Here is a 115343-nt window from a genome sequence, read left to right as displayed (position 1 = left end):
TTCGAATTGATCTTTTTTCCGAACACGATTTAAGGTATTACGTACTTTGTGAACGACACAACGCTGCACATCGGCTTTCGGATAAACCGCCTTAAAAGCTTCCTCCAACCCCGGTAGTCCATCGAATACGCCCAGAAGCACTTCCTTGACGCCTCTTTGATAGAGGTGTTGAAGGATTTCCTGCCATACATAGGCGCTTTCTTGTCCTCCCACAAAGAAATCAAGAATTTCGCGATATCCTTCTTCGTTCACCCCTAACACCACATAAATGACTTCTTTCTCCACGGTTTCGCGACGAAGTTTTACGTATAAACCATCCAAATATAAAACCGAATAACGCTGATGTAGAGGACGATTGTGCCATTTCTCGATGTCTTCCTTCACTACATCGGTAATACGACTGATTGTCGTTGGAGAATAGGCATTTCCTAAAATTCGTTCGATAAACTTGCCAATTTCCCTCGTACTCATGCCACTTTGATACATTTTGATGACGGCTTCCTCGAGCCAACCAGTATGACGTTGGTAAGGGGCAAACAGCTGCGTTTGAAATTCCCCATTTCGATCTCTTGGGACCAAAAGGCCTTCAATTCGGCCATATTGCGTATCTAGATTTCGTTGATAGTAGCCGTTTCTCATATTGGATGTGTCCGCCTGTTCGATTTCGAGGAAATGTTTGATTTCTTCCCGCATAATCAGCTCTAATTTTTCCTTCACAAACTGACGAATGACACTTTCCAGTTGATTTGCCCAGTCTACATTCGGTATACTTTTAGACATAGGTAGGGTTCTCCTTTCTCTGGAATATTTGGGTTCAATCAGAGAATACCCTACCTTTTTTCTTTTGGTCTAGCAAAATGCTTTACACAAAATTTTATACATCATCGATTGACGCTTTCAGAAATAATATTTATTATTCATAATAACGTCTATTCCACGACAATTCAAAATTATAAAAAGTGGCATAGGGGGGATTAATGATGAAAAAAGAGATATCTTTTAAGGCAGCCATCATTCCAGTCTTAGTAACAATTGTAGTAATGGCGATTACCATTGTTGTTCTCGAGAAAAGTCCACATATTCCATTGATTGTTGGAACAACTGTCGCCGCCCTTATTGCATGGCGCTCAGGATATAAGTGGAGAGAGATTGAAGAAGCGATGTATAATGGGATTCGTCTTGCTCTGCCGGCTGTTGTTATCATTATGCTTGTCGGCTTAACCATTGGAGCTTGGATTGGCGGCGGAATTGTGGCAACGATGATTTATTACGGATTAAAACTTTTGACACCTTCACTATTTTTAGTTTCAATCACGATTATATGCGTTGTTGTATCGTTAGCCATCGGAAGCTCATGGTCAACCATGGGGACAATAGGTGTCGCCGGAATGGGGATTGGACTAAGCATGGGGATCCCTGCACCAATGGTTGCGGGTGCTATTATTTCTGGAGCTTATTTTGGCGACAAAATGTCACCGCTTTCAGACACTACAAACTTAGCTTCAGGCTTAACAAATACCGATTTGTTCGTCCATATTCGCCATATGCTGTATACGACAATTCCCGGCTTACTTATTTCCTTAGCGGTGTATGCCTTTTTAGGGAGAAATTTTGGAAAGGGCAGCGCCGAAACAGCTGATATTCAACAAACGTTAGAGGTGTTGCAAGATCATTTTCTCATCTCTCCTTTTCTGTTGCTTATTCCATTACTCGTCATCGTGTTAGTGGCCAAAAAAGTACCTGCCATTCCAGCGCTCATCGTAGGAATCATTCTCGGGTTTTTATCTCAAGTCTTCGTTCAAGGTGATTCCGTTTCTGACGCTGTTGGGGCTTTACAAAGCGGATTTGTAATCGATACAGGGAATAAGGTAGTTGATGATTTGTTTAACCGTGGCGGTTTAGAATCAATGATGTATACCGTTTCAATGACAATTGTCGCAATGACTTTTGGCGGTGTTTTGGAACATACCGGAATGCTTCAAGCAATTGTGAATCAAATTTTAAAGCTTGCGAAAACAGCAAAAGGTCTTGTTGCATCAACGATTTTCTCTTGTGTCGCCACAAATGCCACTTGCTCTGAACAGTACATTTCGATCGTCATTCCTTCAAGAATGTATGCAAACGCATACACAGAAAAAGGTCTTCATTCAAAAAATCTGTCACGAGCACTTGAAGACGGAGGAACGTTGACATCTGTCTTTTTCCCTTGGAATACATGCGGCGTGTTTATACTTGGAACGCTTGGGGTTCATGCATTTGATTATGCTCCTTATGCTGTGCTTAATTTCATCGTACCGATAATCTCCATTCTATATGCATTAACCGGATTTACCATCGAAAAGTTGCCAAAATCAGAAACGTTGGCACAGACGAAAGAACAAGAAGCTAGCTTAAATGCATAAAGAGTGAAAAGGAGGCTGTCTTAAAAAACAAAATAAAGACAGCCTCTTAGTAATAATCACAAAAGCAATTGTAAACGGAAAGGAGTCATTTTTATGAAAATTACTGCGATTCATCTTTATGCCATTCGCTTGCCCCTTCACGTTCCATTTGTGATAAGTTACCACTCATATCATGATATACCGTCTGTTATTGTAAAAATCGAGACAGATGAAGGAATTGTCGGTTACGGAGAAGGAGTCGCAGACGAACATGTAACCGGGGAAACATGGGAAAGCACGTTTTATATTTTAAAAAATACGATCGCTCCTCTCCTAATCGGTGCTAATCCAATGAATATTGAAAAATTACATGAGATGATGAATGCAACCATATACGGTGCGCCAACAGCAAAAGCAGCTATCGATATCGCCTGCTTCGATATTATAGGAAAAAAGCTTCGACAGCCCGTTTATCAATTCATTGGCGGCCGCTATCATGATGAATTTCCGATTACGCATGTTCTGAGTATTGCCGAGCCAGAGCAGATGGCTGAAGAAGCTGCTGCTATGGTCAAAAAAGGATACCGATCATTTAAAATAAAAGTCGGCACAAATGTTCATAAAGATGTGGAAAGAATTAAGGCCGTGCGTGAACGAGTTGGTGATGATATTGCCATTCGCGTTGACGTCAACCAAGGATGGAAAAACAGCGCTACGACCTTGGTTGCTTTGCGCTCATTACGCCCTTTCAACATTGACTGGGTGGAACAACCTGTTATAGCGGATGATATTGATGCGATGGCCTATATAAAATCAAAGACAGATATCCCAATGATGATTGACGAGGGATTGAAAGGACCGCGCGAAATGAGGCAAATTATCCAAAAGAATGCAGCCGATAAAGTAAATGTTAAATTAATGAAGTGCGGCGGCATTTATCCTGCAGTAAAATTAACCCATCAAGCAGAATTGGCAGGAATCGAATGCCAAATCGGCTCTATGGTCGAATCCTCCGTCGCTTCTTCGGCGGGATTTCATGTCGCATTTTCGAAAAAAATTGTTACGAGTGTTGAACTGACAGGACCATTGAAATTTTCCAAAGATATCGGCAATCTCCATTACGATATCCCTTATATTCGCTTGACTGAAAAACCTGGATTAGGCGTAGATGTCAACGAAGATATACTTGACGAATTGACGGTTTTTCAAGATGTTGTTCGCTAAAGGAGGCAAATCGATGAAAATTCTTTATGAAGGGACATTGAAACAAGGCGATCGACGATTCACGGTTCTCCCGTTATCTATTGATCATTTGCAGCAAATATTAACGTTACAGGACATTGTCATTGAATCATTGGAAAACAAAGAAATTTTACAACCTCTTACGTCAGAAGAATACCAATATATTTTAGAAGGAAACGGTCTAATGATCGGAGCGTTTGCGGAGGAACAGCTTATCGCGTTTCGCGCTCTCTTAGTCCCTCTGATTGACGAAGAGCATTTAGGTTTAGATATCGGGTTAAGTGAAGAAGAGTTATCTCGTGTCATCTATCAAGAAATATCGATTGTACACCCAGCTTATCGCGGGAATCGGCTGCAGAAAACATTGGCCTTCCTCATCATGCAGCAATTAGAACAACTGGACAACACATACGATTATGTTTGCTGCACGGTCGCACCTTTTAATATTCCGAGTTTAAAAGACAAATTCGCTCAAGGAATGGAAATTGCTGAGTTGAAAGAAAAATACGGCAATCGATTGCGCTATATTTTTGTAAAGAAACGAACAGAGGAAAGGCCAAATTGGAGCGACTTCGTTTCCCTTCGTATGGGCGACATCTCCGGTCAGCAAGCTCTTCTCGCGAAAGGCTGGCGCGGAATCGCAATGGAACATCGTGATGGCGAGTATTGGGTTCATTTCGGTAAAAAAGCGAAGTAATCCATGCGAACAGTGCCAGGCACTGTTCGCTAATATTTACGTTCAAATGCATACTCTTTGATGGTTGCAACAATTTGCTCGAAGGAATATCGATGATTCACTACATCAACAACAAATTCAATGGCATCATCTTGCGGCATCGTGAAATAGTATCCATTGTATTTTAAAAATTGAACAAGTGCTACAAAGGCAGTTCTTTTGTTTGCATTATGAAAACAATGGTTCTTAGCCAAAGACTCAAATAACGCTGCCGCTTTTTCAAAAATAGTAGGATAAGCATCTTTACCAAACACACTTTGTTGTGAACGGTAGACAGCCGATTCTAACAATGCAGGTTCTTTTATCCCTTTCAGCTCATTTGGAGAATATTTTCCAATAATGAAAAAATTAATCGCAACGACTTCTTCTACGGTTAGATATCTCATCGATCAATAAGCCCCTTGATGGTCTCATCATATTCTTCAAGAGTTTCGTTTAATACTTCAAAAAAATCTTGGGAGATTCCTTTTGGCAAATCAACTTTTTTACTTTTCTTTATAACAATTTTATCCTCTTCAAGCTCCATTTGTATTTCATCTCCTTGATGAATACCAAGCTTATTTAGAAACTCCATTGGAAAGGTAACCCCAAGTGAATTGCCAACTTTTAATACTTTTCGTTCTGCGCTTAACATTTATCTCACCTCTTTGTTATAACTGTTATAACAATTATAACACGAATTAGATTTATAGAACAGTGCCAGGCACTGTTCGCTAATTCCTCAGCTATAGATGCTTTAGATTCTCCTTGAAGGTCCTACTTTTTTTGTTATGGCAAAGCTTTATACATCATTTCGCAATTCAACGTTTGTAACTATACTTGTTGATATATGCTTTTGAGTCTAAAAAATGCATTTTTAATTAATCGATTCAAATGATTGCTTTTGCGACGAGAATAGTATTTGTCGAAAAATCATTGGTATCATTTTTTATAAATATGTATATACTATGTATATACATATTAGGTTGGGGGTGATATAATGTATTCAAAAGAATATTTAGAAAACAAAATAAACCAGGGTAAAGGGGTTGACTACATGTCTACAGTTATTGTTCAAAAATGGGGAAACAGTTTGGGCATTCGAATCCCAAAAGATGCTGCTGATAAAATAGGGATTAAACAAGGTTCCGAAATAGAATTAAATGTGATTGGAAATGAAGGTATCATCACATTAAAGCCAAAAAGAACACGGAAGAAATACACACTGGAAGAACTAATATCACAGATTACACCTGAAAATCGACATGAGGAAATTGATTTCGGGATAGAAGGGCGTGAATTGATTTAATGCCAGCAGACGTACCAGAGAGAGGCGATTTCGTTGTTTTAAACTTCAATCCACAAACTGGTCATGAGCAGGCTGGGAGAAGGAATGCTATTGTTTTGTCGCCTAAAGAATTCAATCAAGCAACAGGATTTATAGCTGTTTGTCCGATTACCAATCAAAAGAAGGGTTATCCTTTCGAAGTGGATTTACCAAAAGAAGGAATATCCCTTGATGGCGATGGCTATCCAATAACAGGGGTAGTTTTAACTGATCAAATTAAATCATTGGATTGGAGAGCTCGTAATCTAAAAATTTTAAAGAAGTATAATCCAGAAGATGCACAAATTGAAGAAATAGATAAAATCATTGATGAATGCCTAGCGAAAATAGAAACATATCTGACTTGACAAGATCCTTTCTCTTTCAGAAAGGGATTATCGAAACTGTTCGCTAAATATTAATATTTACGTTCAAATGCATACTCTTTGATGGTTGCAACAATTTGCTCGAAGGAATATCGATGATTCACTACATCAACAACAAATTCAATGGCATCATCTTTCGGCATCGTAAAATAGTATCCATTGTATTTTAAAAATTGAACAAGTGCTACAAAGGCAGTTCTTTTGTTTGCATTATGAAAACAATGGTTCTTAGCCAAAGACTCAAATAATGCTGCCGCTTTTTCAAAAATAGTAGGATAAGCATCTTTACCAAACACACTTTGTTGTGAACGGTAGACAGCCGATTCTAACAATGCAGGTTCTTTTATCCCTTTCAGCTCATTTGGAGAATATTTTCCAATAATGAAAAAATTAATCGCAACGACTTCCTCTACGGTTAGATATCTCATCGATCAATAAGCCCCTTGATGGTCTCATCATACTCTTCAAGAGTTTCGTTTAATACTTCAAAAAAATCTTGGGAGATTCCTTTTAGCAAATCAACTTTTTTACTTTTCCTTATAACAATTTTATCCTCTTCAAGCTCCATTTGTATTTCATCTCCTTGATGAATACCAAGCTTATTTAAAAACTCCATTGGAAAGGTAACCCCAAGTGAATTGCCAACTTTTAATACTTTTCGTTCTGCGCTTAACATTTATCTCACCTCTTTGTTATAACTGTTATAACAATTATAACACGAATTAGATTTATAAAAAAGGTTATAAGAAAAAATCTTGAAGTACAACGTTCCACTCCAAATAAGCTTTTGTAGACTAAATCCAATTAGCGAACAGTGCCTGGCACTGTTCGCTGAAATATTCTGTCGAACCCTGTCACAAAACCAAAAAAACAGAAGCCCTACAGCTTCTGTCTTAGAGGAATTATTAACGGCTTATCGCCCGCAGCATAAACTGATTCACATCTTTCTCCGGTCCGATGAATTCGATGTTGGTGCCGATCGCTTCGAAGTGTTTGCGGGCGAAGTCGATTTTTGCTCTTTCTTCAGGACGCAAAAATTCTTCAATTTCCGTGCCTTTTGTTTCAAGAACAAAATATAGTTTTTCTTCCCCATCTTTGTCAATGACAAGCGCCCAGTCTGGGTTGTACGAACCGATTGGGGTGTCGATTTTAAACCAGCTTGGCAGCTTGACGTATACTTTGACGTTTTCGTCGTTTTCAAAGCGCTGGGCGAAGCTTGCTTCAATATCCGAATCATAAACGACATAATCAAACGGTGACTTCTCGCTGCGAATGGCATTGTCGTTTAAGTAGGCCAGCAGCTCTTCGTTTTGGAACAATTCGACGGCATAATACGCACCGTCGCCGATTTTGTAATATTTGACACCGTCATTGAGCAATAATCTCATTTCCCGCTGGATGATTTTCGTCACTTCTTCAATAAACTTTTGCGGGTTGTTTTTAAAATCGTCAAGGCGCTTGCATCCGGTTAAAATTTCCACAATCGTCTTCCGTGTTAAATTTGTACGATTTTGCAGTTCTGTTATAATATCTGGCAATGTATGATGAGCGGTAATATAATCTTCGACACGCTCACTCACCGTTTGCGCATGAATTCCTTCCACTTTGTCCATCGTCACTTGATCTTTTCGGCTTAAAATACGAATTTTATGAATCGGCGGCATTTTTTGAATGCTTGCAATGCTCTTCTTAATTAATTGTTCGCTATCGAATTCAACAGAATAGACAGTTTTATATTTTATTCTCTCCCACAACTGAATAAACTCTTCACTATCTAAAATCGCTTTATTCAATTGAACTTTTTTTCGATCGTTTGCATTTTTTATCGGCAAGCGTTGTAAATAGTGTCTTATTTCTTTTATAATCGCTTGTTTCCAAGGTTGAAACTCATCACTGAAGTTTAATTCATGCTTGTCTAACGCTTCTTTTAACGATGGCTTTGCCTTTCCATTTTCATCAATATAATCATATTGTTTCAGTTCTTCATATAATTTTGCCGACAACTCATACCCCATTTGCACAGGTTCTTCTGTATCTGGATCGATATACACTAGCTTCGCAAACACATGCTTTTCGAATTTGCCAAATGTCACTCCTGTCTCCTCTTCTATTTCCTTTTGCAAAGAGGCGACAAACTCTTCATATGATTCATTTGCCATAACCGTTAACGTGTTGACGTTATAGTCTTGGACACGTTCCCCGTTTTGGTTCACTGCTAAACGTAGGCCGCGGCCAATCTCCTGCCGCCTTGATACATATGTCCCTGCTGAATCTTTTAATGTACAGATTTGAAACACATTCGGGTTATCCCATCCTTCACGCAGCGCCGAGTGTGAGAAAATAAAACGAAGCGGCTCGTCTAAGCTTAATAAGCGCTCTTTGTCTTTCATAATCAAATTGTACACATCTGTATCCGCTTCTGTATTTCCCTTTGTATCTTTTAACCTTCCTTTTTTATCTTGCGCAAAATATCCGTTATGAACTTTCTCTACATCCATATCAACATCGATGTCATTAAATAATGTACGATATTTTGGCTTCTGAATTAATTTCTTGTATTCTTCTTCAAACATGATGGCGTATTTTCCTTTAATCGGATTACCATCTTTATCATAATCACGATAGTTGGCCACCTTATCAATAAAGAAAAGACTTAACACTTTAATGCCGCGCAGTCTTAGACGCAGTTCTTTATCTAGATGCTCCTCAATCGTTTTGCGGATTTGATATCGTTTAATCGTATCATCGTCAATATCGCCAATGACGTCACCTACTCGCAAATAATGACCGTTTACTTCAATGGACTCATTTCCTTCTGTCCAATCAATTTGTTCAACAATATAACCGCGGTACAATTCCCGTTCTCCGGAAATATCGTATAAGTCGTCCCCATATTTTACTGTTTTCGTTGTTCGTTTCACTTTGCCGCGCGTTTCAACATCAAGTTCAATTTTTGCTTTTCCTTCTTTTACTTCTACTAATTTTATATAAGGGACGTTAAATGATTCTTCAGAACGGACGGACATTACTTCAATTTTCTTTACGAGTTTTTGATTATAGGCATCCACTGCATCAAGACGGTACACCATGTTGTATTTATCGACATGGGTAGCCGAATAACGCAACGTACATAACGGATTTAGCGATGCGATCGCCTCTTTGGACTTCGGTGTCGTATCGACACTTTGCGGCTCATCGATGATGACAATCGGATTCGTTTGTTGAATGAACTCTATCGGACGATAACCGTTTAGTCGGTCGTTCGTCCGGTGAATAACGTTTGCTTTATCTTCTTTTTCCGGGTCTTCAAAACTTTTACGGAAAGCATCGATATTAATAATCATCACTTGAATCGTTGTTGCCGTCGCAAAGTTACGCACTTTATCGAGCTTTTGCGAATCATAAATGAAGTACTCTAACGGCGTACGGTTGTACAACTCGTCAAAATGCTCTTTCGTAATTTGCAATGACTTATACACACCTTCGCGAATCGCCACAGATGGCACGACAATGACAAACTTTGTAAAACCGTAATGTTTATTTAATTCATAAATCGTCCGTAAATAAACATACGTTTTCCCGGTTCCCGTCTCCATTTCGACAGTAAAATTCATGCCATCGAGCGTTTCGCTGCGCGGCAAACCGTTCTTCATTTGGATGGATTGGACATTTTTTAAAATTTCTTGAGGCGTAAGGTCTAAACGGTTTCCTACGCCTAATGCCGTTTGAATCATGCCGGCTTCTTCTTGCGTACCATAATATACAGTAAAGTTGGACTGTTTCATTTGTTGGCCTTTAAAAATTTGCACAACGGAATCAATCGCCTGCTTTTGGTAGTCTAAGTCAGAAATAAACTTTAACTTCATGGCTTATACACTCCTAACGTCCGTGATTCCGTTCTTTTTCAATGTTTGTATGGCATTTGTTTTCACTGAATCATTGATGAAACCAGACTCTTTGAAAATCACTTTCGGTGTCATGTGCTCTGACTGATGTTTCATCATTTCATTGACAATGTCTAAATCAATCTCATCTTCTAGACATAATAAAACAGAACCAAATCCGACGTTGTAAATCGTTTTCCCGTTATAGTCAATCTCTTCGATTGGCGTTGTGAGCGGTAAACCGATTTTTAGTAAAATTTCATACAATAAGTCTTCTTTCGTACGGTCTTCTTTGATGTTATCCTGCAGATCGAAAAGGGTTTGTTCTAGGTTCTCGAAATCCGGGTCCCAAAGCTTGACGTTAGAAGAATCAAGTTTAAATACTTTAAAGCCAATATCCAAATCTGTTTTCCCTGTTTCTTGAACGATTTTTTCACCAGCGCGGCGGATGCGTTCTTTCCCGATTTCACAAATATTTTTATATCCCGCTTTATACGCCTCTGATTTTTCATCAGTTAACTCAGGCAATTGCACCATGATAAATTTGCGATTTCCTCCGTCTTCGGCGTTTAATTGCATTACCGCGTGGGCGGTGGTAGCAGAGCCGGAGAAGAAATCAAGAACTATATCGTCGTGTTGGGTAACTGTGAGAAGCAATTGGGCTACTAAATCTACAGATTTAGGTGATGGAAACAACTTAGATTTTGTTGAGAACAATGAAGAGAATGCCATCTGTCCTTTTTCAGTATAGAATAACTTATCCAAAAAAATTGTTTTTAACATTTTTTTTGCGCCATTAGCATAGTTTTTTCTATAAATTTTCCATTTACCCTTGTTAGTTTTTCTAGCGACCAATAAATGAATATCTTTTAGAGCTTTTGACTTATCCCACGTCCAACATCCTTCGTACCCATCGTCCCAAATCGGCTCGACAGTTATATTATAGCCGTCCTTATATTCAAGGGATATTTCTGATGTAACTGGATTTACATAAATAGGATAAAAGAGGTTTTTACGATTATGTTTACCGAATTCCCTATGTGTGTTTCTTAATTCAATAAGTCTATATCTCCCCTGCTCATCTTGCTCTGGGTAGTCATTAACTATTTGTTCTTCGTCTTTTTGAATAGAAAAATAACCTTGCTCGAGGTTATTTTTTGAGTATACCAGTATGTATTCATGATTAGTTGCAAAATATTTATCCTGAGAACGACCTTTTGGATTACATAAAACCGTGATTTGAGCTACAAAGTTTTTTTCTCCAAATATTTCGTCGCAAATTTTTTTTAAATTAGTAACCTCATTATCGTCAATACTAATAAATAAAACACCATCCTCTCTCAATAAATTCCTCGCTAATTTCAATCTAGGATACATCATATTCAACCAATCGGTATGAAATCTTCCGCTCGTTTCCGTATTAGACTTTTTTGTTTGCTGAGTCATTTCCTTGTAATTTTTAATATTATCACGAAAATCATCTTTGTATACAAAGTCTTTCCCCGTATTATACGGCGGGTCGATATAAATCATCTTAATCTTGCCAAAGTACGATTTTTGTAACAGCTTTAGTACTTCGAGGTTGTCTCCTTCAATATAAAGGTTTTCCGTTGTATCCCAGTTTTTGCTTGATGCTTTATCCGGTCTAAGTGTTCCCGTTGATGGCGTTTGCGCGAGTTTCATTGCCTGCGCTTTGCCGTGCCATGTGAATTCATATCGTTCGTTGCGTTTTTCAATTTCTTCTCCAAGTATTAGTTTTAGTTTCTCAAAGTCGATTTTTCCTTCGGTGACGACTTCTGGGAATAATTGCTTGAGTGACTCAATATTTACTTTGACTAAATCCATTGATTTTCCGTCTAGTTTTTCCATCGTTTGTCTCCTTTCATCGCAATTGTTGTTTCAACTGTTCCATTTGTTTTGTTAGCTGTTGAATTTTAATATTCATCTCTACTTTTCTATTAAATTGACGAACAGTGCCAGGCACTGTTCGGTTCCCAATCAAGTTCAATTGCGGACTGTATGGTGGCAAAAAGACGAGCTCTAACCGATCTTCGTGTTCTTTTAAAAATGGCTGAATGAGTTTGGCATGGTGAATTCGAGCGTTATCTAAAATCATCACTATTTTGCCTGTGGGATAGCGTTCTAACACAAGTTGAAGAAATCGAAGAAATGTTTCCGCGTCATAGCGTTCTTCTTCGATGCAAAACACTTCCCCTGTTTCGTAGTTCAACGTGCCAATCAGCTTCAGCCCTTGATGTTTTCCAAACGTCGGAATGATTCGTTGTTTTCCTTTGACAAACCATGTTTTTTGAATCGCTTGGTAATCACGAATCATCGACTCATCTTGAAAGAGGACATGGGCGATGTTCCCATCTACCAGTTTTTTTTTTACTTCAGGGAAGGTGATTTCGACGAATTCTTTCTGTTTCTCTTCATCGGCATTGGCTAGTGTATAGGTCGGTTTCGTATAGCTTAGCCCTAACCGATGCAGAATGTCACTTGTTCCGCGAAGCGTGTATGTTGGCCCCCACTTTTGTTGAATGAGTTCAGCGATTATCGCAAGCGTCCAATTATATTTTGCTTCGAATCCCACATCTACGGGGAGCTGATGTTCAATGATCAAAGCCAGCTCTTTTTCCTGCTCAGGGGTCAATCGACGTGGGGCGCCAGGTGAGTATTTCATCTCCAGTCCATCAAGACCGCGCTGGGCGTAGGCATGAATATAGTTATAAATAGTTTTCTTGGATCGACCAATAATCGTTGCGATTTCTCCTTTGGTATATCCCTGCAAATGAAGATAAATCGCTTGGTAGCGTTCATATGCTCGTTTACTTTTTGCTTCTTTCATGGCAGTGGACAACTTTTCGATCTCGTCTTTGTGATTTGGCATCATAGTTTTCTCTCCGTTCCCCTATTTTCTCTTTGTATTTATTCGCCGTGGAACGGGAGAAAACCTTTATTTCAATTTATATAGCTAGAATTCATATAAATCTTTTCCTTATCTATTAAATATTTGGTTCTGTCATCATTCAATATTGATTTTAGGACATAAAAAATTCGTCTTGTAAAAGCTAGGTGTTTTCTTCTTCTATTACTATTACACGAACGCACTCGTTCATTAAACACACTATATTTAAGATTTATTACGCTTAAAAAGTTTTATAACGTTCGAATAGACACTGTAAACAAAGAAACACCAAACCATCCAAGGAAATATTATGTATAAGATATTCATGAGGTTACTAAGTATTTCATGCGGAGTTCTTTCCATAGTAAAACTATAATCATAAACGAATCCAATCCAATACAAAAGCAATAAACCACAGAAAGCTATGAAAGGAAATGTTCTTTTAGCTGTTGCCATCAATATCATGTTTACAACGATAAGAATGATTATTAAATTTGGATGTGTCATATAATCCACCACACTATCATTAGCATAAATGTCATTAGAATCACGCATTTCAAGTCACCACCGTAAAAAACAAAATTTCGGTTCATCACCAAAAGATGTACTTGATTTTTACGTTAACATATGATAGCAGTCTCTAAACGCACACGCAAAGCAAAGCGTTGGATATTTCGGTATCCATATCCCCGCCTTTTGATCAACTTGATTTTGTTGTTGATTCCTTCCATTGGGTCATTGGAATAAGGAAAAACGATGCAAGAAAGCACCGCCTCTTTTCGAGCGAGCAGCGCCTTGGTAATACTTTCGCACAGCCGCACATTCACTAAAGAGGTGGCGATCAAACCATTGTGCCAAACGAGTTTCGGCTTGTTTTCTTGTTGGACTTTTCGATACGTAACGGAAGTGCTGAAGAGTTTGATAGACATGGCGTAAATACGAACTTTCTTGACACCATTGTCGAACGTTCTGTCTCTCTTCTTCTGTCAACTTTTCTGGCCGTTGGCTCAATAATCGGCAAACACGGCGAACGCTTCCATGTTTCGTTCCACCTTTAGCAAGGTATTTACGGCAACGCTTGAGTGCATCGGTGAACAACTGAATGACATGGAAGTGATCGAGAACATGGATCTTGGACACACTTTTTGAATGGCTTTTCTCATGGCTGGAGCCAAATCACTGACGATATACTTCGCCGTTGAAGCGACAGGTTGAAGGACCTCTGCAATCGCTTCTTCATTCTTTCCTGAAGCCATAGACAGGGCACGCCGAGTTTGAGCATCCATCTACGGCTACTCCATAATCTTGTCCTTTACGGAAAGCGAATTCATCCACGCATACAACGGTCGAATCCGAAGTTGACAAACAAGCCGGGGTATATTGATGGAGAACAGTGACAGGCACTGTTTGCCAAATATTTGTTGATCAAAATTATTTTTAATGTTAGAATAAATTTGAAATTGTTTTTGTAATTATTGGTTATATTTCCTTGATTTGTTCTTGTGGTACTAAGTTTTTTATAATTGCAATCTACTCATATACGATTTACAACATAAACATTTTTAAGTGTGTTTTTTGATTATAAATCAAAAACAAGAAGGTGAAACAATGAATATCGGATTAGCCATTTTATTAATTATAATTATTATTCTCTTATCAATGTTTTTAATTCCTTTAAAAAAAATTAAACCTAATTTATTCAAAATGGGGCTAACTTTTATTGGTGTTTTAATTATTGTTGTATTTTTACTTGTAACAGGAATATATGATCCTTATACAGATCACATACCAAGCAAAAAATAAAGGGGCTGAACGCTTTTCGGCAAGCCCCTTTATTTTTTATCTCACATTTCGCACCCTCTCGACAAAAATCGGGAGGATTTTTTTATCTTCCTGTCGAATAAAACCTTGGAATACAAGGAAAGCAAAGGAGTTTGCTCATCATGGACGTTCAAATTCGGGCCATTTATGAAAGTTCTTATTTGAATATAATAAGCGCCCTGTTCAAAGATCTTGACCTTCCTCAGTTGATTGATCGTCTCGTTCCCGTGGATCCGCAATGCCAAACTCGAGCCAGCGATATCGTCAAACTAATCGTTCTGGATATCTTGAGCGGCCGGCAAGCGCTCGTTCATTTGGAACAATGGGCGCATGACATCGATTTGCCGAAGCTGATTCGGCCAGGGCTGGAGCCGTCTTGGTTCAACGACGATGCCATCGCGCGTCATTTGGATCGCCTGTATGAGGCGAATATCCATCAAGTCCTTTCGTCTTGCCTCGTGCAGATCTACAAGAAAGAAGGCCTCTCTCTTCGCGTCTTCCACGCCGATACGACGGACAAGACCGTTTATGGCGCGTATGAATCGGCCTCGCCGGATGCCTTGCAGATTACGCATGGCTACAACCGGCATCATCGTTGGCAAAAGCAGATCGGATTTGGGCTGATTGGCAACGAGGATGGCATCCCGTTTTATGGCGATGTACACGACGGCAACCTGCCGGATAAGACGTGGAATCCCGAGGTGTTGTCCCGTGTGCAGAAACAGCTGAAGCAGGCGAAGATCGAAGATGAATGGATTTATGTTGCCGATTCTGCCGCCATGACGAAAGACACACTGGCGCAAACGAAGGCCGCCAAAGCCTTTTTGATCACAAGAGGCCCTTCTTCGCTCCGGATCGTCAAAACCGCGCTGGCTAAAGCTGATGCCCAAGACACGCCGTGGAGCGATCCGTTTTCCTTAGCGGAGAAAAACGGAGCCACCTACCGGGTGTGGGAAACGACATCGACGTACGAAGGTCATTCGGTCCGGTTGATCGTCGTTGAATCCAGCGCGCTCGACCAACGAAAAGGAAAGACGCTCGAAAAAGAGCGAAACCAAGAAGCAGAGCTTCTTCGGCAGAAACAAACCCAGTGGGAAAGCCGTCTGTTTTCGTGCCGGGAAGACGCCGAACAAGCCCTAGCGTCTCTAAAGGCGTCCCTTCGTCTCCGGTTCCATCGCGTCGAGGCGTCGGTCGAAGCGATCGTGCGTCCGAAAAAACGGCGCGGACGTCCGAAAAAAGGGGCGGAACCGGACATGGAAACGCTGTACGCCCTTCGCTTGAACGTGGAATTCGACCAAGATGCGTGGGAACAGGCGAGACGGAAAGCGTCCCGGTTTGTCCTTGTCACGACAGTTCCGGAGGAATGGAAAGGTCAACCGATGGATGCGAAAGAGATCTTGAAGTTGTATAAAGGCCAAATCTCGGTGGAAATGAACTTCTCTTTCTTGAAAGACCCGTTCTTTACGGATGAGATTTACGTAAAAAAACCGGAACGGGTCGCGGTATTGGGCTATTTGTTTCTGTTGGCCTTGGCGATTTACCGCGTCTTCCAGCGCCGGGTGCGTCAGTTCATCACCCCGGAACACCCATTAAAGGGCGCGGGAGGCCGGAAACTGACCCGACCGACCGGACAAGCGATTTTTCAATTGTTTTGGTATGTCAGAGTCGTCCTGTTGGAACTGCCGGATGGACGAATTCAACGCGCGTTAGGTCAACCGCTCACGTACGAGCAGCGAAGGATTCTGCAAGGATTAGGGATGGACGAGAGCATTTACGTCTAATGGGATAAAGAACGACCAACGATGGTAAAAAAAGGATACCATCGCTTTTGGTGTTGGTTTAAAAGTTATTCTAAAAAACTGAATAAAAAATCCTTTTGTTCCGCCCTACCAAGGTGCGAAATATGAGTTTTATATTAGTAATGCCATTTAGTTCCTTCGAAATCGAACAGTGCCAGGCACTGTTCGGTTATTCAATGGCGACATCGTTTTCATTCATTACTTCCTCACCAGCTTCGCGACACTCTCGACATGCGCCGTATGTGGAAAAAGGTCGAACGGTTGAATGTATTCGATGTGATAGTGCTTTGCAAGGGTGTTGATGTCGCGTGCGAGGCTGGATGGGTTGCAGGAAACGTATACGACTGTTTTCGGTTTCACTTGTAACATCGTTTTTAATAAAGCGTTATCGCAGCCTGTTCGTGGAGGGTCGACAACGATGACGTCTGGCTTCCACCCTTCTTTCACCCATTTTGGCAGCAACGTTTCCGCTTTTCCAACCGCATAAGTGACGTTGGTGAAGCCGTGACGTTCGGCATTTTGGCGCGCATCGTCAATCGCTTCGGGGATCGTATCCATACCGCGCACTTCTTTTGCCTCGCGAGCGAGCCAAAGCCCGATTGTGCCGACGCCGCAATATGCGTCGACGACGCGTTCGTTTTTCGTTAGTGCTGCTGCTTTTTTTACTTCGTCGTATAGCTTGATCGTTTGAATCGGATTAAGCTGGAAAAAGGCGCGAGCCGATAGCTCAAAAGATAAGTCGCCGAGCACTTCTTGAATGTACGGTTCACCTGCGAGAACGATCGTTTCATCGCCAAAAATAAGCGACGTTTTTTGCCCGTTAATGTTTTGCGCGATCGATTTTACTTCCGGCAGGCGACGTTTTACTTCCGCTACAAATAGCTGTTTGCGCGGCAGTTCTTTCGTCGCTGTCACGATGACTAATTGTACATCACCTGTAAAAAATCCGACCCGGGCGACAATCGTGCGCACAACACCTGTTTTCTTTCGTTCGTGATAAACCGGAATGCGCAAATCTTGTAAAATCGCTTTCACGACCGTTGTGACGCGATTAGTCGCGTCATGTTGAATCAAGCAGCGGTCAATGTCAACGAGCTCGTGCGAGTTCATGCTGTAAAGTCCAGCGATGACACGCCCTTTTTTCACTCCGACTTGAAATTGGCTTTTATTGCGATAATGCCACGGGTCTTCCATTCCGATCGTCGGACGAATATGAAGTGCTTCTATATTTAATCGGCTATGGCGTTCCAGTGCTTGAATGACGATATCTCGTTTTGCCTCTAATTGCGCGTGATAGTCAAGATGTTGCAGTTGACATCCACCGCACCGTTCATATACTGGACAAGGCGGCTTAACACGATGAGGGGACCGTTTTCGTATGCGCACCATTTTTCCTTCTGTATATGTTGGGTACACATTCGTCGCTTGAACGACGACTTCTTCTCCTGGAAGCGCTCCTGGAACGAACACCACTTGTTTTTTAAAATAGCCGACCCCTTCTCCGTTAATGCCTAATCGTTTAATCGTTAATGGAAATTGCTGTCCTTGTTGTAGCATCGTTCTCTCTCCTATTCAATACTTCTCCACAAATACAAAGCGGCATAGCTTGCATATGGTTCCCACATTCGTTGAAATGCGTCCATTTCTTTCATCGTCGGGCGATAATCGAGCTGAAATGTTCGTTCAATCGCCCGTTGCAAACCGACGTCTCCTTTCGGGAATACATTTGGACGCCCCAGACCAAACAATAAAAAATTTTGCACCGTCCACGGACCGATGCCACGGATCGAAAGAAGCTGTTTCTCCACTTCCTCGTCAGAAAGCGAATGCATCTCTTGCATACTCGCGTAAAATCGTATGGAGGCTGAACATGAATCATTACCATTCTCCCCTTTCCCATTGTATCAAAACAAATCCCTTTGCACATCGTCAAAGGGAGAAAATCCAAGTAGGAACATTGATTTTTTGCAACATGAAATCGTCTAAGCTTTTAAAAACATATCCTTCTTTTCGTAAATCGTCAATAATTTTCGCAAGCGCATCGGCATTGTCTTTGGATACTGTATGCAGCAATATAATGGCACCCGGATGAATTTGTTTCATGACGTTATTGTAGGCATACAACCAACCTTTTTGATCGTGAACGTGCCAATCGACGAACGCTAACGACCAAAAGACATGATAATAGCCAAGTTCGCGCGCAATACGCATCGTGCGCTCATCAAAAATGCCGCGTGGAGGACGCATGTAGCGCATATGCTTCTGACCCGTCAACAGTTCTGTTTTCTTTCTGACCATCTCTAGCTCCTCACGTAACTTCTCATCGCTGACCGTCGTTAAATCCGGATGATGCCATGAGTGGTTACCGACAATATGCCCTTCATTGACCATACGTTTGACTAAATCAGGGGCAGATTGTAAATAATGACCAGTTACAAAAAACGTCGCAGGAACGTTTTTTTCTTTAAGCACGTCTAAAATTTGCGCTGTATAGCCATTTTCATATCCGTTATCAAACGTTAAGTAAATATGTTTTTTCGCCGGATCGCCTAAATAAAAAGCATCGTATTTGGCGAGTAGTTCGTCTAACTGTTTCCCAGCAGAAGGAGGAAGATGATTTTCACTTCGCTTAAACCCCCATGACATCGCATCAACTTGACTAAGCGGAAAACATAAAAAGAAAAAAAGCAACATGATCGTTTTTTTCACTGCTTGCACCTCCGTATTCATTTCAATAATAGGTTGTGCAAAAAGAGATATAAAAAATCCGCCTAGCTCATCACTAGACGGATTTCCATTAAAATACACGTTCTTTAAACTGGGCTAATTTTTCAAGCGATGATTTTTCGACGTCTTCGTGCAAGCTGTTTCCGTGCGAATCCATCGTGACGACGGCGGTAAAGTCTTTTACACGCAAATGCCACATCGCTTCTGGAATACCAAACTCTAAAAAGTCAACACCTTCAACGGATTGGATACAGTCCGCATAATATTGAGCTGCACCACCGATGGCATTTAAATACACGCCCCCATGTTCTTTTAACGCCGCCAACGTTTTAGCTCCCATGCCACCTTTTCCGATGACAGCACGAATACCAAATTTTTTCATAATTTCCCCTTGATAAGGCTCTTCGCGAATGCTTGTCGTTGGACCAGCTGCTTTCACGTGCCATTTGCCATTTTCATCTTTTAACATCACCGGCCCACAGTGATAAATGATTTGACCGTTTAAATCCACAGGGGCATCATGGTCCATTAAATATTTATGAATCGCATCTCGTCCTGTGTAAATCATGCCGTTAATGCGAACGACATCACCTACTTTTAACGAACGAATTTGTTCTTCTGTAATTGGCGCTTCAAGCACCACTTCACGCCCTTCGCCCACAACTTCGGTTTTTTCTTGTTGGAAGTCGACGTCGTCCCCCTCTTGATATAGCCATTCTTGAATGTCCCCTGTACGCGGATCAATGATGACGCCTAAGCGACGAAACGCCCAACAGTTGTATGCGACAGAAACGAAAAAGCTTGCAGGGATGCGGTGCATGACACCGATTTTACAGCCAAGCAACGTCGTTTCTCCACCAAATCCCATCGTACCGATGCCGAGTTTATTGGCTGCTTCCATAATGTATTCTTCTAATTTGCGCAAGTCTTCATTCGGGTTCACATCGTCAACAGAACGGAATAACTGTTCCTTTGCTAAGTCGTATCCAGAGGAACGATCACCGCCAATGCCGACGCCAATAAATCCAGCGCTACAGCCTTGTCCTTGTGCTTGATATACCGCATGTAAAATACATTTGCGAATGCCATCTAAGTCACGACCGGCACGACCGAGCCCTTCTAACTCACACGGTAAGCTATATTGAATGTTTTTATTTTCACAGCCGCCACCTTTTAAAATTAAGCGAACATCAATGTAATCTTTTTCCCATTGCTCGAATTTGATGACAGGTAGCCCGATCCCTAAATTATCACCGCTATTTTCGCCTGTTAGCGAATCAACGGAGTTTGGACGCAATTTTCCGTCTTTCGTTGCTTGAGCGATCGCTCGACGAATCGCTTCTTTCATCTCCATTTGATTGACGCCTACAGGGACTTTAATTTTAAATGTCGGCAATCCGGTATCTTGACAAATCGGCGATACATTTTCATCTGCCATTTGAATGTTTTGTACGATCGTAGCAAGCGACATCGCCGCCCTCGTTCCAGCATTTTCACGCATCTTCGCCTTAGCGATGGCGCGGCGTACATCTTTCGGCAATTTTGTTGACGTCTCAACGATTAGCTTGTACATACTCTCTTGAAACTTTTCCATCCTATAACCCTTCCCCTTTGTTCAATATGTAACAATTTTTCGAATTCTCCACTTGTATTATACATCTTTTTCAAACGCAAAAAAAAGCCGCTTAGCGACTTTTTTCCCAATCTTTTTTAAACCGCTCGTATTTCATTTCTAAATCATCAATCATTTGAATAAGACGGTCAATATCTTCTAATTCAGCCGTTTCTGGATCGAGCGCTTCGAGCACTTCAAGAAACATATTTAAGCGCGTTTTTAAATAGGATAGTTGTAGATTTTGATCTGATACTGCGTTGCCCAACGTCGTCACCTCGCTTTTTCTTTATCGTACACAATCGCAACATCGTTGACAATCGTTCCATTTCGTTTGCATAATTATCGTTAGGTCTATTTTAATTAAAAGGAGCTTGATTATGGGAACATTATTGCGTCAAGCGATTACCCCTACATTTGACCCATGGGAAGCATATATGGATGTCGAACAGTACGGCAGCATGCAGTTGACAAATATCGAGTTTACAACAACGACGCTCTGTAATATGCGTTGTGAGCATTGTGCAGTCGGTTATACGTTGCGTACGAAAGATCCTGAGGCGTTGCCGCTTGATCTCCTTCTTCGCCGTCTCGATGAAATTCCGCACTTGCGCTCGTTAAGCATTACAGGCGGTGAACCAATGGTTTCGATGAAATCTGTTGAGCAATACGTCGTGCCGCTGTTAAAATATGCACACGAACGCGGGGTGCGCACACAAATTAACTCAAATTTAACGCTCGACTTAGAACGGTACGAAAAAATCATCCCTTACTTAGATGTTTTGCACATTTCGCATAATTGGGGCACGATCGATGATTTTGTCGAAGGCGGTTTTGCGATGATGGAGAAAAAGCCGACCGTTGCACAGCGTGAGCGTTATTTTATACGCATGATCGAAAATGCACGTGCCATTTCGAAAACGGGCGTCATCGTATCCGCGGAGACGATGTTAAATAAACGGACGCGCCCACACTTAGCAACGATCCATCGCCAAATTGTAAACGACATGGGCTGTAAACGACATGAAGTGCATCCGATGTATCCGAGTGACTTTGCGAGCAACTTGGAAACGTTAACGCTCGATGAACTGCGCGAAACGATTCATCATTTGCTCGATATACGAGATGAAAATGTTTGGATGTTATTCGGTACGTTACCATTTTATCCATGTAGTGACAACGAAGAAGATTTAGCTCTCTTAAAACGTTTATATGCAAGTAAAAATGTTACAGTACGAAACGATCCAGATGGACGTTCACGGTTAAACGTCAACATCTTTACAGGTGACATCATTGTGACTGATTTCGGTGATGAACCGACGCTCGGAAACATTCAAACCGACTCGCTTCTTTCTGCTTATGACAAATGGATGGCATCTCATTTAGCAAAATCACTAAACTGCCACTGCCCTGCGGTGAAATGTTTAGGACCAAACGTGCTCGTGAAAAACCGTTATTACCCAGACATTGATTTTACAACGCGAAAAGCAAAAATTGAACGATAAAAAGCTTGTCGAACATACGACAAGCTTTTTTTGTATCATCTCGGCACATCGCTCGCAACAAATGCGAATGATAGACGGTCTTGCACAGGAATCCAAGCACCGATACCTTGCGATGTTACGTTTTTCACGACAATGCTCTTTTTCTTTCCTTTTAAAACAATATATACTTCGCCATATGTGACTTTTCCTTTTTCGTTTACCGCAGGAGCATAGGCATATAAATAGCCTAATTTTTTTGGTGGAACGTTATATGCTTGTTCCTTTTTCGTCCCCATGCCGATCCACGTGCTAAAAGAGAGCGGTAAATTCGTCTTTTTCATCGCTGTCAACAACATCATTTTTTTCACATCTTCTTCATTCGGGATGTTTGCGGTCAACCCACCGCGCACTTGTTTTTGCATCTCTTGGCGATACGTCAATCGAACAGCCGTTTTCCCACCACGATTGTCAATAAAGTTTGTATTCACTTTTTGATACTCCCAGTTCGTTGATGTTTCTGTCGATTCGTAATTCAATGGCCATTGCCCTAAATAAATCGTTGCCTCATAGCCAATCGCAAAAGGCGTGCTTGAAATCGACGATTCGTTTAAAAGACGAATTAATTCCGGATTTTCAATTTTAACATTCGCGGACTGAAGCAGTTGTTTCGCTAGTTCGCTCGGTTGTAAATACGGCAAATTTTGTGTCGGATTCGGATACGTATTTTCTTTTGAAATGTCAATGACCGATGGCGGGAGCTTGACAGTTGCTTCGCTCATCGTTGGCATACAGAAGAAAATAAACATCATGCTGAAAGCAAACCATCTCTTCATACGTAAGCCCCTTTCCTTTTTACGTTGTTCATCGTTATTTTTTTCAAAAGTAAACAATTTATCCTCTTCACAAAAAAAATCCGTCAGCAACTGCTGACGGATTACAACAAATAAAATCCGATTCCCATAATCATATACGCTCCAAGCAATGTCGCTCCTTCAAACCAGTTTGTATCTCCATCGTTCGAAAGCACAATTGTCAACAATACCGCTGTCACCATTGCAACAAGTTCTGGAAGCGTAAAGACGAGCGCCATTTTCGTCGGAAATGCAAGCGATACAAGCACTAATACAGGCGCAACAAACATCGCAATTTGAAGCGTTGAACCAACGGCAATTTCAACAGCGACGTTTATTTTATTTTTATATGCCATAATAATGGCGGAAGCATGCTCAGCGGCATTTCCGACAATCGCGACAATAATGACACCGATAAACAGTTCGCTCCAGCCAAACGAATGGGCGACGACTTCAAACGTATGAACTAAGCTTTCTGATACATATGCTACAGCCGCAGTAGCAAGCGCTAAAATGAGCATCGCTTTTCCTTTTGACCATTCTGGCTCTTCATGTTCTTCCTCATCTTCTTTATGTTGATATACACCGCGATGAGTGACGAGTTTAAAATATAGTGCAGCTAAATAGAGCGCAATCATAATGACTGAAATGCCTACGCTTAACGACAGCGTCTTTTGTTCATTCATCGTCATCGAAAACACTTCTGGAATAACAAAGGCAACTAAAATGGCAAACGTTAATAGACCTGAGTTATGGCGCGCATCATATACGTTAAATGATTGCCGTTTATATTTTAAACCGCCGACAAAAAACGATAAGCCTGCCACAAGCAGTAAGTTACCAAGCACAGAGCCGGTTAACGATGCAAGCACGACACCAACTAATCCAGCTTTTAGCGCAAAAATCGAAATGATGAGTTCTACCGCATTGCCAAATGTCGCATTTAACAAACCGCCAATGCGCGGCCCTGCCACAATTGCCAAGCTTTCTGTCGCTCGCCCCATATAACTAGCAAGTGCAATAATGGTAACACAGTAAACGACAAACATCGGTGCTGCGGGCCAATGAAGCAAACTTCCTGCAACAGAAAGCGGCACACCAATCGCCGTCAATAAAAAAAAGATGCGTTCCATCGAATCGTCCCCTTTTTCATTTATGGAATATCAACCATATTTTACACAAATTCATTTCCGTTTTCATCTGTCTTTTTTGTTGCTTCTTCGCATAAAACATTTTAACATCGAACATAGTGAACACGTTACAGGAGGTCATTATGCAACAACGTCATTTTTTCATCTTAGTTAGCATTGTCATGATTTCAGGTCTTTCCCAAGGGCTACTATTGCCGCTCATCTCTATCATTTTTGAGCAAAGTGGCGTGCATTCATCGCTTAGCGGCATACATGCGACAGCTATGTACATCGGCGTTCTCGTCGTGTCGCCGTTTTTAGAGCGCCCGCTTCGCCGCTACGGCTTTAAACGTTTAATTATGCTCGGTGGGGCGATCGTAATCGTTTCGTTAGCGATTTTTCCGGTTTCATCGTCGCTTTTGTTTTGGTTTATGCTTCGATTGCTCATTGGTGTTGGCGACCATATTCTTCATTTTGGTTCTCAAACATGGATTACGTCTGCTTCGCCCGCTCACCGACGAGGTCGCAACATTTCGTTATATGGCTTGTCGTTTGGGGTCGGCTTTATGATCGGTCCGCTTCTCGTTCCGCTTGTTCACATACATGAGTCGTTGCCGTTCATTGTTTCATCATTGCTTAGCTTATGTGGATGGGTGCTATTATTTTTTCTCCCACATGCCTATCCTGAAACAGAGCAAGCTGAAAAAATTGGCACGCTACGCTTTTTTCATGCTTGGAAACAAGCGTGGCCCGCATTGTTATTGCCGTTTGGCTACGGATTTTTAGAAGCTTCACTCCATAGCATGTTTCCGATTTACGCCTTGCGAAATGGACTACATGTTGAGACGGTCGCGATAATGCTTCCGGCGTTTGCGCTTGGCGGAATCGCTTTTCAACTCCCGCTTGGCGTATTAAGTGATCGCTTCTCGCGAAAAGCGATGATCACCGTTTCGTTAACCGTCGGATCGATCTGCTTTATCATTGCACAATGGTTCATTTCTCCTGTGCCGTTGACAGTCACCTTTTTTGTCGCAGGTATGTTTGTCGGTTCACTTTTTTCGCTCGGCATGGCGTATATGACCGATTTGTTGCCAAAATCACTTCTTCCTGTCGGCAACATATTGTGCGGGATGTTATATAGCATCGGCAGCATATGTGGGCCTGCGATTGGGGGCATTGTATTACAACAGCAAGAAAGGCTATTTTTCTTTAGCGTGAGTTCGCTACTGTTTCTTTTATTACTTGCCCAGCGTCCGCTCACGAAATTTTCAAAATATTTTTCAAAAAAACAAGAAAAAAACATTGACGCTTTTTAAGCCTCTGTTATATAATACAATTAAACAAAACAAACTGTTTTAAAACAGAGGGGAGAGCGATGATGATGAGTAGAGAAGAAAGAAAAAATATGATTGAGTTTATTACAAAATTACGGAGCTTTAATCAAGAACAACTCGTTTATATGACTGATGAAGAAATCGAACATATTTACAACCAAACATACTATCATTACGAAGAAATCGCAGAATAAAGAGGGATGCGCGCCGCATCCCTCTTCTCTTTAGTGATATCCGTTTTGTCCATTCGCACTGCTACTCGTTTTATGTTTCGGGCGGTTTTTTCCTTTTTGCTTTGTTCCGCCGTCTTTTTTCGTTTTTTTCGTCACGTATATTCCCCCTTCATATCCACGTTCACTTTTAATATGGTTTAACCGCGTTTTTTTATAAGAGGGAATAACTACCGTATGCGCATATTTCCTTCTCGTTTACAACAAAGAATAGCGTTTAGCTCCCCACCTAATACAATCATCATGCCAGATAAATAAAACCAAACCATTAACGCAATAATTCCGCCTAAGCTGCCATACATCGCAGAATAGTTACCGAACTGGTTTACATAGGTAGAAAAAGCAAGTGAGACGCCCATCCAACCTACAGTCGCAAATAACGCTCCTATCCATACGTCGCGAAACCGGACATGTTTGCTTGGGGCAAAAACGTATAACACAGAAAAAACAAAAAATAAAATGACAAAGCTAACAAACCAACGAATTGTTTCCCATACGTGTAAAAACACATCAGAAAGACCAAACGCTGAAAAAAGAAATGTACCGATCATTTTTCCGAATACAGGGAAGACGAGCGCGACAATAATGACAAAAATCATCGCAAAAGTAAGCAAGATCGAAACTCCACGAGCAACGAGAAAAGAGCGTGTTTCTTTCACATCGTATGCTCGATTTAATGCCCGAATAATGGCCGACATACCGTTCGATGCAGCCCACACCGTAGCAAGCACGCTAAAAGATAACCACTTTCCACTTTGCGCTGCTATAAGTTGTTTAATGTTTGTCTCAATTAAATGCGCCGTTTCGCTTGGCGCATATTGATTGAAAAAGGCGATCACATCTTCGTGCGGGATAGGCAAATACGATAAAAACGTTAACAAAAACAGTAAAAATGGAAATAGCGACAGCAAAAAGAAATATGCTAACTCAGCGGATAAATCAAAAATTTCATCTTCTTCAAACCGTTTCATTAGCTCACGAACAACAGAAAAGCTAACAATCATCTCCCACCCCACCTCGCTTCTACGAGGAACGTTTACGAATCAGCTCCTCTATCCACTCCATCACTTGCGGTGTTGTTTCTTTTACTTCACTTAGTTTATTCACAATAAACTGCAAATCATTCATCATCTCGTCTACATGTTGTCTCGTTTGATGAACAGTCTCCTTTACTTGTTCTACGCTATCCATCCACTCACGACACGTTTCTTTAATGACTTGTCTTGTTTTGTTATTCGCTAACAACAAAGCTATCCCTGCTAATGCAATCCATTTCCCCTTTCCCATCGTCTTCTCCCCCTTACAACGAATGATCTCGTTTTATTCGCTCTAATATATGTTTACATCCTTCTTCGACTAATTCGTACACTTCTTCAAAATTTCCTGTAAAGTACGGATCAGGGACATCGTCTACGCGACGGTTTGGCACAAAATCCATAAAACGAGCAATGACAGCGTGCGACGAATCGCCAACAAGGCGACGAAGATGAGCGATATTATCGCTATCCATTCCGATAATATAATCGAATGTATGAAAATCTTCTTTTGAAATTTGACGTGCTTTTAACCCTGTAAAGTCAATTTGTTTTTCCGTTAAAATACGCTGAGTCCCGTGATGTGGTGGTTTCCCCACATGCCAATTGCCCGTTCCTGCCGAATCAACAGAAATGACATGATCGAGCCCTTCTTGTTTTACAAGGTGACGAAATACAGCTTCTGCCATCGGCGAACGACAAATATTCCCTAAACAAACGAATAATACACGAATCATTTCCTCTCACGAAACTTACGCAAGGAAGCCCCTGCCTTTAGGCACGGGGAGGAATTGCACCTTACGCAAGTTCCGCCACCCCCTTTCCATAAGCATATCCGTCAAATCGCTGAATGACTTGGACATATCTATAATTTATTCCTTGTGCGATACGCTTTCCGTCCTTGCCTTTAATATCGAAACTTCCAGTCTTTCTACATGCGACTTCGCCAAACCAAACGCCTTGATATTTCCCTCTTGGGACAACAGCCTTAACCATGTCCCCTGTTTGAAAACCAAAGAAGAATTTTTGTCTTGCAAGATAACCTCTTGGGAAGCCATATCTATCTAGGTTTGTACGAGAGCGACTACCACGCCCTTTTGCCTTGATAAATAACACTTCTTTTGTTTTGAAATATAAGTGATTTGTTGTGCTTTCGCCTACACAACAAGCGTCAAAATAATGTGTTTTCGGCAAGTCTAAACGAATACGATTCATTTTTGTTCGTGCACCTGTTCCACACTCGACATCTAATCCTGTCTGCTTTAACACTTCATACACTTTCCATCTTGTCGAGTTGATAGCACTTGTATCCTTTAATGTTTCTTTGACTTGCTTTTGAATGTGCGGATACCCGAATTCTTCTGCTGTCTTACTTCCTTTGCGCTGATTACAGTCATGACAGGCAAGACATAGGTTATCCACTCGGTCTGTTCCACCTCTCGATTTTGGAATGATATGCTCCACTTCAAGTGGAACATTTTCTTTTCCGCAATAACAACACTTCCGCCCAAACTTTTCAAGCAAATACTCCCGTACTTCATATCCTTGTAGCGTGCCTTGTTGATACTCTACACCATTGATTTCAGGATTTCGCATGAGTTGCGTGTCGAATTTGGCATTTTCGTATGATATATACCCAATGGGGCATAACTTTTTTAGACGGCTAACCCATGTTTGGATATTTTGCACACGACTCTCTAGTGATGACGGCAACCACCCCTCCTTTCGCTTGCGGTTCAGAAAGCGTGGTTTTCTGTATCTTGTTTTTCGATTTCGTCTTGCTCGACGAAAAGCACGCCTTTTATCCATTCTTTCCTTGATGTCTGTGCGATGGTCAAGTTGCCCTAACCATACCACTTCTTGTCCTCGCAAAATCGCTAATCCTGTATGCCTGCTTCCATAGTCGATTTTTAGCCGATATGTTGCTTTAATTTCTGATTCGTCTACTGATTTTTTCAAGATGATGGTAAATGGAAATCGCCTGTAAATCGCCGCCTTCCCTTGTTTCAACAGCTTTCTTGCAACTGCTTCGTGACAAGGAGCAAGCGGACGTTTGTTTGTGTCTAACACAAAAACCATAGGGTTCTCCCCTTTCCTCTGCATAAAGCAGGTCATATTCTCCTCGACCATGTTATAGATGCTTGTTATGTGCAAGACACTAGCGCTACCCACCACGCTTGTTTAACCTTGCACGACAGAGGAACGGGCTGGAGAAGCACCCGAACGTGTCATGACATCTATAACGTAGGCTCTGTTTCAAGCCTTGGTCTGGTCAACATGGGGCTTACAAGCCCATGACTTTAGTCGTTGGGTTGTTGACTCCTTAAAACAAAGTAGAATGAACCTTTAAACAATGATACAATAGACGCAAGCATACAGGAAAGGATGACGACGATGCATTTATCCGTTGAACAAATGATCGAACAAATAAAAGAAAAGTTAAAAGTATTAAATTTTGATGCCATTAAACCGGACCATTTCGATGAACAGCTATACGATGAATTAAAAGATATATACGATATGGTGATGAAAAAGCAAACATTTAGTCCAAGCGAAATGCAAGCAATCGCTGAAGAGCTTGGAAACTTGCGAAAAAAACTATAAAATTGCCTGTCCGGCAATGAGGAGCGACGGATGATCAACAAGCGAAATTTCCTCATGTGTATCCATATATCGGACATATGGACGTTGCATATGCTCAACAATTTTTGTCACGATTGCGTTTCTTCCGTCGCTCATTTTCACTGTCATTCCCGGCAAATAAGCAGGAATCGTATCAACGAACAACCGTACGAGCTGCTGGCTATATCGAATACTACTTCGCGCCATAATAATTTCAAGCGCTTCGTGCGGCGGTACAAATTCCGTTGAAATTAAGTTTTCATATTCATTCGCAATCGCACATATTTGAGCGTACAAATGAATGTTCGTTTCTTTTAATCCGCGCGGTGCACCAGAACCATCTGCATGCTCATGATGTTGATACGCCATATGTGCGCATAACAAACTCACGAAACTTACGCAAGGAAGCCCCTGCCTTTAGGCACGGGGAGGAATTGCACCTTACGCAATGTTCATTCCCTCCCTTCGATATGTGTATCCGTCGAATCGCTGAATGACTTGGACATATCTATAATTTATTCCTTGTGCGATACGTTTACCGTCCTTACCTTTAATATCGAAACTTCCAGTCTTTCTGCATGATACTTCGCCAAACCAAACGCCTTGATATTTCCCTCTTGGGATAACAGCCTTAACCATGTCCCCTGTTTGGAAGCCAAAGAAGAACTTTTGTCTTGCAAGATAACCTCTTGGGAAGCCATATCTATCTAGGTTTGTGCGTGAACGACTACCACGCCCCTTTGCTCTAATGAATAACACTTCTTTTGTTTTGAAATATAAGTGATTTGGTGTGCTTTCTCCCACGCAACAAGCGTCAAAATAGTGTGTTTTCGGCAAGTCTAAACGAATACGATTCATTTTCGTTCGTGCACCTGTTCCACACTCTACTTCGCATCCGCTTTGTTTTAACACTTCATACACTTTCCACCTTGTCGAGTTGACAGCACTTGCATCTTTTAATGATTCTTTGACTTGCTTTTGAATGTGCGGATACCCGAATTCTTCTGCTGTCTTACTTCCTTTGCGCTGATTACAGTCATGACAGGCAAGACATAGGTTATCCACTCGGTCTGTTCCACCTCTCGATTTTGGAATGATATGCTCCACTTCAAGTGGAACATTTTCTTTTCCGCAATAACAACACTTCCGCCCAAACTTTTCAAGCAAGTATTCTCTTACTTCGTATCCTTGAAGCGTGCCTTGTTGATACTCAATGCCGCTGATTTCAGGATTTCGCATGAGTTGCGTGTCGAATTTGGTATTTTCGTATGATATATACCCAATGGGGCATAACTTCTTTAGGCGGTTAACCCATGTTTGGATATTTTGCACGCGACTCTCTAGTGATGGCGGCAACCACCCGTCTTTTCTCCTACGATTAAGAAAACGTGGTTTTCTGTATCGAGTTTTTCGATTTCGTCTTGCTCGACGGAAAGCACGCCTTTTATCCATTCTTTCCTTGATGTCTGTGCGATGGTCAAGTTGCCCTAACCATACCACTTCTTGTCCTCGCAAAATCGCAAGTCCTGTGTGTTTGCTTCCGTGATCGATTTTGAGCCGATACGGTGTTTTCGGTCGAAAATTATCGACAATTTCTTTTAAAATAATCGTAAATGGATAGCGTTTGTAGATCGCTGCCTTCCCTTGTTTCAACAGCTTTCTTGCAACTGCTTCGTGACAAGGAGCAAGCGGACACTTATTTGTGTCTAACACAAAAACCATAGGGTATTCCCCTTTCCTCTGCATAAAGCAGGTCATATTCTCCTCGACCATGTTATAGATGCTTGTTATGTGCAAGACACTAGCGCCACCCACCACGCTTGTTTAATCTTGCACGACAGAGGAACGGGCTGGAGAAGCACCCGAACGTGTCATGACATCTATAACGTAGGCTCTGTTTCAAGCCTTGGTCTGGTCAACATGGGGCTTACAAGCCCATGACTTTAGTCATTGGGTTGTTGACTTCAACATCTCCCATACAAACAGTATAATCATGTTTTTTTTCATTTGCCATGACGTTTTAAAAAAATAAATTCCGATAGAAAAACTATGATTGACATTCGGTTGAATTGTGTTAAAATTTAAAACAATCAAATAGTAAGGGGGATGAAGCATGATTACGTATGAAACGTGGGATGATGTCCAAAAACCTACTTTTCCAATAGATAATAATGAAAAAGGGGCACTACATGTGCTGTCATGGGCGTACGATCATTATGGTGATGATCTTTTGTATGCTTGCAGTTTCGGCATTGAAGGGATTGTGCTCATTGACCTTATTTCGCAAGTACGTGACGATGCGGAAATTGTTTTTCTCGATACGCATTTACATTTTTCTGAAACGTATGAAACGATTGAACGCGTGAAGCAAGCGTATCCTCGCTTGCGCATTCATTTGCAGTCCCCATCTTTATCGCTTGCAGAGCAAGAACAACAATTCGGGGCTGAGCTTTGGAAAAGAGATCCGAACAAATGCTGTGAACTAAGAAAAATTATTCCCCTTCGGCAAGCGATGACAGGAAAAAAAGCATGGATTTCTGGACTGCGCCGCGAGCAATCACCAACACGGCAACATGTCGAATTTATCAATCTCGATAAAAAGTTTCAAAACATTAAAGTTTGCCCGCTTATTCATTGGACGTGGAAAGACGTATGGCGCTACGTGCATCGCCACAATCTTTCCTATAACCCGCTTCATGATCGTGGATATCCGAGCATCGGTTGTGCACCATGTACAGCCCCTGCTTATACGGAAGAAGATTTGCGTTCTGGACGGTGGGCTGGGCTAGGAAAAACAGAATGCGGCTTGCACGAGTCGTAAAGGGGGAAACGCGTTGGTTACAGTTGCTTTTATTATCGCTTTTTTCTTTGCGATGAACATCGGGGGAAGCGGTGCTGCCGCAACGATGGGTGCTGCTTATGGGTCAGGCACATTGTCAAATAAGCGCATCGCTTTATTCATATGCGCTGTTGCTATTTTTCTCGGCAGCTTAAGCGGAGGAGAAGTCGTCAAAACGATCGGTTCTGGCATCGTCCCTACATCTATTTTGCAAACGGATCTTGTCGTCATCGTCTTAGCAGCCGCTACCATTTCATTATTTGCCGCAAACATGCTCGGCATTCCGTTATCCACAAGCGAAATTACAGTTGGGGCGGTCGTTGGAGCTGGCATTGCATATCAAAGTTTATACGTCAGCAAGCTTATGTGGATCGTTTCGTTTTGGATCATTACACCGTTCGCTGCTTTTTTTCTCGCTTTTTTCATTAGCAAGTGGATAAAAGGAAAAACATTGAAACAAAACAAATGGGTTGGCTTGTTGCTCATTATCGCTGGATTTTTCGAGGCATTTTCTGCAGGAATGAACAATGTCGCAAATGCTGTTGGTCCCCTTGTTGGAGCAGGTTTATTATCTGTCCAGCACGGCATCATTTTTGGTGGATTGTTCGTTGCACTAGGGGCGCTTTTGCTTGGCAGCCGCGTGCTAGAGACGAACGGGAAAAAATTACGACCTTCTCTCAACTTGAAGGGTGCATTATTTCAGGAATCGGCGCAACACTCGTTATCGTTTCGTCTCTTTTTGGCCTTCCCGTTCCGCTCACACAAATTACGACATCAGCCATCATCGGCATCGGCACAACAAAAAGTGGCTTTTCGATTTGGCAAAAGCAAATTGTCATTCAAGTGCTAAAAGTATGGATTGTCTCGCCTATTTTTTCACTAGCTGTCTCATATAGCTTAATTAAATTGTTCCTTCATAGCGATATTTATACAGCAATCGCCATTGTTAGTGTTTGTTTTGCTACACTCGGAACGATTAGCTTAAAAAAGACGATCACCGAGGAACGTCGTTCGTTTCACGAGCACGGTGGCGGTATTTAATCCTAGTTATTTTATAAGAATAATAAGTTTAGGAGGCATAAAAAATGAAACAAATTGTATTAAGTAAGGCAGAATTAAGTGACCTTGAATTGCTTGCGATTGGCGGCTATGCACCACTCACTGGATTTCTAGGGGAAGATGACTATCATTCCGTCGTCGAAACGATGCGACTAACGAATGGAGCAGTATGGAGCATCCCCATCACACTTGCGGTAACCGAACAACAAGCAAAACAACTATCGCTCGGTGATGAAGTCGAGCTCGTTTATGAACAAACCGTATACGGCACAATGGAAGTACAACATATATATCGCCCAGATAAGCGAAAAGAAGCTCTTCTTGTATACCAAACAGAAGACTTAGCACACCCTGGCGTTAAAAAATTATTTGAAAAACCAGATGTATATATTGGAGGCCCTGTCCAACTTGTACGCCAAACAGACAAAGGAATTTTTACACCGTTCTTTTTTACACCAAAAGAAACAAAACAACGATTTGCGGAACTTGGTTGGAAAACGGTCGTCGGGTTTCAAACGCGCAATCCGGTTCACCGTGCTCATGAATATATTCAAAAATGTGCACTTGAAATTGTCGACGGTCTTTATTTAAATCCGCTCGTTGGCGAAACGAAAGAAGATGACATCCCAGCAGACATTCGCCTAAAAAGCTATCAAGTGTTGCTTGAACATTATTATCCAAAAGATCGTGTTTTCCTTGGCGTATTTACGGCCGCGATGCGCTATGCAGGTCCACGTGAAGCCATTTTCCACGCGCTCGTACGTAAAAATTTTGGTTGCACGCACTTCATTGTCGGACGCGACCATGCGGGAGTCGGCAACTATTACGGCACGTATGATGCACAAAAAATTTTCTTACAGTTTACAAATGAAGAACTCGGCATTACTCCGCTCTTTTTCGAGCATAGCTTTTATTGCACAAAATGCGAAGCGATGGCGTCAACAAAAACATGCCCGCACGATGCAACAGCCCACGTCGTTCTTTCCGGCACAAAAGTAAGGGAAATGTTGCGAGCTGGTGAGATGCCACCGAGTACATTCAGCCGTCCCGAAGTGGTTCGCGTGCTGATGGATGGATTGCAAACAGTCGGAGGTGGACGGTCATGAATATCGTTTGGCATAAAGAAAGTGTGACAAAAGAAGATCGCCGAAAAAAAAATAACCATCACAGCTTCGTTCTTTGGTTTACTGGGTTATCGGGATCAGGGAAATCCACGTTAGCGAACGCTGTCGCGAAAACGTTGTTTGAACAAAACGTTCAATGTTACGTGCTTGATGGTGATAACGTGCGTCACGGTTTAAATAGCGACTTAGGTTTTTCCGCTGAAGATCGCACCGAAAATATTCGTCGCATTGGTGAAGTCGCGAAATTGTTTGTAGACAGCGGCCAAATCGTGCTCACGGCCTTTATTTCTCCTTTCCGCCAAGATCGCCAACTCGTTCGCAATAAACTAGAACAAGATGAGTTTGTAGAAGTTTACGTCCGCTGTCCGCTTGAAACGTGCGAACAACGTGATCCAAAAGGGTTGTACAAAAAGGCGCGCAATGGCGAAATTCGCGATTTCACCGGCATTGATTCGCCATATGAACCACCGCTTTCACCAGAACTTGTTGTCGATACAGAACAATATTCGATTGAACAATGCGTGCAACAAATTATTTCTTACTTAAAAAATAAACAATGGATTTAGGTGGAGACAATGGGGAAAGTATATTTAGTCGGCGCAGGTCCTGGGGATCCCGAACTCATTACCGTGAAAGGATTAAAATGCATTCAACAAGCAGACGTCATTTTATACGATCGCCTGATTAACGAACAGCTACTATCGTATGCCAAACGTGACGCAGATTTGATTTATTGCGGAAAGCTACCAAATTACCATACAATGAAACAAGAAACGATTAATCATTTTTTAGTGAAACATGCGAAAAAAGGGAAAACAGTCACGAGATTAAAAGGCGGCGATCCATTTATGTTTGGACGCGGTGGCGAGGAAGCGCAAGCACTTATGAAACACCGCATTCCTTTTGAAATCGTTCCAGGCATTACATCCGGCATCGCTGTTCCAGCATATGCGGGTATCCCTGTAACTCATCGCGACTTTAGCGCAAGTGTTGCGTTCGTTACAGGCCATCGCCGATGTGATGCCACAGATGCAGTACAGTGGGAACATTTAGCGAAAGGAGTCGATACGCTCGTCATTTATATGGGCGTAAAACAACTCCCTTTCATTTGCAAACAACTAAAGTTATATGGCAAACGGCCGCAAACTCCTGTTGCGATCATCCAATGGGGAACGCTTCCCGAACAAAAAACGATCGTAGCGACATTAGATACGGTTGTGGACGTTGTGAAAAAACATCCGATCTCTAATCCTAGCATCATTATTGTTGGAGAAGTCGTTCGGCTACATGAACAGCTGCAATGGTTTGAAATGATGATGGATGAAAAAATGGCACATGGAATGAGGTAGCGTATGAAGGCTGTTTTATATATTTGTCACGGAAGTCGTTCAGCAGAAGGACAAAAAGAGGCGGTCGCTTTCGTCGAACGTCTCTCTTCTTCTATTTCCATACCGATTCAACATATATGCTTTTTAGAATTATGTGAACCGAATATTGTCACAGGAGTGGAACGTTGTGTTCGTGAGGGAGCAAAAATGATCTATGCTATTCCCCTTTTACTATTGTCAGCTAATCACGCTAAACACGACATCCCGCTTGAACTAGAAAAAGCAAAAGAGATGTTTCCTTCTGTGACGATTACATACGGAAAGCCGTTCGGTGTGCAACATGATATCGTTTCCGCTATATCCGATACAATTCAACAAGCTGACGCCATTATGCTCGTTGGCCGCGGAAGTAGCGATACGGAAGCACAAGCGGATTTTCAGCAGATCGCTCATTTATTGCAAAACGAAACAAACATACCCGTATATCCATGTTATTTAGCGGCTGCTTCTCCTTCTTTTTCTGACGTTGTTGCTTCGCTTGCACATACAGGTTGTCATAAACAAGTTGCGGTTGTACCATACATTTTATTTTTCGGACAGCTGCTTGACTACATTCATCAGACGTTGCAAGCACAACAAACAAACGAGGTGTCATTTACGTTGTATCCTCCCATTCGAACATACGACGTTTTGGATCGTCTCGTTGAAAAACAATTGAATGAATGGGAGGAAAAGGTATGATCCCTCTTTTCGTGCGAATGACAGAAAAAAAAGTTGTCATTGCTGGCGGAGGGCAAATTGCTTATCGCCGCTTGCTTCCCCTGCTTCATGAAGGAGCCCACATTACCGTCATTAGCCCAGAAGTGATCGATGAGATTGTTCATTTAGCACAACAACAACAAATTACATGGCATGCGCGCGAAATCGAACCGAACGATTATGCCGATGCTTTTTTGATTATTGCAGCGACAAACGACCCGAATGTCAATGAACAAATCGCTACATATGCAGCGCCAAACCAACTTGTCAACGTAGCTAGCCATCATCTTCTCGGCAACGTTCATGTTCCTGCATTTTTTTCGCGCGGAAAATTACAAATCGCCATTACGACAGGTGGTGCAAGCCCGACTCTTGCCAAGCAAATCAAAAAACAACTTGAACAAATATTTGATGAATCGATTGCTGAATATATCGACGAGCTATATGAGCAACGGCAACAACGAAAAGAGCCTTGATCCTTTCGATCAAAGCTCTTTTTTTTACGACTCTAATACTAACACCTCTAATGAAGGAGTGCGGGATACGCAACCGACGGCAACGACCGTATAAGACTTATTTGGTTGGAAGCGCACATTGGGAATCGATAAAACGACTTGATTCGTCCCTGCCACACGTACATCGACATGCAATTTTTCATTGACTGGTGCGTCAATATAGTCTGTTACCTTTCCAAATGAAGCATGACGAAATAGCACATCACCATTGCGTAAAGCAATATCTACCGCTGGAGCATCTGGTGAAAAGTGAGCAAATCGCACCTTTGCTTTCCCGTACGGAGCATACGGATGGTCAAGAATAGGAAGAAGTTGCAAGCGATGCACATCACCGATCACCGCAAGCGTATACGTCATTTTCGGCAGTATTTGAATGGTTTGACTAAGAACCGGAGACGTCGTGTGTCCTGCTGGATACACATCGATACGATGTTCTCCTTTTGGCACTTTCATATACTGACTTAGCTGTTTATATTTCATATGGCGTAATATTTTTTGACCATTGATATATATGTCAACTGCAGGAGCATTTGGCGATGCATGGAATAAACGAACACGTCCAGCATCATCATCTCGCCCTTCTTCGCGTGACTTCACTATTTTTTCTACATACTCTATATGTTTTCGCATATACTTTTCATACTGTTCCCAATCTTTATATTGATAATAACGCGCCAACAAATCATACATAACCGCTTTTTGAATGTAGCGATCCATTTCGTTCACAGCTGTTCCTCCCTCGTAAATCTTTTTACGTATTCAACGTATGCAATGCGAGGTAGGCTGTTGTATGATTTTTATAGAAAATTTTTAGCGAAGGAGATAAACATATGATCGTTCGTTATTCCATTGTTGCGCACGGTCGCGTACAAGGTGTAGGGTTTCGCTACTTCGCCCAATATGAAGCAAGAAGACGGGGGCTGACTGGTTGGGTAAAAAATTGTGATGTCGACCATTTAATCGAAATAGAAGTGCAAGGAGAAGTTGAACGTGTGGAGGCGTTTGTTGATGAAATAAAAAAAGGGCCGCCATTTGCGCGTGTGGAACGAATAGAACAATACGCCATTCCTACAGTTCCTCACGAAACTACTTTTCGCATTATATATTGAAAAAAGCTGACTGATGTCAGCTTTTTTCATGACAACTTGTGCCGCACGATCCTTTGACAGAGCAAGCCGCACATGTTCCACGCTTACTTTTTTGAATGAAACGAAAAATCGTCCATGCTGCGTATCCAAAAATGACTGATCCGATAACAATATTCACAACCATATATATCCCTTCCTTTAGAAGCCAAGCAAGCTTCCGCCTTGGTAAATCACAAATGAAACAATATACGCCAGTACGAGCGCATATCCAATGGAAAACATCGTCCATTTTCGTGAACCTGTTTCTTTGTAAATCGTTGCAACAGTTGCTAAACATGGAACATATAGTAACACAAATACCATAAAACTAAACGCAGATAAAGCTGTAAAATGCGAGGCCATGAGCCCTTGAAGCGACTCAACATCAGGCACATGATAAATAATGTTCATCGTCGACACAACGACTTCTTTAGCTAAAAATCCGGTCAACAGTGCTGCTCCAGCTTGCCACGTTCCAAATCCAAGCGGTGCAAGTAACGGAGCAAGTACACCACCAATCATCGCCAAAAAGCTATCGTCCATGTTTACATTGATACCATGCGGTCCAACGTAAGATAATAGCCAGATGGCAACAGAACCGCCAAAAATGAACGTCCCTGCTTTTTTCACAAATCCTTTTCCTTTATCCCACGTGCTACGCCATAGCGCTTGCCATTGCGGCATACGGTATGGCGGTAATTCAACAACAAATACGGACGCTTCTTCTTTTAAAATTGTCAATGAAAATAGTTTCGCAAGTATAAGTGCGAGTGAAACACCAAGAACGTATAAAGAAAGAACGACAAGTGCCTGATTTGCCGCAAAAAACGCACCGACAAACAAAGCATATACAGGCAAACGGGCCGAACAAGACATAAGCGGCGTTAACAACATTGTCATAAGGCGCTCCCGTGGTTGCTCAATCGTCCGTGCCGCCATGACGCCCGGAACATTGCAACCAAACCCAATAATGAGCGGGATAAACGCTTTTCCATTTAATCCGACCGACTCCATTAATCGATCCATGACAAGCGCTACACGTGCCATATACCCTGAATCTTCTAAAAACGAAATAAAGAAAAATAAAATAAAAATTTGCGGTACAAAAACAAGGACACCGCCTACCCCTGCAATAATACCATCAACAACGAGCGCGCGAATAAATTCAGAAGCACCGATCGCTCCTAACATCGCCGTCACAAAATCAGTAAGCGGACCTGCAAAAAACGCATCAAGCAAATCGGAGAGCGGTGCCCCGAGCCAATCAAATGTGAGTTGAAATAATATATACATCGCCAGTAGAAAAATCGGAATGCCGACATATTTATTTGTGACTACCGCATCGATGCGGTCTGTCACCGTCACACGCGCAATTTTTTGGCGTTGCACTGACTGTTCAATCACTTCTCTTACAAAGGAGCGACGACGTTCGTAAATGAGCTGATCAAGCGGTGTTTGCTCGGCTTGTTGCACTTCTTTTTCGGCTTGTTCATATAATGAACGCCACGTTGTTTCCGGCAATTTTTCTGCTACATAATCGCGGACGTAGCTATTTCCTTCATAAAATTGAATGGCGAGCCAACGGGCAGGGAATTTCTCCTCCGCTCCCCACGTCTCAACAAAACGTGCAATCGCTCGTTCCAACGCGATTCCGTAATATATGTGGAGCGGTTTCACTTCTTGAGACACTTTTCCCATTAACATGCGCTCCACTTGATCGCACCCTTTTCCCGTTCGGGCAACGACTGAAACGATAGGTACATGCAACGCTTCCGCTAATTTTTTTTGATCGATGGATATCCCCCTTCTTTCTGCCACATCGACCATATTTAAAGCAATCGCCAATGGCTTACCAAATTCCAATAACTGTACAGTCAACAATAAATTTCGTTCTAATTGTGACGCATCGACGATATTTAAAATTTCATCGAACGGCTCCGTCAATAAAAATTGCGTCACAACCCGCTCATCACGGGACATCGGGTGAAGCGAATATACGCCGGGCAAATCAATTATTTTCGCTTTTTTACTGCGCAAAACGCCCACCTTTTTTTCAACCGTCACACCGCTCCAGTTTCCAACATACTCATACGTCCCTGTGAGCTGATTAAACAATGATGTTTTCCCTGTATTTGGGTTACCTACGAGTGCAACATGCATCATAACGGCTTCACCTGAATGTTTTTCGCTTCATTGCGACGGATGCCGACACATTGTCCATAATTCTCAATCATAAACGGCCCGCCAAGCGGCATCGTACATTTTAAACAAATTTCTGACCCCTCTGTTACACCCATATCTAGCAATCTTCTTTTTACTAAGTTGCTTACTTGTGATAAATCAACAATTTTTGCACGTTCCCCAACTCGTAATTGCGTCATCGCAACCATACGTAATCCCCCAATTAATAATGATAACCTTTATCAATACACATTATAATACCATAAAAAGAAAAAATCTATCTTTTTTCACCATGTTCACAAAATGTTAAGAAATGTTAAGACGCCGATGATATCGAGATATGTTTGAAACATGCACGTATAATCGCTTCATTTGCTTTTTCGTTTTTCGCACAAAACGAACGATCTTCGCCGCATATATCAACACCGAGCACGTGCTTGTAGCGATAAAGATGGTCGATATACGTCACGAGCGTCTGTAATGGCATCGTCCCTTGATCCCAATTTGTTTGGGCATCTTGTGGGCGAAGCACATCTTTGTCAATGCTAATGTATATATGTTTTGTCGGAATCGCGCGCACAATCGTCATTGGTGCATACATGAAATCGCTTTTTGGAAAGATCGTGACCTGTGAAGATGTGTGTGAAATTGCAGAACCGATGATGACAACATGTTTTAATGTCGGAACGTGTTTTTGAGCGTATGATACCCATGAGCCACACGAGAGAAGCGGAAACAACGTTTGCTCGTTCATATCTGTATGATGGTCAAACAATACGAGCGTAAACGGCTCATGAAACTGCTTAAGTAATGCATATGAAACATAATGATAGTTGCCGCTTCCGATAAACGTTATCCCTCTTGTATGGCGGCATGCAAGTCGTTTTTCAATTTCTTGCATCGCATCGTCATCGCAATATAAATTCGTTCCGTTTATGTTATACATATCGATCCATTCATGAGGAAAACGAAGAAGATTTCGCTGCCACGTATACGTATCGTCGAAGTTTAAAAACGTTACACTTGGATGCATATTTCTTCCCACCCTTGTGCAAGTTTTCTCTTCAACAAAATTATACAAACATCTTATCAATACATACAACGACGTTTTTGGAGAAAGTATTAACATATTCGTCACAAATAAATACTAGTACCCCTTTATCTATTTAGTTACTTGTGATACAATTCACAACATGAATTAATCAAAAACGGGGCGTGTTTTGTGGATGTGCGTGAAGAAGTCGAACGCGATATGGGATTCATTCCGGACTCAATCAACATCCCACTCGGACAATTGCGCAAGCGACTTCATCATCTTTGGCGAGGAGACCCCGACTTCTAAGCGAGAGCGAAAGTCGGGGAGGAATCGCCCTTCCTCCTTTCTTTTGTATATGATAGAATAAGAATGTGGAGAAAACCGTTGAATCAAGGCACTCCAATCCCCGTTACTCGATGTAGGGAGTTGGTTGCAGGAAACGTTGCAACCGTAAAACATCGAGCGTACATCCGTCTGTTGTGCGTGGAAGTCAAGTACTGCCTACAGACATGCCGAGCCACTCGGTAGCGATATAGGCATGACCTATGTCGTTGGGTAGTCGTCAACCTGCCCCTGATGCAACCCCAAGTCAAGGAAGGAGGACGAAGTCCGTTTGCACTTCTGGGGAGTTGCAAGCCCTCACTTCAAGCGTTAGCTAAGTGGGGGTAGTTGACGACCTCCCGTTATCAAAAATGAACATGGCAGGCATGGGACGAAAAATGATTCAATACGTCATGGAGAAAAAACATGTAGACGATATTGAAACATTAATGAAAAACGCCATGGCTGCAGGTGTAAAACTCGTCGCTTGCTCGATGTCGATGGACATTATGGGCATGAAAAAGGAAGAATTAATTGACGGAATCGAAATTGGTGGCGTCGCAACATATTTAGGCGATGCAGAAGAAGCAGGATTAAACTTGTTCATTTAAAAAAATCGGGCTATCTCGTCGTGGAGATAGCCCTTTTCAAGTATATTCACAGGGGGATCGGGGGAATACACTTAGCATTATCCATTATGACCGTTATTTTTGATTTTATACGTGCATGCATGAAATTTTTTATGCTATTTTTCGCTTATCGATCTTTTTATTTTTCACATAGCCCGCTAGTAAAATCAATGCGGTGACAACAATAAGAAATACGAGCGATTGCGAACCATGTGAAACAGCGATCCATTTTTGTAACTGTTCATCCTTTAATAACATTTCCCCTGCTGTCCATGCTAAAACACCTGAGCCAACGTACGGAATCCACTTATATTTTTCCATCGCCAACACAATGGCCTTTGATCCGAAAATCATAATCGGAATGCTGATCGCGACACCAAAAGCAATCATGCCAATATGCCCACCAGATGCACCAGCAATCGCAACGACGTTATCTAAACTCATGATAGCATCGGCAACGATAATGGTCCAAACGGCTTTCCATAACCGATCTGCCGCTTGTACATTTGCTTCCTCTTCCTCGTTAATTAACACTTTATATGCAATCCAAAGCAACAATAATCCCCCGGCAAGATGGACGAACGGAATTTGTAATAACAATACAATGACTGCGGCAAATAATACGCGTAAAATAACCGCTCCAGCTGTACCAAATAAAATGGCTCGATTGCGTTGTTTTTCTGGCAACCGACGTGTAGCCATCGCAATCACAATGGCGTTATCCCCAGATAAAATAATATCGATCGCAATAATTTTTAACAAAGCGACAATCGCTTCTGACGAAATGATCCAATCACCCATTACAGTTCCCCTTTTTCAATGTACTTCTCCCCTATCTTATCGCGAAGCTCGTCTACATTCAACTTTTGTATTCCGACATATATGTTAAATTCTCTCTCTATTTTTACAAAAACCGATCGTTGTAATGTATTTGTAACATAATTTAATGGCTATGTAACAATTTTTCGACATCTTTTTTGCTATAATGTACTCGTCCATGGAACAAGTCTTTTGGAGGTTCAAGCAATGAAAAAAGTTCTGGTCACTACCGCTCTCTTCATGTTGCTATGTTTCACGTTTTTTGCAAACCCTTTCAAAACAGAAGCTGCCTTCTCAGCTAAAACGCTTATCGCTGAAGCACATAAAGTTATTGGCACACCGTACCGTGCAGGAGGAACGACACCGAAAGGATTTGACTGCTCTGGTTTTGTTAGCTATACATATAAAAAAATAGGTGTATCGCTTCCACGTTCTTCTAGCGCGATGTATACGAAAGGGCGTCCTGTTTCTCTGAACCAATTAGCACCGGGAGACTTACTATTTTTCAAAACATCGAAACATAAAGGAATCTCACACGTTGCCATTTATATTGGAAAAAATCGTATGATTCATGCTACGTCCAAAGGAGTTAAAGTAGACTCGATTCACCAATCTTACTGGAAACAACGTTTTGTTGGCGCTAAACGATTATAATGCGAAGGCGAGCACTTCATGCCGAACGTCTTTTCGACGCGGAGTGCTTGCTCTCGACAGTAAAGCAGGGAATGTTCCCTGCTTTTTTTCATGATTTTTTCATTTTCCCCCCGCATTTTTCCGATATATAATGTATGTAACATGGGGATGATGGAGGTGCTTTTTGTTTATATCATTTGTTGTTGAATGGCCGCGGCACGATGGGCTGTTTCTGTTACATACGCTGCCATTTGTTCATTCGCATCTTTTAAATGTTCTACTGTTGCACTCACCTCTTCAAGCGAAGCGCTTGATTGTTGAATGAAAACTGAAAAATCGCTGATGGAACGGTCCATTTTTTCTCCTTGTTTCTCTAACTTTTCGCTAATGATAAAAAAGTGTGATAGCTGCTCTTGTAAGTAAGTTAGCGATTGATATAGCTTTTCGAAGTAAGCGTTGACTTCACTTGTCAACGTCTCATTTTTTGTCAGTTGTTCGCTCGTTTCATCCATCCGCTCCAGCAACTCATTATTGCTTTCATTCACTTCTGACAAATTGTGAACGATTTGTTGTGTCGTCTCCTCCGTCAACACAGCTAGCTTGCGAATTTCTTCAGCGACAACCGCAAATCCTTTTCCATATTCCCCTGCGCGTGCTGCCTCGATTGTCGCATTTAATGCCAATAAGTTCGTCTGATTTGTAATTTGATTAATTTTTTTTGTTAACTCATTTGTACTCGCAATTTTGCTCGTTAACGCATTTAATGTTGCCCTTGTGGCATGAATGACTTCGTGAAACTTTTCTGTATGCATCAATAACAAATGCATTTTTTGTATGCCCGCTTGCGCCATCTCGCTCGATTGCGAGGAATGCTCCTTTAATTGTTTAGACGTTTCATAAATTTGCTCACCCATCGCTTTCGCTTCCGCTACTTCATTGTGTATATCGATGACTTGCTCGCTCTGCGCCTGACCCGCTACCGCAGCTTGACGAATCGCTTCTTTCATTTCTTCTTGCGCTTGCACATTTTGAAGTACTTTTTGGTGAATATGTTCGACGTTTTCAATAATATGCTTTACTTGTTGTTCGAGCTCATGTCTTCTTGCTGTTTGTTTTTCTTTTTCCTCGTGCGCCTGCCCAACGTGTTCAACAAGTTGATGAAATTGCTTACGGCTTAGATATAGCAGCACAGAAAGCGCGATACCGATCACCACATAAACAATAAAAACCGTATGTCCTGTCTTTTGAAATACTTGCTGAAAAGAAGATGGAACAAGTGCACCGACAACTAAAATGATAATGCCAAGCAGAAGTCCTGTTACAAACAACGTGCGATTCAAATGCAATACAGATAACACAACTAAACAAAAAGCGAGTGCGATCGTTCCTAAACTTCCCCCTGTCGTAAATAAACTACCTAATGTCGCAGAAAATAATATAAAAATAATAAAATATGGATAGATGTGTTCGTACTTTTTCATCTTTTTTAACGCCATATACACGAGGGCATTTAGAACAAGACTGCCACCATAAAAGGCAATCTTCTCAACTTTCTCTCCAATCAAAATAAGCCCGACTACACCTGTTACTGCACTAAGCGTGTAAATAAGAAACAAGAAAAAATTTTTCTTCCTCAGTTCTTCCATTTTGAGTTGCTCGATGAAATCCACACAACCTTCCCCCTTCTTCTTTTTTCTATAAATATATCAAAAAAATAAGAATATAGTAAGTATTATTCTGAAAATTAGGAATATATCCATATAAAAAAACATCGCATCAATGACGGTGCCTTTCATAAGGACGTTCTTGGTAAAAATAATTCGGTTTTACAATTGTATTATCATAATATTGGTGAAAAATGTGCGTCGTCGCTGGGGATAGTGGTGGAATAAGCCAAGTCCAACTGCCCGTTACTTTCCTTCCTGCTTCTTGCTCTTGCTGTTCAAAACGTTTAAACTGCTGAGCCGCTGTATGATGATCGACAATACTTACCCCTGCTTTTTTATATGAGTATAGAACAGCGATATTTAATTCAACAAGCGCCCGATCTTTCCATAATGTACTATTTCTTGACTTATCAAGCCCCATGCATGAAGCAATTTTCGGAAGCATGTTGTATCGGTAATCGTCAGCAAAATTGCGCGCACCAATTTCCGTCCCCATGTACCATCCATTAAACGGAGCTGCCGTATAGCGTATGCCTCCGATTTCTAAACACATATCTGAAATAATTGGAACAGCATACCATTTAAGCTGTAAATCACGAAACCACGAAAACGTCGGATGTTCAATCGGCACTTCCAGCACAATATCCTTTGGAATCGGAAATAACTTCGGCTCGCGACCATCGACTTGGATGACAAGCGGTAAAATATCAAAGTGCGTTCGATCCCCTCTCCATCCTAGCTGTTCACACGCTTTCGTGAATGAAATGGACGATGAATCACCGATGACCCCATGCTCTGTCTCGTATCCGGCATAGCGAATAAGCTGATGATTCCAAATACGCACACGCTCCGGACGAAAAATAGTAATGGTCGGCCGGATTTTCCCACCATTTGTCGCAAACATGATATGGTCAAATAGCCGCTCTGCTATATCTTCTTCTCGTTCAATGGTGCGTGCATCAAACACATGAAGCGTTTGCCAAAACAGGCGCCCGATGCACCGATTGCTATTGCGCCATGCCATGCGCGCCCCGTGCTCAAGCTCTTCATATGTATGTTCATACGTACCGGTTTGTTCAATTTCTCGTTTCACTTGTTGCAACCGCTCATATATTTCATCATCGCTTTTTCCTAACTCTGTATAACATAACGTGATAAATTGTTCTGCCTCTTTCCATAACATATGCCCGTGTCACCCCATCATCGTATCTCCTTACTACAATACATCATATATAGAGAAAATGAAAATAAAGAGCGCATATTTTCTTATTCCGATCCCTGTCTTTATGATTTATAATAGATATCGGGGAACGGTCTTCACCTACACTACCACACAAACAAAACCTCTTCTTAACACCCGACATGCCACATAGCTGTTTCCCTTTCTACTTTTCCAAACGAAAGGAGGGATATAAATATGGAGCGTACATTGCTACAAATTTTGGACAAGCTTGAAAAAATGGAAACAAATATGGTAACGAAGCAAGAACTTTCAGAAATCAAAGCAGAACTTGAGAAAGTCAAAGCTAATATGGCAACAAAGCAGGAACTGCAAGAAGTCAAAGCAGAACTTGAGAAAGTCAAAGCTAATATGGCAACAAAACAAGAGCTACAAGAAGTCAAAGATCATATGGCAACAAAGCAAGACTTCATGCTTATCCAACAAGCTGTACTTGAGACAAATGAAATCGTCAAAAAGCTAGAAAGTAAAATCGACACCCATGAGCAACTATTGACTCTTCTTTCGCATCGCTCTCTTGAACATGAGGCAGCCATTTCTAGCATTCGTTTCATTTTAACAAAATAAACGAGGGAACCTCCCCTCGTTTATTCGATATGTCCTAACATATATTCGTCCCCCTTTCGAACGATAACGACATAAAATATCCCCATCCATTCGTTTGTATGTGCGTGTGTCACAGTCACCTTCACTTTCACTTCCTCTTTCTCGTTCGTTTCATCCGGCTCCCAATAAACGACCGATGGCTCAACGCTAACTCGTTCCCCATTCAAAAACAACACTTTTTGGACCTGCATATCCTTGAATAGCTTCAATTTGACCACTATCGAGTGGCATCGATTCGGCAATCATTTGTTCATCAGAAGATACAGGTCGCTCAGCCTCATATATCGCTAACGCATCATCAGTCATTTTATCAACGAACAACGTGCCGACATCCGCTTCCATCGAGAAATTCACTTGTTCTTCCCCTTCATACATCGGATATATGTGCAACCCTTGGCGTCCCGTCCGCGTTGAAACAAGGCGGTTATAGCTACTATAAACAGAAAAGCGTTGGTCCCTCTCGCATGTCAGTTTTACATCTTGATTTTCGCTCGTTTCAAATGGTTTCGCCTCAATATACGATTGGAAGTTTGGTATGAGTAAAATGTTTGTGGGAGAAAAAAAGACAGGTTCCTGATTTGGTATAATAAGGAACCTGTCAGATATGTAAGCAAAATAGATGAAAAACGGGCTCTCCTCCTGGTAAGGTAGTAAGTGCGAAAAAAATACAACCAAAGAAAGGAGTGGAGCCCATGCAGGATTATATCACAAACGGCTTGACATTAAAAGAGATCGAACAGTCTTTATTTAGACATATGCAAAAACAATATGGTCATCTCCTTCAACAGGTGTTGGAGGAGATCGACCGCACATTGGCAGAACAGCGGGACAAGAAACGATATGCGCTCAAAGATAAGCGGACGATCCGACTCCAAACGCTATTTGGAGAGGTGGAAGTGAAGCGAAACTACTACTTTGACCGTGAAAAAAAGGTGTATACGTCTTTACTCGATGTCTTTCTTCAGTTCGATGGGGCGCATGGAGTGAGTCCGCTATTAGAGGAGACAGCGATTCATCTCGCCGTGACGGGTTCTTCGTATCGACAGGCTGCGCAGTCGCTTGAAAAGCTGGTGGGGTATGCATGTATGAGTCACGAAACGATTCGCCAGTCCATCATCGAGGCAGAGGTGGAAGGGCACCGTGCGATGGAGAAAAAAGGGCGCGTGTTTTTTATCGAAGCAGACGGGTTGTACGTGAAACGTCAACGAAGCCGCATCAAAGGAAAAGAAGAAAAGATCATCACGATTCACCAAGGATGGGAGAAAAACGGGAAACGCGTATCCTTAGTGAATCGACGGTATATGGTTCATCAAACGAATGAACCGATTTGGGAAGCTGTAGAGAATTTTCTGATGAAGGAATACAGCTATGATCCGTTTGAGGATTGGGTGGTCATCAATGGAGATGGAGCCCCATGGATTACAGCGTGTCGAGAATATTTCGGGGACAGGGGGTACTTTCAGCTTGATCGGTTCCATGTGGCAAGAGAGATTCGTCAATTGTTCCGAGGTCATGCGAGATATCGGGTGATTCGAAAGAAGTTAGCATCATGGGATGAAGAAGGCGTGTTACGAGAACTCACAAGTGCCATCGGTACGTTAGAACATGAGGAGAAGGAAAAGCAACTCGAGGCGCTTGTTCGTCGGATCGAGGAGATGCCAGGATGTTTGCGTGACTATCGCGTATGGTTGAAGGAAAAAGGGATTGACACGACAAACATGAGGGCGATGGGGAGTGCGGAAGCAACGATGCATGTGTTTGCGAAACGAAGTAAAAACGGTCGAAGTTGGAGGGATGCAGGGATTGAAGCGATGTTGCGAGCGATCGTCGCGATAAAAGATACGTTACTCATTCGGACACGCGATGGAGTGATGTATGGCGTGGAAGAACGAGAAGAAACGAAACGAGAAACGATCGTGAAAAAGGCACTGAAGCGCGTGCAAACGCAAATGACAGAAGTGGTACGAGATAACATCCCATACCTTCGCCAATCTTCAGGGACACCGATTTACGAGGCATTGCAAGCATTGAAAGGTTTTTAAAACGAGAGAAAACGCACATACCTACAGGATGAGAGTAAGTAAAAGCGCTTACATATAACGATTTTATAAAACCATATATAACCAAAAAATCGGTCGAGAAAAAAATCTCCCACAAAGTCTTGACTCAAACGGAAGTTTGTTAGCTTTTGATCGACAACATCAAATTCAATATATCCAGTTAGATGGGCTGTATCCGTATAATACGTGCGTACTGTACGATATTTCCCATTTGTTAACGGTTGATTTAACAACGAAAAATCGATCCCATCCTTCACCGTTTGTCCCTTATCAATTAATGCAAGCATTTCAATAAATGCGAGATCGTTCGTTAACGTTGTCGACAACCATGCCTGTTTTTTCTCATCGTACTTTTCGATCGTATACGCATATCCAAATGAAATAACACCATCACTTTTATTTGTAACTGAAAAATGGAGCTTTTGATCGTTTGGATCATACGTCACGTCATGAATGACTAAATACGTATCATATATTGCCGTCTCCATTTTCGCCATATCCTCCCCCTTCCCATGTTCCATCATGATTTCTTGTTGCGCTTCATCTCTAGTAGGCTGCGCCGCATGCAAGCTGACCGCCAATAGTACACCCGCCGCAACAACAGCAACGTACGCTAGACGAAACGATTTTCGCTTATTCCCTTTTTTTCAATCTCAGCCATTACTTTATTTTTCAATTGCTCCGTCACGACAATATGTTCCATCTCTTTTTTATATCGCTCACGCAAAATCATACTCCCCTTTCAATTTGTTTTTTAACATCTCTCGCGCACGTGCAAGCAACGAGCGAACGGTACTTTCTCTCTTCTTCAACAGTTGAGCAATTTCTTTCGTCTGATATCCTTCGTAATAAAACAAGTGGACGACTTCTCGATATTTGACTGGTAGCGATGTTACCGCTAACATAACTTCAAAGCGATCGCGATGATCAACAAATGGGAAATGAATCCATTCCTCATATACATCCATTTTTCGATGCGTAAATGATTTTAACTTATTTTTACATACATTAACTGTCACTCGTATGAGCCATGCCTTCATATGCTCTCCATTTTGTATTCGGTCCATATGTTCATATAACTTAATTAAGTACATCTTGAAATACGTCTTCCGCATCATGTTGGTTTTTCATATACATATACGCTAGGCGCAACACCATATTCCCATATTCATCCATAGCGAGTTGGATTTGTTCTTTTGTGCACAAAGAAACGACCTCCTTTCACTTCATATACAACTGAACAAACAAAAATGTTGCAACCGATCGAAATTTTACTTTAAGTATATAAAAAGACAGCGAGAGGCTTCCTGCATGTTGTCATTCCAGCTTATGTACTTCTTTGTCACAAATCTGTCAAAAAAGATATCTCTTTTCTTCTTTTCAAGCGAAACGGTCTTTATCAAAATACCTATTAGGGTATATAAATAAGGAGGTTTGGATAATGAGTGAAAAAATAAGCCGACGGACATTTTTAAAATGATCAACAGTCGCTGGCGCAACAGCTGGAATATTGCTTGCGACAAAAACACCCGGGTATGCACAAACGGACAAGTCAGATGAAAATACGTTAATTGGTTCGCTTATTGACTTAACAAAATGTGATGGTTGTGCAGCTTACGACACCCCCCTATGCGTCACAGCTTGTAGACAAAAAAACGAACATCGTTTTCCACAACCGCAAAAACCAATCAAAGACTATTGGCCTCGGAAAAAACATGAAGATTGGTCCAACGAAAAAGACCGCACAGACCGTCTCACTCCTTACAACTGGACATACGTTGAAAAAGTGCAAGTAAACTGGAATGGCGAAACGAAAGAAGTTGCCATCCCAAGACGATGTATGTCTCGATGCACCATGTCAAAAACTTTGTCCGTTTGGAGTCATCGAGAAAACGAAACACTGGGCGGTAAAAATTGACGAAAACTTCTGTATGGGTGGAGCGAAATGCCGAACAGTTTGCCCTTGGGACATCCCACAGCGCCAAGCAGGTGTCGGGTTATATTTGAAACTAGCTCCTGAGTTAGCTGGTGGGGGAGTCATGTACAAATGCGACATGTGTGCCGATTTACTTGAGGAAGGAAAAAGCCCGGCTTGCGAAACTGCCTGTCCGAAAGGAGCAATTGAGTTCGGTCCGTACGAACAAATTCGCAAAAAAGCGTATGAGCGCGCAAAAGAAATCGGTGGCTTCATTTATGGCGACGTTGAAAATAGTGGTACGTTAACACTGTACGTCTCAGACGTGCCGTTTGATAAAATTAACGAAGCGATTGAAACGAAAAAACAAGAAGAAAACGACACTCGTTTCGGTCGTCCACATATGAAGCCTGAAGTCGAAAATATGTTAGAAACAACGCACGGATATATGCTAGCTACGCTTATCGCTCCGATCGCTGGTGCAGCCGCAGCTGGCATCACCGCTTATAAAGTATTATCCGGACAGAAGAAAAAGGAAGGGGGAGAGCGTCATGAATCAAAAGAAGAAAAATAAAATTTACCGTCAACCACTTCCAAATCGCTTTGTCCATTGGGGAATTGCCATTTCCATTATTATGCTGATCATTACAGGTATTGGCCAAATGCCGGTATACGGTCGCTATTTAATCATTCAACCGTTCGGCACAAAATGGCTCACATCGTATGAGGTAACATTATGGGTGCATTACTTTTTCGCTGCAACTCTCCTTTTCTTTACAACGTATCATGTCGTTTACCATGTGATAAAAAAAGAGTTTGACATTTGGACAAAAAAAGGAGATGTAAAAGGCTCTTACCTTATTTTGAAAGCGATGCTTTTAAAACAAAAAGAGCCACCGAGCGAAAAATATTTGCCTGAACAACGAATCGCCTACTTATATTTCGTTGTGTCAATCGGCCTTGTCATTGTTACAGGCGTCATTAAAGTCATAAAGAACATCATGGGCGTACAACCAACAAACGGAATTTTATTTTGGGGCGCACAGTTACACAACTTGGCAACAGTCATGGTCATCTTCGGTGTCATTATGCATTTAGCCGCATTTATCGTCAAAGAAAATCGCAAACTATTGCCAGGTATGTTTACAGGCTATGTGGATGAAGAATATGTAAAAGAACGCCACTCGCTCTGGTATAAAGAGTTGAAGAGAGAATATGAAAAGCAATCCTAGTGACGGGATTGCTTTTCTTATTACTGTATACGTTTCAATTGATTTTCCTCAACGACATATTTTCTTATTTCGATCATTGTTCCGTCTTCTTTCATCTTCCTTAAGACAATGACATCTTGACCGTCATTTGTTTTACTTTGAGACGTTTCATACACGTATCTCACACCTTGTTCCACCGCTTCACGCGTCCCTAGCCAATCGGGACATTGGTTCAAAAATGAGTCGCTACTAAGCATATGAAGAAAATGATTCATCGCTTGTACCGAAATGTTAAGCGGTTGCTTTTCCACATAAGATAGGCTCACTTTTGCATGCCGACCAATCTTTTTTAAATACTCCTGCACCTGTCTTTCTTGTTGCTTAACAAGTTCATCATAATATTTATCTGCATATAACACCTTCGAGTGATATATTTTCGGAAACATTTTCTTAATTGACTCCACATACGCTTCTCCATCGAGCGGCTCTTCGTATGAGACAAGTTTGTACTGCCCGTACTCATCCTTTGAAAATGTCATCACAGTCGGAATCGCCCCACTACCAGATACAACTGTAAATAAGCCGTCTTGGAATTCAAATACGCCAACACTCACAATAGCATATACGTCCACTTCATTCCCTCTTTGTTCTGTGTCGAGAATGATGTGTCCTTCGGCAATATATTCTCCCTGTCGATAAGACTTTCCATGTTCTTTAACAGCCTTGCTCACCGCTTTTTCAACGTCTGTAACGCCTTCTCGTATATATAAAGAGGAATCGATCTTTTTCTTAAAATCGTTTTTTTGGTAAAAAAACATCCCAGCGAGCAGAGCCGCGATCAGTAAACTAAAGATCGCCAACAATTTTTTCATTCTCCATTCCCCCTCGTATACAAAAGTAATAAACGGTTACAAACTATACTCCATATGTCGTTTTGTCGCCTTCATTAACCGACCAACATATAAGAAGACGGGGAAACCGACTGATGTACATAGAGCTAATAAGCTAAAAATAATGATGTGATTTCCATAACCGAGATGTTCAAGCATCAATCCTCCAATCCAAGGACCAATGGCGTTACCTATGGCCGTAAAACCGATAGAACCAAAATATAATCCTTTCATCTGTTGAGGTGCAATTTGGTCAATAAATATGTCGACCATTGAAAACATCATCACCTCTCCTACTGTTAAAATAAACATAGAAAGGAATAACATCGGCACAGCAGTAAATAAACCAAATCCGAAAAGTCCGAATGACACCGCAACAATGCCGAACATAATCGACGTCAATGGAGAATACCGCTTGCCAATTCTTGAAACAGGATACTGTATAATGAGTACAGTAATGGCATTAAAGACGATTAAATAAGAAAAGAGCTGTACACCATCCTGATATTGCGACAAATATTGCGGAATGGTTGAATTAAACTGCGAATACCCTGTGACACCGAGAATCATCCCGGTTACAGCAAATAAAAACACACGGTCGTTCCTTAATACGTTGACAGCATTGCGAAGTGTTACATGTTCGGATGTATCGCTATCGTTTTGGTCAATCGTATCGTTTGAAAAAAGAGCGACGAGCAAAATGAAGTAAAGAAAATAAACAAAAGCGGTAATAAAAAAAGCGGCTGTTGATGACGAACTGCCGATTTTCAACCCTACTAACGGACCAATCGCCGCCCCTACATTAATTGCTGCATATCGCAAGTTAAACACAAGCAATTTATTTTCTTGTTTTGTCACTTGCGACAACAACGCTCGCGACGAAGGTTCAAAAAACGAACGACATAAGCCGTTTAACGCATTTAATAGAAAAAACGTCCAAACGCTCTCCGCTGTCGCAAAACCAATAAACACGAACGTCCACATCAAAAGAGAAATTTTCATCACTTTCTCTCGCCCGTATCGATCGGAAACATACCCGCCAAAAAAACCACCAAACAGTCCTACAATCGAACTAATCCCAATAATTGCCCCTGCCAACGAAGCGCTGACGCCTTTTACGCTCGTTAAATAAATGGCTAAAAACGGAATGGTCATAAACATCGCCATTCTTGCAAATAATGTTCCGATAATAATTGTTACGCTGATCGGATGTAGTTTTTTTATATTCTCCATAGTTCCCCTTCTATCCTGAAAATGAACTTTGTTTAAGATTATATTATACTTTAGAACAAATTAACAATATTTTAACAAAATTGTAGATACATATGATAGAAGATGGTATGATTCGTCTAGCTCATGTGGAAGATGCAGAAACGGTTCATCAAATCATGCTTTCTGCCCTTGAAGAATATAGGCATAGCGATTTCGCGCTCTATTTGAAACGGCAGATTGTATAGAAAAAGCGTTACAAATTAGTCAGGAAAAATCGTTGCTCTAATTTGAAAACAATGTTGCCGTTAGTACAATAAGATTGACAGTCCAGTTTTTCCGCCTTTCTACTTGATCTCGTCCGTTTCTTTCGTTTTTTAAACTGCGGACATTTTACTTATCCTTCAAAAAAGTTTTGATAGGCGGTTGTCGCGTTTTTAATCCCTTGTTTTGTGATGTTGTTCGAGTATTGATTAAGCCATGTGTACTCGTTTGTTTCAACTTCGTTAGTCTTTTTCTTATTTCCCCATCATTTAAAAATTTGCCACCTTTTTTAAGTCCCCAGATTGTTGTGCTAAACTGAACCTCCCGATGGCTAAAGCCACGGGGTTCTTGTGTACAAAAGGGTTTCTCGTACACCTGCGTGTAGAACTCACCCTTGTTCCACAAGACTTTCATGGGCAAACACCTTACTGGTGCTTATCGCCCTGTGCGCCCGGTTCAAGACGCTTTTTATCATTTAAATTCCCATACTACTTACGACATATGGATGAAGACGAAGTCGTTTGATTTCTTCATCATGCAGTCGAATAAATTGATCCCATCTCTCTAAACATTTTTGTCTATCTATTTCTTTTCGATTGTCTTTCACATTCATGATTAAAAATGCGCTGTATAAATCTCGTTGCACTCTATGTCCGTCTACTTCATGCCATCGTTGGGAAAGTGTTTTCTTGTTGTACTCATCGTTTTGGTGGTCGTATTGACTTGCCTTGACGCGAAATGTGTCGATGTATTGAAGGGAATAGCCTTCATATTGCAGTTTTTGATTCAGTATGTTTAAAAACAAACTTGGTGCACGATTCGCAATACTTTTTCCAAATCGTTTTTTCTTTTTATATTTTCCGTTGGCATCGACTTTTGTTTCTTTTGCCTTTGCTTGAAGTGCTCTGAAATTCATTTTTTCTACTTGGATATGATGACCTAATGCGATGATCCAATTGGCAAGCCGTTGATGATCTTGTTTCCGTTTATCTGCCATTTTTCTTTGTAATTCTGCTAACTGATTTCTCGTTTTGAGATAATTTTTACTCCAAACCCATTTTTCCTTGTTGTCTTTTTTTATTGTCCCATCTTCATTGTATTTGTGCGGATTATTCGCCCGTCTTTGACGATCCAATTTTCGTTGAAGAACTCGCTTTTGCTTTTCTATGTTTTCGACACTCGGCGCAAGAATAAGCAACTTGACATTATTCATCGAGCAAATAGCGACGGTTTGTGTTCCTATGTCGATACCAACATCGCCTCGCCCTATTGGATGTTTTATTTCTCCTGTTTGGCGGTTTATTTTCTTTGGTGGTACACCTTCAAGAGTGAGTTGAAGAAAATACTTGATTTTTCCTCTAATTCGTCTACGGACGATGCGACAATATTTTATACGGTCTTGTAGAGCCAGATGTGTATATATGTCGTTTGGGTGAATTATAACAGGAATAGATAAACCATTCCAAAGCAAATGTTTGTTTTCGAAACGGATGCCTGTGCTATTTGTTTTTCCTTCTAATGAATCCATATCGTTGTATTTCTTAAAAGACACTTTTTTTGCATTACCAAAGATGAGTTTTTCCATTGCCATCCATGCTCTCGTAGCGATTTTTTGTGCGGTGTGTGAGTCGATGTGTTTCTTGAAATGGTGTTGCATTGGCTTAACAAAATCGTGCATAGCGTATTCATTGATTCCGTACTGACGATATAACTCATTTAGCAAGTTGTTTCTTTCTTTTGATTTTGGTTGTTGGGCTAGATGACGATACTGCTTATCATGTTGTAGTTTTTTATGCCGTTTCAGCAATTCGCCCAAACAAGCGTTGTATATTTTTCTGCCAATTTCAAAACGTTTCTCTAATATGTACGCCTGCCATAGTTCTGTTTTGAGTTTCAACGTCAGCACATAACTTTTGGTTTTTGTTTTCGCCAACGACACCACTTCCTTTATACGTTCTTTTGATTTTCGATATATTGTTTAACCGCTTCTTCTGAAATATAGCCGACAGTACAACAAAAATAACTTCGTGTCCATAGCGACGGTAGTCTGCTTTTTAACGAAGGATATTTCTCCCTTAATATTCGACTGCTTTTCCCTTTAAACGCTTGTATAATTTTGTGCAAATGTTGACGAGGGTCAAAAGAAATGAACAAATGAACATGATCAGGCATAATTTCCATTGCTTTGATTTGTACATCATGTTCTTTGGCAACTTCTTCAAAAATTTTTTTTAAATCTCGTTCAATATCTCCAACTAACACTTTTCTACGGTATTTTGGACAAAACACAATATGATATTGATTGAGATAAACAATCCCTTTTTTATGGGTGTATTTTTCGTTTTCCAAAAACAATCACCTCTATACTAAATATACCATAAAAAATAGATAAAATAAACACATCTAATAAATTTATCAAAAAAATACGCAATTCATCCCCTTGTCTAAAGACGGGGGCTTTCTTGCGCCTCCCCCGTAAGGTTATATACAGCTTCTTTTTTTGCTTATTGTTGGAAAGAAACATGACCTTATATGTTCGAATCATCTTCAATCACCTCTACACACCATCATACCGCAAAAAATTATAAATTTTATATAGAGGTTTAAATAAAAAAGGAACTTCCGGTGCAGAGAAATATATATTCCTCTGCATCCGAATGTCCCTTCCATTCATTAAGGAATCATCCATGAAAGTACAGTTGACTGTAAGAACGTTAAAATGCCAATTAAAATGATTAAGAAAATACTATGCTTCACAGTAAAGCGGAATAGATCGGATTCTTTGCCAGCTAATCCTACTGCAGCACAGGCAACTGCAATTGATTGTGGAGAAATCATTTTTCCGACAACTCCACCAGATGAGTTCGCTGCTACCGCAAGCACTGGATCCATGCCGAGCGACGTCGCTGTTACTTTTTGCAAGTTTCCAAACAACAAGTTTGATGATGTATCTGAGCCGGTAATAAATACACCAAGCCAACCTAAAAACGGCGAGAAGAAAGCAAAGAGAGAGCCTGTTTTCGCCAATGTCATCCCGAGCGTTGTGCTCATGCCAGAGGCGTTCGTCACATAGGCAAAACCGACAACCGAAGCAATAGTGACAATCGGGAATCTTAATTCATTAAGCGTTTCACCAAACGTCGCAAACCATTCACGCCAAGAAATACGAACGATAAATTTCGTAACAATCGCTGCAAATAAAATTGCTGTTCCTGCTGCTCCAAGCAACTCTAGTTTATAAACAGCTAAAATCGGTTGGCCGCTCGCGTTCACAATTTTATTGCTTAATCCAGGCACTTCCGGCATAAATGTTAACGAAGAACCTAATGTATTAAGCGCTTTCAATAACGCGTTCGTTCCTTCGTAATGTCCTGTTAGCGCCGCTTTTACTTGTGGAATTCCCCAGATAGAGATAAACGCTGTTAATACTAAAAATGGAGACCACGCCTTAAATACTTCACCACTTGTATGTTTTGTTGATGTGGCGAATGTAGCACGCGTTTCACTCTCAAAACGATACACGCTTTTTGGCTTCCAAACTTTTAAAAACACAGCTAAGGCAACTAGTGAAACAAGTGCCGATAAAATATCTGGTAATTCTGGCCCTAAAAAGTTTGAGCTTGCATATTGAGTAAGCGCAAACGAGATACCAGATACTAAAACAGCTGGCAATACTTCGACTGCCCTTTTCCATCCAGCCATAATTAATACGAGATAAAATGGAATAAATAACGACAAAAATGGCAACTGGCGACCGACCATTTTCGAGATTTCCATCGCTGGAATGCCCGTCGGACCAGCAACAGCAGTAATCGGAATTCCAATGGCTCCAAACGCAACTGGCGCTGTATTAGCAATTAAACAAATACCAGCTGCATATAAGGGATTAAACCCTAATCCGACAAGCAATGCCGCAGAAATCGCGACCGGTGCCCCAAATCCAGCAGCTCCTTCCAAAAATGCCCCAAACGAAAAAGCAATCAACAACGCTTGCAATCGACGATCTTCCGTAATCGACAAGACCGAGTCGCGAATCGTATCAAACTGTCCTGTTTTCACAGTCAGTTTATATAAAAAGACAGATGTAATAATAATCCAACCGATTGGCAATAACCCGTATACCGCTCCTTGCGTTGCCGACATCACTGCCATACTAACCGGCATTTTGTAAGCGATTACAGCAATGACCAAAGCAACGGCTAGCGTCGTCACTCCCGCTATATGTCCTTTCATTCGCTTCACTGCCAACGCCCAAAAGAAATATAAAATCGGAATGAGCGCAACAACCGCTGACAGTGCCAATTGATCAGCAACCGGCGTAAAATCTTGCTTCCACATAAAAACCTCCCCTTTCTGTTTTCACCGATTTCTCCCATGATAAAACTGATTACTTAGTCGTCTGATGACCATATGACTGCTGTTGATTCAAATTATAGAAGCAACGCCTAAAAAAAACAAGACAAAAAAGAAAATTTTTCGAAATTTCTTTTAGCGAACAGTGCCAGGCACTATTCGCATCTCAAAAAAAGGGTGTCCCGCTGCATCCAGGACACCATCGACTCCAACCAATCAACCTGTTACAATGCCTTCTCTTTCTTTTCTTCCCATCTCTTATATCCATTTTCCCAGAATTCCGCGTTCTTGATTCCGTATTTCGACGCGTTGAACTCCGGATCTTTCCCTTGCTTCAGCTGTTCTTCGTAATCTTTCAAGGCCATATAGGCCGGTTTAAACAACAACAAGATCGCAATCAAGTTGAGCCACACCATGATACCAAGCCCGATGTCGCCCATCGCCCACGCCGTCGTCGCCGTTTTGACCGTTCCATAGAACGTGGCCGCCAAAAAGACGAGCTTCAAGGCAAAGAAGGCCGTTCCCCTCTTTTCACTGCGCACCAAATAGGCGAGGTTCGTCTCGGCAATATAGTAATACGCGTATATCGTCGTAAACGCGAAGAAGAACAGAGCGATCGCAATAAAGGCCGACCCGAATCCCGGGAAGAGCGTGTCCACCGCCGCCTGCGTATACCCTGCGCCCGGTTCCACCCCTTTCAAATTCTCGACAATCGTCTCTCTCGTTTTTTCATTGATCACATTGTATTGACCTGTAAACAAAATCATCAGCGCCGTCGCCGTCACGATCAAGAACACGTCCAAATAGATCGAAAATGCCTGCACAAGCCCCTGCTTCGCCGGGTGGGACACTTCCGCCGCCGCTGCCGGGTGGGCGCCCGTCCCTTGCCCCGCTTCATTCGCATAAAGGCCGCGTTTGACCCCCCACATCACCGCCGAACCAAGAATGCCGCCAAACACTTGATCAGCGCCAAACGCGCTTTTGAAAATCAAACCAAACACATCCGGGACTTTTTCAATATTGGCCGCAATAATGGCAATCGCGACCAACAAATAGCTAACTGCCATAAACGGCACGACAATTTCCGCCGTTTTCGCGATCCGCTTCACTCCGCCAAAAATCGTAAAGCCAAGAACGGCAATCACGAAAATTCCCGTCACCAATTTCGGAATGCCAAACGCATTCGAAAAGCTGTCGGCAATCGAGTTTGCTTGAATTCCCGGCATCAGCACCGCCATCGAGAGAATAATCGCCGCGGCGATCACCACCGCAAACCATTTCCAGCCAAGGCCTTTTTCAATGTAGAACGCCGGACCGCCGCGGTATTGTCCGTCTTGTTCCTCTTTATAAATTTGCGCCAGCGTCGACTCGACATACGCGGTCGCCGCTCCGATAAAGGTGATCACCCACATCCAAAAGACAGCGCCCGGCCCTCCATAAGCAATCCCCGTCGCCGTCCCGGCCACGTTCCCGACGCCAATGCGGCCGGACAACGACATCGTCAACGCCTGGAAAGAAGACACCCCGGCCTCAGAGCTTTTCCCCATCGTCACAAGCCGGATCATCTCTTTCACATGGCGGATTTGCAGGAAACGGGTGCGAATGCTAAAATACAAACCGCAACAAACAATGAATGCAATCAAAAAAGGACTCCATAGCCACCCGTTCACCGTTTCTACAAGCTTTTCAATCAACCCAACCCCTCCTATGCAAGCTGATTATTTTTGTTGTACAACACACAACTTGAATAATATTATAAATATTACACATTTCAGCTTCAATAATTTTTTCATGATTAATCACGTATTGCTTACATGTTCTCATTCAATTGGAGATGAAAAGTAAGAAATCCCTACTTCGAATTACTCGTTGGTTAAAGAGAGCTCTGTGGAAACCAGCTTATGTTTGGTTGCGAAAATTTGATGGGCGAGCCAGTCCATAATCTCCCTTTTGTCGTTGTCACTCTGATTTAACTGTATATATTTACCAAATGGGCAGTACCACCTTTCTTTAGGTTTTATCTTTTTGGCACAAATTCACAAAAAATAATTAACAGAAAATTCTAACTATATTTATGCAATGCTAATGATTCTCGATACATTTGTTTTTTCCTCTATACTGTTCATCATTAGTATTCCAAGGGTTCAACGATTTACTCGCTGTTTGTAAAAAATTGATTGGAGTGACAGGGCGAGTTCCTGTCGAGCACGCTTACTCGCAAAGCGGAGAAAGTTCAAGGAAGTAAATTCAAAGCTTTCCTGCGACGAGCCCTCTCGAGACCACGAGGAGCGAAGGAATGAATCAGAGGAGGGCCTGCGGAAAGCGTCCCCGGAACGGAAATCAATTTTAATAACATCTGTAGATGAGCAAATTTACTAACATAAATTTACAACCAAACAAAAAAGAAGACATGAACCCGATTCCTTGGTTAGAATAGATGTGCCACAACTATCCACAAGGAGGTTCATGTCTCATGAATAGATTAGCACATCATCAAGGAATTCACAAGTTTTTCACGATGTTGGGGTTGACCCTTTATTTCTCGAAACCTGTGATGAAGCATCTCGTTCATATCGTGGATGCGATGATTACAAAGGGCTTTTCGGGAACGCTGACCGATCTACATCATGGGAGTTTTCATCCGAACCATCGCACGACACTCAGCCATTTTTTCACGAAAAGCCCATGGGAGGAAGAGACGCTGCTTCGCAAACTCCAACAGTGGGTGCTTCATCGTGTCGAACGCAGCTCGAAACGAGAGAATCAACCCATTTTTGTTTCGATCGATGATACAATTTGCCAAAAAACGAAGCCCTCGTCACGGGCAACACACGCCATTCAAGGGTGTGATTGGCACTATTCTCACGTAGAGAAAAAGTCGATCTGGGGACATTCTCTCGTTTGGCTCATGGTTCATACGATGACCCAAGCGTTTCCTTTTGCCTTTCGCCTCTACGACAAGGCGGCTGGGGAAAGCAAGGGGGAACTCGCGATCGAGATGCTTTCTTCTTTGGATGTGAGTCGCCCCGTTTATGTGCTCATGGACTCTTGGTATCCATCGAAAACCCTCGTGGGAGCCTGCTTGAAAAAAGGGTTCCACGTCATCGCGATGCTGAAGACGAATCGGATTCTCTATCCAAAAGGGACGGCCATTCAAGCAAAGGAATTTGCCAAATCTATGGAGCCACGGGATACCCGCCTCGTCACGGTGGGAAAAGAGCGTTATCGGGTGTATCGCTACGAAGGTGCTCTGAACGGTCTCAAGGATGCCGTGGTGCTGCTCGCATGGAAAGCCGATCAGCCGATGACGCCGAAACATCTTCATTGCGTCTTGAGCACCGATCGCGAGCTAAGCGATGAAGAGATCTTGCGCTACTATGCCGAGCGTTGGTCGATCGAATGTTTTTTCCGTCAAGCGAAAGACCAGCTGAAACTCGATGGATACCGCGTTCGCGGGCGTCGGGCGGTGAAACGGTATTGGATCTTGGTGCAACTTGCGTATGTGTACAGCATGTTCGAGTCAAACAGTGATGTTTCGGATGGGCTCGATCTCCTGCGCAAGAGAAAAGGACATAGCCTCGTGGAGTTCATTTATCGTGCAGCAAAACAAAATATTCCCATTGATACCGTGAAAAAACAGCTCCACGTGGCATAAGGGGTACCCTATTTGTCTCTTTTACATGGTAATTATTGTAATTAAAATTGCTCAACTACAGTAACATATCAAAAAAACATCATTTTCTCCTTGGAGAAAATGATGTTTTTTTAGATTTGTCCCAGCCTCATTCATATAATAATTTTGATAGGTTCCTACCTAATTAGTCATTCATTTCCACTTTTAAAATTTCACCTGTTGTTGCATCCACTTTGATTTCGATTTCATCGGCATTCTTTTTGTATTCAATTGAATATTGCGACTTTCCATTTTCCACTTCAAGAGACCAGCCTGTTGGAGTAAAGCCGTTCACTTCATCTTTAGCAGAAGCTTTTTCGATGGCTTCATTCGGCTCAATGATATTTGAAAAATCCAATGCTTCCTCGCGATCCCGGTTGGCTTCGACTTCATTTACCTTCATTTCTTTAGTCTCCGCATCAATTACCGCTGCATATTCATTTGCTGAATCAAAGCCGTCAATTTTATAATGAAGACCACCAAAACCGGAATCTAAATCAATGGATTCAATATTTGCATCTGGATAAGCTTCTAAAAATGTATCAACTGCTTCTTTCATTGATACCGTTGGATTCGTAATATCTACATTTGCATTCACTGCCGATTCATTTGTCGTGTTAACTTCCGTCTTTGTACTAACTTGATTGTTTGCATCATTATTATCCTTTGATTCATCGTTTAAGCACGCAGTCAACAACATGAGAGCAGCACTTGTAATGACGATTTTTTTGAACATATGTGCAACCTCCTTCAGCATAAAGTATTTGTATTTTGCAATAGAAAAGTGCAGAGAAATGCAATGAAAAATGCAGAGGTTTGCCACCCATTTAATTCCTTTTCGACAATGCGTGGGACAGTCTATAGCTCTCGCCATGAAAAGAGATGATATGGGCGTGATGAATTAGCCTGTCCACTAACGCTGCTGTTAAACGAGAATCTGTAAAGATCCGGTTCCATTGACTAAATTCTAAGTTAGATGTAATAATTACGCTTTTCTGTTCATAAAACTCCGATATAATTTGGAATAATAATTCAGCTCCTTCTTTACTAAATGGTAAGTATCCCATTTCATCTAAAATGACCAAATCAACCTTCTCCATCCGTTTTCTAAATGCTGATAAACGGTTGTTACGTAAAGCTTGCTCTAATTCCTCAACTAGGTGGGCAACACGGTAAAAACGAACCTCATAACCTAGTTCACAAGCTTTTTTCCCTAGTCCTGTGGCTAAATGAGTCTTCCCTGTCCCGGGTGAACCAACTAAAACTACATTTTCTCGATTCTCAATAAATTGTAGGCTACACAAATCCTCTTTGGTTAAGTGAGGAGGGAACCGAAGTTGTTCGGTCCACTCGTAATCATGTAAACTCTTTTTATCTAAGAACTTCGCCTTTTTTATCAAGCGGATCGCTCTCGCTTTTTCTCTTAATCTTATTTCCTCCTTAAGTAGCCCATACAAGTATTGTTCCGGAGTTTCAAACGGTATTTGCTCGTATACATCCGCAACATAAGCTAACCTCAATGACTTACACAATTCTTTAATGTCCTGTTTCAATTGACAGCCTCCTCTCTAGGAGCTAATGAATCGTATTTACTCCAGTCCACTTCATAAGGATTATTATCACTAGGTAGCTTATCCTGTGCAATTAATTCATAGAACTCTTCATTAATCTTCTTCATGTCATGAGAAACTAATAAACTAGCTAGAGCTTCTAATCGTTTTCGTCGAATAATTAAATTATCTACCAACAAAAATTCTTTAATTCTTCCCGGTAAATACTTATGATAGCGCGAATATTCTACAACCCTTGGTTTATGAATCCATGTTTTAATTATTGAAAGCCATGGTAATGCTTTTCGCTTTTTCATATATGGCCGATAGTCATCCAATAATATCTCCCCATTAGGTGAAACAATCTTTAATTGATCCCATGTTAATATCATTTGTAATTGACTATAGTTGCCACCCTTAGGGACATGAACCAACGTCTGATCCACTTTCACTTCATTATATTTGTTTACTTTAACAAGATGCTCTTTAAATACAGGATAGGGCTTTTCCGGTAATGCTAGAAGATAATCCCGTTCTTCCTGCCATAAGTCCTCAATACGTACGTTTTTGGCATAATGAATTCTATTTCTGTCCGCCTCTAATTTATGAAATAATTGATTAGTTAAACCCTCATAGCTGTCCATTATTGGAGCTGAAGTAAAAAAGTTATAGCGTATATATCCAACTTTATTCTCAACATTTCCTTTTTCATGGCCACTTCTTGGATTGCATACCTGCACATCAAAGCCATAATAATTCTGAAATTGAACAAATTCATCAGTTAATTGTGCTTCTTCATTTTTTGTCCTTTTTTTCTTCACAGCGGGGGTCAAATTATCGATTCTTATCCTTTTAGGTACTCCCCCAACCTGTTTAAAAAGAATATTGAGACCATGTAAGAAGCATTCTTGATTTTCAGCTGGTAACGGTACTGCAAATCCAGCATTACTATGAGGAAACGTCATAACTAAAGCATGAATATCCACAATTTCTCCATCTCGTACAGCTTCCATTACTCCAAAGTCTACTTGAGCTTCACCCGGAGGATGTTCTAATCTTTCATACCCTTTATCCTTTTCTTCTTGGTGAGTATTCATCCATTCAGAGATAAAGTAACAAACAGTACGATAAGAACCTTGGAAACCCATTTCCTTTAGTTCTTCAAATATTTGTTTCTTTGTTCTTCTTAATTTTTTCCTTAACTTTAAATCCTCAAAAAGCCAATCTGAAACAATTACTCCCCACTTTTCCTCATACATCATCCCTTTCTTTTTAAATGATTTCTGTTTAGGGAGTTGATCTTCATCCGCATACTTCTTAGCTGTTCGCCAATTAATTCCCATTGTTCTTTGTATTTCTGAAATAGATAAACCTTTGTTATTTCTTAAATGTTTGATACAATTAATATCAGACATTGCTAGCATCCTTTCTTACCTCCACTACCAATTGCTTGACACAATTACTGTAGTGGGACTTGGGGTGACTGGCAAGTCTTTTTTTGTTTATGCACAAAAATTTAGTGCAGGACTCTGCATTTTTCCTTTGCAAAGCTCTGCACTTTTATGGTTCTTACGTTCTTTTGGTGAAAAGTCGAGATAATTGAGAATGAGAAGCTAAAAAATTCTATTTGCACACTGATTTTCTCAATTACTCCCTCCCTATCACCAAGATTGCGTAAGAGCCCTAAAAATGTAACGTTTGGCAATTAATTTATGCAGGTCCTATAAAACAAAAAACCACTTGCCAACATTCCCCAAATACACTACCCTCCTAGTTGGACAAAACAGTTCAACGGGAGGTATTCAAGGAGATGTTAGCAGTGGCTGAAATTCATTATATCAGATATGAAGCAAACCAAAAAGGATGTTCCTATTCCGATATTGCCAAAAGAATGAATCGTGATCCAAGAACAGTGAAGAAGTATGCGGAAATGGAAGACTTCAATCCCTCAAAAGTTAAACAAACGAGAAAAGCGAAAGTGATGGATCCAGTGAAACCGATATTGGATCAATGGATTAAAGAGGACTTGACAAAGAAGAAAAAATATCGAAGAACTGCGAAACGAATGTATGAAATCTTAAAAGAAGAATATGGATTTACAGGTTCAGATCGTTCTGTTCGGCTCTATGTATCAAAAAGAAAACAAGAACTGCTCGAACAAAGTGAACCAGCTGCGTTACCTTTAGAATCGAAACCTGCAACGGCTCAAGTTGATTTTGGAGAAGCTCCTTTTCTCTATCAGGGGAAATACGTCGATTTTCCTTACCTGGTCGTTTCATTCCCTTACAGTAATGCGGCCTATGTGCAAGTCATGCCAGCTCAAAATCAAGAATGTTTCTTGGAAGGATTAAAACGAATCTTTCACTATATGTGAAGGGTTCCAAGGGTCATTCGTTTTGATAATCTCTCCCCTGCAGTAAAAACGATCTTGCCAAACGGAGAAAGAGAATTGACAGAGACATTTCAACGATTCGTTTTACATTATGGCTTTGAATGCGAGTTCTGCAACCCAGCCAGCGGAAATGAAAAAGGGAATGTCGAATCAAAGGTGAAATATATTCGAAACAATTTCTTTTTACCTGAACAAACAATCTATCAACTAGAAAGTTTTAATGAATCTTTATGGGAGAAATGTGAGAAGGACTGGAATCGTCCGCATTATGAGAAGGAGCGACTCATCGCTGAATTATTTGAAGAAGAACAAGCGTTATTTCTTCAATTGCCAGCCAAAGAATTTGAATGTGTCCGATATGAGCAGGTCACGGCTGATAAGTATGGTTTCATCCATTTAGAAAACAATTTATATTCCACGTCTCCCCGTTTTGCCAAACAAAAGGTTTTGGCAAAGATCTCTTATCATGAGATTGCCATTTTAACAGAAGAGCATGAGCTGATTATCAAGCACGAGCGTTTATATGGCACAAAACAAAAATCAATGAAATGGCAACCATATCTTACGTTAATGGCCAAAAGGCCAAATGCATTAAAATATACGGATTTCTATGAAAAGATGCCGGAAGAATGGAAAAATTATTTTTCCAATTGTACCGTTCAAGAAAAGAAGGAAGCATTACAACTACTAGCTGTTTTACTAAAAGAACATGATTTCGAAGTTTCGACACAGGCTTTGAGGATTGCCTCCCAGTATGGTCATCCGAAAGTAGAATCGATTAAACAGGTATTTTATCAATTAATCAATGGAAGAGGTATACGAGAGCCAATTCAACCGAAAAAACACGTTCCAGATATGCCGGAAGCCATCCGAGGAGTAAGGCATTATGACCGCCTATTCGAATCCCAAGGAGATGTGGCATCATGGAACAAATGATTAAGGAATATGCCAAAAGACTAAAATTAAGCTGGATTCCAGCCAATTACCATACCATCCATGCGGAAACAAATGAGGAATTTTTACTGAAGCTGTTTGAACGAGAAGTGCAGCATCGAGATGAGAGAAGGATAAATTTACTACTAAAACAGGCGACATTGCCGAAAATTCCAAATAAACCTTATGATTGGCGGGAGATTCAACTAGCCCCAGGCATCACAAAAGATTATATTTTAGAAGGTGAGTTTACGAAAAATCAGGAAAACCTTATCTTCTATGGCGGAGTGGGAACCGGTAAAACATTCCTTTCCACTCTCATCGCCCTCAATTTGATGAAAAAACAAGGAAAAAGAGTGAAGTTCTATACGGCCGCCTCCATTGTCAATGCTTTATTGGAGGCCAATGAAAAAGGTGACCTTGGTAAATTTCTCAATCAAATCGAAAAGTTGGATCTCTTGATTCTTGATGAATTGGGCTATATTCCATTGCATAAACAGGGGGCAGAGTTATTATTTCAAGTTATTTCCATGTGTTATGAAACCAAAAGCATCATTGTGACAACCAATTTACCTTTTAGCCAATGGAATAATGTCTTTGGCGATCCCATTTTAACAGAGGCCGTCATTGATCGGCTGATTCATCATTCTCATTTAATCATCTTCAATGGTGAAAGTCACCGATACAAAGACTCAATCTCTCAACGTTAACCATGGAATTTGGCAAGTGTATGTATGCATTTTTAATTGCCATTTCATACATTTTCGGTTCTTACGTTCTTTTGGTGAAAAGTCGAGATAATTGAGAATGAGAAGCTAAAAAATTCTATTTGCACACTGATTTTCTCAATTACTCCCTCCCTATCACCAAGATTGCGTAAGAGCCATTTTCTACTTGCCAAAAACATTGGAAAGGAGTATGATTATACCAACAACTTCATAAATTAATGATTTCCCTAATAGTCGCTGAATCCGAATAGGAGCGGGGGAACCAACCGTGATCTTATTGATCACATGGGGTGAATCTCATTCAGAACTTGTGATTGTTCTGGATGAGTAGGGTGACTCTCATCACCCGAATCCGTCAGCTAACCTCGTAAGCGTCATGAGAGGAGGGGTTATTTGTTGTTGCCGAAAAACCAACAGGATACCCTCCTGTTGGTTTTTTGTGCTTGTGGATGGATAATAAGTGATAATATTGAATTTTTTGGGGAAGATTATAAAATTAGCGGACTATCTTTATTAGGAGGAAAAAATCGTGTGGGATATTTTCATGATTTTATTATTGGTCTTAACTTTTGCTTTATTTTACGGATTTACGATTTGGTGTGACGATGTAGTGCATGGAGGAGAAGAACAATGATGTGGCTCATTGGCGCTATTACTTTAATGGTGTTTGTTTATCTGGTTTATGCGTTGATTTATCCTGAGAAATTTTAACTTACTTGAATGAAGGATAGGAGGAGCTTTCAATCATGGGATACGCCATTTTACAGTTTATCGTCATCTTTGCTTTATTATTGACGCTCGCCATACCGTTAGGGAGATATTTGTATGTAGTTTTCTTCAAGGAGACAAGCAAGCTCGATCGTTTCTTTCTCCCTATTGAAAAAATCATTTATCGAGCGTCAGGTATTAAAAATCTTGAAGAGACTGGATGGAAAAAATATTCATTTGCTTTCCTTTCAGTCAATGCTGTTCTTTTAGGAATTTCTTATCTCATATTAAGATTACAAAAATATTTGCCTTTAAATTCCGCGAAAATTGATAATATGGAACCTACACTTACGTTTAATACAGTGGTCAGCTTTATGACCAATACAAACTTACAGCATTATAGTGGTGAGACAGGTCTTTCCATTTTATCACAGATGATTTTTGTCACGATGATGATGTTTACTTCAGCGGCTAGTGGTTTAGCTATTGCGATGGCGATTATTCGTGCCCTATCTAAAAAAGGGAAAACAATTGGTAACTTTTATCAAGATTTCATTCGAGCGAATGTGAGAGTTCTGCTCCCTCTTTCCGTCATTGTGACGCTTGTTCTTGTTGCGCTGGGCGTGCCGCAAACATTCGCTTCTAGTGCAACGGTCACTACATTGGAAGGAAAAGTGCAAACATTAGCGTTGGGACCTGTGGCTTCACTGGAGTCGATTAAACATTTAGGAACGAACGGTGGAGGGTTTTTCGGAGTAAACTCTGCTCATCCTTTTGAAAATCCGAATCCTCTTACGTGTGTCATTGAAATACTGTCGATGTGGTGTATTCCAGCTGCTATACCATTTACTTACGGGCTGGCTGTGAAAAACCGTAAACAAGGTTGGGTATTGTTTGCAACGATGTTCGCGATTTTCCTTGTCATGCTTTCCGTCGTTTACAGCGCTGAGCAAGCTGGAAACCCTATGCTGAATAAACTGGGCTTCTCTTCTTCCCAAGGGAGTATGGAAGGAAAAGAGGTACGATTCGGTATTCCATTGTCTAGTTTGTTTACGACAGTCACAACCGCTGCGACAACCGGAACAGTCAACAACATGCATGATACACTCACTCCAATTGGTGGGTTAGTTCCACTTTCGCAAATGATGCTAAACAATGTGTTTGGCGGTGATGGTGTAGGATTTGTCAATATGTTAATGTATGCGATTCTAGCTGTATTCTTAGCTGGGCTCATGGTAGGACGTACACCGGAATTTTTAGGACGGAAAATTGAGCCGCGGGAAATTAAATTGATTGTCATCGCCTTACTGTTACATCCTTTTATTATTCTGGGGCCGTCAGCCGTTGCGTTTATGACGCATTTAGGTACGGATGCGATTAGCAATCCGGGATTCCATGGGATTTCACAAGTGATTTACGAGTATACTTCCTCAGCCGCCAATAACGGTTCGGGTTTTGAGGGACTAGGTGATAATACACCGTTCTGGAATATATCGACAGGATTGGTGATGCTACTGGGAAGATATATTTCGATTATTGCTATGTTAGCCGTGGCGGGTTCATTGGTTCAAAAACAGCCTGTGCCGGAGACAATTGGTACGTTTCGGACAGACAACGCCACATTTGGGGTGATTTTGATTGGTACTGTATTAGTTATCGGAGCATTAACATTCTTCCCTGTACTTGTATTAGGTCCAATCGCTGAGTTTTTAACGATTCGTTAGAAGGAGGAAGAGATCAGCATGAAATCAGAAGTGAAAAAGCAGTCGCTCTTTCAAGGTCCCATTATACGACAAGCTATTATCGACAGCTTTAAAAAATTAAATCCGCTTGTGATGATGCGCAATCCGGTCATGTTTGTAGTAGAAGTTGGAACCTTTATTATATTGTGGATGCTTTTCATGCCTCAATATTTTAACATACAAAATCGAGGATATGTGTTGGCTGTTTTTATCATCTTGCTGTTCACGATTCTGTTTGCAAACTTTGCCGAAGCGATTGCCGAGGGCAGAGGGAAAGCACAAGCGGATTCCTTAAAGAAAACCAAAGCCGATACGATAGCGAAACGAATCAATCATAAAGGTGAAATTGAAACCGTGCCATCTACGCAGTTAAGAAAAGGCGATATTGTATTGGTCGAAGCTGGTGACATTATTCCCGGAGATGGGGAGATTATTGAAGGATTAGCGTCCATTGATGAATCAGCCATTACAGGAGAATCAGCTCCTGTCATTAAAGAAGCAGGAGGGGATTTTAGCTCGGTTACCGGTGGAACGAAGGTGGTCAGTGACTCGATTAAAGTAAGAATTACGGTGGATCCGGGTGAATCATTTTTAGATAAAATGATTTCATTAGTCGAAGGAGCTTCACGACAAAAAACACCAAACGAATTGGCGTTAAATACATTACTCATTACGCTTACTCTCATTTTCTTAATGGTCGTCATCACATTGATACCAATCGCCAGTTATGTAGGTATAAAATTACAGATTGTCACTTTAATTGCGTTGCTCGTTTGTTTAATTCCAACAACGATTGGAGGACTTCTTTCAGCGATTGGTATTGCCGGAATGGACCGTGTTACTCGATTTAACGTGTTAGCCATGTCTGGTAAAGCCGTAGAGGCTGCAGGGGATATAAGTACCATTATTCTGGATAAAACGGGAACCATCACGTTTGGTAACCGGATGGCTTCACAGTTCATCCCCGTTGGTTCGGCAACTGAGGAAGAAGCACGAGAAGCGGCGGTCCTCTCTTCTTTAAAAGATGAAACACCAGAGGGACGTTCTGTTTTAGAGTTGGCGAAAAATCAAGGATTTTCGATTGATCATTCTCAATATGAACAAGCCGAATTCATTCCATTTGCCGCTGAAACGCGGATGAGCGGCATGGATATTAATGGCGTTTCCTACCGCAAGGGAGCAGTGGATGCAATACAAAAATATGTTCAGCAATTAGGTGGAGAAATTCCGAGCGATTTGAAAGAAAAAAGTGATCAAATCGCAAGTCAAGGAGGAACGCCGTTAGCCGTTTCGGTAGGCAAGAAGATTGTAGGGATTATCTACTTGAAAGATACGGTTAAGCCGGGGATGAGAGAGCGATTTGAAGAACTTCGGAAGATGGGGATTAAAACGATTATGTGTACAGGCGACAACCCATTAACTGCGGCTACCATTGCGAAAGAAGCAGGAGTAGATGATTTTATCGCTGAAAGCAAACCAGAAGATAAAATTCGTGTGATTCGCGAAGAACAAGCAAAAGGTAACTTGGTGGCCATGACAGGGGACGGAACAAATGATGCTCCTGCTTTGGCACAGGCAGATGTGGGATTAGCGATGAACAGCGGAACGATTGCTGCGAAAGAAGCCGCCAACATGGTCGATCTTGATTCAGACCCAACAAAAATTATTGAAGTGGTCTCCATTGGTAAACAGTTATTGATGACACGCGGAGCCCTAACAACTTTTAGTATTGCGAATGATATTGCGAAATACTTTGCGATTTTACCAGCTATGTTTACGGTGGCCATTCCGCAAATGAAAGCTTTAAATTTTATGCACTTACATTCGCCTACGAGTGCCATTTTATCGGCATTAATCTTTAACGCGATTATTATCCCTTTATTAATTCCATTAGCGATGAAAGGGATTACCTATAAACCGATGCCAGCTGTGAAGCTATTGCGCCGCAACTTATTGATCTATGGTTTAGGTGGCGTGATCGCTCCATTTATCGGTATTAAGCTCATTGACCTTTTTGTCGGAATGTTCGTTTAATAGTAAAGGAGGAATGAGGTATATGAAATGTATTCGTTTGGCGATTGTGATGATACTTTTATTCGGTTTAGGCTATCCTGCCTTCATGACAGGAATTGCACAAACGCTCTTCCCTCATCAGGCGAATGGAAGCATTGTTTATAATGATGAAAACAAAGCTGTCGGCTCGGAGTTAATCGGTCAGTCGTTTCAAGATCCAAGATATTTTCATGGGCGTATCTCTTCCATTAATTTTGATGCGGCAGCTTCAGGAACACCGAACTATGCTCCATCTAATAAAGAAATGATTCAGCGAACAGAGAGGGCAGCCGAAGAATGGTTAAAGAAAAATCCCGGAAAAACGAAAGAAGAAGTTCCGTTAGATTTAATCACGAATTCCGGCTCAGGGCTGGATCCTCATATCAGCCCTGCCGCAGCTTTCTTTCAAGTTCCTTCTGTTGCCAAAGCTACTGGTTTGTCTGAAGAACAACTGAATAATTTGGTGAAAAAGCATATTGAAGGAAGAATGTTAGGAATTTTTGGAGAACCAAGAGTAAATGTATTAAAACTGAATATGGAACTGCAAAAGATGATTCAAAACAAGTCTTGATGAGAGGTTAATAAGGATATGGATAATGGAAGAAAATACAAAAGAATGAGCCCGGAAGAAATATTAAAGAAAATCGAAAAAATGAAAAAGGGCCGCCTCAAAATTTATATTGGGGCGGCTCCCGGTGTCGGTAAAACGTTTCATATGTTAAGGGACGCACATGACCTGAAAGCAAAAGGGGTTGACATTGTCATTGGATTAGTCGAAACTCATGGTCGTGCTGATACAGAAGCCGAAATCAAAGATTTAGAAATTATTCCGAAAAAAACGATTCATTACAAGGGACGCGAATTTCAAGAATTAGATGTGGAAGCCATTATTAAGCGAAATCCTGATGTCGTCATTATTGATGAGCTCGCACATACAAACGCCCCCGGCTCAAAAAATAAAAAACGTTATCAAGATGTTCAAGAGATCCTACAAGCAGGGATTCATGTCTGGACGGCGATGAACATTCAACATTTAGAAAGTGTCCGAGACATTGTTCAACAGGTTACGGGTATACAAGTAAACGAAAGAGTCCCTGACTCCATACTAAAGGAAGCTGATGAAATAGAAATTATCGATGTCAGTCCAGAAACGCTCCGTGAGCGTATTAAAGAAGGAAAAGTATATAGTAAAGAAAAGATCCAACAAGCTCTCAATAATTTTTTTCGCAAAGGAAATTTAGTCGCTTTACGGGAGCTGGCACTGCGTGAAGTGGCCGATGACATTGATTTACGGCTAGAAAAAGAGAGAACGGAATTAGGCATTGAAGAACCATCAGGCATACACGAAAAAATTTTGGTGTGTGTGAACTACCGACCGAACGCAGAGAAATTAATTCGTCGAGGCTGGAGGATTGCCGATCGTTTAAATGCCGATCTCTATATTCTTCATATTAAACAATCAGGTCATCAAGACGAAAAAGCAATCAATGAATGGAAAAATCTAGCTGAGCAATTTGGCGCCACATTTATTATTCAAGAAGCTAAATCAAGAAAGGTGGCTCAACAAATTGTAGAAGTGTGCCGCCAATATAAAATTACACAAATCGTTATGGGGATGTCCGCTCGGACGCGGTGGGAAGAGATTTGGAAAGGGTCAATTATTAATGTAATCATGCAGAAGCTGAAATATGTAGATGTTTTAATTGTATCGGATCGCTAATTTGATGTTGAAAGAAACTTATTACATGAAAAACTTTAGCTATTGTCAACCAAAGTTCGAATGTTATATGTTGGAATAATAAATAGTTCCCTGAATCCGTGACAAAACATCTTTACAATGGTCGCAAACCGTTGATACGATAAGGGAAAACGACGTTGACGACTCTTCATCAAGTAGGTGAATGTGATGAAAGATTTCCCGATTCGGTTTGTATTGACAGATGAAGCGATTACTCCAAGTGCTGGGCTTGCTCTCGTGGGCTACTTACTGCACCAAACGAAGCTGGATAAACGAGTAAACGCCCTTCGGCTCCCAACGGTTCGTCGAGATGTGCACATTTCCCATAGCGACGTCATTCGCTCGATGATCGGCTTGCTTGCCACAGGAAAAACGGATTTTGATCATATCGAAGCGTATCGTCAGGACGATATCTTTTCGACATCAATGGGCATTCGGCACGTACCTTCCTCCCCAACGTTGCGACAGCGTCTCGATCAGCTCGCTTGTCTTCCGATGACCGAAACCATCATTTGGGAGGAATCGATGCGTCTGTTGGTTCGACAACACGCTACCTTGTCCCCTTGTTGGGCGAAAGGGAAAACGACATGGCTTCCCCTTGATATAGATGCTTCCCCATTTGACAACTCCGATACGAAGAAAGAAGGAGTGAGTCGAACGTATAAAGGATTTGACGGTTTTACGCCGTTGTTTGCGTACGCAGGGAAGGAAGGGTATATCGTTCATGCCGAGCTGCGTCCAGGGAAACAACATGTACAAGACAACATGCCTTCGTTTTTAACTACCGCCATCCGTCGAGCTCGTCCGCTGACCTCGTCTCGTCTGCTTGTCCGCATGGATGCAGGAAACGATGCGGAAGCGAATGTGCACGTATGTCTAAAGGAAGACGTGGACTTTGTCATCAAGCGAAACTTACGCCGAGAATCGAAAGCGCTTTGGTTCCAGATCGCTTCGCAAAAGGGCAGACGCATCGATGATGGACAAACCGAAGGAGTACAAACGTATGAGTTATGCCTTCCACAGACCGCAGCAATTGATGGACACACGTATACGTACGTTCAAGTCACCCAAGTGACGGAACGAACGATGGAACGAAATGGACAGCTGATGCTCGTTCCTAATTACGAAGTCGAAAGCTACTGGGTGCGCCTCGAAGGATACGAGCATGTTCGAATGAGTGATGTGCTCGCATTGTATCACGATCATGCGACATGCGAACAGTTTCATAGCGAACTGAAAAGCGACTTAGATTTAGAGCGACTTCCATCAGGGAAGATGAAAACGAATGCGCTCGTGTTAGTCATGGGAGCATTCGTGTACAACCTTCTTCGTCTGATTGGACAAGATCTATTAAGCGATCCGAGACATCCATTACATCATAAAGTGAAACGCCGCCGCATCAAGACGATCATTCAGACGGTGATCACGATGGCAGGTCGACTCGTCCGCCGATCACGACAGATCTGGATGAAACTGACGCGAAGGAGTGGCTATAGCGAGCCCCTTCTGAACGTCTATCAGAAATGGAGAGAGGCAAGATAACGAACGAATGTTCGAGCGCTGATGTCCAACGTCACTCCCTGGGCTTTTTTGTCTATTTTTTGGTTCGTATACCTAAAAAAGAGATTTGTTCCATTTTCGGAAATAGAGATGACATAGGTCATAAGCATAAAAAGGGTTTTATGGATTATCAATCCATAAAAATTACAACAAAATCAAAGTCGATTTCAATTCATCACGGATTCAGGTATACATCTACATAAAAAATTTTGGTAACGGAGTAAGGCTAGGGGATTTGACTTCGAATATAGTATGTGTTAATTTCACCTTACGAACGTTCGGGAAGGTGGTTGGAGGTAAACATTAGATCAACTGAAGGAAGTTTCATTGCATCATTTTGCATTGCGTGGCTATGAGGGTGCTTCGCTGGCACATATTGCGAAGGATGTCGGTATTAAAAAACAGTCTATTTATACGTACTTTGCAGGGAAGGATGATTTATTCCTTCAAATCTGTGAGGACGCTTGTAAATTTGAAATCAGCATGGTGATGGAAGATTTAGTTCTGGCTAAGGATAAGCCAATAAAAAATATTTTATACAATTTTTTGGAGCAATCGATGGAACGCTATGCAAAGTATGATTCAACGAAATTCATACTAGGGAATGCCTTTTTGCCACCAGTTCATTTACGTGAGCAAGTGATGAGTGAGCTGTATAGCTATTTAGATAAGCTAGAGGAGTTATTTATTCCGATATTCAATAAGGTAAAAGAGGCAGGCGAAATTTCTTCAATGATAGACGAAGAGATGGCGACGGCAGCTTTTTTAGCTGTTTTAGATAGTTTATTTGTTGAAATGTTATACGGAGATGCCCATCGCCTAAAAAAGCGTTTTCGTGCCTCATAGTACCTATTTTGGTGTGGTCTTACAGCAAAGGGAATGAAATTGGAGGACAATAAACATGAGTAAAAGTTGGCTTTATGTTGTTTTAGCAGGAATAGTCGAGGTTTTATGGGTAATTGGTTTGAAGTATTCAGTCAGTTGGTTTGAGTGGGCTGCCACAGCAGTATTAATCGGTTTATCTTTCTATTTAATCATCCTCTCAACACAAACGCTACCTGTTGCGACAGCCTATGCGGTTTTTACAGGGATGGGTACAGCTGGAACAGCAATTGTAGATATACTTGTATTTGGGGAAGAGTTTAGTTGGATGAAGATGCTGTTTCTTGTTTTACTTATAATTGGTATTTTAGGCTTGAAGCTCGTTACAAATGAAGAAAAGGATGTAGCATAATGGCTTGGGTTACGTTAATTTTAGCAGGAATATTTGAAGTGGTTGGCGTGATAGGTATTAACCTAGTTGCAAAGCACAATAAAATCCAATCATATATGGTATTAATCCTTGGTTTTCTAGTAAGCTTTAGTCTATTAAGTATAGCGTTAAGCACATTGCCAATGGGAATAGCCTATGCAGTTTGGACAGGGATCGGTACTATTGGAGGAACACTAGTGGGAATGTTTGTTTATGGTGATGCAAAGGATTGGAAAAGAATATTATTTATAGCCCTCATTATAACGGCGATTGTGGGTCTAAAACTATCATCATAGTATTCTAAAAGCTGTTTATGTTTATACAATATACTTCACGTATAAAGTATACAGAATAAACCTAAATATATACATCCAAATTGGCATTTTAACCTCTGATTCACACAGCACACCCCATGCGGCGTAACACCTCATCTGGATGTTGTAAGACGTACTGTTTAAAGCGAGTAATGGATTGGGTAATGTCGTTTTGATCCTTGTGAAAAACGTTGGCAATCACCTCATCTTTCAACCACTTCCATAACCGTTCAATCGGGTTCAACTGTGGAGAATACGGTGGCAAAAAGATGAAATGAAAAGCAGCACCTTCCCCGCCATCAAGAAAGGCTTGTACCATCTTGGCATGATGAATACGCACATTGTCTAACACAAGCACGATGAATCGATCGGCATATTTCTCTTTCAATCGGCGCAAAAAGTCAAGGAACGTTTCGGCATTGGCGGATGATGCACGATGAAATACCACATCGCCTTGTTGAACGCCAACTGCACCAAAAATGGACACATGGTCATGGTGACCGTAGCTCGGCACGTGTTTTTGATTTCCTACTTCTGCCCATGTCGTACGCAACGCTTGATAAGCACGAACATGTGTCTCATCCACATAAAACAGCGTGACATTCTCGGTAATTAGTTTTTTTTTATAAATTCAAGTTCTTTTTGAAAGGCAGCTTGACGCTTGGCGTCTCCTTTGACTAGCTTGTAAGTCGGACGTGTCCATGACAAACGAAGACGATGCAACAACTTACGAATCCCTTCACGTGACATCGAAACGCCATAGGTATGTTGGATGTAAGATTGTAAAATGCGCGTGTTCCATGATGAAGCGATGCCCCAGCCAGCATCCACAGGTGTAGTAGTTAACACGAGTTGTCTAATTTCTTGTTGTTGTTCTTCCGTAAGAAACGGCACACGGCCAGGCGGCAACCGACGATCGAGTAGATGATCGAGCCCACCTTGATTAAACCGTGCAACGTAGATGGCAACGGATTGACGGCATACGTTGACCATTTTGGCCACATCTTTACCGAGGTGACCTTCCATGACAAGACGAACAGCGGTCACCCGAACACGAAGAGAAGCATCTTTGATTTTCCGTTCTTGTTTCCGAAGGGTTCGAGGTGTCCAACCGTGATCATTTGTGATTTTCAGACGTTTCATGCCAATTCCGCTCCTTTTGTATAGAAATATTTAGGAGCAGTATAGCCATGAAAAAAGGTGTTCATACAGAAGTCATGGTTTTAAGGTGCATGTATATATATTTGTTGACTGAATCTTAAAATTGCTTTTTCCTGCGCCGATAAATTTCAAATCTTGTTCTTATCATTCAGTAATATTCTCGAACTTTTCTTTGTACACACCTTTGAACCAATTCATTGAACGATTTCAAATAAATGTTCTCTTTCTAGATTATTAAAGCCCGAGCCGTCCAAATAAAGGGCGGCTCAAGCTATGTTTCTAAAAGGGAAAATCTTTGAAACTACCCATTTCCATTGGATTCTTCTGCGGAAGGCAGTTCTTTTTTCTCCTTTGATAAAAACCAGCCACCTAATGCGATCAGAACGAGTACAGCATAGAATGTTATTTTCCATTCAGGTGATTTTGCAAACCCTTCAGGTAATATTGCCAGCTGAGGGTGTGATAACGTATAAACAGATAGCTTTACCCCAACCCAGCCAACAATGAGAAACGCAGCGATTTCCAAACCAGGTTTCGAATGAAGCAATTTTACAAAGAAATTAGCAGCAAAGCGCATAATAATTAAGCCTATTAATCCTCCAGCAAAGATAACGAGAAACTTACCTCCATCCAGTCCGCCGATTTGCGGAAGATTTGTATTCGGAAGCGTAACTGCTAATGCTACTGCTGCAAGAATGGAGTCGACTGCAAATGCGATATCGGCCAATTCTACTTTGAAAACAGTTCCCCAAAATCCGGATTGTTTCTTTTCCTGTATTTCTTTATTTTTTTCTTTTTCTTTATTTACAGCAACTTTTCTAAAAATATGATTGATTGCGATGAATAAAAGATAAAGAGCACCTATCGCCTGAATCTGCCATACATTGACAAGGAATGAAATCACAAATAGTGAAGCAAAACGGAAAACGAATGCACCTGCAAGCCCATAAAACAACGCTTTCTTTCTTTGTTCTTCCGGAAGATGCTTGACCATAATAGCTAAAACAAGTGCATTATCAGCTGCCAAAATCCCTTCAAGTGCAATTAGAAGTAGTAATACCCAGCTGTATTCTAATAAAATTGAAAGTTCCATGTAACCTGAATCCTCCTTTAGTATTTTACTGTAGTTTGATGTTTCATTTTCTAAATAAGACCGTATTTTCCTTTAGGAGAGCCAACATTCATTTTTACCAACCATTATGAATTTTATCCTTTTTTATACACTCAAGCAAATAAATCATCCTTTTTACAACGAGTAAATGCTGTCTTTTTTTCATACACTTACCTCCCAGATTATCAAATAAAAAACCTTTACCATGTATGGTAAAGGTTTTACATACAAATAAAGACCTTTACCAACGGGTAAAGGTCTTGCTAACAACGTTAACGTTGCCAACAAAGCCGGGAGCGGCAAAACTCCGAAATGACGACTTTGTTGTAAAAGCTACTCCCCTTTAGGAGAACTATTCAACTGTCCAATTTAATCATAAAATAACCTATATGAATCTGTCAATTATTATTTTTACCCGTGGTGCTAGTTGAGCGTTAAGACTCAACTATATAAATTGAAATAAAGGTTTTCTCCCGTTCCACGGCGAATAAATACAAAGAGAAAATAGGGGAACGGAGAGAAAACTATGATGCCAAATCACAAAGACGAGATCGAAAAGTTGTCCACTGCCATGAAAGAAGCAAAAAGTAAACGAGCATATGAACGCTACCAAGCGATTTATCTTCATTTGCAGGGATATACCAAAGGAGAAATCGCAACGATTATTGGTCGATCCAAGAAAACTATTTATAACTATATTCATGCCTACGCCCAGCGCGGTCTTGATGGACTGGAGATGAAATACTCACCTGGCGCCCCACGTCGATTGACCCCTGAGCAGGAAAAAGAGCTGGCTTTGATCATTGAACATCAGCTCCCCGTAGATGTGGGATTCGAAGCAAAATATAATTGGACGCTTGCGATAATCGCTGAACTCATTCAACAAAAGTGGGGGCCAACATACACGCTTCGCGGAACAAGTGACATTCTGCATCGGTTAGGGCTAAGCTATACGAAACCGACCTATACACTAGCCAATGCCGATGAAGAGAAACAAAAAGAATTCGTCGAAATCACCTTCCCTGAAGTAAAAAAAAACTGGTAGATGGGAACATCGCCCATGTCCTCTTTCAAGATGAGTCGATGATTCGTGATTACCAAGCGATTCAAAAAACATGGTTTGTCAAAGGAAAACAACGAATCATTCCGACGTTTGGAAAACATCAAGGGCTGAAGCTGATTGGCACGTTGAACTACGAAACAGGGGAAGTGTTTTGCATCGAAGAAGAACGCTATGACGCGGAAACATTTCTTCGATTTCTTCAACTTGTGTTAGAACGCTATCCCACAGGCAAAATTGCGAACAGTGCCAGGCACTATTCGCAATGACGAGAGCGTCTTTGGCATCGTGCTTCGTTGGCAAGTTGTCGTCCAGTTCCTTCGACCGTTTGACATGCATCGGATTGACCATCACCAATGGGATCCCTTTTTCCTCAAGGAAATAGGCGAGGTTCAACCAGTAATGTCCGGTCGGTTCGATTCCGACGATGACTTCCGTTTTGCCAAACTCCCTCATCGTTTCTTGGATCAACGCATAGAACTGCTCGAATCCGATTCTTGACTGGGACACCGAAAATGACTCTTTCAGTACCCGACCTCGTGCATCTACGATCGCTGCGTAATGTTTTTGTTTGGCAATATCCATTCCTATCACTAATGTTTGATCGGTGACTTGTTCAATTTTGAGATTTTGTGTACAATTCATAGTAAGTCCTCCTTGGTTTGATGATAGGGTCAACTTTCCATTGACACCCCTGCATCATACCAAGAGGGCTTTTTTCTTTCAAGTCCCCCGAAAACCTTTCTAACAGGAATGCTCCCTAGACAAACTTTGCGACTACAAAACCTAATCTTCCGTCTTTTCTTCTATTCAAACATATTAAGACACCTTTGAGATGCTTCACCCTCAAAGATGCCTTAACACCGAAGAAAAACAAAATATATGGAAATTATTAGCAACAACCACAACGGCTAACTAGATACCACAAAGAATGTTTGCGTTACGCCCCCACAATATCTTCCGAATTCCGGTTAATCTCATCGATAATGCGAATGATCCTCCGCGCGTCATCCATGTTGTCTTTAAAGAGTTCAACAATGCTGCCGACGGTTTTAAATGGTTCTTCCTGCAACACTTTTTTATCCATGACCCCATTTTTCACAAAGTAATCGACGATCAATTTGACAAAGCGGCTTTGTTGGATGTTCAACCGTTCGCTTGATAAAAATTCAGAAAACGCTTCATTGGCGGCCTGCGGGTCAAGGCCGACGATTTGGCGGACGAGCTTTGTAATCGGCGTGTCTCCGAATTCTCTTTGATAATCGTCTTTTGTGCCAAGCTCGCTCCAAAGGATATGCTCGAGCGTTTTCAAATCTTGCACCGTTAACTTTTTGTTGTTTCGCAGCTTGTAAATGGCCATCTGGTCGCGGTGTTCGTGCAGATAATGTTCCACCTTTTTCCGATAATTTTTCAGATCATTGACATTAAACATCGGGCCGTTTTCTTTGACCTCTAAAATTTGGTCTTTAAAGTTCGTATAGTAAATTTTTTGCGTTTCTTTTTCAAGGAATTTCACTAAATCACGCAACGCTTCGCGAACGGCTTCCAATTCGAAAATATCGGCTTCGCTCCAAAACTCTTCCGTCTGCACCTTTTCGATGATGTATTTTTGCTCCATCACTTGAGGAATCGAACCGAGCTTAGATAACGCCTCTGCGGTGCGAATCACACTGCGAATCGGCTTTGTGGCATTTTTCGTTTGCAGCTTCGCCAACTCAATCGTGTACATAAGCAAATCAAAACGTTTCGCAAATTCATCATCGTTTAGCGGAACAATCAGCGGCGAAATGTGTTCTTTAATTTCATTTACATCCATCGCCGTTAAGGAATCCCATTTAGCCCGGCTTTTAAACTTGTGTACGTATTGAATATGTTGGCGTACGCGGAAGTTTTCTTCGTTTAACTTATTGATTTCCGCCAGCACCTCGTCAATCAATTCATTGCGATAGGCAATATACTCTTCTTCTTGGTACTGTAAATGCTGCAGTTCTTTAATGATTTCGACTTTGGCATTAAATAGACGCTCCGTTAAACTTTCCACCGCTTTTCCTTCGATTCCCTTTGGATTTTCGCGGAAAAACTCGAAGTTGCCGCAATAGTCAAAAATAAGAAAATGCGTTTTATCTTGTCCAACTCCGAATAAGTCTTTGCATAAACGGGTTCCGCGCCCGATCATTTGCCAAAACTTTGATTTGGAGCGTACTTTCTTGAAGAACACAAGGTTGACGACTTCCGGAATATCCACTCCTGTATCGAGCATATCAACCGATACAGCAATCTGCGGCAATTTATTACGGTCGGAAAAATCATCGATTAATGTTTGGTAGTAGTTCACGCTGTAATCAATGACCCGTGCAAAGCCGCCTTTATACTCAGGAAACAACTGATCAAAGCGCTCCACAATCCGTTCCGCATGACGATGATTTTTCGCAAAAATAATCGTTTTGCCGAGTTTGTCCCCGCCTTCGACGCGAATTCCTTTTTCCATTAAATCTCTGAGTACCGTATCAATCGTATCGTCATTAAACAGCCATTCATTTAACGCGGCACTGTCAATATCCTCGCCTACTTCCTCATCAAATGTTTCTTCATATCGTTCTTTTTCTTCATCCGATAACTCATCGTAATGAATGCCTTCTTCAAGAAATTTAAGCTTTGTTTCAATCGTCCGATAATCGACTAAATAGCCGTCCTGAACGGCTTGATCTAACTCATAGGCATAGGTCGGCACGCCGTTTTCCAGATCAAACACTTCATACGTATTGCGATCAATTTCGTCCTTTGGTGTGGCGGTAAGCCCAAGCAATATCGCATCAAAATAGTCAAAAGTAGCCCGATATTTCTTATAAATACTGCGGTGGGATTCATCGACGATAATTAAATCAAAATGCCCGACGGTAAAGAGACGTTTGCCGTCTTTCCGCTTCGCGTCATCAATCGCATTCATCATCGTCGGGTACGTCGAAAACACCATCCGGCTTTCCTCTGGATTATCTTTGTTATCGAGCAAATTGCAAAGCGTCAAGTTCGGCAACAAATGGCTAAAGCTATTTTTCGCTTGCGTGACAAGCGTTTTGCGGTCCGCTAAAAACAAAATATTTTTTACCCAATTATGACGGGTAAGAACATCGACAATCGAAATCGCCGTCCGGGTTTTGCCGCTCCCCGTTGCCATGACAAGCAACGCTTTGCGCCGTTTGTTCTCGAGCGCGTCACATACGGCTAACACCGCTTCTTTTTGGTAATAGCGATTCGTTATGTTGTCATTGATTTGCACATTTTTTAGCGGCTTCTTCATCGTCCGACGATCAATAAGCAAGCTTAATTCTTCCTTATTGTAAAAGCCGGAAACCTTCCGCGCCGGATAGTTAAGGTCGTCCCAAATATACGTCTCAAAACCGTTTGTGTAAAAAATGATTGGACGTTGGCCGTGCATTTTTTCAATGCAATCGGCGTACAGCTTTGCCTGCTGCTTTCCTTTGTTCGGATCAGCGGTTGTCCGTTTCGCTTCGATGACCGCCAGCGGCTTTCCGTTGTCGCCAAAAAGAACGTAATCGACATAGCCGACTCCTTCCTGATTCGGCATGCCAACGACAGGATATTCCACAATAACGTCCTTTTTAAATTCCCAACCAGCAAGCTTCAAATCTAAATCGATATATTTCTTTCTTGTTTCCCATTCGCTTAGTTCATCGACTTGGAAGTGATATTCTTTTGTATTCGCTTCCCGTTTGGCGGTGAGAAGAGCGCGAAGCTGTTCGTTTTCTTTCATCATTTCTTCGAGACGTTTATCTTTGGAGCTTAACCGTTCGTATAAATCTTTTAATTCTTCCGGACGCTCGCGCTTTTCCTCTCCAATTGGCAGCAATGATTCGTCAAAGTCCGTAGCCGTATATTCATCTGAATAACAATAATCAATCCAAGACACAAACTGATGAAGATGATGCAGGGAAAGAATCGCTTCTTCCCTCGTAATCATCGAGTTCGTATGAACCGCGACATTTCCCAGTTTGACAATGTAACGCAACAACGGCAACAAGTCTTCATCAATAATGGACAAAAAGACGTTGTCATGAATCAAACTGGAAAGATTATCTTGATACGGAACGTTCAAAGCGCTATCAAAGCTATACACCCACTTCACCGCGAGCTCCAGTGCGCGGCGCGTCAAAATCGCGCACGTCGCCGGACTCACAACCAAACTTTTCTCCGCCTCTAAACACGCATTCGTAAAGCTTTCATAATGAGGTTTTCCTATTAGAAAACTAAAGTTGGATAACAACAAACACCCCTCCCCTTGACCAACAAGAATTCCTTTTACATTTACTAATTGTTGAACAATTCTCCCTTAAACGCCCTCTGCATGAGGGAGTTGAAGTTATTTTCGAGTTCTTCTAGGCTCTTTTGAAGAAGGTCTTTTTGAGATTCTATTTTTTGTACTATTTCTGCAAATTTGTTTTGAAGTTCAACAGGGGGTACCGGTATTTCTAACTCACTTAAAATTTTGAGATTAATATTTTTTTGCGCTGATTCGGGAGCATTAGCTTCAATTAGCGAACAGTGCCAGGCACTATTCGCAAATATCGTAAGCTGTTTTGATAACAAATCTTTCTTGTTCTTGCCGTGCTAATTCATAACGGTGATATAACGGTCAATTCGGCACTTTCCAGGTGATAACGTCATTTCCGTCTAACTTTGGTGGTGGCAGCTGTTGGGTATGACTTTGCTACATCCGCTGTTTAGGTTGTGTTTCATTAATATGCTCAAAAAAGAAGGATTTGGTACCAATTAAGATTTTTTTCTAAGGTTTCTCTTCATCAGAGAGGCAATTTTTTGATTATTTTCATTAGGAATTTGTTCTAATCGCTGAATAATAAGTTTTTGCCGTTCTAATGGATGGTTTTGACTCAACTTTGCCTTACCTTTGATTTTATTAATTTTGATTTTGAATCCTACAATTCCTTTAGCCATACTTTCTAAATATTTAGTATCCACCTTATCTAATTTGTATGAACTATTTGGTTCTTCATATTTCAATACCATGTCACACAGAGAATTTATTAATTCTTGTTCATTGTCTACAATCTTCACTCTTCCGTATACATGAACAGCTACATAATTCCATGTTGGAACTGCTATATTTGTCTCGTACCAAGAGGGGGAGATATAGCAATGGGGACCATGAAAAATTGCTAAGACATCTTGATCTTCTATATCCTTCCATTGAGGATTAAGACGTGCAAAATGACCATATAAGTATTCTTTATTCTTATCCAATGTTAACGGTAGATGGGTTGCGAATGGATTTCCATTATGTTGAGAAAATAGTGTAGCAAAACTATTGTTTTCGATAATATCGTAAATAACATCTTCATCTTGTATTTGGAAGTATGAAGGAATATACATGTTCTCGCCCCCCTATTTTTGATTATAAAACAACTCTCTATCCCTTGTCCGCAGAACACGAATAGTCAACCGTCCCACCTAGGTCTTCAGCTGACAGGGATAAGAACCGTTTCAATAGCCTTTTCGTTCTCATTCCTTCGGTGCGCTCATAAAAGAGAGCCTTCAGCTGCTTTTTCACCTGCGCCCGTAGGCTTTGATTCAGTACTTGTTAGCAGTTTCGCCAATCCTTTGTCTCGAGTTAATAATCCGTACAAAAATTCGTCATTTACGATAATATGGTATGGAGCCATGGTTGCTTCCCCCTTATAATTTTTTGTCTACTGTTTATTTGGATCAAAAGGGAAGCAACATGGCTCTTTTTACGCCTTCCTTTTTACACAATTATACGGAATTAACTTTTCGACTTGTAAAAAGATTGATATTCCTTTTCTAAAATAGACATTCGAATTGCTGATAAATAGATTCCATCAACGACTCTGCAGTCACGTACTATTCCATCTTTTTGAAAACCACACTTTTCATAACATGAAATAGCTTCTAAATTGTTTTCATACACATAAAGGTAGACTTGATGTAAATTTAGAGTATCAAAAGCTACTCTAAGGAAAGTTTGAATAGCATCGGATCCATAACCTTTTCCACGATTTTCTTCTTCTCCAATTACGATTGTCAATTCACCCGATCGGCAAATCCAATCAATGTTAGTCAGTTTAATAAAACCGATTATTTCGCCATTTAGATCAATAGCATACAATTGCCCAAGTAACGAGTTAGACGATAAATTTAAACATTCCTCTTGTATCTCTTCTAAACTAGAAGACCAGTATCGAGAAAGATTGCGACAAATAGACTCATCGTTTAACCAACGATGAATAATAACAATTTCTGATGGTTCGATAGCTCTCAATACAATTTTTCTTCCTTGATACATTTTTCCTTACTCCTGCATGCCATAGTTTTTCCGAGCAATTAACCAGTCTAATTCCCCACCATTTTCCATTGTTATTTCCCATTTTTCATCCATAAAGCTAGTGATTGTATGAAGGTTTACTTTTCGGCAAGATTGGTCACCGAGCCTCAATTCATCAATTGCATTATAATTATGTGAGTGAATGATATAACCACCTGGCTTTACAACTCTAAAACTCTCACGAATTGAAGCTTCTACACCAACATCACCTTTTGATAGCCATATATCATTTATTGCATGATGTCCAATGAAAATATCAACTGAATTGCTTTGTAGTGGGAGAGAGGTAGCATCTCCAATAATTGAATGGATCGGGAAACTAGGAATTCCCTCTTGCTGTTTTTTCAAATGTGGGATGTAATCCCCGATAGATATATACGTCACTTTAAAATTTAGACGATTTAGTATTGCAGGAACAACATAGTTTGCTCCCGAACATATTTCTGTTATAACCATTCCTGGCTTCACAATTTTATTAAGTAAGTTTTCTAAGAAATAAAAATCACTCCACATATACGGTTGTAAACCATCAAAATCTGGTAGAGGTGAATAATAAAGATCTAATATTCCCTCTTCAAAACCATAAAGAATGAAGCAATTATTACAACCATATTCACCATTTTCCTCTAATCCTAAAGGAGAATGACAACGCGGACATGCGATTAAAGAATCAATCATAAGCCTTGACTTCTCCCCTCTCTACAAACTTTGATTTCATTAGAGGGTTAAAAAAAGCAACAAATCCAATAAGAGCTATTAATCCCCCTGACAACAAAAATGAACTCTTAATATCAATAACTAACAATAATAACGAAGCAGCGAGAGTAGATAAAGGGGTTACTCCCATTCCTATCATTCCGATTAAGCCAAAGATTGATCCTTGTTGAGATATAGGAACTTTTTGTTGGATAGTAGTAACAAAAGAGATTGAAACAATATTAAAAAAGAACCCGCATAAAACGAAACAAATAATAACTACTATTAATAATGAAGTCATACCCAATATCATGTAGCTAATTCCGCCGAAAAAAATTGCACCTGAAAAAATACGCAAAATTGAAAAACGAGTTACAATCCGTTTTATTGCAATTGCTCCTAGTAGCATACCAAAAGAATAACCTGTAAGCATCGATCCATATCCTAATGAACCTTTATTCAAAATTTTTTCAGAAAGAATTGGTGGAAAGACAACAGAAGTACCATGAAATATTAGATTAACACCCGCATACATTATCAACAGTAGCAATAGTAAAGGCATTGTGCGCATATATAGAAGCGAACCAATTAAACGCCCTTTAATTGAATGGTCTTTCTCAGACTTCTTATTTTTAGAGTCAAAATTCATATAATAAATCATTAAAGCAGAGATAAAAAAAGTAATTGCATCTACTAAAAATAAATAGTAAGGTGGCCAAGTTACCATTAATAGGCCACCTATTACTGGTGCAGCCAAACGAGCTCCCTGTTGCCAAGATGATAATAAAGAATTTGCGTTAAGTAACTCTTCACTATGAATAAATAGCGGTACTGAAGATTGTTTAGCCGGTTCGAATAATTGAGCTATGCTGCTGCTTAAAAATGTTATAGCGACTAAATACCACAAATTGACCAATTTTATACAGCTGAGTATAAATAATAGTGTGATTAATATTCCTCTTAACAAATCAGCTAAAATCATGACTTTACGCTTATCGAGCGTATCTACGATAGTTCCAGCTATCATCCCAAATAGAAGATAAGGGAGTGCAGTAGCAGTTGCCATCAAACCAACAACTTCCCCGGAATTAGTTAATTGATAAGTAAACCATAGAAGAGCAACTTGGTGTAAGCGATCACCGAATTGGGATAGAGTTTGCCCAATAAGCAAAAAGATAAAATTACGATTTGTTAAAGAACCTGTAAAACCCTTTACATTCATAATTTTTCACTCTTTTTCTGTAACTATATAGTTTGTAATGAATTTCCAACCCTTACTTGATTATCTTTGTTATCTTCATGGGCAATTTCAGTAAAGAAGATTTCAAATGTTTCTACCAATAATCTTAACTGTTTTAAAAAACGTTGTTCACCCGACAAAAGATAAGATGTTTCATCCTGTAGAAGATCTATAACATTTTTGTCAAGATTTAAATTCATAAATATCTTTTTAACGATGTCATAGAACCTATTATAGGTTTTGTGAGAGGACAATGCTTTTAGAATTCGATCAGTTTGCCAAGCTTCATTAAAGAGTGTGTTTATACAAACAATGAATGCATAAGGATCATTTTGGCTTAAATAAAGCATGTGATTAGTTATAGCAAGGCCAGATGGGAGAGCTAGAGTTTTTTCTAAGTCAAATTCCTCAAAAACTAGATTTTTGACTTCTTCGGCTAATTGATCTGGATTTAAATTACTCATTGCATGAACATACCAGTAAGACAGATATTCCTTTACATCTTTTACTTCTTGTGAAGAAAGAAAAGGTGAAACGCAGTCAAAAACCCGGTCATAGAATAACGCTAGTTCTATCACTAAACGTTTTACCCTATCTTCATGTAATGTTCCATTTTCTATCAAAACAAAAAACGGATGTGAATATAAATGATTCTGCAACAACTCATCCTTACGTTTATTTAGGGACTCCAAAAGAGACAATTGACACATATGTACTCACCTCTATATTAATCTTGGTAATGGATTACTAGGATTCTGATAATAATCATAAATACTATCATACATTCTAAATAATGTATCCATCATGATACCTATATTTTTTAGTATACGAATTTTGTCCTCTGGGCTAATATAGTCAATGGTTTTAAACAATTCTCTTGATACTAATCCATGTTCGCCTTTTTGATTAATCTCAGAATGGATTCGTTGATATTTGACAAAATCATCTGGGACGTCATATTGTTCTAAACTTTTTATGTATATATCTTCTTCCCATGGTTTTCCTTCAAATATAAAAAGTACAGCCATAAATGAAAGAGGATCTTGGTTAGCAAACGCAGACAAGAGGTTACATACAGCATTTGTATAAGGAAGAGAAACTGAATTAACAATCTCAGCTTCGGAAAAGCCTACAGCCATCAACGATTTCATAATTAAGTCATCATGACGGTACTCTTCAACAAAAAATTTACGTAAAGTTGATTTACGTTGTCTCGGATATAAATAGGATAAAGCGGGAGCGATTGAACCATGAGCTCTTGATGTCACATGATAATATTCAAAAGCAAATCCATAAAGCAAACGTTTGTCAGCATTTCCCGAAACTAAAGCGCTTGTAATCTTTGTTTCTCCTTTCTGACGTTCTAAGTGGCGTTGTAAATCTTCGCACTCTAATATTAGTTCTAACCCACTGCATCCGTTAAACTCAGTTGATTCACCCTCACTTAATAACCATGCTTGATCTAGCATAATTAGTACATCGTTTACGTCTTCAATTGTCCATCCAGGCAATTTTTCCTGTATCATCTCTAACGAATTTTCCCCATTCAGAAGATTTAGTAACACTTTAATTTGACTCAAATCTTCGCCTTCTCCGGAAATAACGAACTCCTCACCTTTATAATGGATTTCTAAATTATTGTCGTATTCTACCAATTTATAACCATCTTTTAATTTTGGTTTTTTGAATATCAATGTAGTACTCATAATGGAACAACCCCCTCTTCTATGATAGTAATATTAATTAAGTTGTCGACTAAACTAACGTTTAGTCGACAACTGCGTGAAAAACTAATTCTTAAAGAATAGTGTTTGTATTGCGAACCGGCTTTTTAACTTGCACTTTAATTTTTTTCTTCATTATAAATCCACCTCCCTCTAGAAATGTTGATATATCAAGGTTCCTTGGCATCTTAGGGGTGCCAAAAAAATTTTTTTCGACAAAACTCATCACATACTTTTTCATTTTTGTTTATATCTAACAACCCATAGGTACGCTTCGCGACCACTGGTTATTTTTGTATGTTAAAACCAATGGAAAATACATATGCGATGCACCTTGGATCTCTGCATTGCTGATGAGGACGAACCCTCCCATGTCTCTGGGCATCCTTGTGCCAACATTCCTTCGTTCGGTCTCTTCACCAGGCAGAGGCCGGCTAAGCTCCCTTAGGGACTCTCGGTCGAATGGATGAAATCGTGCCAGCTTCTCCGTGTCATCTGGTTGTTCAAACAAGATTTATTTCCAAAAGGGATGGCTCTAAGCTGCGTGGGCTTGAGTATGAGTATGGGAGATATCCCGTATCATTCGTTCCCCATCAAATGCTTGTTGTTTCACACAAACGGCATAGAGAATTTTCAATAACTTTCCACACAACACAACGATCGATTGTTTCTTACGCAACGGGTTGATGGGACGTGTCGTATAGTATTCATGCAAAGCGCGAAACGCTTCGTTATGACGAATGAGAGGCATCATCACCCGAAAGAGGAGGGCGCGTAACCGTTTTCGTCCTCTTTTCGAGATACGCTTTTGTCCCTTGTGCTGCCCAGATGAGTTTTCTTTCAAAGTTAAGCCCGCTAATTTCATGAGTTGTCGCGGATCTTGGTACTGATGAAAACTCCCGATTTCCGACAATAGTTCCACAATTGTCGCATCGCCAAGCCCAGGGATCGTTTGAAGCCATTCATACTCCACCGTCGTTTGTGCAAGGGCGATTAACTGTTCCGTGAGCGCTGCGATTTCCTGTTCCAATTGACGATATCGGCGGACCAACGTGGCGATTTCGATACGGGCCATCTGTTGTCCTTGAGTGATGCCAATCGACTGACTGGAAACCTCTAACAGCTTTTGAATTTTCGGTTTTTGCGGACATTTGAGCCCTTCACTTTGTCGATATCGCTCGATCAACTCCTCGACCGTCTGATCAACGATTTCATTCGGAAATGGTGTTTTTTCTAATACAGCCAAAGCGATTTTTCCGAATGATGGAAATACTTGCGTAAACTCAGGAAAGTAACGATCTGTCCATCGAATCATTTGATTATGAACAGCATTGCGTTCCGTGATCAAGGATTCCCGAAACGTACTTCCTGCCCGCAATTCTGCTTCCACTTCGTGGAGAATACGTGGGTAGCTGAAACGTCCATCTTTGACTAGTTTGGCAATGGTTCGGGCGTCTTTTGCATCATGTTTCGTTGGCAAGTTGTCATCGAGTTCTTTTGATCGTTTCACGTGCATCGGATTGACCATCACCAATGGGATCCCTTTTTCCTCGAGGAAATAGGCGAGGTTCAACCAGTAATGCCCGGTCGGCTCGATGCCAACGATGACTTCTGTCTTGCCAAACACTTTTTTCGCTTCTTCGATGGATGCGTAAAATTGTTCGAATCCGATTCGAGATTGAAGAACGGGAAACGGCTTTTTCAGTTCCCTACCACGCTCATCCACCATCGCTGCATAATGTTTGTGTTTCGCGATATCCATGCCGATGACTAATGTTTGTTCGGTGACTTGTTCAATTTTGAGATTTCGTGTACAATTCACTGTATAGTCCTCCTTGGTCTGATGATAGGTGATTGTTGGTACCCCTGCATCATACCAAGAGGGCTTTTTTCTTTCAAGTCCCCGAAAACCTTTCTAACAGGAATGCTCCCTTTTCTAACTATGGAATCGGGGGATGATTAAAAAAGTAAAGAACCATGATAGGTACTATTTAGACAAATCACTTTATGAGCCCCCCTACCACATAGCAAATTATATCAATTGTTTTTTTATAATTCAATAAATTTACATTATTTTTTACAATTATTCACCACATAATTTCCCTACTTTATCTTTCATTCTACTTTTTATGCGATTAAACTAATCATATAATTCACATTATATGTCTAACAATTGATTCTTTTTTATGATATACTCGTCATATAATATTATTTTTTCAATCGATTTTTTGCTCTTCGAACCCTTTTAAACTCGTCGTATAAGTGAAAGGATGAAAAAGATGCTGCACGAATATGAAACGTATTTGCAAGAGAAGGGATTTTCTCCTAACACCGTGATCTCCTATCTCAATGACGTGAATCAGTTTTTGAAAGACTTGCATCTTCGTCCAGGCGATTACGTTACGTCGGCCGACATTCGCAAATGGATTCAGCAAATGTTGAATCCGGTAGAAGGGAAACCGTTGGCTATCTCTACGATCAATCGCCGTCTGAATTCGCTGCGAAGCTTCTATGCGTGGGCGGTGGAACACCATAAGATTGAACAGAACCCAATGAAAGACATCCAGGATTTAAAATCAGCCGATGAAGATAACGAAAAAATCATGTGGCTCACAGAAGAAGAATTCGAGGACTTATTGCATCGGATGCGGAAAAAACCGGTGCAAAGCCGGGGAGTCGATCCTGAAGAGAAATATCGTCGGGACCGTGCAGTGGTGTACCTGCTTACCTATGCAGGATTGCGAGTAGAGGAGTTATCAAACTTAAAATTGACGGACTTAGATTTAGAGATGAAACGAATTCGGATCGTGGGGAAGGGAATGAAGGTCCGGACCGTACCGATCTCAAACATCCTACTGGCGGAACTTGAGGATTGGCTGAAGTTTCGTGCGGAAATGGCGAAAAAGAAACCGCATATGGCCGCATCGCCATACGTCTTTTACAGCCAACGCTCGCCGAAGTTTTCGGTCCGAGGCATTCAGCGAATGATCGAAAGCTACAGCCTGCCGAATAAAAAATTAACTCCACATATGTTCCGACATACGTTTTGCAAGTGGATGCTAAAGGCGACGAACAACGATATCGAGAAAGTGCGGCGGCTTGCCGGTCACAGCAATATCGCCACGACGTCCAGATACTTAAAAGATAGCTACAGCGATCTCGCTGATGCGGTAGAGGCGCTACCAAAGTTCTAACAATATGGATTAGCTTGTTAACAAACTAAGCCTCAAGTGTTTCCTTGAGGCTCTTTTTAGTGTGCCTGACATGGGTGTATCTATCCTGAAAACAAAATTTGGCAAAAAACAACCCCCACCTAGCCTTTGGAATATAATTTCCAAAGGAAGGTATTAAAGTTTATATATGGTTTAATTCCCTTATGCACCCACTTTTTCTAACTTCACTTCGTACCCTAACCCCTCTAATTTCTTCACCGTTTGACGCACGATCTTTGCTTCCCGTTGACGATCCCAATAGTCTGCCCCTAATTCTTTATACGGTTCCTTCCGAGTTAACAGGTAATAGATGATTTCTAATATCGTTCGTCCAACTGCCATACTCGCTCGATTCGCCCCTCTTCTTGCGGCTATGCGGTGATATTTCGCGGATAAATACGTATCCTTCTTTCTCGCGGCGGCACGGGCACATTCTACTAAACACGCTCTCAGCTTCTTGTTCCCTTTCCTCGTTCGGCTTGATAACCGTTTCCCCGCACTCTCGTAGTTTCCTGGTGCCATGCCTGCCCACGATGCCAGATGGCTCGCTGATGCAAAGCGACTCATATCGGTTCCGATTTCCGCCAAAATTTGTTCCGCACTTTGCCGCCCGACTCCCGGAATCGTATCTAAGAGCTCCAGCGCTTCTTCAAAAGGGCGCGTTCTCTCCTCGATCTCCTGATCTAATCGCGCAATCGCTTCATCTAGGTATTCCACATGCCGCCATTGTTCGGCTAACATCATCCGTTGATGAGGGCCGATTACCCCGTGTAATGCGCGCTGGAGTTCTTCCACTTTTTGTTTCAATTTCCCTTTTGCGAGCTGAGCGATGACCATCGGATCGTTTTTCCCTTCGATCAACGCACGAATCATTTTTCGTGCCGATGCCCCATTGATATCGGAAACAACGGACGACAACTTGATGTTCGCTCCTTCCAATACTTTTTGAATCCGATTCAATTCCCGCGCTCTTTCTTCGATCAAACTGCGACGATATCGAACGAGTTCTCGCAGTTCTCGTTGGGCTCGGTCCGGAATATAACTTCCTTTCAACAATCCATGGCGAAGCAAGTTGGCGATCCACTCGGCATCCTTCATATCCGTCTTCCGTCCAGGAACCGCTTTAATATGCCGGGCATTGACGACAAGCGTTTCGATTTGTTCGAGTTCGAGCAAATTGTACAACGGTTTCCAGTACACGCTTGTCGATTCCATCGCCACGTGCGTCACCCCTTTTTCTTTCAACCAGTTCACAAACTCCAGCAATTCATCGGTCATGGTACCGAATGTTCGTATTTCTTTTCCTTCAGGGGTGATGGTACAAGCGGTAATGGATTTTTTATGCACGTCTACTCCACAACAACGTTCATATAATACCTTCATCGCTTTCCCTCCCTGCTTCATTTCATCTTCAGCTGGTGCAGTAGCCTATGACGAAGCATTCTATCCTGCGTGCTTCCCAACTCGGGAGCGACATTCCGTGGTGCACCAGGCTACTGGGGTCCGTCTATCTTTCGGACTCTTGCGTACCATAGATACATCGACCTCATGACCCCAGCTGCAAGGAGATATTTCGACAATATTCGTTTTCATCCTTCCGATGGTGCCGAATTTTTTTCGGCATGGGGGTCTATCTTCGGTTCGTAGCTCAATACTGAGTTTATCTTATTTTGTATGGTTCTTCTTTGTTCTTCATTAATAGTGATACCATTTTTTTTAAGTTCTTCAAAAAAGTCCACCTGGCCTATCATAGTAAACCTCCCCCAAAAAGTGTTCATTGAAAAATTAGAACAATAGTACTATTCCCGAAACTATTATACACAATGTATTTTGTTTATTGCAAAATAGAAGTACAGCCCCACGTCGATTGACCCCTGAGCAGGAAAAAGAGCTGGCTTTGATCATTGAACATCAGCTCCCCGTAGATGTGGGATTCGAAGCAAAATATAATTGGACGCTTGCGATAATCGCTGAACTCATTCAACAAAAGTGGGGGCCAACATACACGCTTCGCGGAACAAGTGACATTCTGCATCGGTTAGGGCTAAGCTATACGAAACCGACCTATACACTAGCCAATGCCGATGAAGAGAAACAGAAAGAATTCGTCGAAATCACCTTCCCTGAAGTAAAAAAAAAACTGGTAGATGGGAACATCGCCCATGTCCTCTTTCAAGATGAGTCGATGATTCGTGATTACCAAGCGATTCAAAAAACATGGTTTGTCAAAGGAAAACAACGAATCATTCCGACGTTTGGAAAACATCAAGGGCTGAAGCTGATTGGCACGTTGAACTACGAAACAGGGGAAGTGTTTTGCATCGAAGAAGAACGCTATGACGCGGAAACATTTCTTCGATTTCTTCAACTTGTGTTAGAACGCTATCCCACAGGCAAAATAGTGATGATTTTAGATAACGCTCGAATTCACCATGCCAAACTCATTCAGCCATTTTTAAAAGAACACGAAGATCGGTTAGAGCTCGTCTTTTTGCCACCATACAGTCCGCAATTGAACTTGATTGAAGGGCTATGGAAATGGCTGAAATCAGACGTGATTTACAACGTGTTCTATTCGAGTGTGCAAGAAATTAGAAAGAATGTCCAAGCCTTTATTCAGCGAATCAACCAGAAACCAGAACAAACGATCGATCGTTTGTGTGTTCAGTTGTAAATCTTTAATTCAACTTATATAGAAACACTCAACCTCGTCCACACATCCTCTCCTTTCATCATCGCCATAGGCATCCTATTTTTTTCCCTACACGATCTTATACTAAAAACAAAAGCAAAATATGAAACGAAAGGAGTTGTATTTTTTAGAAACGCAAAGATAAACAATAAGTAACATGCACTGCATTAACAAAAAGATATTAAGCAAATAATAAATAATTAATAACAAACAAGCGATTACGTAATGATTAATAAAATATTAACAAATTAAAGACCACTAATAAATAACTAATAAAAAATTAATTAATATTTATTAAATAACGAATGGCAACGTATAGTAAAAATAATGAGAAGATAACAAGGAATTAATAAATAACTAACAAACAATTAGCAAAAGACAATCAAGCAAAAAAGAAAGACAAGCATGTTTTTATTAACAGGAGGTTTATCATACGTTCCATAGAAAGGCATTGTATCTACCTGCAATACATAAGTTCCGTTTTTCGCACGTTCGTTGACATAGATTTCTCTCGATGTTTTAATATTGAACGCACTACGCTCTGGCAACTCATACGTGATTTCTTGATCGTCCCAATCCCCCGACACTCTCGTTGGCGTTAGATTGTATCGAAACTTTTCCCCATTTCTATCTGAATATGGCATCGTCAATGTCACGACACGCGGCATGTCGTTTCTGCTCCAAGAAGGCGTAACGCTCAATCCACTACAATCGTTTTGCCACGGTCTTGGTGCTCTCGATCTTGTCGTCGTCACATATTCCACTACAATTTTCAACTCAAAACCATAACCAGCACGAACTTTTGCAATTCCACCATTCAATACGTCAACCCATTCTTGCCCTTCGTCTTTTGTCACCTTACTCTTGAACCAAATGTGTTTCACTCGATACGTTTCATAATGCGAAACATCTTCCGTCCAAGATCGTGTCCATTTCGTTACGCAATAACTACTCCAATATCCATCATGCCAACGAACACGTCTTCCTCTATTATCATACTCCCACCATCCTGGCACCCAATAATATTCTCTCTCTCCATACCACTCATATAGATAGTATCTCGTTGTCCAATCGTTTCTAGTGTGCGTCAAACGACATTCAGCGACAGGTGTCTCGTTTCTTTCTACTAAAATGCTGTTTTTCGCAATATTGTCCGCATACGGATCAGCGCCGCTACTCAAATACTCAACCCATCTTCTTGTCGGATTTGGATAGTTTACTTCGACATAAAACGTTTCATTACCAACAGAAAGTGGAACATCTGAAACATGGACGGAATGTGTGATCGTTTTGTTTGCTGGAACTACTACCGTTCCTCGATGCAATACCGTTCCTTGTTTATAGATAACAAACGGAATGTCTTTTGTTTGTCCTTCCTTATTGTAGTTCGTTACATCAAACGAGAACGAGAGTGATTCTCTTGACGAATTTGTGCCATATGGCAATTTCACCGTTTGCGGCTTCACTAAAAGATTTTTTACACTAATGTTTATGTCTGAACAAATTCTTCTTTCGATCGGTCCATCATTTGAAAAGTCTGTACTTTGACCATTTCTTCTATGTTTTTCATTCAAGACAAATCTTGTGAAGATGCATGGACCCCTAGCCGTAATCGCATTCGGAACTTCAATGGTCACGACATCTCCCGACCTTCTCAACGTCCTTGTTGCTCGTTGATCTGCCAATCCTCTTTCCGTAGAAACTAAATCACTTACTAACACGTCAATAGAAGCAAATGGATTTCTGCTTGGGTTGTTGGGATTGCCAACAGGAACATTTCCTTTAAATTTCTTTACAAAATAACGGAGAGTATATGTGCGTCCTGGGACGACATCTGTCGTAACTTGTCGCGTCACCATGTCAATCAACTCGACACGATTGACAAGACCAATGTCCTCTTGTTCGACATTAAAGATAAACTCTGTCTTGTCGTCTCCCCGAAAAATGTTGTCACCTTTTTCAAAGAAACCAATCGGAATATCTGCTGCAACCAAAAACTTTTTCCGCACATGGAGCGGAACAGTATACTCCCACTTAAACTCAACCGTTTCTCTGTAGTTGATTACACTTTTAGGAGAAGTTGGTCTAGCCCCTTCCGAATCTTCAAAAACAACCGAATACTCATTGAATTTCAACGCCTGTTCATCAAACGCATACATATGATCTAGCGTGATCGGTTGATGTTTCGTGTTTCGATTTGCCCCTGTTTTCATATTTTTCACTTTAGCTGTAAATACATATGTTTGACCTCTTGATACCTTTCCATACAACATCTTTCTCGTTTCCTTAATATCATTGTCGTTGTTTGGATTTCGTTTAGACCACGCAATTAATGTTAAATCGTCAACTCCGTCTCCATTTGTGTCTTTCTTCAAGTACACATTAAATTCAACAAGACGAAGATTCGGTTTGACAGGTTTTTTCATAACAAACGAAACATATCGCAAACTGCCATCAGGCCGCTTATGCCATCCCGTCACAATACCCGTAGAAATGTCGGGATTCGAACGAACAGAAAAAACTTTCGCATAAAACTCTGCATTTTGTTGAAGTGTTCGGTTAGGATGAATGAGTCCTGGATTCGCTGGCAAAAGTTTTTCTTTGATCCATTTGATTTTTTTTCTCGTTCTATATCATATCTCGTTTCTTCAATATACTCCGACACTTCATTAAGCGTCTGCCAATTTCTTTTGTACCATTGCGTATTCTGAACGGTATAATCATCTGGGAAAAAAGGATTGTCCACAGGTTCTCCATCTGGCGTATATCCTAAATAACGCCATTCGTAATATTTCCCTTTATACGGACCAACTGTAATCAATGTCGTTCCCGAATTGTTCCCCATAAACTGACGAGTTCGAGGGTCTTGACGTCCTTTTTTTAAGTTACAGTCCGAACTGCTGACCAAATAAGCTCCATTACATCCTAATTCTTCTTGATTGTTTTCTAACATATTCTTCATATTCATATCGTCTGCTTTTGGATTTTTTCTTGGCACAATGGAATACCAATGGAACTCATTCCAATGAAATTCCTCCCAAAACTTTTTATTGCCTCCGTAAAACCGATATTGCGGACTTTGTCTCCCATCTTTTGTTCGATAATTGGGGTTGAACGTGATATACGCTGGTGCATCTAATGTACTTGATCGTTCGTCGTAGTGGTAGATGGTTTTTTCATCTTCCCCGAAACCAGATGCAAATGAATCATCATAATTCGAAAAGTAAAAACTAAAAAAAAGGAAGCTAGCTAATAAAAACTTTCTTTTTGCCATCCCATCACCTCACCTAACCTAAAAAATTTTAAATATTATACAAAAAAAAACGAAAAATAATAAAAAATAAAAAAAGAAGGGAAATCTTCCCTTCTTTTGATTACTTCAAAAATTTCACCTTAATGATAACTTGTTCTCTAGGGTTTGAAATTGTCACCATTCGATCTCCCATCCGCAATGGTTTATCTAAATATTGATCCACATCCTTTCCAGAATAGCCCTTTTCTAATATTTCATAAAGCCCTGGAATTTCATAAAATTTCAAGACCTCCTTCATAATGAACGGAGTTTTATAAAACTCTGGATTCCAACGATTTCCGTTCCAACGACTAATCACAATCTTCAAATCTACACCTGGAATACCCGTATCTTCACTTACCCCAAAAGACCACGGGGCTGAAGAACCTTTCCCGAACGGGCTGTAAACAGCCGCCTTGCTAGTATCATCATATCTAAAGAATCCCAACTCCCGATCTAAAATTTCCATGTTTTTGATCGGGTCTTTCGTCATTTTTGACTGAATTTTTGGCGGTGTCCATGTCTTTAAAAATTCTTGTTTTGCCTTTTCATCGGGATCAGTCACAGGTTTTGTTGGTGTTGCTGGCTTTGTCGTTTGCTTTGGCAATTGTCCAACATATACAACAGTTCTCCCATTTACACGCTTCACTTCAAGTGGGTACTTCATTTCATCACGAAGAAATTGTGCTGGAACGTAAAACACGCCATTTCGAATTTGTGATGCATGACTTGTCGGATATTTGACCCCTTTTTCTGTTTTCCACACCAAGTAACGCGCTTTTCCATTTATGACCGCGTGAGATTTTCCTGCTTGAAATTTAATGGTCGTTTTATCTTTTAACCGAACCGTAGCCGTCAATGTGCTTTTGTCATAAGACATCGTTCCTCCCATACGTGTAACCACCGCTTTTAGCGGAACATATGCCGATTGCTGAATCATGTACGGCTTGCCTTCTTTCGCAGGAACGGCCTTGTTATTCACGTAAAGCGTTGGAGTGTTGGCAGACGCATAAGCGAGCGGGAAAAAGAGCACAATGGCTAGTAAAGTCATCACTACATACTTTACTTTATTCATAAACATTCCTCCTCTGTTTGTGATATCCATATAAAATTATAGGGCAAGTTCCACTATTTTCAAATACCCTAAATTTCTCAAAAAATCGATCAACAATTCCTCGCTTTTTTCAATGTAACTATGTAAATTCCTAATAAACTCGTTCCTCCCTTCCCCGCTCCACCCCTTATTATTACGTCCCCATTTATTTACATTTGAAATAAACTCGTTCATTCCTCCCCCGATTTTTGCGATTTTTTTCTCCGTTTTTTTCCCGATTTTTTCCTTAAAATCATCCCACTTTATTTCGATTTTTGGAAAAAGAAAAAGGGAAGAATGGATGATTTCTCCCGCTTCTTCCCTCTTGTTTTTCTCTCCTCTTGATCCTTTTTCCCTTGATCTCTCAATGATTCTCCTTCTTCTTTTCTCCCCCTCTTTTCCAAATGAGGAGCGGGAAAAGAATGATTTCTTTTTCCAGTAAATATCATCCAAATTCCGACTTTATTTCTCATGATGAACGATTATTTTTTCAGTGGAACGAGTTTATTTTGAGTGTACAATTTCAAGGTTAGTTTCGCCACACACTCCACATGATTCGTATGCGGAAACATGTCGACCGGCTGCACTTCGAGTGTCTTATACCCGCCGTCTTCGAGGATGCGCAAATCTCGTGCGAGTGTGGCCGGGTTGCAGGATACGTACACCACCCGCTTTGGCTTCATGGCGATAATCGTTTGCAGCAAGGATTCATCGCAGCCTTTGCGCGGTGGGTCGACGACAATGCAGTCCGCTTTTACTCCTTGCTCGTACCATTTCGGAATGACGACTTCGGCCTCTCCGACCGCAAATTCCACATTCGTCATTCCGTTTAATGCAGCGTTTCTTTTTGCGTCCTCAATCGCTTCTGGAACGACTTCGACACCGTACACTTTTTTTGCTTTTTTCGCCAAGAAGAGAGAAATTGTTCCAATGCCGCAGTAAGCGTCAATGACGGTTTCTTCACCTGTTAACTCCGCATATTCGAGCGCCTTTTCATACAGCACTTTCGTCTGTTCCGGGTTCACCTGATAGAAGGAACGGGCCGAGATCGCGAATTGAATGTCACCGATGTAATCGTAAATGTATTCGGCTCCCCACAATACTTTCGTCTCGTCACCCATAATGACATTCGTCTTTTTCGGGTTAATGTTTTGAATAATCGACTTCACATTTGGTACCGTTTCAATAATTTCTTGAACGATTTTCTTTTTATGCGGCAACTCCTCGGTGCGTGTAATCAAAACGACCATCACTTCTTTCGTCGTTGCCCCGTAGCGAGCCATTATGTGACGGAGAGTACCTTTATGCATTTGTTCGTTGTAGGCTGGGATGTTATACTTCTCGCAAATTTGTTTGACCGTTTGCACGACGATATCGTTCATTTCTTGCTGGATCAAACAGGTGTCCATATCGATAATGTCGTGGCTTCTTTCTTTGTAAAAACCTGCGACAAGTCCGCCTTCGCGCTCACCGACGGGCACTTGCGCCTTATTGCGATAGCGCCACGGATTGCTCATGCCAAGCACAGGATGAACAATGACATTTTCAATCTTCCCGATGCGCGCAAGCACTTCTTTCACATGCTTGTGCTTTGCCTTTAGCTGTCCTTCATAGCTTAAATGCTGAAGCTGGCATCCGCCGCATTGTTTATAAATCGGACACGGTGCCTCTACGCGATCTGCGCTTGGCTCATATAATTCAATTAAACGACCGTAGCCGTAGCCTTTTTTTACTTTAATGACTTTAATTTTCGCTTTCTCTCCTGGGAGCCCGTTCGCGACAAAAATCGGAAAGCCATCGATTTTTGCCACGCCTGCACCGTCGTGTGTTAAGTCTTCAAATACGACATCATAATATTCGTTTTTTGCCACTGGTGCTTCCATGTTTCTTTCTCCTTCCGCAAAATGCTGTCAAGATTTTAGCATAATCGAACAAAAAAGAACAGGATTACTCCCCTGTTCTCATTTGTTCAGCTTTTTCTTTTGGAACAAATACGTTGATATGACGATACAAATTGACAAACTCACCTGGAAGCATTCCGCCATACTCGCCGTCTAAATTGAGTTGCATATTTTCTTCCGTATATACTTTGACTCGATTTGCTTTCGTGTAAATGATGTGCGGATCGTGAATATGCTCACCGCGTAGAGCCAGCGTCGCAATTTTAATAAACTCTGCTAAGTTCGTTTCTTTTAAAATAATTAAATCAAACATGCCATCATTTAATGATGAATCAGGTGCTAGTTTTTCAAAACCACCGACCGAGAAGGAAAGATGTTATAGCTGAAATATTATATCAAAAACGGACAAAAGTTTTCATTAAAAATACGCTGACACCTCGGTGGTTCTTAGTTACTTAATTTGACACATGCACCGCTGCATGCTGTGAATCAAAAACATAAATATGATGAGTTCCGTCCCCTAATTGAACCTTGCCTTTAAACGTTTGCTCCGGCAACGTTTTTTCTGTCTCTCCGCTTTCTCTTTGCCACGCGATATTTCCGTCTTCTAAACTCTCACGCGTCACAGCTGTTACGAGAATATCTGTATTTTTATCAAGGCTAATCTGAACATCCTCCGCTTTTGAAACAGTCCAATTGGCGGCAAGCTTCCGCGGATAAAGAAGCACTGAATTATAGTTCCCGCGTACTTCGAGAGAAAGATGCTGCGGAATAACGACAGTCGGGGTCATCGCGTTCACCGTATGAAACAGTCCTTCCTTCCGCGGCATTTCTTTTATAGTAATATACATCGTATCCCCGACAATATTCATCGCTACATAATCTTCCTGCTTTTTGATGTCGCTGGCTGAAAGAGATTGGTATGTTCCAAAGATTTGAATTTCACCGTTGCTGCCTCCTTCAATCACAATCGGTTGGCTCCCTGTTTGTAAGACAATTCTCTTCATCTCAGGCGAAACAGACTGCCGGACATTCGGCAGGTGAAAGACTTTCGTTTCTGCACTAACGACCGTGCGAATTTCTTGCCATATTCCTGTTGATGAAAGCAATACAAATAAAACGGCTACCGAACCGAGCACCCCGATAAAGATGATGCTCAAAAAATCATATTTGATCAATGTATTTTCCTGCTTCGAAAAATAAAGATACACAAGAATTTCAACGCCAAGCAACACTAAGAGAAACGGCCACCAGCTCGCAAAAATGTCTGCAGCTCCCATTCCTTCCCATTGAGAAATAAACAACACGATGCCAAGCAAAATAAGAGAGGCTCCCATTGATACCGTCCCAACGCGCCATTTTCTCATTTCGTCCCCTCCTTCTTCTCTTTACTGCCTAAAAGCAGCTTGAAGCCGCCGCCAATTAACAAAATGCAAACGATCGTTGTTTGGAAAAATTGATTGTACCAGTAATAAATATCGATTTGTAATAGCTTTGATAGATGCGAAGCAAATGCTGGAAGCAGGATGCTGTCAAGCAAATAATAAAGACCTAACAACAATAATCCGAATCCAACCCATCTTTGATGATTGATAAAGTAGGAAACGATCGGCTGATCCTCAAGCTCTTCTTTGCCATACTTCGACGCCTTCTGCAATGCGTCAAAAAAGCTGTAAAACCAAATGAGCGGAATAAGGAAGAAAAAGGCAGACAGTCTTAACACATCCATCACATAAATCGCCAGCAAAAAGGCGGCCATTAACTGCAAGCCTCTGCGCTGTAATCCTAGGTACATATGACCCGCACCCGGAAAAATCGAAAGGAGAGTCGCAAGTGTTTTGCTTTTCCTTCCATCCTCGCGTTTCGCTTCAAAATCTTCGAAAATCGTTCGATCGACCAGTGACTCGCCGTTTTGTTTTCGATTGAGCTGTTGAACAACATCAAACATGTTGTAAATCCAAACAATCGGCAAAATTCCTAAAAAAACTAAGAAACTGCCTTCATGCAGCAATACCGTTACAAAAAATATCATGATCATAAGCCCAAAGAAGCTGATTAATAACGTTAACCCTCGGTTCATCAAGCCGAGCCGGAAATGCCCGAGCCCGGGAATGAAGGAAAGAAGAATCGTGTAAAACTTCTCGTTGTCCTGATTTGCCTGTAAAACCTCTCCTTGGACAAGTGTATGCTCCGGCTGTCTTTTGATGAGTGTAAGAATCATATCTAAAATACTGACCAACCAAATCAATAAAGAAAAGAGGACGATCGCCAACGGTTCACTACTATATGTCAGAAAGACAAGACCGACCGCGAGCACAATCGGCGCAAAAAAGGAAAAGCTATAAAACACTCCCCTTGCTTTTTTATTTAAATAAAAATGCCCAACACCAGGGATAAATGATAAAAAGAACGCAACTAACGAATTTTTGTTCATCGATTATTCACTTCCTCCTTTTGATTTACCTTTAGCCAATCGAGAAATGATAATGTTTTATCCATCCATTGTTCCGTATAGGCCGGCCTGTTTTCTGATAAATCTGTTCCAACAACGCCGACATTTGTGACTAATTGAAAAATTCCCGAAGACATAAACCCAATCGTAATCGCAGCGGCAATTCCGTAATGAAGCAATTTTTGCTTCGTCTGTGTCTGCTTCGTACGCTTTGGCTTTTTATATTGTTCAACTTGTGCAAGGATGACATCGGCTGAAACAGCTTCATCGGAAGGATTCGGCAAGTCGGAAGCATTTTCTTCAATGAGCTCCATATATACCGCTAAGCATTGATCACAACTATAAAGGTGGCTCTCCATTTCCTCTCTTTTTTCCTCTGGCAGTACATCACAAATGAACTGCCGCCATTCTTCGTTCGTGTAATGACTCATTGAAAATCCTCCTCCCTCCAATGCTTTCTTAGCCAGCTGCGTGCTCTGTAAAGCTTTGTCTCGACCGTTTTCACTTCGACATTTTGTTCTTTCGCAATTTGTTGATACGATTTTTCATCTATGTAATAAGCGTAAATAACATCTCGATAGTTAAGCGGAATTTCCTCAAGACGTTGGCGGATTCGCTCTCGCTCCTCTTTTTTCATAACCGAAACCTCAACCCTTTCATCGGCTTCGGCCTCAATGGATTCCATTACTTCTTCAAGCTGCCGCTGCATTTTCCGCTTGACATCAATCGCGTAGTTCACAGCAATGCGCGTCATCCATGTTTTAAAGCCTTGTGACTGATATCGGGGGAGTGAAAGATAAATCCGCACAAATACTTCCTGCGTAACATCCTCGGCATCTTTTTCGTTGCGAATAATCGAGTACACCGTTTTAAATAAATAATTGCGGTATTTCTCGATTAACAGGCGAAATGCATGCTCGTCTCCTTTCCTTGCTTTCGCGATTAATGCTTCGTCCTGAATCTCACTCTCCCCCTTTCTATCTGTCTTCACTTATATAGACGAAATCATTAGCCGTTTGCCCTACACTTTTTTGTAATTTTTTTCGTGTCAGTTTTTGTGAAATAAAAAAACGCCTAGGAAACAGGCGCCCCAACTTTTTCTCCTTAAAACCAAACCAATCGTCCGTTCAGTAAAAATAGCGAATAAGAGACTGAATCCAAATAGTATGCTTCCAGCAATGAGAAAGCTATGAATATAACTTTCTAATATGATATGATAACGCTCCGTACTCGCTCCGCCTTGCTTTGCTACCCATGAGTCTGCCAAGGACGTTCCAAAATCAACACTAAAAAAATGAGAACCAATCCAACAACTCCTATTACGGTTACAAAAAAACCGGTCCATTTTAACTGATTCTCCGTCATTTAATCCCTCCAATAAACAAATTTAGATAAGAGTTAGAAGCCCTCCTCACAAAAATATGTAATCGTCGTAAGGATTTATGAAAACAATCATCTATTTTATGGAATCCATGTTTGTAAACTTAATTCTAATGTTGTCATAGAAAATCCTTCTTGTTTTAAGAGAAAAACATGATTCACCAATAATGGATGATGACGATTGCTTGCAACCTTCCGCAAAATGCTGTCAAGATTTTAGCATAATCGAACAAAAAAGAACAGGATTACTCCCCTGTTCTCATTTGTTCAGCTTTTTCTTTTGGAACAAATACGTTGATATGACGATACAAATTGACAAACTCACCTGGAAGCATTCCGCCATACTCGCCGTCTAAATTGAGTTGCATATTTTCTTCCGTATATACTTTGACTCGATTTGCTTTCGTGTAAATGATGTGCGGATCGTGAATATGCTCACCGCGTAGAGCCAGCGTCGCAATTTTAATAAACTCTGCTAAGTTCGTTTCTTTTAAAATAATTAAATCAAACATGCCATCATTTAATGATGAATCAGGTGCTAGTTTTTCAAAACCACCGACCGAGTTCGTCAGCGAAACGAGAAACAGCATGACAGCCCCTTCAAACATTTTTCCATCGTACTCGATTTTGACATGGACAGGGTGCAAGGAAGGAAGCATTTCAATTCCTTTTAAATAATAGGCGAGTTGACCAAGCATTGTTTTTAATTTGCTTGGCACTTCGTACGTTAACTCCGTCAAACGTCCGCCACCAGCAATGTTAACAAAATAATGCGTCTTTCCTTCGTTCGTTACCGCTCCAATATCAATCGGCACCGCTTCTCCGTGAATGATCACATCACATGCTCCTTCTATGGAGCGTGGCACACCGATCGCGCGGGCAAAATCGTTCGTCGTACCGACTGGAATAATGCCGAGGTTCGGGCGATACGCTGCATCAGCTAGCCCGTTGACGACTTCGTTAATCGTGCCATCTCCACCAGCAGCAATAACAAGGTCAAATTCGCGTTCGACCGCTTTTCTCGCCGCCTCTGTCGCATCCCCTGCCCCTGTTGTCGCATGACATGACGTTTCATATCCTGCTTGTTCTAACCGAATCAGTACATCAGGCAAATGCTTTTTAAATACTTCCCTTCCCGACGTCGGATTATAAATAATACGTGCTCGTTTCATCCCCATCATCCTATTTATTTTATTTTTCCACCATTTAACATCATACCAAATTTTCACAACCATTGCAACGAACAAAAGAAAGCCGACTCAACGGAGCCAGCTTACTTGAACATTTCATACCAAATTTTTATCACAGTCGCTACGATTAATACAAGCAAAATGTATTCGAGCACTTTTGTATTTAAGTTTGTAGAAAATAATGACTCCTCGCTTTTCCTAATCACTTCTGTTTTTCTGATCTCATTTCTTCATTTTCACTCATTTTTCATCAACATTTGATATCATGAAAGAAAAAAGGTGATGAGGATGAAAGTGTTGCTTGCTGAAGACGATATATATTTAGGTGAACTCATTGTCCATTTATTGAAGAAAAAAGGAGTCGAACATATTGACTGGGTGCAAGAAGGAGAGGACGCTTACGATTATGCCCTCGCTTCGTTTTATGATGTGATCATTTTAGATTGGATGTTGCCAAATAGCGATGGGGTGAGCGTATGTCAACGTTTAAGAAAACATGGTTATCACGGAGCGATTTTAATGTTAACCGCAAAAGATGCGGTTCAAGATCGCGTTGAAGGACTGGAAGCCGGAGCGGACGATTATTTAGTGAAACCGTTTGAAATCGACGAGCTTATGGCGCGGCTGAAAGCATTGTCTCGGCGCACGTTCGCACCGATTCAAGAAGAAATTGTTCGCTGGGGAGCGTTTGAAGTCAATCGTACAAGCCATACACTGTTGAAAGATGGTGAACAAATTATATTAACCCCACGTGAATTTCAACTACTTGATTTATTATTACAAAATAGAGGACGCGTTCTAACACGCGACATTATTCTTGATCGCATTTGGGGATACGATGCGGACGTATCGATGAAAACGATTGACGCAACCGTTAAGCTATTGCGTAAAAAAATTGGCGATGAACAACAACAACTCATTAAAACGGTACGCGGGGTGGGATATACCATTGAAAAATAGTATACGATCTTTGTTTCATCATTCCGATATGTTTCGCCGCACACAATCGCGATTAACTGCCACATATAGCGGTATTCTTATTGCTTTTTTAGCCATCTTTATCGCGGTTGTTTCTTTTCTTATTCATACCGTTATTACAAATGACCAAGAGCGACGCATTCGAACGCTCGCCGAACAAGAAGGCCAAACGATTGAAAACATGCTAAAAGAGCAATCGTTTATCGGGTGGTCTAGCGATCAAAACGTCATATTTTTAAGTGAAGATCAACTATTTTTTTACGTCATTGATACACGTGGACGATTGATGATGGGAGATGAAGTGAATAAAGGATTGCGACCGCTGCTCCTTTCGACGCTTCAACCGTGGACGCCAGAAAAAAACGAATTGAGATATGTCGAAGTCACGATCCCCCATCATCGCTATGAGTTAAAACGATTTCGTGCGGATGAATTAAAAATATTAACGGCTGCCCGACCAGTAATTGTTGACCGACAACTTATCGGCATTTTATACGTTGGGATGGATGCGACAAGCATGTTTCGCTTGCTCAAATGGTCGACATTTATTTTGCTTAGTCTAGGCGTCTTATTTATCGCTGTCGCTATTGCCTTTAGCTATTTCATGTCCAAACGAGCGCTCATCCCCATTCAAGATGCTTACAATCGGCAACGTCAATTTGTGGCAGATGCTTCCCATGAGTTGCGCACGCCGCTTAGCGTCATTTTTTCCTCTGTTGAAGCGTTAAAAATGGATACGTCATTAACATCCGATGAATTTAGCCGAAAAACGATCGAACGTCTAGGGGATGAAACGAAACGAATGACAAAGCTCATTAATAACCTTCTCACCCTTGCGCGTACAGACGATGCAAAGCTACAAATTGAAAGAAAACCGTTTGAACTACGTGCATGTGCAGAACGTACGTTACAGTCGTTACAAGAGCTTGCAAATAAAAAGAACATTACGCTTCAGTTTCATGCGTCTGAACAAATTGAATTTGTTGGAGACGAGGACAAATGTACACAACTGTTGTACATTTTGCTTGATAATGCCATCAAATATACACCTGAAGGCGGAACAGTTTCCTTATCGTTAGCTCAACACGTAATAAAACAACGAAAAGTAGTAACCATCTCTGTGGCTGATACAGGTATTGGAATTGCTCCTGAGCATCTTCCCCGCATTTTTGACCGATTTTATCGTGCAGACAAAGCGCGGACACGACAAATTGGCGGACACGGACTTGGGCTTTCCATCGCAAAATGGATTGTCGAAGCACATGAAGGAAACATTCACGTAGAGAGCGAAGTTGGCAAAGGAACGACATTCACGATCACTTTTCCAAATGATAAACGTGCATAAATATGTTGCACGTTTTTTTCTTTTTCACCTAATTTTCTCTTTTCTCTTGTACAATTCAAACTGTAAATAACGAAGGAGGTGATAGATGTGAAAAAACGAACGGTTTTCTTCTTGATCGGTGGACTAGTTGTCATCGCCGTATTCGCGCACATCGCTACTTATTTCATGCACATCGGTTGGAGCGGACGAATGCCAGCAGAACACATAATGGGAATGGGTAAACATCATCGCGCGTTCGGTCATCACGGTCCACAAATGATGCGACCACACGGCATGCCAATGTTCGGATGGATTCCTTTCCTTCTTCAGCTGGCATTAGTCATCATCGGATGGATCGTTTGGAAAACGACGCGCGGTGGTGGGAAGTGGATTGGCGGTGCGCTGATGGCAATTGGGCTCATTGCGCTTTTACCAAAAGCGTTGCTCGCCGTCTTAGCGATCATTGCAGCGTACGTTTTACTAAAAAACAAAACAAAGCCGACACCTGAATTTGCACCATTTGTCTCACCTATTCAAAACGATAGCTTTTTAGATGAATGGGAAAAAACAATCCAAAAGGAGGAAAAGTGATATGGGCATTTTTAAACGCGTAAAACATGTCGTTCTTGCCGACATACATGACATCATTGACAAATGCGAAGATCCGATTCGCATGACGAAACAGTACATTCGTGAATTAGAAGAACAGCTTGAACAAGCGCAACAAGCATTGGCACAACAGTTTGTGCTAGAACAAAAATATGAGCGTCTCATCGCAGATGCAGAAGAAATGATCGCAAAGCGGGCTCGCCAAGCAAAATTAGCTGTAGAAAAAAATGAAGAGCCAATCGCAAAAATGGCCCTTCAAGAAAAAATCGCCTATGAAAAAAAATTAGAGCTATATACGCAACAATACAACACATTAAAAGAAAAAACAACCGTTTTAACGGAAAAAGTGAAACAATTGTACGAAACGTACGAGCAATTAAAATTGAAACAAATGCAATTAATGACGCGCTTTTATGTCGCTGAAACGATGAAACAAATGGATGAGGCGATCACATCTTTCCGTTACGATCATATCGTAAAAGGCTTCGCACGTATGGAAGAAAAAGTAATGTTACTTGAAGCAGAAGCAAAAGCTCGCTCAGCCATTCAAACGTTGCCCCCTCAATCGTTTGATGCGGAAGTCGAGCAACAATTGAAACAATTAAAAGGTGAGTAATACAAAAGGTGTCCCTATCCGGACACCTTTTGTATATGTTATGTCGTCCATTCATCATGAATGATGCCGACAAGTTTCCATTGACCGTTTTCTTGTTCAATAAACAGCATGACACAAAACGAGAAAAAATTGAATGAGCAATAACATAAGCAAATCTACTTGTCGAATGTTTAAAGCCATCACCATTAACGTGCTACCGACACCAATCACTGCTAAAATTGAACCAATGGTGTAATTAACAAACAACTTTCTCAACATTTCTTCATACGTACGCACACCCGTCCCTCCTCCCTATTCTTTTCCCGTTATAACAAGAATGGTAGAAAATATGGAAGTACACGTGTATATACATGTTTACAGGTATAAAAAAACAACTGGATTGTAACCAGTTGTTTTTTAGTGCGCCGCATGACCAGATGTTAACACCCAAATGGATCCTGCGACAATGACGATCGCAACAAACGCTGAATATGCCATATTAATAACGTTCGTTTTTCTGTCTTCGCCTTCCGTTACGTGCATAAACATAAATAGTTGCAGTCCGGCTTGAATGACCGCGAGTGAGCCAATGATCCACATCACAATTGTATATGATACGTTCATTTTCAACGCAACAAATACGGCGACAAACGTTAAAACTAACGAAAGCAAAAATCCAACAACGTGACTAACGGGATATTTACTTTTATGTTCCATTTACGCCACCATCCCTTTTAAATAGACGAACGTAAAAATAAAGATCCAAACGACATCAAGGAAATGCCAATATAAGCTAATAATAAACATTTTTCTCGCCGTAACTGGCGTCAATCCGCGTTGGAGCAACTGGATGATAAGCATGATTGCCCAAATGATCCCGAATGTAACGTGCGCTCCGTGTGTGCCAAGCAAAACGAAAAAGCTTGATAAGAACGCGCTCGTTTGCATCGTTGCTCCTTCGTGCACGTAACGAATAAACTCACGAATTTCCATAAATAAAAATCCTGCCCCTAATAAAAGGGTAATGACGAACCAAACGAGCATTTGCTTCATATTACGTTGTCGCATAAAAAAGACCGCTAACCCGCATGTGAAACTACTTGTCAACAACAGCAACGTTTGAATGAGAACATCATTCAGCTTAAAAATATCGCTTGGCGTTGGGCCACCGGCATAGCGGTTACCTAACACACCATATACAGCAAACAACGTCGCAAATAATACAATTTCTGCGCCAAGGAAAATCCAAAATCCTAAAATGTTGAGACGGTTTTGTTCCGTCTGATATTCGAGCGGAAGCGAATGATTGACGTTAGCCGACATGGTTTTCCGTCCCCCCTTCTACATTTCTCCACGTGCGCTCTGTTTGTTTAATTTCATCGACGCTTACATAATAACCGTCATTGTAATCGAACGAACGGATAATAAGCCCAATAACAATCCCAATTGCCGCAACAGCTGCCGCGATATGCGCCTCAAAGACGAGGAAGAAACCTGTAATTCCAAACACAACCCCCATATAAAACGGCAATCCGGAGTTGCTCGGCATATGAATTTTCTTTATGTCGCTTTCTTTTAATGTGAGCGTTTCACCGCGCTTTTTCATATGCCAAAACGCGTCTAACTGTTTCACCTCTGGGACGACCGCAAAGTTATAAAACTGCACTGGTGATGCTGTCATCCACTCGAGCGTACGCGCATCCCACGGATCGTGGGAAACATTTCGTTTCGCATAACGGAAGCTCCAATAAATGTTATAACAAAATACCGCAAAACCGATCGCTAAAATGATTGAACCGATCGCAGATACGAGGAAAAGCGGCGCAAAGCCTGATTCTGCTGAATACGTATACGCACGACGAACCGCCCCTTTTAAACCAAGGAAAAACATCGGCATAAATGTGACGTTAAATCCGATCGTAAACAACCAGAAATGATATTTTCCAAGTTTCTCGTTTAACATAAAACCAAACATTTTTGGCCACCAATAATACAATCCTGCAAACACCGCAAACACGACACCTGGAATTAACACGTAATGGAAGTGTGCGACTAAAAACAATGTGTTGTGATACTGATAGTCTGCAGCTGCCATCGCCAACATGACCCCCGTCACGCCACCGATGACGAAGTTTGGCACAAAGGCAAGCGCCCATAACATCGCTGTTGTAAATTGAATGCGTCCTTTTCGCATCGTAAATAGCCAGTTGAAAATTTTCACTCCGGTTGGAACAGCAATTAACATCGTTGTAATCGAGAAGAACGAGTTTACCGCAGGACCTGCATCCATCGTGTAAAAATGGTGTACCCATACGATCATACTTAAAAACGCAATACCAACGATCGAAATGACCATCGACGTATATCCGTACAACGTTTTTCGTGAAAATGTCGCAATGACTTCAGAGAAAATACCAAAAGCAGGCAAAATAACAATATATACTTCTGGATGACCCCAAAGCCAGAATAAGTTTGCCCAAAGCATATCACTTCCGCCTGAAGAAAGTGTAAAGAAATGTGTTCCATACAAGCGGTCAAACGTCATTAATGCTAAAGCGACTGTGAAAATTGGAAAAGCCGCTACGATAATGATTGACGTAATCAACGTCGTCCACGTAAACATCGGCATTTTCATTAACGTCATGCCCGGTGCACGCATTTTTAAAATCGTGACGATAAAATTAATACCAGTCATTAACGTCCCAAGACCTGCAATTTGTAACGCAATCGCATAGTAGTTATTCCCGATGCCTGGGCTAAATTCTTTTCCTGCAAGTGGGAAGTATGATGTCCACCCTGCATCTGGTGACCCTCCAACAACGAACGAAATGTTAAATAACATCGCCCCGCTAAAAAACAACCAAAAGCTAAGTGCGTTCAATTGTGGAAAGGCAACATCGCGCGCACCGATTTGCAACGGAACGACGACGTTCATTAAACCGATCAAAAACGGCATCGCCATAAACAAAATCATAATGACGCCATGGGTTGTAAAAATTTCATTGTAATGTTGGGCATCTAAAAAGTTCATTTCCGGCCGAGCCGTTTGCGCCTTCATTAACAACCCGTCCATGCCACCACGGAAAAACATCAATACACCTGATAAAATGTACATAATCCCGATCTTTTTATGGTCGACGGTCGTTAACCATTCACGCCATAACCAACCCCATTTTTTAAAGTACGTTAAGCCAACGACAATCGCAACGACAGTCAGTACAATCGCAATTTGTGAACCAACAAGAAGCGGGTCTCCCCCAACAAATATTTCATTCCACTTAATGCCCATGATGTTCACCTCCGCTATGGCTTTCAGAAGCTTGTTGCTCATCATCTGTCACAT

111 protein-coding genes, 11 pseudogenes and 1 riboswitch (2 of these 123 cut by a window edge) are annotated in these 115343 nt (G+C 41.1%); of the genes and pseudogenes, 46 read left to right on the top strand and 76 right to left on the bottom strand.

Going from position 1 to position 115343, the window contains the following annotated elements:
* Nucleotides 1-780: the 5' portion of an IS256 family transposase gene (locus NSQ23_RS02230; RefSeq protein ID WP_339172631.1), read on the bottom strand. It extends 387 nt beyond the left edge of the window; 780 of the gene's 1167 nt are visible here — the first part of the coding sequence; its start codon is at nucleotides 778-780; the stop codon falls past the left edge of the window.
* A 200-nt stretch (nucleotides 781-980) separates the two neighbouring features.
* Between NSQ23_RS02230 and nhaC the strand changes: the two genes are divergently transcribed.
* From nhaC to NSQ23_RS02215, 3 genes are all read left to right on the top strand, one after another.
* Entirely contained in the window at nucleotides 981-2402 is a 1422-nt protein-coding gene (gene nhaC, locus NSQ23_RS02225) for a Na+/H+ antiporter NhaC (protein ID WP_339172629.1), read from the top strand.
* Between the two features lie 93 nt (nucleotides 2403-2495).
* Nucleotides 2496-3605 (top strand): dipeptide epimerase, encoded by a 1110-nt coding sequence (locus NSQ23_RS02220; protein WP_339172626.1) that lies wholly within the window; start codon nucleotides 2496-2498, stop codon nucleotides 3603-3605.
* Between the two features lie 13 nt (nucleotides 3606-3618).
* Nucleotides 3619-4320, top strand: a complete 702-nt coding sequence (locus NSQ23_RS02215) for a GNAT family N-acetyltransferase (protein ID WP_339172623.1) — start codon at nucleotides 3619-3621, stop codon at nucleotides 4318-4320.
* A gap of 29 nt (nucleotides 4321-4349) precedes the next feature.
* Here the strand turns inward: NSQ23_RS02215 and NSQ23_RS02210 are convergent, their stop codons facing one another.
* Together NSQ23_RS02210 and NSQ23_RS02205 are read right to left on the bottom strand one after the other, a co-directional pair.
* Nucleotides 4350-4745, bottom strand: a complete 396-nt coding sequence (locus tag NSQ23_RS02210; protein WP_004888889.1) for a type II toxin-antitoxin system death-on-curing family toxin — start codon at nucleotides 4743-4745, stop codon at nucleotides 4350-4352.
* A complete protein-coding gene (locus tag NSQ23_RS02205; RefSeq protein WP_004888888.1) occupies nucleotides 4742-4993 on the bottom strand; it encodes an AbrB/MazE/SpoVT family DNA-binding domain-containing protein in 252 nt (83 codons plus the stop codon). The genes NSQ23_RS02210 and NSQ23_RS02205 overlap by 4 nt, the downstream gene beginning before the upstream one ends.
* A gap of 345 nt (nucleotides 4994-5338) precedes the next feature.
* On the opposite strand from NSQ23_RS02205, the gene NSQ23_RS02200 reads away from it, so the two are divergent.
* On the top strand, nucleotides 5339-5647 hold the full coding sequence (locus tag NSQ23_RS02200) for an AbrB/MazE/SpoVT family DNA-binding domain-containing protein (RefSeq protein ID WP_064214546.1): 309 nt from the start codon (nucleotides 5339-5341) through the stop codon (nucleotides 5645-5647).
* Nucleotides 5647-6033, top strand: a complete 387-nt coding sequence (locus NSQ23_RS02195) for a type II toxin-antitoxin system PemK/MazF family toxin (protein WP_035018420.1) — start codon at nucleotides 5647-5649, stop codon at nucleotides 6031-6033. Before NSQ23_RS02200 ends, NSQ23_RS02195 begins: the two co-directional genes overlap by 1 nt.
* A 50-nt stretch (nucleotides 6034-6083) precedes the next feature.
* Here NSQ23_RS02195 and NSQ23_RS02190 read toward each other — a convergent pair whose 3' ends face one another.
* The 6 genes and pseudogenes from NSQ23_RS02190 to NSQ23_RS02165 all read right to left on the bottom strand — a co-directional run.
* Nucleotides 6084-6479, bottom strand: coding sequence for a type II toxin-antitoxin system death-on-curing family toxin (locus NSQ23_RS02190; protein ID WP_339172617.1), 396 nt, complete (start codon nucleotides 6477-6479; stop codon nucleotides 6084-6086).
* Complete coding sequence (locus NSQ23_RS02185) at nucleotides 6476-6727, bottom strand: AbrB/MazE/SpoVT family DNA-binding domain-containing protein (RefSeq protein WP_339172616.1); 252 nt, start codon at nucleotides 6725-6727, stop codon at nucleotides 6476-6478. Before NSQ23_RS02185 ends, NSQ23_RS02190 begins: the two co-directional genes overlap by 4 nt.
* Before the next feature lie 229 nt (nucleotides 6728-6956).
* Entirely contained in the window at nucleotides 6957-9917 is a 2961-nt protein-coding gene (locus NSQ23_RS02180; protein ID WP_339172614.1) for a DEAD/DEAH box helicase family protein, read from the bottom strand.
* Nucleotides 9918-9920: 3 nt separating this feature from the next.
* Nucleotides 9921-11804: a site-specific DNA-methyltransferase gene (locus NSQ23_RS02175; RefSeq protein ID WP_064220738.1), complete on the bottom strand. Its 1884-nt coding sequence runs from the start codon at nucleotides 11802-11804 to the stop codon at nucleotides 9921-9923.
* Nucleotides 11805-11931: 127 nt separating this feature from the next.
* A pseudogene (locus NSQ23_RS02170) lies at nucleotides 11932-12828 on the bottom strand (IS630-like element ISBs2 family transposase); the annotation flags it as partial.
* Nucleotides 12829-13493: 665 nt separating this feature from the next.
* Nucleotides 13494-13941, bottom strand: a pseudogene (locus NSQ23_RS02165) (transposase); the annotation flags it as partial.
* Nucleotides 13942-14451: 510 nt separating this feature from the next.
* Here NSQ23_RS02165 and NSQ23_RS02160 point away from each other — a divergent pair.
* Together NSQ23_RS02160 and NSQ23_RS02155 are read left to right on the top strand one after the other, a co-directional pair.
* Nucleotides 14452-14646 carry a hypothetical protein gene (locus NSQ23_RS02160; RefSeq protein WP_339172612.1) on the top strand — a complete coding sequence of 65 codons (195 nt, stop codon included), beginning with the start codon at nucleotides 14452-14454 and terminating at the stop codon, nucleotides 14644-14646.
* Between the two features lie 140 nt (nucleotides 14647-14786).
* Entirely contained in the window at nucleotides 14787-16445 is a 1659-nt protein-coding gene (locus NSQ23_RS02155; protein WP_339170145.1) for an IS1634 family transposase, read from the top strand.
* Between the two features lie 216 nt (nucleotides 16446-16661).
* Here NSQ23_RS02155 and rlmD (NSQ23_RS02150) read toward each other — a convergent pair whose 3' ends face one another.
* The 5 genes and pseudogenes from rlmD (NSQ23_RS02150) to NSQ23_RS02130 all read right to left on the bottom strand — a co-directional run bounded on the left by rlmD (NSQ23_RS02150) (nucleotide 16662) and on the right by NSQ23_RS02130 (nucleotide 21070).
* Nucleotides 16662-18020, bottom strand: a complete 1359-nt coding sequence (rlmD, locus tag NSQ23_RS02150) for a 23S rRNA (uracil(1939)-C(5))-methyltransferase RlmD (protein WP_339172609.1) — start codon at nucleotides 18018-18020, stop codon at nucleotides 16662-16664.
* An 11-nt stretch (nucleotides 18021-18031) separates the two neighbouring features.
* A pseudogene (locus NSQ23_RS02145) lies at nucleotides 18032-18304 on the bottom strand (DNA-3-methyladenine glycosylase 2 family protein); the annotation flags it as partial.
* Nucleotides 18305-18392: 88 nt separating this feature from the next.
* A complete protein-coding gene (gene pdaA / locus NSQ23_RS02140) occupies nucleotides 18393-19157 on the bottom strand; it encodes a delta-lactam-biosynthetic de-N-acetylase (protein WP_339174236.1) in 765 nt (254 codons plus the stop codon).
* Between the two features lie 103 nt (nucleotides 19158-19260).
* Nucleotides 19261-20784 carry a fumarate hydratase gene (locus NSQ23_RS02135; RefSeq protein WP_004888869.1) on the bottom strand — a complete coding sequence of 508 codons (1524 nt, stop codon included), beginning with the start codon at nucleotides 20782-20784 and terminating at the stop codon, nucleotides 19261-19263.
* 91 nt (nucleotides 20785-20875) lie between these two features.
* Entirely contained in the window at nucleotides 20876-21070 is a 195-nt protein-coding gene (locus NSQ23_RS02130; RefSeq protein ID WP_035020549.1) for an SE1561 family protein, read from the bottom strand.
* A 112-nt stretch (nucleotides 21071-21182) separates the two neighbouring features.
* On the opposite strand from NSQ23_RS02130, the gene yfkAB reads away from it, so the two are divergent.
* On the top strand, nucleotides 21183-22307 hold the full coding sequence (gene yfkAB / locus NSQ23_RS02125) for a radical SAM/CxCxxxxC motif protein YfkAB (RefSeq protein ID WP_339172605.1): 1125 nt from the start codon (nucleotides 21183-21185) through the stop codon (nucleotides 22305-22307).
* Between the two features lie 35 nt (nucleotides 22308-22342).
* Here the strand turns inward: yfkAB and NSQ23_RS02120 are convergent, their stop codons facing one another.
* Together NSQ23_RS02120 and cax are read right to left on the bottom strand one after the other, a co-directional pair.
* Nucleotides 22343-23095 (bottom strand): YfkD family protein, encoded by a 753-nt coding sequence (locus NSQ23_RS02120; RefSeq protein ID WP_339174234.1) that lies wholly within the window; start codon nucleotides 23093-23095, stop codon nucleotides 22343-22345.
* A gap of 125 nt (nucleotides 23096-23220) precedes the next feature.
* Complete coding sequence (gene cax / locus NSQ23_RS02115; protein WP_192948665.1) at nucleotides 23221-24270, bottom strand: calcium/proton exchanger; 1050 nt, start codon at nucleotides 24268-24270, stop codon at nucleotides 23221-23223.
* Nucleotides 24271-24410: 140 nt separating this feature from the next.
* Here cax and NSQ23_RS02110 point away from each other — a divergent pair, with 140 nt between their 5' ends.
* Nucleotides 24411-25583, top strand: coding sequence for an MFS transporter (locus NSQ23_RS02110; protein ID WP_339172603.1), 1173 nt, complete (start codon nucleotides 24411-24413; stop codon nucleotides 25581-25583).
* 65 nt (nucleotides 25584-25648) lie between these two features.
* Nucleotides 25649-25795 (top strand): BH0509 family protein, encoded by a 147-nt coding sequence (locus NSQ23_RS02105; RefSeq protein WP_004888862.1) that lies wholly within the window; start codon nucleotides 25649-25651, stop codon nucleotides 25793-25795.
* A 206-nt stretch (nucleotides 25796-26001) separates the two neighbouring features.
* Here the strand turns inward: NSQ23_RS02105 and NSQ23_RS02100 are convergent, their stop codons facing one another.
* The 4 genes from NSQ23_RS02100 to iscB (NSQ23_RS02085) all read right to left on the bottom strand — a co-directional run bounded on the left by NSQ23_RS02100 (nucleotide 26002) and on the right by iscB (NSQ23_RS02085) (nucleotide 28944).
* Nucleotides 26002-26835 carry a YihY/virulence factor BrkB family protein gene (locus NSQ23_RS02100; RefSeq protein ID WP_192948664.1) on the bottom strand — a complete coding sequence of 278 codons (834 nt, stop codon included), beginning with the start codon at nucleotides 26833-26835 and terminating at the stop codon, nucleotides 26002-26004.
* Between the two features lie 19 nt (nucleotides 26836-26854).
* Nucleotides 26855-27118 carry a glycine/betaine ABC transporter substrate-binding protein gene (locus tag NSQ23_RS02095; RefSeq protein ID WP_091702996.1) on the bottom strand — a complete coding sequence of 88 codons (264 nt, stop codon included), beginning with the start codon at nucleotides 27116-27118 and terminating at the stop codon, nucleotides 26855-26857.
* A 13-nt stretch (nucleotides 27119-27131) separates the two neighbouring features.
* The gene (locus tag NSQ23_RS02090; RefSeq protein WP_004888859.1) at nucleotides 27132-27602 is read right to left on the bottom strand and encodes a low molecular weight protein-tyrosine-phosphatase; all 471 of its coding nucleotides are present in this window, start codon (nucleotides 27600-27602) and stop codon (nucleotides 27132-27134) included.
* 61 nt (nucleotides 27603-27663) lie between these two features.
* Nucleotides 27664-28944: an RNA-guided endonuclease IscB gene (gene iscB, locus NSQ23_RS02085; protein WP_339174231.1), complete on the bottom strand. Its 1281-nt coding sequence runs from the start codon at nucleotides 28942-28944 to the stop codon at nucleotides 27664-27666.
* A gap of 306 nt (nucleotides 28945-29250) precedes the next feature.
* Here iscB (NSQ23_RS02085) and NSQ23_RS02080 point away from each other — a divergent pair, with 306 nt between their 5' ends.
* Nucleotides 29251-29469 carry a DUF1128 domain-containing protein gene (locus NSQ23_RS02080; protein ID WP_004888858.1) on the top strand — a complete coding sequence of 73 codons (219 nt, stop codon included), beginning with the start codon at nucleotides 29251-29253 and terminating at the stop codon, nucleotides 29467-29469.
* On the opposite strand, the gene NSQ23_RS02075 is transcribed toward NSQ23_RS02080, so the two are convergent.
* On the bottom strand, nucleotides 29464-29856 hold the full coding sequence (locus NSQ23_RS02075; RefSeq protein WP_241735389.1) for an HD domain-containing phosphohydrolase: 393 nt from the start codon (nucleotides 29854-29856) through the stop codon (nucleotides 29464-29466). The genes NSQ23_RS02080 and NSQ23_RS02075 overlap by 6 nt on opposite strands.
* A gap of 72 nt (nucleotides 29857-29928) precedes the next feature.
* Nucleotides 29929-31209, bottom strand: coding sequence for an RNA-guided endonuclease IscB (iscB, locus tag NSQ23_RS02070; RefSeq protein WP_129000648.1), 1281 nt, complete (start codon nucleotides 31207-31209; stop codon nucleotides 29929-29931).
* A gap of 391 nt (nucleotides 31210-31600) precedes the next feature.
* Here iscB (NSQ23_RS02070) and NSQ23_RS02065 point away from each other — a divergent pair, with 391 nt between their 5' ends.
* From NSQ23_RS02065 to NSQ23_RS02035, 7 genes and pseudogenes are all read left to right on the top strand, one after another.
* A complete protein-coding gene (locus tag NSQ23_RS02065; protein WP_192948663.1) occupies nucleotides 31601-32308 on the top strand; it encodes a phosphoadenylyl-sulfate reductase in 708 nt (235 codons plus the stop codon).
* A gap of 13 nt (nucleotides 32309-32321) precedes the next feature.
* Nucleotides 32322-33367 (top strand): annotated as a pseudogene (locus tag NSQ23_RS02060) (inorganic phosphate transporter).
* 44 nt (nucleotides 33368-33411) lie between these two features.
* A complete protein-coding gene (gene sat / locus NSQ23_RS02055; protein ID WP_004888853.1) occupies nucleotides 33412-34491 on the top strand; it encodes a sulfate adenylyltransferase in 1080 nt (359 codons plus the stop codon).
* Entirely contained in the window at nucleotides 34488-35075 is a 588-nt protein-coding gene (cysC, locus tag NSQ23_RS02050; protein ID WP_064221364.1) for an adenylyl-sulfate kinase, read from the top strand. The genes sat and cysC overlap by 4 nt, the downstream gene beginning before the upstream one ends.
* Nucleotides 35076-35084: 9 nt before the next feature.
* Entirely contained in the window at nucleotides 35085-35858 is a 774-nt protein-coding gene (gene cobA / locus NSQ23_RS02045; RefSeq protein ID WP_004888851.1) for a uroporphyrinogen-III C-methyltransferase, read from the top strand.
* 3 nt (nucleotides 35859-35861) lie between these two features.
* On the top strand, nucleotides 35862-36578 hold the full coding sequence (locus tag NSQ23_RS02040; protein ID WP_339172599.1) for a sirohydrochlorin chelatase: 717 nt from the start codon (nucleotides 35862-35864) through the stop codon (nucleotides 36576-36578).
* Nucleotides 36560-37072 carry an NAD(P)-binding protein gene (locus NSQ23_RS02035; protein WP_339172597.1) on the top strand — a complete coding sequence of 171 codons (513 nt, stop codon included), beginning with the start codon at nucleotides 36560-36562 and terminating at the stop codon, nucleotides 37070-37072. The genes NSQ23_RS02040 and NSQ23_RS02035 overlap by 19 nt, the downstream gene beginning before the upstream one ends.
* A 24-nt stretch (nucleotides 37073-37096) precedes the next feature.
* Here the strand turns inward: NSQ23_RS02035 and NSQ23_RS02030 are convergent, their stop codons facing one another.
* Nucleotides 37097-37828 carry a DUF4397 domain-containing protein gene (locus NSQ23_RS02030; protein ID WP_339174228.1) on the bottom strand — a complete coding sequence of 244 codons (732 nt, stop codon included), beginning with the start codon at nucleotides 37826-37828 and terminating at the stop codon, nucleotides 37097-37099.
* 113 nt (nucleotides 37829-37941) lie between these two features.
* Here NSQ23_RS02030 and NSQ23_RS02025 point away from each other — a divergent pair, with 113 nt between their 5' ends.
* The gene (locus NSQ23_RS02025) at nucleotides 37942-38220 is read left to right on the top strand and encodes an acylphosphatase (RefSeq protein ID WP_004888848.1); all 279 of its coding nucleotides are present in this window, start codon (nucleotides 37942-37944) and stop codon (nucleotides 38218-38220) included.
* Nucleotides 38221-38236: 16 nt separating this feature from the next.
* Here the strand turns inward: NSQ23_RS02025 and NSQ23_RS02020 are convergent, their stop codons facing one another.
* The 4 genes from NSQ23_RS02020 to NSQ23_RS02005 all read right to left on the bottom strand — a co-directional run bounded on the left by NSQ23_RS02020 (nucleotide 38237) and on the right by NSQ23_RS02005 (nucleotide 41452).
* A complete protein-coding gene (locus NSQ23_RS02020; RefSeq protein ID WP_004888847.1) occupies nucleotides 38237-38383 on the bottom strand; it encodes a FeoB-associated Cys-rich membrane protein in 147 nt (48 codons plus the stop codon).
* A 14-nt stretch (nucleotides 38384-38397) separates the two neighbouring features.
* On the bottom strand, nucleotides 38398-40401 hold the full coding sequence (gene feoB / locus NSQ23_RS02015) for a ferrous iron transport protein B (RefSeq protein ID WP_339172595.1): 2004 nt from the start codon (nucleotides 40399-40401) through the stop codon (nucleotides 38398-38400).
* Nucleotides 40398-40628 carry a FeoA family protein gene (locus NSQ23_RS02010; RefSeq protein ID WP_339172593.1) on the bottom strand — a complete coding sequence of 77 codons (231 nt, stop codon included), beginning with the start codon at nucleotides 40626-40628 and terminating at the stop codon, nucleotides 40398-40400. The genes feoB and NSQ23_RS02010 overlap by 4 nt, the downstream gene beginning before the upstream one ends.
* A gap of 107 nt (nucleotides 40629-40735) precedes the next feature.
* Nucleotides 40736-41452, bottom strand: a complete 717-nt coding sequence (locus NSQ23_RS02005) for an arginase family protein (RefSeq protein ID WP_339172590.1) — start codon at nucleotides 41450-41452, stop codon at nucleotides 40736-40738.
* A gap of 168 nt (nucleotides 41453-41620) precedes the next feature.
* Between NSQ23_RS02005 and NSQ23_RS02000 the strand changes: the two genes are divergently transcribed.
* Nucleotides 41621-41761, top strand: a complete 141-nt coding sequence (locus NSQ23_RS02000) for a rhodanese-like domain-containing protein (RefSeq protein ID WP_331199981.1) — start codon at nucleotides 41621-41623, stop codon at nucleotides 41759-41761.
* Nucleotides 41762-42129: 368 nt separating this feature from the next.
* Nucleotides 42130-42387 (top strand): annotated as a pseudogene (locus tag NSQ23_RS01995) (DsrE/DsrF/DrsH-like family protein); the annotation flags it as partial.
* A 129-nt stretch (nucleotides 42388-42516) separates the two neighbouring features.
* On the opposite strand, the gene NSQ23_RS01990 reads toward NSQ23_RS01995, so the two are convergent.
* The gene (locus NSQ23_RS01990) at nucleotides 42517-43206 is read right to left on the bottom strand and encodes a TerC family protein (RefSeq protein ID WP_339172588.1); all 690 of its coding nucleotides are present in this window, start codon (nucleotides 43204-43206) and stop codon (nucleotides 42517-42519) included.
* Between the two features lie 225 nt (nucleotides 43207-43431).
* Between NSQ23_RS01990 and NSQ23_RS01985 the strand changes: the two genes are divergently transcribed.
* Nucleotides 43432-43878, top strand: a complete 447-nt coding sequence (locus NSQ23_RS01985; RefSeq protein WP_339172586.1) for a C40 family peptidase — start codon at nucleotides 43432-43434, stop codon at nucleotides 43876-43878.
* Between the two features lie 167 nt (nucleotides 43879-44045).
* Here NSQ23_RS01985 and NSQ23_RS01980 read toward each other — a convergent pair whose 3' ends face one another.
* A complete protein-coding gene (locus tag NSQ23_RS01980) occupies nucleotides 44046-45527 on the bottom strand; it encodes a methyl-accepting chemotaxis protein (protein WP_339172583.1) in 1482 nt (493 codons plus the stop codon).
* Between the two features lie 106 nt (nucleotides 45528-45633).
* A complete protein-coding gene (locus NSQ23_RS01975; protein ID WP_339172580.1) occupies nucleotides 45634-46707 on the bottom strand; it encodes a nitric oxide synthase oxygenase in 1074 nt (357 codons plus the stop codon).
* Between the two features lie 234 nt (nucleotides 46708-46941).
* Between NSQ23_RS01975 and NSQ23_RS01970 the strand changes: the two genes are divergently transcribed.
* Nucleotides 46942-47331 (top strand): hypothetical protein, encoded by a 390-nt coding sequence (locus NSQ23_RS01970; RefSeq protein WP_339172578.1) that lies wholly within the window; start codon nucleotides 46942-46944, stop codon nucleotides 47329-47331.
* A gap of 20 nt (nucleotides 47332-47351) precedes the next feature.
* Here NSQ23_RS01970 and NSQ23_RS01965 read toward each other — a convergent pair whose 3' ends face one another.
* Nucleotides 47352-47546, bottom strand: coding sequence for a hypothetical protein (locus NSQ23_RS01965; protein ID WP_339172576.1), 195 nt, complete (start codon nucleotides 47544-47546; stop codon nucleotides 47352-47354).
* Nucleotides 47518-47760 (bottom strand): hypothetical protein, encoded by a 243-nt coding sequence (locus tag NSQ23_RS01960; protein WP_339172572.1) that lies wholly within the window; start codon nucleotides 47758-47760, stop codon nucleotides 47518-47520. The genes NSQ23_RS01965 and NSQ23_RS01960 overlap by 29 nt, the downstream gene beginning before the upstream one ends.
* A 302-nt stretch (nucleotides 47761-48062) precedes the next feature.
* On the opposite strand from NSQ23_RS01960, the gene NSQ23_RS01955 reads away from it, so the two are divergent.
* Nucleotides 48063-49412, top strand: coding sequence for an ISLre2 family transposase (locus NSQ23_RS01955; protein WP_339172569.1), 1350 nt, complete (start codon nucleotides 48063-48065; stop codon nucleotides 49410-49412).
* On the opposite strand, the gene NSQ23_RS01950 is transcribed toward NSQ23_RS01955, so the two are convergent.
* From NSQ23_RS01950 to NSQ23_RS01940, 3 genes are all read right to left on the bottom strand, one after another.
* Nucleotides 49409-50011 (bottom strand): immunoglobulin-like domain-containing protein, encoded by a 603-nt coding sequence (locus NSQ23_RS01950; RefSeq protein WP_339172566.1) that lies wholly within the window; start codon nucleotides 50009-50011, stop codon nucleotides 49409-49411. The genes NSQ23_RS01955 and NSQ23_RS01950 overlap by 4 nt on opposite strands.
* Before the next feature lie 138 nt (nucleotides 50012-50149).
* Complete coding sequence (locus tag NSQ23_RS01945; RefSeq protein ID WP_339172563.1) at nucleotides 50150-50497, bottom strand: sigma-70 family RNA polymerase sigma factor; 348 nt, start codon at nucleotides 50495-50497, stop codon at nucleotides 50150-50152.
* Between the two features lie 13 nt (nucleotides 50498-50510).
* Entirely contained in the window at nucleotides 50511-50636 is a 126-nt protein-coding gene (locus tag NSQ23_RS01940) for a sigma factor (protein WP_339172561.1), read from the bottom strand.
* A gap of 304 nt (nucleotides 50637-50940) precedes the next feature.
* Here NSQ23_RS01940 and NSQ23_RS01935 point away from each other — a divergent pair, with 304 nt between their 5' ends.
* The 3 genes from NSQ23_RS01935 to NSQ23_RS01925 are packed head-to-tail and all read left to right on the top strand — an operon-like array spanning nucleotide 50941 to nucleotide 52577.
* The gene (locus NSQ23_RS01935; RefSeq protein WP_339174474.1) at nucleotides 50941-51348 is read left to right on the top strand and encodes a hypothetical protein; all 408 of its coding nucleotides are present in this window, start codon (nucleotides 50941-50943) and stop codon (nucleotides 51346-51348) included.
* Entirely contained in the window at nucleotides 51233-51919 is a 687-nt protein-coding gene (locus NSQ23_RS01930) for a 4Fe-4S dicluster domain-containing protein (RefSeq protein WP_339172559.1), read from the top strand. The genes NSQ23_RS01935 and NSQ23_RS01930 overlap by 116 nt, the downstream gene beginning before the upstream one ends.
* A complete protein-coding gene (locus NSQ23_RS01925) occupies nucleotides 51897-52577 on the top strand; it encodes a cytochrome b/b6 domain-containing protein (RefSeq protein WP_339172556.1) in 681 nt (226 codons plus the stop codon). Before NSQ23_RS01930 ends, NSQ23_RS01925 begins: the two co-directional genes overlap by 23 nt.
* 20 nt (nucleotides 52578-52597) lie before the next feature.
* On the opposite strand, the gene NSQ23_RS01920 is transcribed toward NSQ23_RS01925, so the two are convergent.
* The 7 genes and pseudogenes from NSQ23_RS01920 to NSQ23_RS01890 all read right to left on the bottom strand — a co-directional run bounded on the left by NSQ23_RS01920 (nucleotide 52598) and on the right by NSQ23_RS01890 (nucleotide 60966).
* The gene (locus NSQ23_RS01920; RefSeq protein WP_339172553.1) at nucleotides 52598-53428 is read right to left on the bottom strand and encodes a transcriptional regulator; all 831 of its coding nucleotides are present in this window, start codon (nucleotides 53426-53428) and stop codon (nucleotides 52598-52600) included.
* Nucleotides 53429-53464: 36 nt separating this feature from the next.
* A complete protein-coding gene (locus NSQ23_RS01915) occupies nucleotides 53465-54679 on the bottom strand; it encodes an MFS transporter (RefSeq protein ID WP_339172551.1) in 1215 nt (404 codons plus the stop codon).
* A gap of 376 nt (nucleotides 54680-55055) precedes the next feature.
* Nucleotides 55056-55210, bottom strand: a pseudogene (locus NSQ23_RS01910) (transposase); the annotation flags it as partial.
* A gap of 184 nt (nucleotides 55211-55394) precedes the next feature.
* Nucleotides 55395-56858 (bottom strand): transposase, encoded by a 1464-nt coding sequence (locus NSQ23_RS01905; protein WP_231106986.1) that lies wholly within the window; start codon nucleotides 56856-56858, stop codon nucleotides 55395-55397.
* Between the two features lie 8 nt (nucleotides 56859-56866).
* On the bottom strand, nucleotides 56867-57268 hold the full coding sequence (gene tnpA / locus NSQ23_RS01900) for an IS200/IS605 family transposase (RefSeq protein WP_033012039.1): 402 nt from the start codon (nucleotides 57266-57268) through the stop codon (nucleotides 56867-56869).
* A gap of 324 nt (nucleotides 57269-57592) precedes the next feature.
* A complete protein-coding gene (locus tag NSQ23_RS01895; protein ID WP_339172546.1) occupies nucleotides 57593-59257 on the bottom strand; it encodes an L-lactate permease in 1665 nt (554 codons plus the stop codon).
* A gap of 239 nt (nucleotides 59258-59496) precedes the next feature.
* Entirely contained in the window at nucleotides 59497-60966 is a 1470-nt protein-coding gene (locus NSQ23_RS01890; RefSeq protein WP_339172544.1) for an alanine/glycine:cation symporter family protein, read from the bottom strand.
* A 779-nt stretch (nucleotides 60967-61745) separates the two neighbouring features.
* Here NSQ23_RS01890 and NSQ23_RS01885 point away from each other — a divergent pair.
* Nucleotides 61746-62927 (top strand): IS701 family transposase, encoded by a 1182-nt coding sequence (locus NSQ23_RS01885; RefSeq protein WP_339172542.1) that lies wholly within the window; start codon nucleotides 61746-61748, stop codon nucleotides 62925-62927.
* A gap of 163 nt (nucleotides 62928-63090) precedes the next feature.
* Here the strand turns inward: NSQ23_RS01885 and NSQ23_RS01880 are convergent, their stop codons facing one another.
* The 3 genes from NSQ23_RS01880 to istA (NSQ23_RS01870) form a co-directional block, all read right to left on the bottom strand.
* Entirely contained in the window at nucleotides 63091-63681 is a 591-nt protein-coding gene (locus NSQ23_RS01880; RefSeq protein ID WP_339172540.1) for a PepSY domain-containing protein, read from the bottom strand.
* A 91-nt stretch (nucleotides 63682-63772) separates the two neighbouring features.
* Nucleotides 63773-64498 (bottom strand): IS21-like element helper ATPase IstB, encoded by a 726-nt coding sequence (gene istB, locus NSQ23_RS01875; RefSeq protein ID WP_339172538.1) that lies wholly within the window; start codon nucleotides 64496-64498, stop codon nucleotides 63773-63775.
* Nucleotides 64495-65910 carry an IS21 family transposase gene (istA, locus tag NSQ23_RS01870; protein ID WP_339172535.1) on the bottom strand — a complete coding sequence of 472 codons (1416 nt, stop codon included), beginning with the start codon at nucleotides 65908-65910 and terminating at the stop codon, nucleotides 64495-64497. The genes istB (NSQ23_RS01875) and istA (NSQ23_RS01870) overlap by 4 nt, the downstream gene beginning before the upstream one ends.
* A 395-nt stretch (nucleotides 65911-66305) precedes the next feature.
* Between istA (NSQ23_RS01870) and istA (NSQ23_RS01865) the strand changes: the two are divergent.
* The 11 genes and pseudogenes from istA (NSQ23_RS01865) (at nucleotide 66306) to NSQ23_RS01815 (ending at nucleotide 77896) form a co-directional block, all read left to right on the top strand.
* Nucleotides 66306-67823, top strand: a pseudogene (gene istA, locus NSQ23_RS01865) (IS21 family transposase).
* Entirely contained in the window at nucleotides 67811-68530 is a 720-nt protein-coding gene (gene istB / locus NSQ23_RS01860; protein WP_013399917.1) for an IS21-like element helper ATPase IstB, read from the top strand. Before istA (NSQ23_RS01865) ends, istB (NSQ23_RS01860) begins: the two are co-directional and overlap by 13 nt.
* Before the next feature lie 243 nt (nucleotides 68531-68773).
* Nucleotides 68774-68936, top strand: a riboswitch (cyclic di-AMP (ydaO/yuaA leader).
* A gap of 5 nt (nucleotides 68937-68941) precedes the next feature.
* The gene (locus tag NSQ23_RS01855) at nucleotides 68942-69151 is read left to right on the top strand and encodes a hypothetical protein (RefSeq protein ID WP_339172533.1); all 210 of its coding nucleotides are present in this window, start codon (nucleotides 68942-68944) and stop codon (nucleotides 69149-69151) included.
* 143 nt (nucleotides 69152-69294) lie between these two features.
* Nucleotides 69295-70980: a potassium-transporting ATPase subunit KdpA gene (gene kdpA, locus NSQ23_RS01850; RefSeq protein ID WP_339172530.1), complete on the top strand. Its 1686-nt coding sequence runs from the start codon at nucleotides 69295-69297 to the stop codon at nucleotides 70978-70980.
* Between the two features lie 18 nt (nucleotides 70981-70998).
* Entirely contained in the window at nucleotides 70999-73032 is a 2034-nt protein-coding gene (gene kdpB, locus NSQ23_RS01845; RefSeq protein ID WP_339172529.1) for a potassium-transporting ATPase subunit KdpB, read from the top strand.
* Nucleotides 73033-73054: 22 nt separating this feature from the next.
* Nucleotides 73055-73621, top strand: coding sequence for a potassium-transporting ATPase subunit KdpC (kdpC, locus tag NSQ23_RS01840; protein WP_339172526.1), 567 nt, complete (start codon nucleotides 73055-73057; stop codon nucleotides 73619-73621).
* A gap of 18 nt (nucleotides 73622-73639) precedes the next feature.
* Nucleotides 73640-74770: a KdpD-like non-kinase potassium sensor gene (gene kdpDN / locus NSQ23_RS01835; protein ID WP_339172524.1), complete on the top strand. Its 1131-nt coding sequence runs from the start codon at nucleotides 73640-73642 to the stop codon at nucleotides 74768-74770.
* Nucleotides 74771-74956: 186 nt separating this feature from the next.
* Nucleotides 74957-76330, top strand: coding sequence for an IS1380 family transposase (locus tag NSQ23_RS01830; protein WP_339174222.1), 1374 nt, complete (start codon nucleotides 74957-74959; stop codon nucleotides 76328-76330).
* 345 nt (nucleotides 76331-76675) lie between these two features.
* The gene (locus NSQ23_RS01825; RefSeq protein WP_339172522.1) at nucleotides 76676-77194 is read left to right on the top strand and encodes a TetR/AcrR family transcriptional regulator; all 519 of its coding nucleotides are present in this window, start codon (nucleotides 76676-76678) and stop codon (nucleotides 77192-77194) included.
* 55 nt (nucleotides 77195-77249) lie between these two features.
* Nucleotides 77250-77582 (top strand): multidrug efflux SMR transporter, encoded by a 333-nt coding sequence (locus NSQ23_RS01820; protein ID WP_128999419.1) that lies wholly within the window; start codon nucleotides 77250-77252, stop codon nucleotides 77580-77582.
* The gene (locus NSQ23_RS01815) at nucleotides 77582-77896 is read left to right on the top strand and encodes a multidrug efflux SMR transporter (protein WP_339172519.1); all 315 of its coding nucleotides are present in this window, start codon (nucleotides 77582-77584) and stop codon (nucleotides 77894-77896) included. Before NSQ23_RS01820 ends, NSQ23_RS01815 begins: the two co-directional genes overlap by 1 nt.
* 100 nt (nucleotides 77897-77996) lie before the next feature.
* Here the strand turns inward: NSQ23_RS01815 and NSQ23_RS01810 are convergent, their stop codons facing one another.
* From NSQ23_RS01810 to NSQ23_RS01800, 3 genes are all read right to left on the bottom strand, one after another.
* Nucleotides 77997-78500 carry an IS630 family transposase gene (locus NSQ23_RS01810; protein WP_339172517.1) on the bottom strand — a complete coding sequence of 168 codons (504 nt, stop codon included), beginning with the start codon at nucleotides 78498-78500 and terminating at the stop codon, nucleotides 77997-77999.
* Nucleotides 78501-78526: 26 nt separating this feature from the next.
* Entirely contained in the window at nucleotides 78527-79057 is a 531-nt protein-coding gene (locus NSQ23_RS01805; protein ID WP_128999928.1) for a winged helix-turn-helix domain-containing protein, read from the bottom strand.
* Between the two features lie 319 nt (nucleotides 79058-79376).
* Nucleotides 79377-80168 (bottom strand): TerC family protein, encoded by a 792-nt coding sequence (locus NSQ23_RS01800; protein WP_171700521.1) that lies wholly within the window; start codon nucleotides 80166-80168, stop codon nucleotides 79377-79379.
* 544 nt (nucleotides 80169-80712) lie between these two features.
* Between NSQ23_RS01800 and NSQ23_RS01795 the strand changes: the two are divergent.
* Nucleotides 80713-81485 (top strand): annotated as a pseudogene (locus NSQ23_RS01795) (IS630-like element ISBs2 family transposase); the annotation flags it as partial.
* A gap of 22 nt (nucleotides 81486-81507) precedes the next feature.
* Here the strand turns inward: NSQ23_RS01795 and NSQ23_RS01790 are convergent.
* The 11 genes and pseudogenes from NSQ23_RS01790 to NSQ23_RS01740 all read right to left on the bottom strand — a co-directional run.
* A pseudogene (locus tag NSQ23_RS01790) lies at nucleotides 81508-81891 on the bottom strand (IS110 family transposase); the annotation flags it as partial.
* 295 nt (nucleotides 81892-82186) lie between these two features.
* A complete protein-coding gene (locus NSQ23_RS01785; RefSeq protein WP_339174219.1) occupies nucleotides 82187-85528 on the bottom strand; it encodes a DEAD/DEAH box helicase family protein in 3342 nt (1113 codons plus the stop codon).
* A 44-nt stretch (nucleotides 85529-85572) separates the two neighbouring features.
* Entirely contained in the window at nucleotides 85573-85851 is a 279-nt protein-coding gene (locus NSQ23_RS01780; protein ID WP_339172511.1) for a restriction endonuclease subunit S, read from the bottom strand.
* A 183-nt stretch (nucleotides 85852-86034) separates the two neighbouring features.
* On the bottom strand, nucleotides 86035-86652 hold the full coding sequence (locus NSQ23_RS01775; RefSeq protein ID WP_339172509.1) for an FMN-binding negative transcriptional regulator: 618 nt from the start codon (nucleotides 86650-86652) through the stop codon (nucleotides 86035-86037).
* Nucleotides 86653-86798: 146 nt separating this feature from the next.
* Nucleotides 86799-86942 carry a hypothetical protein gene (locus NSQ23_RS01770; protein WP_339172507.1) on the bottom strand — a complete coding sequence of 48 codons (144 nt, stop codon included), beginning with the start codon at nucleotides 86940-86942 and terminating at the stop codon, nucleotides 86799-86801.
* Between the two features lie 101 nt (nucleotides 86943-87043).
* A complete protein-coding gene (locus tag NSQ23_RS01765) occupies nucleotides 87044-87583 on the bottom strand; it encodes a GNAT family protein (RefSeq protein ID WP_327802900.1) in 540 nt (179 codons plus the stop codon).
* Nucleotides 87584-87589: 6 nt separating this feature from the next.
* On the bottom strand, nucleotides 87590-88300 hold the full coding sequence (locus NSQ23_RS01760) for a methyltransferase domain-containing protein (protein WP_339172503.1): 711 nt from the start codon (nucleotides 88298-88300) through the stop codon (nucleotides 87590-87592).
* Entirely contained in the window at nucleotides 88293-89540 is a 1248-nt protein-coding gene (locus tag NSQ23_RS01755; RefSeq protein WP_339172502.1) for an MFS transporter, read from the bottom strand. Before NSQ23_RS01755 ends, NSQ23_RS01760 begins: the two co-directional genes overlap by 8 nt.
* A gap of 23 nt (nucleotides 89541-89563) precedes the next feature.
* On the bottom strand, nucleotides 89564-90268 hold the full coding sequence (locus NSQ23_RS01750) for a hypothetical protein (RefSeq protein WP_339172501.1): 705 nt from the start codon (nucleotides 90266-90268) through the stop codon (nucleotides 89564-89566).
* 12 nt (nucleotides 90269-90280) lie between these two features.
* Entirely contained in the window at nucleotides 90281-91264 is a 984-nt protein-coding gene (locus NSQ23_RS01745) for an iron-containing redox enzyme family protein (protein WP_339172500.1), read from the bottom strand.
* A gap of 553 nt (nucleotides 91265-91817) precedes the next feature.
* On the bottom strand, nucleotides 91818-93104 hold the full coding sequence (locus NSQ23_RS01740; RefSeq protein ID WP_339172497.1) for an IS110 family transposase: 1287 nt from the start codon (nucleotides 93102-93104) through the stop codon (nucleotides 91818-91820).
* Between the two features lie 457 nt (nucleotides 93105-93561).
* On the opposite strand from NSQ23_RS01740, the gene NSQ23_RS01735 reads away from it, so the two are divergent.
* Nucleotides 93562-94476 (top strand): tyrosine-type recombinase/integrase, encoded by a 915-nt coding sequence (locus NSQ23_RS01735; protein ID WP_339172494.1) that lies wholly within the window; start codon nucleotides 93562-93564, stop codon nucleotides 94474-94476.
* A gap of 180 nt (nucleotides 94477-94656) precedes the next feature.
* Here the strand turns inward: NSQ23_RS01735 and NSQ23_RS01730 are convergent, their stop codons facing one another.
* Nucleotides 94657-95877, bottom strand: a complete 1221-nt coding sequence (locus NSQ23_RS01730) for an IS110 family transposase (RefSeq protein ID WP_021094661.1) — start codon at nucleotides 95875-95877, stop codon at nucleotides 94657-94659.
* A 472-nt stretch (nucleotides 95878-96349) separates the two neighbouring features.
* Between NSQ23_RS01730 and NSQ23_RS01725 the strand changes: the two are divergent.
* Nucleotides 96350-97168: pseudogene (locus NSQ23_RS01725) on the top strand (IS630-like element ISBs2 family transposase); the annotation flags it as partial.
* Nucleotides 97169-97554: 386 nt separating this feature from the next.
* Here the strand turns inward: NSQ23_RS01725 and NSQ23_RS01720 are convergent.
* From NSQ23_RS01720 to NSQ23_RS01670, 11 genes and pseudogenes are all read right to left on the bottom strand, one after another.
* Nucleotides 97555-99612 carry a hypothetical protein gene (locus tag NSQ23_RS01720; protein ID WP_339172491.1) on the bottom strand — a complete coding sequence of 686 codons (2058 nt, stop codon included), beginning with the start codon at nucleotides 99610-99612 and terminating at the stop codon, nucleotides 97555-97557.
* Nucleotides 99613-99662: 50 nt separating this feature from the next.
* A complete protein-coding gene (locus NSQ23_RS01715) occupies nucleotides 99663-100460 on the bottom strand; it encodes a hypothetical protein (RefSeq protein ID WP_339172488.1) in 798 nt (265 codons plus the stop codon).
* Nucleotides 100461-100560: 100 nt separating this feature from the next.
* On the bottom strand, nucleotides 100561-101553 hold the full coding sequence (locus tag NSQ23_RS01710; protein ID WP_339172486.1) for a copper amine oxidase N-terminal domain-containing protein: 993 nt from the start codon (nucleotides 101551-101553) through the stop codon (nucleotides 100561-100563).
* Between the two features lie 36 nt (nucleotides 101554-101589).
* Nucleotides 101590-102024 carry a hypothetical protein gene (locus tag NSQ23_RS01705; protein ID WP_339172483.1) on the bottom strand — a complete coding sequence of 145 codons (435 nt, stop codon included), beginning with the start codon at nucleotides 102022-102024 and terminating at the stop codon, nucleotides 101590-101592.
* Nucleotides 102025-102053: 29 nt separating this feature from the next.
* Complete coding sequence (rlmD, locus tag NSQ23_RS01700) at nucleotides 102054-103454, bottom strand: 23S rRNA (uracil(1939)-C(5))-methyltransferase RlmD (protein ID WP_339172480.1); 1401 nt, start codon at nucleotides 103452-103454, stop codon at nucleotides 102054-102056.
* A 64-nt stretch (nucleotides 103455-103518) separates the two neighbouring features.
* Nucleotides 103519-103845: pseudogene (locus NSQ23_RS01695) on the bottom strand (diacylglycerol kinase); the annotation flags it as partial.
* A gap of 82 nt (nucleotides 103846-103927) precedes the next feature.
* Nucleotides 103928-104839 (bottom strand): hypothetical protein, encoded by a 912-nt coding sequence (locus NSQ23_RS01690; RefSeq protein ID WP_339172478.1) that lies wholly within the window; start codon nucleotides 104837-104839, stop codon nucleotides 103928-103930.
* Nucleotides 104836-105906 (bottom strand): hypothetical protein, encoded by a 1071-nt coding sequence (locus NSQ23_RS01685; RefSeq protein ID WP_192949547.1) that lies wholly within the window; start codon nucleotides 105904-105906, stop codon nucleotides 104836-104838. The genes NSQ23_RS01690 and NSQ23_RS01685 overlap by 4 nt, the downstream gene beginning before the upstream one ends.
* Nucleotides 105903-106355, bottom strand: a complete 453-nt coding sequence (locus NSQ23_RS01680; protein ID WP_064214461.1) for a hypothetical protein — start codon at nucleotides 106353-106355, stop codon at nucleotides 105903-105905. The genes NSQ23_RS01685 and NSQ23_RS01680 overlap by 4 nt, the downstream gene beginning before the upstream one ends.
* Entirely contained in the window at nucleotides 106352-106915 is a 564-nt protein-coding gene (locus NSQ23_RS01675) for a sigma-70 family RNA polymerase sigma factor (protein WP_064214462.1), read from the bottom strand. Before NSQ23_RS01675 ends, NSQ23_RS01680 begins: the two co-directional genes overlap by 4 nt.
* Before the next feature lie 634 nt (nucleotides 106916-107549).
* Nucleotides 107550-108476 (bottom strand): diacylglycerol kinase, encoded by a 927-nt coding sequence (locus NSQ23_RS01670; protein ID WP_004888827.1) that lies wholly within the window; start codon nucleotides 108474-108476, stop codon nucleotides 107550-107552.
* A 306-nt stretch (nucleotides 108477-108782) separates the two neighbouring features.
* On the opposite strand from NSQ23_RS01670, the gene NSQ23_RS01665 reads away from it, so the two are divergent.
* The 4 genes from NSQ23_RS01665 to NSQ23_RS01650 all read left to right on the top strand — a co-directional run bounded on the left by NSQ23_RS01665 (nucleotide 108783) and on the right by NSQ23_RS01650 (nucleotide 112021).
* Nucleotides 108783-109454 carry a response regulator transcription factor gene (locus NSQ23_RS01665; RefSeq protein ID WP_064214464.1) on the top strand — a complete coding sequence of 224 codons (672 nt, stop codon included), beginning with the start codon at nucleotides 108783-108785 and terminating at the stop codon, nucleotides 109452-109454.
* On the top strand, nucleotides 109444-110817 hold the full coding sequence (locus tag NSQ23_RS01660; protein ID WP_004888826.1) for an ATP-binding protein: 1374 nt from the start codon (nucleotides 109444-109446) through the stop codon (nucleotides 110815-110817). The genes NSQ23_RS01665 and NSQ23_RS01660 overlap by 11 nt, the downstream gene beginning before the upstream one ends.
* Nucleotides 110818-110904: 87 nt before the next feature.
* A complete protein-coding gene (locus tag NSQ23_RS01655; RefSeq protein WP_339172471.1) occupies nucleotides 110905-111387 on the top strand; it encodes a hypothetical protein in 483 nt (160 codons plus the stop codon).
* Between the two features lies 1 nt (nucleotide 111388).
* A complete protein-coding gene (locus NSQ23_RS01650; protein WP_339172469.1) occupies nucleotides 111389-112021 on the top strand; it encodes a PspA/IM30 family protein in 633 nt (210 codons plus the stop codon).
* Nucleotides 112022-112117: 96 nt separating this feature from the next.
* On the opposite strand, the gene NSQ23_RS01645 is transcribed toward NSQ23_RS01650, so the two are convergent.
* The 5 genes from NSQ23_RS01645 to qoxA form a co-directional block, all read right to left on the bottom strand.
* Entirely contained in the window at nucleotides 112118-112297 is a 180-nt protein-coding gene (locus NSQ23_RS01645) for a hypothetical protein (RefSeq protein WP_339172466.1), read from the bottom strand.
* Between the two features lie 120 nt (nucleotides 112298-112417).
* Nucleotides 112418-112717, bottom strand: coding sequence for a cytochrome aa3 quinol oxidase subunit IV (qoxD, locus tag NSQ23_RS01640; RefSeq protein ID WP_128999434.1), 300 nt, complete (start codon nucleotides 112715-112717; stop codon nucleotides 112418-112420).
* On the bottom strand, nucleotides 112718-113323 hold the full coding sequence (gene qoxC / locus NSQ23_RS01635) for a cytochrome aa3 quinol oxidase subunit III (RefSeq protein WP_339172464.1): 606 nt from the start codon (nucleotides 113321-113323) through the stop codon (nucleotides 112718-112720).
* Nucleotides 113313-115289, bottom strand: a complete 1977-nt coding sequence (gene qoxB / locus NSQ23_RS01630; protein WP_339172462.1) for a cytochrome aa3 quinol oxidase subunit I — start codon at nucleotides 115287-115289, stop codon at nucleotides 113313-113315. Before qoxB ends, qoxC begins: the two co-directional genes overlap by 11 nt.
* On the bottom strand, nucleotides 115279-115343 hold the 3' end of the coding sequence (qoxA, locus tag NSQ23_RS01625; RefSeq protein WP_339172460.1) for a cytochrome aa3 quinol oxidase subunit II. It continues 901 nt past the right edge of the window; the window shows 65 of its 966 coding nt (coding positions 902-966); the start codon falls outside the window, past its right edge — the gene reads right to left on this strand; the stop codon is at nucleotides 115279-115281. Before qoxA ends, qoxB begins: the two co-directional genes overlap by 11 nt.

Source organism: Anoxybacillus sp. FSL W8-1294 (genome assembly GCF_037965005.1).
Classification (GTDB): Bacteria; Bacillota; Bacilli; order Bacillales; family Anoxybacillaceae; genus Anoxybacillus; species Anoxybacillus flavithermus_G.
Note: the sequence above shows the minus strand (reverse complement) of the source record. Positions and strands in the feature narration are given on the sequence as shown.

Excerpts from the sequence above, each read along its gene's own strand:
- NSQ23_RS02155 (WP_339170145.1), top strand. The coding sequence starts at position 14,787 with ATGGACGTTCAAATTCGGGCCATTTATGAAAGTTCTTATTTGAATATA.
- rlmD (WP_339172609.1), bottom strand. The coding sequence starts at position 18,020 with ATGCTACAACAAGGACAGCAATTTCCATTAACGATTAAACGATTAGGC.
- NSQ23_RS01760 (WP_339172503.1), bottom strand. The coding sequence starts at position 88,300 with ATGATTGATTCTTTAATCGCATGTCCGCGTTGTCATTCTCCTTTAGGA.
- NSQ23_RS02110 (WP_339172603.1), top strand. The coding sequence starts at position 24,411 with ATGCAACAACGTCATTTTTTCATCTTAGTTAGCATTGTCATGATTTCA.
- NSQ23_RS01775 (WP_339172509.1), bottom strand. The coding sequence starts at position 86,652 with ATGTATATTCCTTCATACTTCCAAATACAAGATGAAGATGTTATTTAC.
- cobA (WP_004888851.1), top strand. The coding sequence starts at position 35,085 with ATGGGGAAAGTATATTTAGTCGGCGCAGGTCCTGGGGATCCCGAACTC.
- kdpC (WP_339172526.1), top strand. The coding sequence starts at position 73,055 with ATGAAATGTATTCGTTTGGCGATTGTGATGATACTTTTATTCGGTTTA.
- NSQ23_RS01880 (WP_339172540.1), bottom strand. The coding sequence starts at position 63,681 with ATGTTCAAAAAAATCGTCATTACAAGTGCTGCTCTCATGTTGTTGACT.
- NSQ23_RS01690 (WP_339172478.1), bottom strand. The coding sequence starts at position 104,839 with ATGAGAAAATGGCGCGTTGGGACGGTATCAATGGGAGCCTCTCTTATT.
- NSQ23_RS01715 (WP_339172488.1), bottom strand. The coding sequence starts at position 100,460 with ATGGCAAAAAGAAAGTTTTTATTAGCTAGCTTCCTTTTTTTTAGTTTT.
- NSQ23_RS02220 (WP_339172626.1), top strand. The coding sequence starts at position 2,496 with ATGAAAATTACTGCGATTCATCTTTATGCCATTCGCTTGCCCCTTCAC.
- NSQ23_RS02065 (WP_192948663.1), top strand. The coding sequence starts at position 31,601 with ATGATTACGTATGAAACGTGGGATGATGTCCAAAAACCTACTTTTCCA.
- yfkAB (WP_339172605.1), top strand. The coding sequence starts at position 21,183 with ATGGGAACATTATTGCGTCAAGCGATTACCCCTACATTTGACCCATGG.
- NSQ23_RS01975 (WP_339172580.1), bottom strand. The coding sequence starts at position 46,707 with ATGTTATGGAAAGAGGCAGAACAATTTATCACGTTATGTTATACAGAG.
- NSQ23_RS01820 (WP_128999419.1), top strand. The coding sequence starts at position 77,250 with ATGAGTAAAAGTTGGCTTTATGTTGTTTTAGCAGGAATAGTCGAGGTT.
- NSQ23_RS02025 (WP_004888848.1), top strand. The coding sequence starts at position 37,942 with ATGATCGTTCGTTATTCCATTGTTGCGCACGGTCGCGTACAAGGTGTA.
- NSQ23_RS01945 (WP_339172563.1), bottom strand. The coding sequence starts at position 50,497 with ATGGACCGAATACAAAATGGAGAGCATATGAAGGCATGGCTCATACGA.
- NSQ23_RS02195 (WP_035018420.1), top strand. The coding sequence starts at position 5,647 with ATGCCAGCAGACGTACCAGAGAGAGGCGATTTCGTTGTTTTAAACTTC.
- istA (WP_339172535.1), bottom strand. The coding sequence starts at position 65,910 with ATGTCTGATATTAATTGTATCAAACATTTAAGAAATAACAAAGGTTTA.
- cax (WP_192948665.1), bottom strand. The coding sequence starts at position 24,270 with ATGGAACGCATCTTTTTTTTATTGACGGCGATTGGTGTGCCGCTTTCT.
- NSQ23_RS01925 (WP_339172556.1), top strand. The coding sequence starts at position 51,897 with ATGAATCAAAAGAAGAAAAATAAAATTTACCGTCAACCACTTCCAAAT.
- NSQ23_RS02040 (WP_339172599.1), top strand. The coding sequence starts at position 35,862 with ATGAAGGCTGTTTTATATATTTGTCACGGAAGTCGTTCAGCAGAAGGA.
- kdpDN (WP_339172524.1), top strand. The coding sequence starts at position 73,640 with ATGGATAATGGAAGAAAATACAAAAGAATGAGCCCGGAAGAAATATTA.
- nhaC (WP_339172629.1), top strand. The coding sequence starts at position 981 with ATGAAAAAAGAGATATCTTTTAAGGCAGCCATCATTCCAGTCTTAGTA.
- sat (WP_004888853.1), top strand. The coding sequence starts at position 33,412 with ATGAAACAAATTGTATTAAGTAAGGCAGAATTAAGTGACCTTGAATTG.
- NSQ23_RS02020 (WP_004888847.1), bottom strand. The coding sequence starts at position 38,383 with ATGGTTGTGAATATTGTTATCGGATCAGTCATTTTTGGATACGCAGCA.
- iscB (WP_129000648.1), bottom strand. The coding sequence starts at position 31,209 with ATGGTTTTTGTGTTAGACACAAATAAGTGTCCGCTTGCTCCTTGTCAC.
- NSQ23_RS02075 (WP_241735389.1), bottom strand. The coding sequence starts at position 29,856 with ATGGCGTATCAACATCATGAGCATGCAGATGGTTCTGGTGCACCGCGC.
- NSQ23_RS02090 (WP_004888859.1), bottom strand. The coding sequence starts at position 27,602 with ATGATTCGTGTATTATTCGTTTGTTTAGGGAATATTTGTCGTTCGCCG.
- NSQ23_RS01895 (WP_339172546.1), bottom strand. The coding sequence starts at position 59,257 with ATGTGGAAGCAAGATTTTACGCCGGTTGCTGATCAATTGGCACTGTCA.
- NSQ23_RS02185 (WP_339172616.1), bottom strand. The coding sequence starts at position 6,727 with ATGTTAAGCGCAGAACGAAAAGTATTAAAAGTTGGCAATTCACTTGGG.
- NSQ23_RS01970 (WP_339172578.1), top strand. The coding sequence starts at position 46,942 with ATGGAGCGTACATTGCTACAAATTTTGGACAAGCTTGAAAAAATGGAA.
- NSQ23_RS01885 (WP_339172542.1), top strand. The coding sequence starts at position 61,746 with ATGAATAGATTAGCACATCATCAAGGAATTCACAAGTTTTTCACGATG.
- NSQ23_RS01730 (WP_021094661.1), bottom strand. The coding sequence starts at position 95,877 with ATGAAGGTATTATATGAACGTTGTTGTGGAGTAGACGTGCATAAAAAA.
- NSQ23_RS01650 (WP_339172469.1), top strand. The coding sequence starts at position 111,389 with ATGGGCATTTTTAAACGCGTAAAACATGTCGTTCTTGCCGACATACAT.
- NSQ23_RS01955 (WP_339172569.1), top strand. The coding sequence starts at position 48,063 with ATGCAGGATTATATCACAAACGGCTTGACATTAAAAGAGATCGAACAG.
- NSQ23_RS02105 (WP_004888862.1), top strand. The coding sequence starts at position 25,649 with ATGAGTAGAGAAGAAAGAAAAAATATGATTGAGTTTATTACAAAATTA.
- NSQ23_RS01800 (WP_171700521.1), bottom strand. The coding sequence starts at position 80,168 with ATGGAACTTTCAATTTTATTAGAATACAGCTGGGTATTACTACTTCTA.
- NSQ23_RS01665 (WP_064214464.1), top strand. The coding sequence starts at position 108,783 with ATGAAAGTGTTGCTTGCTGAAGACGATATATATTTAGGTGAACTCATT.
- NSQ23_RS02200 (WP_064214546.1), top strand. The coding sequence starts at position 5,339 with ATGTATTCAAAAGAATATTTAGAAAACAAAATAAACCAGGGTAAAGGG.
- NSQ23_RS01680 (WP_064214461.1), bottom strand. The coding sequence starts at position 106,355 with ATGAGTCATTACACGAACGAAGAATGGCGGCAGTTCATTTGTGATGTA.
- rlmD (WP_339172480.1), bottom strand. The coding sequence starts at position 103,454 with ATGGAAGCACCAGTGGCAAAAAACGAATATTATGATGTCGTATTTGAA.
- kdpB (WP_339172529.1), top strand. The coding sequence starts at position 70,999 with ATGAAATCAGAAGTGAAAAAGCAGTCGCTCTTTCAAGGTCCCATTATA.
- NSQ23_RS02080 (WP_004888858.1), top strand. The coding sequence starts at position 29,251 with ATGACGACGATGCATTTATCCGTTGAACAAATGATCGAACAAATAAAA.
- NSQ23_RS01765 (WP_327802900.1), bottom strand. The coding sequence starts at position 87,583 with ATGTATCAAGGAAGAAAAATTGTATTGAGAGCTATCGAACCATCAGAA.
- iscB (WP_339174231.1), bottom strand. The coding sequence starts at position 28,944 with ATGGTTTTTGTGTTAGACACAAACAAACGTCCGCTTGCTCCTTGTCAC.
- NSQ23_RS02210 (WP_004888889.1), bottom strand. The coding sequence starts at position 4,745 with ATGAGATATCTAACCGTAGAAGAAGTCGTTGCGATTAATTTTTTCATT.
- cysC (WP_064221364.1), top strand. The coding sequence starts at position 34,488 with ATGAATATCGTTTGGCATAAAGAAAGTGTGACAAAAGAAGATCGCCGA.
- NSQ23_RS01770 (WP_339172507.1), bottom strand. The coding sequence starts at position 86,942 with ATGGCTCCATACCATATTATCGTAAATGACGAATTTTTGTACGGATTA.
- NSQ23_RS01685 (WP_192949547.1), bottom strand. The coding sequence starts at position 105,906 with ATGAACAAAAATTCGTTAGTTGCGTTCTTTTTATCATTTATCCCTGGT.
- NSQ23_RS01990 (WP_339172588.1), bottom strand. The coding sequence starts at position 43,206 with ATGGGTGATTGGATCATTTCGTCAGAAGCGATTGTCGCTTTGTTAAAA.
- NSQ23_RS02005 (WP_339172590.1), bottom strand. The coding sequence starts at position 41,452 with ATGCATCCAAGTGTAACGTTTTTAAACTTCGACGATACGTATACGTGG.
- qoxD (WP_128999434.1), bottom strand. The coding sequence starts at position 112,717 with ATGGAACATAAAAGTAAATATCCCGTTAGTCACGTTGTTGGATTTTTG.
- NSQ23_RS01670 (WP_004888827.1), bottom strand. The coding sequence starts at position 108,476 with ATGAAACGAGCACGTATTATTTATAATCCGACGTCGGGAAGGGAAGTA.
- NSQ23_RS02135 (WP_004888869.1), bottom strand. The coding sequence starts at position 20,784 with ATGGAAAAGTTTCAAGAGAGTATGTACAAGCTAATCGTTGAGACGTCA.
- NSQ23_RS01745 (WP_339172500.1), bottom strand. The coding sequence starts at position 91,264 with ATGAGTACTACATTGATATTCAAAAAACCAAAATTAAAAGATGGTTAT.
- NSQ23_RS02205 (WP_004888888.1), bottom strand. The coding sequence starts at position 4,993 with ATGTTAAGCGCAGAACGAAAAGTATTAAAAGTTGGCAATTCACTTGGG.
- pdaA (WP_339174236.1), bottom strand. The coding sequence starts at position 19,157 with ATGTTGCTTTTTTTCTTTTTATGTTTTCCGCTTAGTCAAGTTGATGCG.
- NSQ23_RS02030 (WP_339174228.1), bottom strand. The coding sequence starts at position 37,828 with ATGGATCGCTACATTCAAAAAGCGGTTATGTATGATTTGTTGGCGCGT.
- NSQ23_RS01985 (WP_339172586.1), top strand. The coding sequence starts at position 43,432 with ATGAAAAAAGTTCTGGTCACTACCGCTCTCTTCATGTTGCTATGTTTC.
- NSQ23_RS02010 (WP_339172593.1), bottom strand. The coding sequence starts at position 40,628 with ATGGTTGCGATGACGCAATTACGAGTTGGGGAACGTGCAAAAATTGTT.
- NSQ23_RS01710 (WP_339172486.1), bottom strand. The coding sequence starts at position 101,553 with ATGAATAAAGTAAAGTATGTAGTGATGACTTTACTAGCCATTGTGCTC.
- NSQ23_RS01830 (WP_339174222.1), top strand. The coding sequence starts at position 74,957 with ATGAAAGATTTCCCGATTCGGTTTGTATTGACAGATGAAGCGATTACT.
- istB (WP_013399917.1), top strand. The coding sequence starts at position 67,811 with ATGGAACAAATGATTAAGGAATATGCCAAAAGACTAAAATTAAGCTGG.
- NSQ23_RS01735 (WP_339172494.1), top strand. The coding sequence starts at position 93,562 with ATGCTGCACGAATATGAAACGTATTTGCAAGAGAAGGGATTTTCTCCT.
- NSQ23_RS01815 (WP_339172519.1), top strand. The coding sequence starts at position 77,582 with ATGGCTTGGGTTACGTTAATTTTAGCAGGAATATTTGAAGTGGTTGGC.
- NSQ23_RS01750 (WP_339172501.1), bottom strand. The coding sequence starts at position 90,268 with ATGTGTCAATTGTCTCTTTTGGAGTCCCTAAATAAACGTAAGGATGAG.
- NSQ23_RS01755 (WP_339172502.1), bottom strand. The coding sequence starts at position 89,540 with ATGAATGTAAAGGGTTTTACAGGTTCTTTAACAAATCGTAATTTTATC.
- qoxB (WP_339172462.1), bottom strand. The coding sequence starts at position 115,289 with ATGGGCATTAAGTGGAATGAAATATTTGTTGGGGGAGACCCGCTTCTT.
- NSQ23_RS01805 (WP_128999928.1), bottom strand. The coding sequence starts at position 79,057 with ATGAAACGTCTGAAAATCACAAATGATCACGGTTGGACACCTCGAACC.
- NSQ23_RS02100 (WP_192948664.1), bottom strand. The coding sequence starts at position 26,835 with ATGATTGTTAGCTTTTCTGTTGTTCGTGAGCTAATGAAACGGTTTGAA.
- NSQ23_RS02120 (WP_339174234.1), bottom strand. The coding sequence starts at position 23,095 with ATGATGTTTATTTTCTTCTGTATGCCAACGATGAGCGAAGCAACTGTC.
- NSQ23_RS02095 (WP_091702996.1), bottom strand. The coding sequence starts at position 27,118 with ATGGGAAAGGGGAAATGGATTGCATTAGCAGGGATAGCTTTGTTGTTA.
- feoB (WP_339172595.1), bottom strand. The coding sequence starts at position 40,401 with ATGATGCATGTTGCACTCGTAGGTAACCCAAATACAGGGAAAACATCA.
- NSQ23_RS01920 (WP_339172553.1), bottom strand. The coding sequence starts at position 53,428 with ATGAAAAAATTGTTGGCGATCTTTAGTTTACTGATCGCGGCTCTGCTC.
- NSQ23_RS01915 (WP_339172551.1), bottom strand. The coding sequence starts at position 54,679 with ATGGAGAATATAAAAAAACTACATCCGATCAGCGTAACAATTATTATC.
- qoxC (WP_339172464.1), bottom strand. The coding sequence starts at position 113,323 with ATGTCGGCTAACGTCAATCATTCGCTTCCGCTCGAATATCAGACGGAA.
- NSQ23_RS02190 (WP_339172617.1), bottom strand. The coding sequence starts at position 6,479 with ATGAGATATCTAACCGTAGAGGAAGTCGTTGCGATTAATTTTTTCATT.
- NSQ23_RS01930 (WP_339172559.1), top strand. The coding sequence starts at position 51,233 with ATGGCGAAACGAAAGAAGTTGCCATCCCAAGACGATGTATGTCTCGAT.
- NSQ23_RS01720 (WP_339172491.1), bottom strand. The coding sequence starts at position 99,612 with ATGAAAAAACCTGTCAAACCGAATCTTCGTCTTGTTGAATTTAATGTG.
- NSQ23_RS02160 (WP_339172612.1), top strand. The coding sequence starts at position 14,452 with ATGAATATCGGATTAGCCATTTTATTAATTATAATTATTATTCTCTTA.
- NSQ23_RS02215 (WP_339172623.1), top strand. The coding sequence starts at position 3,619 with ATGAAAATTCTTTATGAAGGGACATTGAAACAAGGCGATCGACGATTC.
- NSQ23_RS02175 (WP_064220738.1), bottom strand. The coding sequence starts at position 11,804 with ATGGAAAAACTAGACGGAAAATCAATGGATTTAGTCAAAGTAAATATT.
- NSQ23_RS02180 (WP_339172614.1), bottom strand. The coding sequence starts at position 9,917 with ATGAAGTTAAAGTTTATTTCTGACTTAGACTACCAAAAGCAGGCGATT.
- NSQ23_RS02035 (WP_339172597.1), top strand. The coding sequence starts at position 36,560 with ATGGGAGGAAAAGGTATGATCCCTCTTTTCGTGCGAATGACAGAAAAA.
- kdpA (WP_339172530.1), top strand. The coding sequence starts at position 69,295 with ATGGGATACGCCATTTTACAGTTTATCGTCATCTTTGCTTTATTATTG.